This is a genomic window from Pseudomonas sp. Pseusp88 (assembly GCF_047303955.1).
In the GTDB taxonomy this organism is placed as follows: Bacteria; Pseudomonadota; Gammaproteobacteria; order Pseudomonadales; family Pseudomonadaceae; genus Aquipseudomonas.
The window spans coordinates 1-114,073 of the sequence record NZ_JBGLYM010000021.1 but is presented as its reverse complement, the minus strand read 5'-3'; the positions used below and the strand labels follow the sequence as shown (position 1 = coordinate 114,073).

The 114,073-nt window shown below is 60.0% G+C and carries 105 protein-coding genes and 3 pseudogenes (1 of these 108 cut by a window edge); 54 read left to right on the top strand and 54 right to left on the bottom strand.

Features of this window, described 5'->3' with window-relative positions:
- Together ACCD02_RS22795 and rpmE are read right to left on the bottom strand one after the other, a co-directional pair.
- Positions 1-1,074: the 5' portion of a malic enzyme-like NAD(P)-binding protein gene (locus ACCD02_RS22795; protein WP_413306863.1), read on the bottom strand. It extends 195 nt beyond the left edge of the window; the window shows 1,074 of its 1,269 coding nt (coding positions 1-1,074); the start codon lies at positions 1,072-1,074; its stop codon lies beyond the left edge, outside the window.
- A 405-nt stretch (positions 1,075-1,479) separates the two neighbouring features.
- Complete coding sequence (gene rpmE / locus ACCD02_RS22790; RefSeq protein ID WP_259104279.1) at positions 1,480-1,701, bottom strand: 50S ribosomal protein L31; 222 nt, start codon at positions 1,699-1,701, stop codon at positions 1,480-1,482.
- Positions 1,702-1,868: 167 nt separating this feature from the next.
- Here rpmE and ACCD02_RS22785 point away from each other — a divergent pair, with 167 nt between their 5' ends.
- Positions 1,869-4,088 (top strand): primosomal protein N', encoded by a 2,220-nt coding sequence (locus ACCD02_RS22785; RefSeq protein ID WP_413306861.1) that lies wholly within the window; start codon positions 1,869-1,871, stop codon positions 4,086-4,088.
- On the opposite strand, the gene ACCD02_RS22780 is transcribed toward ACCD02_RS22785, so the two are convergent.
- Positions 4,082-4,288: a hypothetical protein gene (locus ACCD02_RS22780; RefSeq protein ID WP_413306858.1), complete on the bottom strand. Its 207-nt coding sequence runs from the start codon at positions 4,286-4,288 to the stop codon at positions 4,082-4,084. The two genes, ACCD02_RS22785 and ACCD02_RS22780, sit on opposite strands and share 7 nt — an antisense overlap.
- Here ACCD02_RS22780 and argS point away from each other — a divergent pair.
- The 9 genes from argS (at position 4,287) to ACCD02_RS22735 (ending at position 14,885) form a co-directional block, all read left to right on the top strand.
- Entirely contained in the window at positions 4,287-6,023 is a 1,737-nt protein-coding gene (argS, locus tag ACCD02_RS22775; protein WP_413306856.1) for an arginine--tRNA ligase, read from the top strand. The two genes, ACCD02_RS22780 and argS, sit on opposite strands and share 2 nt — an antisense overlap.
- Before the next feature lies 1 nt (position 6,024).
- Positions 6,025-6,726 carry an SPOR domain-containing protein gene (locus tag ACCD02_RS22770; protein WP_413306853.1) on the top strand — a complete coding sequence of 234 codons (702 nt, stop codon included), beginning with the start codon at positions 6,025-6,027 and terminating at the stop codon, positions 6,724-6,726.
- 254 nt (positions 6,727-6,980) lie between these two features.
- Positions 6,981-7,511, top strand: coding sequence for an ATP-dependent protease subunit HslV (gene hslV, locus ACCD02_RS22765; protein ID WP_413306850.1), 531 nt, complete (start codon positions 6,981-6,983; stop codon positions 7,509-7,511).
- Positions 7,512-7,579: 68 nt separating this feature from the next.
- Positions 7,580-8,914: an ATP-dependent protease ATPase subunit HslU gene (hslU, locus tag ACCD02_RS22760; protein ID WP_413306846.1), complete on the top strand. Its 1,335-nt coding sequence runs from the start codon at positions 7,580-7,582 to the stop codon at positions 8,912-8,914.
- Between the two features lie 99 nt (positions 8,915-9,013).
- A complete protein-coding gene (locus tag ACCD02_RS22755; protein WP_413306844.1) occupies positions 9,014-9,391 on the top strand; it encodes a gamma-butyrobetaine hydroxylase-like domain-containing protein in 378 nt (125 codons plus the stop codon).
- A gap of 347 nt (positions 9,392-9,738) precedes the next feature.
- Positions 9,739-11,418, top strand: a complete 1,680-nt coding sequence (gene phaC, locus ACCD02_RS22750) for a class II poly(R)-hydroxyalkanoic acid synthase (RefSeq protein ID WP_413306842.1) — start codon at positions 9,739-9,741, stop codon at positions 11,416-11,418.
- A 34-nt stretch (positions 11,419-11,452) separates the two neighbouring features.
- A complete protein-coding gene (gene phaZ / locus ACCD02_RS22745; protein ID WP_413306839.1) occupies positions 11,453-12,307 on the top strand; it encodes a poly(3-hydroxyalkanoate) depolymerase in 855 nt (284 codons plus the stop codon).
- Between the two features lie 147 nt (positions 12,308-12,454).
- On the top strand, positions 12,455-14,137 hold the full coding sequence (phaC, locus tag ACCD02_RS22740) for a class II poly(R)-hydroxyalkanoic acid synthase (RefSeq protein ID WP_413306836.1): 1,683 nt from the start codon (positions 12,455-12,457) through the stop codon (positions 14,135-14,137).
- Positions 14,138-14,270: 133 nt separating this feature from the next.
- The gene (locus ACCD02_RS22735; RefSeq protein ID WP_413306833.1) at positions 14,271-14,885 is read left to right on the top strand and encodes a TetR/AcrR family transcriptional regulator; all 615 of its coding nucleotides are present in this window, start codon (positions 14,271-14,273) and stop codon (positions 14,883-14,885) included.
- 108 nt (positions 14,886-14,993) lie between these two features.
- Here ACCD02_RS22735 and ACCD02_RS22730 read toward each other — a convergent pair whose 3' ends face one another.
- Entirely contained in the window at positions 14,994-15,908 is a 915-nt protein-coding gene (locus ACCD02_RS22730) for a LysR family transcriptional regulator (protein WP_413306830.1), read from the bottom strand.
- 146 nt (positions 15,909-16,054) lie between these two features.
- On the opposite strand from ACCD02_RS22730, the gene ACCD02_RS22725 reads away from it, so the two are divergent.
- Both ACCD02_RS22725 and ACCD02_RS22720 read left to right on the top strand, forming a co-directional pair.
- The gene (locus ACCD02_RS22725; protein ID WP_413306828.1) at positions 16,055-17,551 is read left to right on the top strand and encodes an MFS transporter; all 1,497 of its coding nucleotides are present in this window, start codon (positions 16,055-16,057) and stop codon (positions 17,549-17,551) included.
- Between the two features lie 388 nt (positions 17,552-17,939).
- A complete protein-coding gene (locus ACCD02_RS22720) occupies positions 17,940-18,194 on the top strand; it encodes a hypothetical protein (protein WP_413306826.1) in 255 nt (84 codons plus the stop codon).
- A gap of 27 nt (positions 18,195-18,221) precedes the next feature.
- Here ACCD02_RS22720 and ACCD02_RS22715 read toward each other — a convergent pair whose 3' ends face one another.
- The 7 genes from ACCD02_RS22715 to ACCD02_RS22685 form a co-directional block, all read right to left on the bottom strand.
- On the bottom strand, positions 18,222-18,482 hold the full coding sequence (locus ACCD02_RS22715; RefSeq protein WP_413306824.1) for an acyl carrier protein: 261 nt from the start codon (positions 18,480-18,482) through the stop codon (positions 18,222-18,224).
- Positions 18,463-19,041 (bottom strand): hypothetical protein, encoded by a 579-nt coding sequence (locus ACCD02_RS22710; protein WP_413306822.1) that lies wholly within the window; start codon positions 19,039-19,041, stop codon positions 18,463-18,465. Before ACCD02_RS22710 ends, ACCD02_RS22715 begins: the two co-directional genes overlap by 20 nt.
- Positions 19,042-19,261: 220 nt before the next feature.
- Positions 19,262-20,116 carry a phasin family protein gene (locus tag ACCD02_RS22705; protein WP_413306819.1) on the bottom strand — a complete coding sequence of 285 codons (855 nt, stop codon included), beginning with the start codon at positions 20,114-20,116 and terminating at the stop codon, positions 19,262-19,264.
- A gap of 10 nt (positions 20,117-20,126) precedes the next feature.
- Positions 20,127-20,552, bottom strand: coding sequence for a phasin family protein (locus ACCD02_RS22700; RefSeq protein ID WP_413306817.1), 426 nt, complete (start codon positions 20,550-20,552; stop codon positions 20,127-20,129).
- A gap of 228 nt (positions 20,553-20,780) precedes the next feature.
- Positions 20,781-21,095, bottom strand: a complete 315-nt coding sequence (locus ACCD02_RS22695; RefSeq protein WP_259104249.1) for a helix-turn-helix domain-containing protein — start codon at positions 21,093-21,095, stop codon at positions 20,781-20,783.
- A complete protein-coding gene (locus tag ACCD02_RS22690; protein ID WP_413306814.1) occupies positions 21,092-21,433 on the bottom strand; it encodes a toxin in 342 nt (113 codons plus the stop codon). Before ACCD02_RS22690 ends, ACCD02_RS22695 begins: the two co-directional genes overlap by 4 nt.
- Positions 21,434-21,605: 172 nt before the next feature.
- Positions 21,606-21,881, bottom strand: a complete 276-nt coding sequence (locus tag ACCD02_RS22685; protein WP_259104246.1) for a polyhydroxyalkanoic acid system family protein — start codon at positions 21,879-21,881, stop codon at positions 21,606-21,608.
- A gap of 162 nt (positions 21,882-22,043) precedes the next feature.
- On the opposite strand from ACCD02_RS22685, the gene ubiE reads away from it, so the two are divergent.
- From ubiE to ACCD02_RS22625, 12 genes and pseudogenes are all read left to right on the top strand, one after another.
- Entirely contained in the window at positions 22,044-22,814 is a 771-nt protein-coding gene (gene ubiE, locus ACCD02_RS22680) for a bifunctional demethylmenaquinone methyltransferase/2-methoxy-6-polyprenyl-1,4-benzoquinol methylase UbiE (protein ID WP_259104482.1), read from the top strand.
- Positions 22,814-23,437: an SCP2 domain-containing protein gene (locus ACCD02_RS22675; RefSeq protein WP_413306811.1), complete on the top strand. Its 624-nt coding sequence runs from the start codon at positions 22,814-22,816 to the stop codon at positions 23,435-23,437. The genes ubiE and ACCD02_RS22675 overlap by 1 nt, the downstream gene beginning before the upstream one ends.
- Positions 23,434-25,053 (top strand): ubiquinone biosynthesis regulatory protein kinase UbiB, encoded by a 1,620-nt coding sequence (gene ubiB / locus ACCD02_RS22670; protein ID WP_413306808.1) that lies wholly within the window; start codon positions 23,434-23,436, stop codon positions 25,051-25,053. Before ACCD02_RS22675 ends, ubiB begins: the two co-directional genes overlap by 4 nt.
- Before the next feature lie 69 nt (positions 25,054-25,122).
- Complete coding sequence (gene hisI, locus ACCD02_RS22665; RefSeq protein ID WP_413306805.1) at positions 25,123-25,515, top strand: phosphoribosyl-AMP cyclohydrolase; 393 nt, start codon at positions 25,123-25,125, stop codon at positions 25,513-25,515.
- A 2-nt stretch (positions 25,516-25,517) separates the two neighbouring features.
- Positions 25,518-25,850 (top strand): phosphoribosyl-ATP diphosphatase, encoded by a 333-nt coding sequence (locus tag ACCD02_RS22660; RefSeq protein ID WP_259104241.1) that lies wholly within the window; start codon positions 25,518-25,520, stop codon positions 25,848-25,850.
- Positions 25,851-25,892: 42 nt separating this feature from the next.
- Positions 25,893-26,171, top strand: a complete 279-nt coding sequence (locus ACCD02_RS22655) for a twin-arginine translocase TatA/TatE family subunit (protein ID WP_259104239.1) — start codon at positions 25,893-25,895, stop codon at positions 26,169-26,171.
- Between the two features lie 4 nt (positions 26,172-26,175).
- Positions 26,176-26,655, top strand: a complete 480-nt coding sequence (gene tatB, locus ACCD02_RS22650; protein WP_413306801.1) for a Sec-independent protein translocase protein TatB — start codon at positions 26,176-26,178, stop codon at positions 26,653-26,655.
- Positions 26,652-27,449 (top strand): twin-arginine translocase subunit TatC, encoded by a 798-nt coding sequence (tatC, locus tag ACCD02_RS22645; RefSeq protein WP_413306799.1) that lies wholly within the window; start codon positions 26,652-26,654, stop codon positions 27,447-27,449. Before tatB ends, tatC begins: the two co-directional genes overlap by 4 nt.
- Positions 27,446-28,153: a 16S rRNA (uracil(1498)-N(3))-methyltransferase gene (locus tag ACCD02_RS22640; protein WP_413306796.1), complete on the top strand. Its 708-nt coding sequence runs from the start codon at positions 27,446-27,448 to the stop codon at positions 28,151-28,153. Before tatC ends, ACCD02_RS22640 begins: the two co-directional genes overlap by 4 nt.
- 96 nt (positions 28,154-28,249) lie before the next feature.
- A complete protein-coding gene (locus ACCD02_RS22635) occupies positions 28,250-30,166 on the top strand; it encodes a methyl-accepting chemotaxis protein (RefSeq protein WP_413306793.1) in 1,917 nt (638 codons plus the stop codon).
- Between the two features lie 350 nt (positions 30,167-30,516).
- Positions 30,517-31,638, top strand: a pseudogene (locus ACCD02_RS22630) (methyl-accepting chemotaxis protein); the annotation flags it as partial.
- Positions 31,621-32,496, top strand: a complete 876-nt coding sequence (locus ACCD02_RS22625; RefSeq protein ID WP_413306893.1) for a methyl-accepting chemotaxis protein — start codon at positions 31,621-31,623, stop codon at positions 32,494-32,496. The pseudogene ACCD02_RS22630 and the gene ACCD02_RS22625, both read left to right, overlap by 18 nt.
- A 131-nt stretch (positions 32,497-32,627) precedes the next feature.
- Here ACCD02_RS22625 and mdoH read toward each other — a convergent pair whose 3' ends face one another.
- The 4 genes from mdoH to pip form a co-directional block, all read right to left on the bottom strand.
- Positions 32,628-35,204, bottom strand: coding sequence for a glucans biosynthesis glucosyltransferase MdoH (mdoH, locus tag ACCD02_RS22620; RefSeq protein ID WP_413306790.1), 2,577 nt, complete (start codon positions 35,202-35,204; stop codon positions 32,628-32,630).
- Positions 35,197-37,182 carry a glucan biosynthesis protein G gene (locus tag ACCD02_RS22615; protein WP_413306787.1) on the bottom strand — a complete coding sequence of 662 codons (1,986 nt, stop codon included), beginning with the start codon at positions 37,180-37,182 and terminating at the stop codon, positions 35,197-35,199. Before ACCD02_RS22615 ends, mdoH begins: the two co-directional genes overlap by 8 nt.
- Before the next feature lie 251 nt (positions 37,183-37,433).
- Positions 37,434-37,871 (bottom strand): D-aminoacyl-tRNA deacylase, encoded by a 438-nt coding sequence (gene dtd, locus ACCD02_RS22610; protein ID WP_413306785.1) that lies wholly within the window; start codon positions 37,869-37,871, stop codon positions 37,434-37,436.
- A gap of 156 nt (positions 37,872-38,027) precedes the next feature.
- Positions 38,028-38,999 carry a prolyl aminopeptidase gene (gene pip / locus ACCD02_RS22605; RefSeq protein WP_259104229.1) on the bottom strand — a complete coding sequence of 324 codons (972 nt, stop codon included), beginning with the start codon at positions 38,997-38,999 and terminating at the stop codon, positions 38,028-38,030.
- Between the two features lie 319 nt (positions 39,000-39,318).
- On the opposite strand from pip, the gene ACCD02_RS22600 reads away from it, so the two are divergent.
- The 6 genes from ACCD02_RS22600 to ACCD02_RS22575 all read left to right on the top strand — a co-directional run bounded on the left by ACCD02_RS22600 (position 39,319) and on the right by ACCD02_RS22575 (position 48,706).
- Positions 39,319-41,772 (top strand): glycogen/starch/alpha-glucan phosphorylase, encoded by a 2,454-nt coding sequence (locus ACCD02_RS22600; protein ID WP_413306782.1) that lies wholly within the window; start codon positions 39,319-39,321, stop codon positions 41,770-41,772.
- Positions 41,773-42,135: 363 nt separating this feature from the next.
- Entirely contained in the window at positions 42,136-45,027 is a 2,892-nt protein-coding gene (locus tag ACCD02_RS22595; RefSeq protein WP_413306779.1) for a DUF2339 domain-containing protein, read from the top strand.
- Positions 45,024-46,406, top strand: coding sequence for a DUF3999 domain-containing protein (locus tag ACCD02_RS22590; RefSeq protein WP_413306776.1), 1,383 nt, complete (start codon positions 45,024-45,026; stop codon positions 46,404-46,406). Before ACCD02_RS22595 ends, ACCD02_RS22590 begins: the two co-directional genes overlap by 4 nt.
- Positions 46,407-46,574: 168 nt before the next feature.
- Positions 46,575-47,585 (top strand): class 1 fructose-bisphosphatase, encoded by a 1,011-nt coding sequence (locus ACCD02_RS22585; RefSeq protein WP_413306773.1) that lies wholly within the window; start codon positions 46,575-46,577, stop codon positions 47,583-47,585.
- Between the two features lie 284 nt (positions 47,586-47,869).
- On the top strand, positions 47,870-48,124 hold the full coding sequence (bamE, locus tag ACCD02_RS22580; RefSeq protein ID WP_413306770.1) for an outer membrane protein assembly factor BamE: 255 nt from the start codon (positions 47,870-47,872) through the stop codon (positions 48,122-48,124).
- Between the two features lie 3 nt (positions 48,125-48,127).
- Complete coding sequence (locus ACCD02_RS22575; RefSeq protein WP_413306768.1) at positions 48,128-48,706, top strand: lipocalin family protein; 579 nt, start codon at positions 48,128-48,130, stop codon at positions 48,704-48,706.
- Here the strand turns inward: ACCD02_RS22575 and ACCD02_RS22570 are convergent.
- On the bottom strand, positions 48,695-50,059 hold the full coding sequence (locus tag ACCD02_RS22570) for a formimidoylglutamate deiminase (RefSeq protein WP_413306766.1): 1,365 nt from the start codon (positions 50,057-50,059) through the stop codon (positions 48,695-48,697). The genes ACCD02_RS22575 and ACCD02_RS22570 overlap by 12 nt on opposite strands.
- A gap of 209 nt (positions 50,060-50,268) precedes the next feature.
- Here ACCD02_RS22570 and hutC point away from each other — a divergent pair, with 209 nt between their 5' ends.
- The 9 genes from hutC to hutG all read left to right on the top strand — a co-directional run bounded on the left by hutC (position 50,269) and on the right by hutG (position 60,408).
- Complete coding sequence (gene hutC / locus ACCD02_RS22565; RefSeq protein WP_259104481.1) at positions 50,269-50,979, top strand: histidine utilization repressor; 711 nt, start codon at positions 50,269-50,271, stop codon at positions 50,977-50,979.
- Positions 50,976-51,572 carry a HutD family protein gene (locus ACCD02_RS22560; protein WP_413306763.1) on the top strand — a complete coding sequence of 199 codons (597 nt, stop codon included), beginning with the start codon at positions 50,976-50,978 and terminating at the stop codon, positions 51,570-51,572. Before hutC ends, ACCD02_RS22560 begins: the two co-directional genes overlap by 4 nt.
- Before the next feature lie 397 nt (positions 51,573-51,969).
- Complete coding sequence (hutU, locus tag ACCD02_RS22555) at positions 51,970-53,667, top strand: urocanate hydratase (protein WP_413306761.1); 1,698 nt, start codon at positions 51,970-51,972, stop codon at positions 53,665-53,667.
- Between the two features lie 235 nt (positions 53,668-53,902).
- Positions 53,903-54,868, top strand: coding sequence for an ABC transporter substrate-binding protein (locus ACCD02_RS22550; protein ID WP_413306758.1), 966 nt, complete (start codon positions 53,903-53,905; stop codon positions 54,866-54,868).
- A gap of 96 nt (positions 54,869-54,964) precedes the next feature.
- Entirely contained in the window at positions 54,965-55,816 is an 852-nt protein-coding gene (locus ACCD02_RS22545; RefSeq protein WP_413306755.1) for an ABC transporter permease, read from the top strand.
- Positions 55,813-56,643, top strand: coding sequence for a quaternary amine ABC transporter ATP-binding protein (locus ACCD02_RS22540; RefSeq protein WP_413306753.1), 831 nt, complete (start codon positions 55,813-55,815; stop codon positions 56,641-56,643). The genes ACCD02_RS22545 and ACCD02_RS22540 overlap by 4 nt, the downstream gene beginning before the upstream one ends.
- A 99-nt stretch (positions 56,644-56,742) precedes the next feature.
- Complete coding sequence (hutH, locus tag ACCD02_RS22535; RefSeq protein ID WP_413306750.1) at positions 56,743-58,275, top strand: histidine ammonia-lyase; 1,533 nt, start codon at positions 56,743-56,745, stop codon at positions 58,273-58,275.
- A gap of 113 nt (positions 58,276-58,388) precedes the next feature.
- Positions 58,389-59,594 (top strand): imidazolonepropionase, encoded by a 1,206-nt coding sequence (gene hutI, locus ACCD02_RS22530; protein WP_413306747.1) that lies wholly within the window; start codon positions 58,389-58,391, stop codon positions 59,592-59,594.
- A 10-nt stretch (positions 59,595-59,604) separates the two neighbouring features.
- On the top strand, positions 59,605-60,408 hold the full coding sequence (gene hutG, locus ACCD02_RS22525; protein ID WP_413306744.1) for an N-formylglutamate deformylase: 804 nt from the start codon (positions 59,605-59,607) through the stop codon (positions 60,406-60,408).
- Positions 60,409-60,491: 83 nt separating this feature from the next.
- Here the strand turns inward: hutG and ACCD02_RS22520 are convergent, their stop codons facing one another.
- On the bottom strand, positions 60,492-62,753 hold the full coding sequence (locus ACCD02_RS22520; RefSeq protein ID WP_413306741.1) for a heavy metal translocating P-type ATPase: 2,262 nt from the start codon (positions 62,751-62,753) through the stop codon (positions 60,492-60,494).
- A gap of 83 nt (positions 62,754-62,836) precedes the next feature.
- Between ACCD02_RS22520 and cadR the strand changes: the two genes are divergently transcribed.
- Positions 62,837-63,280: a Cd(II)/Pb(II)-responsive transcriptional regulator gene (cadR, locus tag ACCD02_RS22515; RefSeq protein ID WP_413306739.1), complete on the top strand. Its 444-nt coding sequence runs from the start codon at positions 62,837-62,839 to the stop codon at positions 63,278-63,280.
- Between the two features lie 92 nt (positions 63,281-63,372).
- On the opposite strand, the gene ACCD02_RS22510 is transcribed toward cadR, so the two are convergent.
- Genes ACCD02_RS22510 through ACCD02_RS22500 form a run of 3 tightly spaced genes read right to left on the bottom strand, consistent with a single transcriptional unit; the run spans position 63,373 to position 66,027 of the window.
- Complete coding sequence (locus tag ACCD02_RS22510; protein ID WP_413306737.1) at positions 63,373-64,344, bottom strand: thymidylate synthase; 972 nt, start codon at positions 64,342-64,344, stop codon at positions 63,373-63,375.
- A 52-nt stretch (positions 64,345-64,396) separates the two neighbouring features.
- Positions 64,397-65,212 (bottom strand): prolipoprotein diacylglyceryl transferase, encoded by an 816-nt coding sequence (lgt, locus tag ACCD02_RS22505; protein ID WP_413306735.1) that lies wholly within the window; start codon positions 65,210-65,212, stop codon positions 64,397-64,399.
- A gap of 32 nt (positions 65,213-65,244) precedes the next feature.
- Entirely contained in the window at positions 65,245-66,027 is a 783-nt protein-coding gene (locus ACCD02_RS22500; protein WP_413306733.1) for a sulfite exporter TauE/SafE family protein, read from the bottom strand.
- A 124-nt stretch (positions 66,028-66,151) separates the two neighbouring features.
- Here ACCD02_RS22500 and ACCD02_RS22495 point away from each other — a divergent pair, with 124 nt between their 5' ends.
- Positions 66,152-66,898 carry an NRDE family protein gene (locus tag ACCD02_RS22495; protein ID WP_413306731.1) on the top strand — a complete coding sequence of 249 codons (747 nt, stop codon included), beginning with the start codon at positions 66,152-66,154 and terminating at the stop codon, positions 66,896-66,898.
- A gap of 93 nt (positions 66,899-66,991) precedes the next feature.
- On the opposite strand, the gene ptsP is transcribed toward ACCD02_RS22495, so the two are convergent.
- Positions 66,992-69,271 carry a phosphoenolpyruvate--protein phosphotransferase gene (gene ptsP / locus ACCD02_RS22490; protein WP_413306728.1) on the bottom strand — a complete coding sequence of 760 codons (2,280 nt, stop codon included), beginning with the start codon at positions 69,269-69,271 and terminating at the stop codon, positions 66,992-66,994.
- A gap of 21 nt (positions 69,272-69,292) precedes the next feature.
- Positions 69,293-69,772, bottom strand: coding sequence for an RNA pyrophosphohydrolase (locus ACCD02_RS22485; RefSeq protein WP_259104200.1), 480 nt, complete (start codon positions 69,770-69,772; stop codon positions 69,293-69,295).
- Between the two features lie 143 nt (positions 69,773-69,915).
- Here ACCD02_RS22485 and ACCD02_RS22480 point away from each other — a divergent pair, with 143 nt between their 5' ends.
- Positions 69,916-70,572 (top strand): HAD family hydrolase, encoded by a 657-nt coding sequence (locus tag ACCD02_RS22480; protein ID WP_413306725.1) that lies wholly within the window; start codon positions 69,916-69,918, stop codon positions 70,570-70,572.
- Here ACCD02_RS22480 and ACCD02_RS22475 read toward each other — a convergent pair whose 3' ends face one another.
- The 4 genes from ACCD02_RS22475 to ilvA all read right to left on the bottom strand — a co-directional run bounded on the left by ACCD02_RS22475 (position 70,573) and on the right by ilvA (position 74,474).
- Entirely contained in the window at positions 70,573-71,040 is a 468-nt protein-coding gene (locus ACCD02_RS22475) for a DUF2269 family protein (RefSeq protein ID WP_259104197.1), read from the bottom strand. It lies immediately after the preceding gene.
- The gene (locus ACCD02_RS22470; protein WP_413306722.1) at positions 71,037-72,293 is read right to left on the bottom strand and encodes an SDR family oxidoreductase; all 1,257 of its coding nucleotides are present in this window, start codon (positions 72,291-72,293) and stop codon (positions 71,037-71,039) included. Before ACCD02_RS22470 ends, ACCD02_RS22475 begins: the two co-directional genes overlap by 4 nt.
- A 27-nt stretch (positions 72,294-72,320) precedes the next feature.
- Positions 72,321-72,749 carry a DUF2269 family protein gene (locus ACCD02_RS22465; protein WP_413306719.1) on the bottom strand — a complete coding sequence of 143 codons (429 nt, stop codon included), beginning with the start codon at positions 72,747-72,749 and terminating at the stop codon, positions 72,321-72,323.
- A 210-nt stretch (positions 72,750-72,959) separates the two neighbouring features.
- The gene (gene ilvA / locus ACCD02_RS22460) at positions 72,960-74,474 is read right to left on the bottom strand and encodes a threonine ammonia-lyase, biosynthetic (protein ID WP_413306716.1); all 1,515 of its coding nucleotides are present in this window, start codon (positions 74,472-74,474) and stop codon (positions 72,960-72,962) included.
- Between the two features lie 148 nt (positions 74,475-74,622).
- On the opposite strand from ilvA, the gene rpiA reads away from it, so the two are divergent.
- Entirely contained in the window at positions 74,623-75,294 is a 672-nt protein-coding gene (gene rpiA / locus ACCD02_RS22455) for a ribose-5-phosphate isomerase RpiA (protein WP_413306714.1), read from the top strand.
- 141 nt (positions 75,295-75,435) lie between these two features.
- Here rpiA and ACCD02_RS22450 read toward each other — a convergent pair whose 3' ends face one another.
- Positions 75,436-76,101 carry a fumarylacetoacetate hydrolase family protein gene (locus ACCD02_RS22450; RefSeq protein WP_413306711.1) on the bottom strand — a complete coding sequence of 222 codons (666 nt, stop codon included), beginning with the start codon at positions 76,099-76,101 and terminating at the stop codon, positions 75,436-75,438.
- A 17-nt stretch (positions 76,102-76,118) separates the two neighbouring features.
- Positions 76,119-77,513 carry an FAD-binding oxidoreductase gene (locus ACCD02_RS22445; RefSeq protein WP_413306890.1) on the bottom strand — a complete coding sequence of 465 codons (1,395 nt, stop codon included), beginning with the start codon at positions 77,511-77,513 and terminating at the stop codon, positions 76,119-76,121.
- Positions 77,514-77,669: 156 nt separating this feature from the next.
- Here ACCD02_RS22445 and serA point away from each other — a divergent pair, with 156 nt between their 5' ends.
- Positions 77,670-78,899 carry a phosphoglycerate dehydrogenase gene (serA, locus tag ACCD02_RS22440; RefSeq protein WP_413306709.1) on the top strand — a complete coding sequence of 410 codons (1,230 nt, stop codon included), beginning with the start codon at positions 77,670-77,672 and terminating at the stop codon, positions 78,897-78,899.
- 164 nt (positions 78,900-79,063) lie between these two features.
- On the opposite strand, the gene ACCD02_RS22435 is transcribed toward serA, so the two are convergent.
- The gene (locus ACCD02_RS22435; RefSeq protein ID WP_413306706.1) at positions 79,064-79,501 is read right to left on the bottom strand and encodes a DUF4399 domain-containing protein; all 438 of its coding nucleotides are present in this window, start codon (positions 79,499-79,501) and stop codon (positions 79,064-79,066) included.
- Positions 79,502-79,771: 270 nt separating this feature from the next.
- Positions 79,772-80,404 carry a 2OG-Fe(II) oxygenase gene (locus ACCD02_RS22430; protein WP_413306887.1) on the bottom strand — a complete coding sequence of 211 codons (633 nt, stop codon included), beginning with the start codon at positions 80,402-80,404 and terminating at the stop codon, positions 79,772-79,774.
- Between the two features lie 143 nt (positions 80,405-80,547).
- On the opposite strand from ACCD02_RS22430, the gene ACCD02_RS22425 reads away from it, so the two are divergent.
- Positions 80,548-81,285, top strand: coding sequence for a DUF2059 domain-containing protein (locus ACCD02_RS22425; RefSeq protein WP_413306703.1), 738 nt, complete (start codon positions 80,548-80,550; stop codon positions 81,283-81,285).
- A gap of 122 nt (positions 81,286-81,407) precedes the next feature.
- Here ACCD02_RS22425 and ACCD02_RS22420 read toward each other — a convergent pair whose 3' ends face one another.
- Positions 81,408-82,349, bottom strand: coding sequence for an alpha/beta hydrolase (locus tag ACCD02_RS22420; protein ID WP_413306701.1), 942 nt, complete (start codon positions 82,347-82,349; stop codon positions 81,408-81,410).
- A 91-nt stretch (positions 82,350-82,440) separates the two neighbouring features.
- On the opposite strand from ACCD02_RS22420, the gene ACCD02_RS22415 reads away from it, so the two are divergent.
- The gene (locus tag ACCD02_RS22415) at positions 82,441-83,013 is read left to right on the top strand and encodes a DUF6436 domain-containing protein (RefSeq protein ID WP_413306698.1); all 573 of its coding nucleotides are present in this window, start codon (positions 82,441-82,443) and stop codon (positions 83,011-83,013) included.
- Between the two features lie 110 nt (positions 83,014-83,123).
- Here the strand turns inward: ACCD02_RS22415 and ACCD02_RS22410 are convergent, their stop codons facing one another.
- On the bottom strand, positions 83,124-84,065 hold the full coding sequence (locus ACCD02_RS22410) for a ParB/Srx family N-terminal domain-containing protein (RefSeq protein ID WP_413306695.1): 942 nt from the start codon (positions 84,063-84,065) through the stop codon (positions 83,124-83,126).
- Positions 84,066-84,165: 100 nt separating this feature from the next.
- Between ACCD02_RS22410 and ACCD02_RS22405 the strand changes: the two genes are divergently transcribed.
- A complete protein-coding gene (locus tag ACCD02_RS22405) occupies positions 84,166-86,553 on the top strand; it encodes a penicillin acylase family protein (RefSeq protein ID WP_413306692.1) in 2,388 nt (795 codons plus the stop codon).
- Between the two features lie 130 nt (positions 86,554-86,683).
- Here the strand turns inward: ACCD02_RS22405 and ACCD02_RS22400 are convergent, their stop codons facing one another.
- From ACCD02_RS22400 to ACCD02_RS22365, 8 genes are all read right to left on the bottom strand, one after another.
- Positions 86,684-87,568, bottom strand: a complete 885-nt coding sequence (locus tag ACCD02_RS22400; RefSeq protein ID WP_413306689.1) for an ABC transporter permease subunit — start codon at positions 87,566-87,568, stop codon at positions 86,684-86,686.
- Entirely contained in the window at positions 87,565-88,485 is a 921-nt protein-coding gene (locus ACCD02_RS22395) for an ABC transporter permease subunit (protein WP_413306687.1), read from the bottom strand. The genes ACCD02_RS22400 and ACCD02_RS22395 overlap by 4 nt, the downstream gene beginning before the upstream one ends.
- Positions 88,482-89,624 carry a polyamine ABC transporter ATP-binding protein gene (gene potA / locus ACCD02_RS22390; RefSeq protein ID WP_413306684.1) on the bottom strand — a complete coding sequence of 381 codons (1,143 nt, stop codon included), beginning with the start codon at positions 89,622-89,624 and terminating at the stop codon, positions 88,482-88,484. Before potA ends, ACCD02_RS22395 begins: the two co-directional genes overlap by 4 nt.
- A 57-nt stretch (positions 89,625-89,681) precedes the next feature.
- Positions 89,682-90,782 (bottom strand): polyamine ABC transporter substrate-binding protein, encoded by a 1,101-nt coding sequence (locus ACCD02_RS22385; RefSeq protein WP_413306885.1) that lies wholly within the window; start codon positions 90,780-90,782, stop codon positions 89,682-89,684.
- 267 nt (positions 90,783-91,049) lie between these two features.
- The gene (locus ACCD02_RS22380; RefSeq protein ID WP_413306682.1) at positions 91,050-92,177 is read right to left on the bottom strand and encodes a polyamine ABC transporter substrate-binding protein; all 1,128 of its coding nucleotides are present in this window, start codon (positions 92,175-92,177) and stop codon (positions 91,050-91,052) included.
- Positions 92,178-92,296: 119 nt separating this feature from the next.
- A complete protein-coding gene (locus tag ACCD02_RS22375) occupies positions 92,297-93,661 on the bottom strand; it encodes an aspartate aminotransferase family protein (RefSeq protein WP_413306680.1) in 1,365 nt (454 codons plus the stop codon).
- Positions 93,662-93,717: 56 nt separating this feature from the next.
- On the bottom strand, positions 93,718-95,076 hold the full coding sequence (locus ACCD02_RS22370) for a glutamine synthetase family protein (protein ID WP_413306677.1): 1,359 nt from the start codon (positions 95,074-95,076) through the stop codon (positions 93,718-93,720).
- Positions 95,077-95,110: 34 nt separating this feature from the next.
- On the bottom strand, positions 95,111-95,887 hold the full coding sequence (locus tag ACCD02_RS22365; RefSeq protein ID WP_413306674.1) for a gamma-glutamyl-gamma-aminobutyrate hydrolase family protein: 777 nt from the start codon (positions 95,885-95,887) through the stop codon (positions 95,111-95,113).
- Between the two features lie 279 nt (positions 95,888-96,166).
- Here ACCD02_RS22365 and ACCD02_RS22360 point away from each other — a divergent pair, with 279 nt between their 5' ends.
- Complete coding sequence (locus tag ACCD02_RS22360; protein WP_413306671.1) at positions 96,167-97,543, top strand: glutamine synthetase family protein; 1,377 nt, start codon at positions 96,167-96,169, stop codon at positions 97,541-97,543.
- Positions 97,544-97,754: 211 nt separating this feature from the next.
- On the top strand, positions 97,755-98,417 hold the full coding sequence (locus ACCD02_RS22355; RefSeq protein ID WP_413306668.1) for a TetR/AcrR family transcriptional regulator: 663 nt from the start codon (positions 97,755-97,757) through the stop codon (positions 98,415-98,417).
- Between the two features lie 65 nt (positions 98,418-98,482).
- Here ACCD02_RS22355 and ACCD02_RS22350 read toward each other — a convergent pair whose 3' ends face one another.
- Entirely contained in the window at positions 98,483-99,619 is a 1,137-nt protein-coding gene (locus ACCD02_RS22350; protein WP_413306666.1) for an RHS repeat-associated core domain-containing protein, read from the bottom strand.
- A gap of 143 nt (positions 99,620-99,762) precedes the next feature.
- Positions 99,763-99,876: pseudogene (locus ACCD02_RS22345) on the bottom strand (TOBE domain-containing protein); the annotation flags it as partial.
- Between the two features lie 2 nt (positions 99,877-99,878).
- On the opposite strand from ACCD02_RS22345, the pseudogene ACCD02_RS22340 reads away from it, so the two are divergent.
- A pseudogene (locus ACCD02_RS22340) lies at positions 99,879-100,028 on the top strand (TetR/AcrR family transcriptional regulator); the annotation flags it as partial.
- 99 nt (positions 100,029-100,127) lie between these two features.
- Here ACCD02_RS22340 and ACCD02_RS22335 read toward each other — a convergent pair.
- From ACCD02_RS22335 to ACCD02_RS22305, 7 genes are all read right to left on the bottom strand, one after another.
- Positions 100,128-101,264: an RHS repeat-associated core domain-containing protein gene (locus ACCD02_RS22335; protein ID WP_413306663.1), complete on the bottom strand. Its 1,137-nt coding sequence runs from the start codon at positions 101,262-101,264 to the stop codon at positions 100,128-100,130.
- 143 nt (positions 101,265-101,407) lie between these two features.
- Entirely contained in the window at positions 101,408-101,623 is a 216-nt protein-coding gene (locus ACCD02_RS22330) for a TOBE domain-containing protein (protein ID WP_062379390.1), read from the bottom strand.
- A gap of 27 nt (positions 101,624-101,650) precedes the next feature.
- On the bottom strand, positions 101,651-102,463 hold the full coding sequence (gene ssuB, locus ACCD02_RS22325; protein WP_413306660.1) for an aliphatic sulfonates ABC transporter ATP-binding protein: 813 nt from the start codon (positions 102,461-102,463) through the stop codon (positions 101,651-101,653).
- A complete protein-coding gene (gene ssuC / locus ACCD02_RS22320; RefSeq protein ID WP_259104163.1) occupies positions 102,460-103,245 on the bottom strand; it encodes an aliphatic sulfonate ABC transporter permease SsuC in 786 nt (261 codons plus the stop codon). The genes ssuB and ssuC overlap by 4 nt, the downstream gene beginning before the upstream one ends.
- A 28-nt stretch (positions 103,246-103,273) precedes the next feature.
- On the bottom strand, positions 103,274-104,239 hold the full coding sequence (locus tag ACCD02_RS22315; protein ID WP_413306657.1) for a sulfonate ABC transporter substrate-binding protein: 966 nt from the start codon (positions 104,237-104,239) through the stop codon (positions 103,274-103,276).
- Between the two features lie 357 nt (positions 104,240-104,596).
- Complete coding sequence (locus ACCD02_RS22310) at positions 104,597-105,235, bottom strand: peroxiredoxin (protein WP_413306655.1); 639 nt, start codon at positions 105,233-105,235, stop codon at positions 104,597-104,599.
- Positions 105,236-105,397: 162 nt separating this feature from the next.
- Complete coding sequence (locus ACCD02_RS22305; protein ID WP_413306652.1) at positions 105,398-106,753, bottom strand: OprD family outer membrane porin; 1,356 nt, start codon at positions 106,751-106,753, stop codon at positions 105,398-105,400.
- 637 nt (positions 106,754-107,390) lie between these two features.
- Here ACCD02_RS22305 and tauA point away from each other — a divergent pair.
- Genes tauA through tauC form a run of 3 tightly spaced genes read left to right on the top strand, consistent with a single transcriptional unit; the run spans position 107,391 to position 110,019 of the window.
- Positions 107,391-108,368 carry a taurine ABC transporter substrate-binding protein gene (tauA, locus tag ACCD02_RS22300; protein WP_413306649.1) on the top strand — a complete coding sequence of 326 codons (978 nt, stop codon included), beginning with the start codon at positions 107,391-107,393 and terminating at the stop codon, positions 108,366-108,368.
- Positions 108,369-108,382: 14 nt separating this feature from the next.
- Entirely contained in the window at positions 108,383-109,174 is a 792-nt protein-coding gene (gene tauB / locus ACCD02_RS22295; protein ID WP_413306646.1) for a taurine ABC transporter ATP-binding subunit, read from the top strand.
- A 2-nt stretch (positions 109,175-109,176) separates the two neighbouring features.
- Positions 109,177-110,019: a taurine ABC transporter permease TauC gene (gene tauC, locus ACCD02_RS22290; RefSeq protein WP_413306883.1), complete on the top strand. Its 843-nt coding sequence runs from the start codon at positions 109,177-109,179 to the stop codon at positions 110,017-110,019.
- A 274-nt stretch (positions 110,020-110,293) separates the two neighbouring features.
- Here the strand turns inward: tauC and ACCD02_RS22285 are convergent, their stop codons facing one another.
- Positions 110,294-110,737, bottom strand: a complete 444-nt coding sequence (locus ACCD02_RS22285) for a hypothetical protein (protein ID WP_413306644.1) — start codon at positions 110,735-110,737, stop codon at positions 110,294-110,296.
- Between ACCD02_RS22285 and trmL the strand changes: the two genes are divergently transcribed.
- On the top strand, positions 110,736-111,191 hold the full coding sequence (trmL, locus tag ACCD02_RS22280; protein WP_413306642.1) for a tRNA (uridine(34)/cytosine(34)/5-carboxymethylaminomethyluridine(34)-2'-O)-methyltransferase TrmL: 456 nt from the start codon (positions 110,736-110,738) through the stop codon (positions 111,189-111,191). The genes ACCD02_RS22285 and trmL overlap by 2 nt on opposite strands.
- A gap of 144 nt (positions 111,192-111,335) precedes the next feature.
- Here the strand turns inward: trmL and madM are convergent, their stop codons facing one another.
- The 4 genes from madM to ACCD02_RS22260 form a co-directional block, all read right to left on the bottom strand.
- Complete coding sequence (gene madM, locus ACCD02_RS22275; protein ID WP_413306639.1) at positions 111,336-112,100, bottom strand: malonate transporter subunit MadM; 765 nt, start codon at positions 112,098-112,100, stop codon at positions 111,336-111,338.
- Between the two features lies 1 nt (position 112,101).
- Positions 112,102-112,536 carry a malonate transporter subunit MadL gene (gene madL, locus ACCD02_RS22270; RefSeq protein ID WP_413306637.1) on the bottom strand — a complete coding sequence of 145 codons (435 nt, stop codon included), beginning with the start codon at positions 112,534-112,536 and terminating at the stop codon, positions 112,102-112,104.
- Positions 112,537-112,600: 64 nt separating this feature from the next.
- A complete protein-coding gene (gene mdcH / locus ACCD02_RS22265) occupies positions 112,601-113,533 on the bottom strand; it encodes a malonate decarboxylase subunit epsilon (RefSeq protein WP_413306635.1) in 933 nt (310 codons plus the stop codon).
- Positions 113,530-114,073, bottom strand: a 544-nt coding sequence (locus ACCD02_RS22260; protein WP_413306632.1) for a malonate decarboxylase holo-ACP synthase, incomplete at its 5' end; no start/stop codon positions are given. The genes ACCD02_RS22260 and mdcH, both read right to left, overlap by 4 nt.

Here is a 114,073-nt window from a genome sequence, read left to right as displayed (position 1 = left end):
CTGTGGAACCGGCAGCTTGGCCAGTTCGCGCAGGGCGTTGGCCGCAGCGATTTTCATTTCTTCGTTGATGCGCTTGGCGCGAACGTCCAGGGCACCGCGGAAGATGAACGGGAAGCCCAGTACGTTGTTGACCTGGTTCGGGAAGTCCGAACGACCGGTGGCCATGATCACGTCGTTACGGGTGGCGTGAGCCAGGGCCGGGGCGATTTCCGGATCAGGGTTCGAGCAGGCGAACACGATCGGGTCACGGGCCATCAGCTTGAGGTTTTCCGCGCTCAGCAGGTTCGGGCCAGACAGACCGACAAACACGTCAGCGCCGTCGAGGGCATCGCTCAGGGTGCGTTTTTCAGTCGCGTGGGCGAACACTGCCTTGTACTGGTTCAGGTCGGTACGGCCGGAATGGACCACGCCATTACGGTCGATCATGAAGATGTTTTCGATCTTCGCGCCCATGCTCACCAGCAGCTTCATGCAGGAGATCGCGGCAGCACCAGCACCCAGGCAGACGATTTTCGCCTCTTCCAGGGTTTTGCCGACGATTTCCAGGGCATTGATCATACCGGCGGCAGTAACGATTGCGGTGCCATGTTGGTCATCATGGAAAACCGGAATGTCACACTGCTCGATCAGCGCCTTTTCGATCTCGAAGCACTCAGGTGCCTTGATATCTTCCAGGTTGATACCGCCGAAGGTGATGGAGATACGTTTAACGGTGTCGATGAAAGCCTGAGGGCTTTCGGAGTCCACTTCGATATCGAAAACGTCGATCCCGGCGAAACGCTTGAACAGAACACCCTTGCCTTCCATAACCGGCTTGGACGCCAATGGACCCAGGTTACCCAGGCCAAGAATGGCGGTGCCGTCGGAGATCACTGCAACCAGGTTGCCCTTACCGGTGTAGCGGTAGGCCAGCTCAGGATCACGAGCGATTTCACGTACTGGTTCAGCAACACCCGGGCTGTAGGCCAGCGCCAGATCACGAGCGGTTGCAGTAGGCTTGGTGAGTTCAACGCTCAGTTTTCCTGGTCGGGGATTGGCGTGATACTCGAGAGCGGCAGTTTTCAGATCAGACATGTGTGCATTCCGCTTTTTTATTTCTGTGGGACAGACGGACCGCCGAGGATACGCAAGTAAGAAAGTCCGAACAAGACTGCCCGGTCACTTGTGTCAAGGGGCGCGAGCTACGACTTTACGCTTATACGCGAGCCTCTGTGGCCCCGTCGCAGAGCGTTCAAACCGCAGACAACCGCACCAGCATAGGATGACCGATCAGGTTCAGCCAGCGCGCCCGCCCTTGCCTGACGCCCTCTCGTCGTACGCATTCATCCAGCTGCCTGCGGCGTTGCGCCGCACGCCGTCGACCCGAGGGGAAAACCTGGTAAAGCCGCCCCTGCTTATCGACAACTTGTGTCCAGGCCAAATCCCAGGCACAAAAAAGGCGTCCACAAGGGACGCCTTTGTGCACAGCAAAACCAGGGATTAGTTGGTTTTGGCAGCGCCGAACGCACCGAAACGCGATTTGAAACGGTCAACACGACCGCCCACGTCCAGCGTTTTTTGCTTGCCGGTGTAGAACGGGTGGCATTCGTTGCACACGTCCAGACTCAGAGGCTTGGCGAGGGTGGAACGAGTCTTGATGACATTGCCGCAGCTGCAGGTTGCGTCAATGGCTTCGTAAACTGGATGGATATCAGCTTTCATGGATACTTCCTCGGGCTAGACGTGCCGCCACCCAACACTATTGTTGAATACCGCACGTAATAAGGCTGCGGATACTACCAGACAATTGGAATGACGCAAGTGAACGTCAGCACCGATCGTCTGCTAAGCTCGCCGTCCGCTCACGACCGTAACAGAGAATTTCCCGCGTGCCCGACGCCATCCTGCGCCTCGCTCTGCCCTCACCGCTGCGCCGCCTGTTCGACTACCGCCTGCCCGCTGGCGTTGAGCGCAGCATGCTGCAACCGGGCATGCGCCTGCGGGTGCCATTCGGCTCACGGCAAATGATTGGCGTGCTGATCGAAGTGGTGGATCACAGCGATGTGCCGGCCGACAAACTCAAGCCCGCCCTGGCCCTGCTCGATCAGCAGTCGCCGATGCCGCCGTCGCTGTTCAAGCTGTGCCTGTGGACTTCGCAGTATTACCAGCATGGTCTGGGCGACACCCTGAGCTGGGCGCTGCCGGTTCTACTGCGTCAGGGCGAAGTGGCCGAGTCCCGCCAGGAACGCTTCTGGCAAGTGGCGCCCGGTGCCAGCATTGACGATCCGCGCATCGCCCGTGCGCCCAAGCAGCGCGAAGCCCTGACCACTCTTGCTCAGCACCCCCACGGCGTCGCCCATCAGTTGCTCGATAAACTGGAGCTGAATAAAAGCAGCCTCAATCTGCTGCTGGAGAAGGATCTGGTACAGGTCGAGGTGCGCAGCCATGCTCCTGTCGCCCGTCACGAACGCTGGCTGGCACAGCCGGAACTGCCGCTCAATACCGAGCAACGTGCGGCCTATCAGGCGATTCGTGCCGGTTTCGGCAGTTTTCATGCTTTCCTTCTGGCGGGGGTCACCGGTAGCGGCAAGACCGAGGTCTACCTGCAACTGATCCGCGAAACCCTGGAAGCGGGCAAGCAGGCCCTCGTTCTGATCCCGGAGATCAACCTCGGCCCGCAGACCCTGGCGCGCTTCGAACAACGCTTCAACGCCCGCATCGCTCTGGTGCACTCAGCGGTCAATGATCGAGATCGCCTCGACGCCTGGCTGGCCGCCCGTGACGGCGAGGCCGACATTATTATTGGCACCCGCTCGGCGCTGTTTACGCCCATGAAGCATCCGGGCCTGATCATCGTCGACGAAGAGCACGACGGTTCCTATAAACAGCAGGAAGGCCTGCGCTACCACGCCCGGGACCTGGCCCTGGTCCGCGCACGCCAGGAAAACATACCGATCGTGCTGGGGTCGGCCACCCCGTCCCTGGAAAGCCTGCATAACGCCTATACCGGCCGCTACGGCCTGCTGCGCCTGACCCAACGGGCTGGCGGCGCCCAGCAGCCGCGTTTCCTGCGCCTGGACGTGAAAAGCCGGCCCATGGACAGCGGCATCAGCGGCCCCATGCAGCAAGCCATCGGCCAGACCCTGGCGGCAGGCCAACAGGTGTTGGTGTTTCTCAACCGCCGCGGCTACGCCCCGACCCTGCTCTGTCATGACTGTGGCTGGCTGTCCGGTTGCCCGCGCTGCGATGCACGCATGACCGTGCACCAGCGCTCCGGCGAACTGCGCTGCCATCACTGCGGCCACGTCGAGCGCGTACCTCGACAGTGCCCGTCGTGCAATCAGGTGGATCTGCGCCCGGTCGGCGCGGGCACCGAGCGTGCGGAGGATCGCCTGGCCATTCTGTTCCCCGATTACCCGGTGCTGCGGGTCGACCGCGACAGCACCTCGCGCAAGGATGCGATGAACCAGCTGTTCGCCACGGTCCAGCGCGGCCAGCCGTGCATCCTCGTCGGCACCCAGATGCTCGCCAAGGGACACCACTTTCCGCGAGTTACCCTGGTGTCGATCCTCGACGCCGATGGCGGGCTGTTTTCCGGGGATTTCCGCGCCGCCGAACGCATGGCGCAGTTGATCGTGCAGGTTGCTGGCCGTGCCGGGCGTGCCGAAGAGCCGGGCAAGGTGATTATCCAGACTCACCTTGCCGACCACCCGCTGTTGGTGCAGTTGACCGAACAGGGCTATTTCGCCTTCGCCGAGCAAGCCCTGAGCGAGCGCCGCGCCGCCGGGCTGCCACCGTTTGCCCATCTGGCGCTGCTGCGCGCCGAAGCCCATAAGCCGGGGCAGGCCGAAGGTTTTCTCGATGAAGCCTGCGCCGAAGCCGAACAACTGGTCAGCGAAATGCAGTTGGGCGGCATCGAACTGCTAGGCCCGGTACCGGCGCCCATGGAACGCCGCGCCGGACGCTTCCGCGCGCAGCTGCTGATCCAGGCCTGCGCCCGGGCACCGTTGCACCGCCTGCTCAACAGCTGGATGCTGGCACTGGAGCAAATGCCCAGCGGTCGTCAGGTGCGCTGGTCGCTGGATGTGGATCCGGTGGATCTTTATTGATAGATAAACTCCGTTGGAGCGAGGCTTGCCTGCGAAGTGGCCGGTACATCCGCCACATCTTCACAACATGAAACAACGCTTTCGCGGGCAAGCCTCGCTCCAACGGCGGTTGGCAATGTGGCTCCGTCAACGGATAATGCCCAGTTTTTCCACCCGCGCATCCAGGCGCCGCCGCGCTTGCGGTCGAAAGAGAGCATCATGAAAGACACCATTCGCCAGTTGATCCAACAAGCCCTGACCCGACTCGTCAACGAAGGCGTCTTGCCTGAAGGGCTGACCCCGGCGATTCAGGTGGAAAACGCCCGGGACAAGACCCACGGCGACTTCGCCAGCAATATCGCGATGATGCTGGCCAAGCCGGCGGGCATGAAGCCTCGCGACCTGGCGGAAAAACTCATCGCCGCGCTGCCTGCCGACGAGCAGATCAGCAAGGTGGAGATCGCCGGCCCCGGCTTCCTCAACTTCTTCCAGAACACCCAGGCCCTGGCCTCGCGCCTGGATGCCGCGCTGGCCGATGCCACCCTGTCGGTGCGCAAGAACAGTGCAGCCCAGCGTGTGGTGGTCGACCTGTCAGCGCCGAACCTGGCCAAGGAAATGCACGTCGGCCACCTGCGTTCAACCATCATCGGCGACGGCGTGGCCAGTGTTCTGGAGTTCCTCGGCGACACCGTGATCCGCCAGAACCACGTCGGCGACTGGGGCACCCAGTTCGGTATGCTGCTGGCCTACCTGCAGGAAACCCCGGCCACCAGTGACGAGCTGTCAGACCTGGAAAATTTCTACCGCGCCGCCAAGGGCCGCTTCGACGAGTCCGAAGAGTTCGCCGAGCGCGCCCGTGGCCTGGTGGTCAAGCTGCAGGCCGGTGACGCCGAATGCCTGAGCCTGTGGACCCGTTTCAAGGACATTTCCCTGTCCCACTGCCAGGAAGTCTACGAGCGCCTCAACGTCAAACTGACACCGGCCGATGTCATGGGCGAAAGCGCCTACAACGACGATCTGGCCAATGTCGTCAGCGACCTGAAGAAAGCCGGGCTGCTGGTCGAGAGCAATGGCGCCCAGTGCGTATTCCTCGAAGAATTCAAGACCGCCGAAGGCACGCCGCTGCCAGTGATCGTGCAGAAGGCCGGTGGCGGTTATCTGTACGCCACCACTGACCTGGCCGCCGTGCGCTATCGCAGCAACGTCCTGAAAGCCGATCGCGCCCTGTACTTCGTCGACCAGCGTCAGGCCCTGCACTTCCAGCAGGTGTTCGAAGTGGCCCGCCGCGCCGGATTCGTCACCAACGGCATGCAGATGGAACACATGGGCTTCGGCACCATGAACGGCGCCGATGGCCGTCCGTTCAAGACCCGCGACGGCGGTACGGTAAAACTGGTCGACCTGCTCGACGAAGCCGAGCAGCGCGCCTACACCCTGGTCAAGGACAAGAACCCGGAACTGGCCGAAGACGAACTGCGCCAGATCGCCAAGGCCGTGGGCATCAGCGCGGTGAAATACGCCGACCTGTCCAAGCACCGCGCCAGCGACTACAGCTTCAACTTCGACCAGATGCTCAGCTTCGAAGGCAACACCGCGCCCTACCTGCTGTATGCCTATACCCGCGTGGCCGGGGTTTTCCGCAAGCTGGGCGAACCCTTTGATGCCAGCAAGGGTCAGATCGTCCTGGATGCACCTCAGGAGCAGGAACTGGCCGCACGTCTGGCCCAGTTCGGCGAAATCCTCAACAACGTCGCAGAGAAAGGCACGCCACATGTGTTGTGCGCCTACATCTATGACCTGGCCGGGCTGTTTTCCAGCTTCTACGAAAACTGCCCGATCCTCGGTGCCGAGAATCCGGAACAACAACAAAGCCGTCTGCGCCTTGCCGCATTGACCGGTCGCACTCTCAAGCAAGGCCTGGATCTGTTGGGTCTGGAAACTCTGGAGCGTATGTAATTTGGCCGTTGCGAAAAAGAAGTCTCCACCCCCGAAACGCGGCGCCAGCCGCTATCAGGCACCGGCAAAGAAGCCTATTCCGGGCTGGCTTTGGATGGTCGCCGGGCTCACCGTGGGCGCGTTCATCGTTTTCCTGATGAAGCTCGAGCCCGGTGGCGAGGACGTCAAGCGGGTCAAGGCCGAGGCCAAGGCAGCGAAAATCGTCGAGGCGAACAAGACGCCGCCAAGCCCGACCGCGCCGGTCAAGCCCAAGTACGACTTCTACACGCTGCTGCCGGAATCGGAAGTCATCGTGCCCAAGGAAGCCGTGCCGGAGAAAACCCCGCCGGCAATGGTTGCGCCGCTGCCTGCGGTGACGCCTGAGCAGGCAGCGAAGATCGATACCGTCCGTGCCCAGGCCGCCCTCAGCGGCCTGACTCCGCCGCCAGCGCCACCGGTGGTTAACACCACCAAGCCGGCACCGGTGACCCAGTTCTTCCTGCAGGCCGGTTCGTTCCGCAAACAGGCGGATGCGGACAAGGTGCGTGCGCAGATCATCCTGCTCGGGCAGGCGGTCAACGTGGAGTCCGGGACGGTCAAGGATGAAACCTGGTACCGCGTACTGGTCGGCCCGTTCAGCAACCGTGAACAGCTGACAACGGCGCAGAAGCAACTGGCGGGCAGCGGCTTCAATAACCTCCTGTTACAACAGCGCAGCAAATAGGCCCAACAAGGCTCGCTGAACCGGAACTGTGGGAGCGAATTCATTCGCGAAGAGGCCAGTACGTCCGACGCATAGGCGTTGCCAGACATCCCGCCTTCGCGAATGATTTCGCTCCCACAAGTGCGCTCCCACAATGCAGACCATCAGGATGAGCCATTCATCCCCCGACCATGGTCAAGGTTGAAATACCCACCCCCACCCCCATATGAGTTTTCACCAGGGCATTTTCGCCCCGCTGTGTGGAGACTCTCCCCTTGACCACCATCGTTTCAGTGCGCCGCCACGGCAAAGTCGTCATGGCCGGCGACGGCCAGGTTTCCTTGGGCAATACCGTGATGAAAGGCAACGCGAAAAAAGTGCGCCGCCTTTACCACGGTGAAGTCATTGCCGGTTTTGCCGGGGCCACCGCCGATGCGTTCACTCTTTTCGAACGCTTCGAAGGCCAGCTTGAAAAACATCAGGGCCATCTGGTTCGTGCCGCCGTTGAACTGGCCAAGGAATGGCGCACCGACCGCTCCCTCAGCCGCCTCGAAGCGATGCTCGCCGTGGCCAACAAGGACGCTTCACTGATCATTACCGGCAACGGTGACGTGGTCGAGCCAGAAGACGGCTTGATCGCCATGGGCTCCGGTGGCCCGTATGCCCAGGCCGCCGCTCGCGCCCTGTTGCAGAAGACCGACCTGTCCGCCCGCGAAATCGCCGAGACCGCGTTGAATATCGCTGGCGATATCTGTGTCTTCACTAACCACAACATCACCATTGAGGAGCAGGACCTCGCCGAGTAAGCGCCGCACCGGCCCCGCCCGCCGGCGGCCGTGCAGCCCTTGCCTGCCCCAGAGGACCGTCAACTACCATGTCCATGACTCCCCGTGAAATTGTCCACGAACTGAACCGTCACATCATTGGCCAGGATGACGCCAAGCGCGCCGTCGCCATTGCCCTGCGCAACCGCTGGCGGCGCATGCAGCTGCCTGAAGAGCTGCGCGTCGAAGTGACCCCCAAGAACATCCTGATGATCGGTCCGACCGGTGTCGGCAAGACCGAAATCGCCCGACGTCTGGCCAAGCTGGCCAACGCGCCGTTCATTAAGGTCGAAGCGACCAAGTTCACTGAAGTCGGCTATGTCGGCCGTGATGTCGAGTCGATCATCCGCGATCTGGCTGATGCCGCGATCAAGCTGCTGCGCGAGCAGGAGATGACCAAGGTCCGTCATCGTGCCGAAGACGCCGCCGAAGACCGCATCCTCGACGCTCTGCTGCCGCCTGCCCGCAGCAGCTTCAGCGAAGAACCGCCGACCAGCGATTCCAACACGCGCCAGCTGTTCCGCAAGCGTCTGCGCGAAGGCCAACTGGACGACAAGGAAATCGAGATCGAAGTCAGCGAAGCCGTAGGCGTCGATATTTCCGCGCCGCCGGGCATGGAAGAAATGACCAACCAGCTGCAAAGCCTGTTCGCCAATATGGGCAAGGGCAAGAAAAAGAGCCGTAAGCTCAAGGTCAAGGAAGCACTGAAACTGGTGCGCGACGAAGAAGCCGGGCGCCTGGTCAACGAGGAAGAACTCAAGGCCAAGGCCCTGGAAGCGGTCGAGCAGCACGGCATCGTGTTCATCGACGAAATCGACAAGGTCGCCAAGCGTGGCAACGTCGGCGGCGCCGATGTTTCTCGCGAAGGCGTACAGCGCGACCTGCTGCCGCTGATCGAAGGCTGCACCGTCAACACCAAACTGGGCATGGTCAAGACCGACCATATCCTGTTCATCGCCTCCGGCGCGTTCCACCTGAGCAAGCCGAGCGACCTGGTGCCGGAACTGCAAGGCCGCCTGCCGATCCGCGTCGAACTCAAGGCCCTGAGCCCGGGAGATTTCGAGCGTATTCTCAGCGAGCCGCATGCCTCCCTGACCGAGCAATACTGCGCGCTGCTCAAGACCGAAGGTTTGTCCATCGAGTTCCAGCCCGACGGCATCAAGCGCCTGGCCGAGATCGCCTGGCAGGTCAACGAGAAGACCGAAAACATCGGCGCCCGCCGCCTGCATACGCTGCTCGAGCGCCTGCTTGAAGAAGTGTCGTTCAGTGCCGGTGACCTGGCCGGTGCCCCGGATGCCAGCCCGATCCTGATCGACGCCGACTACGTCAACAGCCACCTGGGCGAATTGGCGCAGAACGAAGATCTGTCGCGGTATATTCTCTAAGGCAGCTACCAGCCGCGAGCTGCAAGCTACAAGCAGAAGCAAATCTGTTTGTGGCTTCTGGCTTGCAGCTTGCCCCTTAAAGCTCGAGGCTGCTCCTATATGACCAAAATGCCCACCGCCATTGAGCTCCACAAAGCCTCGAAAACCCTGACCCTGAAATACGGGCCGGGCGAGGAATATCATCTGCCCGCCGAATTCCTGCGCGTGCATTCGCCGTCCGCCGAGGTACAGGGCCATGGCAAACCGATCCTGCAGTTCGGCAAGCTGGGCGTCGGCCTGAGCAAGGTGGAACCGGCCGGACAATACGCACTGAAATTGACCTTCGATGACGGCCATGACAGTGGATTGTTCACCTGGGAATACCTGCACCAACTGGCGCAACGCCAGGAGTCGCTGTGGAACGATTATCTGGTGGAACTCAAGAACGCCGGAAAATCCCGCGATCCTTCAGAGCAGGTTATCAAACTGATGCTTTAGAGCCTGAGGACCTTTAATCACCTGCAATAAAGGTCCGCAGGCTCTATCCCGCCACTTGCCGGTTTAGGAAGCACTTTCTAATCGGTTTTGTTTCAATGTCCCGCGCAGCGGCCAATGACTGGCCCCGCTTGCGCAAATTTGAAATCTCGCGTAACCAATGACTCTGGCAAGTTCTCTGCATCGATTTGAGACAGAGAAGGACAGAGGGCAAGCGCTCGTGCGGTAGCGCGCCTGTCTGTCGATGCGGTTGTTTACATCATCGGTTACCGAGCAGCAGTACCGGCATTGCCCGTGACGCTGGATCACGGCCAGGCCCGTACTCACCTCAGGACAATGGAGCGTCGTGGATGAGTAACAAAAATAGCGAAGACCTGCAGCAACAGGCCTCTGAACACACCCTGGGGCTCAATCCGGTCGTGGGTCTGAGGCGTAAGGATTTGTTGAATACCGCACGCATGGTTCTGCGCCTGACTGTCAAACAACCGTTCCTGAGCATCAAGCACGTCGCACAATTGGGTGCCGAACTCAAGAACGTGATGTTGGGCAAATCGACCCTGCAACCGGCCGCCGACGACCGTCGCTTCGCCGACCCGGCCTGGAGTCAGAACCCGTTGTACCGTCGCTACCTGCAAACCTACCTGGCCTGGCGCAAGGAACTGCACGACTGGATCGACGACAGCAACCTCAACCCCCAGGATGTCAGCCGCGGCCATTTCGTCATCAACCTGTTGACCGAGGCTATGTCGCCGACCAACAGCGCCGCCAACCCGGCGGCGATCAAGCGCTTCTTCGAAACCGGTGGCAAGAGCATCCTCGACGGCATGTCCCACTTGGCCAAGGATCTGGTGCATAACGGCGGCATGCCAAGCCAGGTCAACATGGACGCCTTTGAAGTCGGCAAGAGCCTGGGCACCAGCGAAGGCTCGGTGGTGTTCCGCAACGATGTGCTTGAGCTGATCCAGTATCGCCCCATCACCGAGCAGAACTTCGAACGCCCGCTGCTGGTGGTGCCGCCGCAGATCAACAAGTTCTATGTCTTCGACCTGAGCCCGGAAAAAAGCCTGGCGCGCTTTTGCCTGCGCAGTAATGTGCAGACCTTCATCATCAGTTGGCGCAACCCGACCAAGGCCCAGCGCGAGTGGGGCCTGTCCACCTATATCGATGCGGTCAAGGAAGCGGTCGATGTGGTCTGCGCCATTACCGGCAGCAAAGACGTGAATATGCTCGGCGCCTGCTCCGGCGGCATTACCTGCACCGCGCTGCTCGGCCATTACGCCGCGCTGGGCGAGCAGAAGGTCAACGCCCTGACGTTGCTGGTCAGCGTGCTCGACACCACTCTGGATACCGACGTGGCACTGTTCGTCGACGAGCAGACCCTGGAATCGGCCAAGCGCCACTCCTATCAGGCCGGGGTACTGGAAGGTCGAGACATGGCCAAGGTGTTCGCCTGGATGCGCCCCAACGACCTGATCTGGAACTACTGGGTCAACAACTACCTGCTGGGCAACGAACCACCCGTATTCGACATCCTGTTCTGGAACAACGACACCACTCGCCTGCCCGCCGCCTTCCACGGCGACCTGATCGAGATGTTCAAGAACAACCCGCTGGTTCGCCCCAACGCGCTGGAAGTCTGCGGCACACCCATCGACCTGCAGAAAGTCACCAGTGACGTGTTCTGCCTGGCCGGGACCAACGACCACATCACCCCATGGATCTCTTGCTACAAATCGGCCCGCCTGTTTGGCGGCAAAACCGAGTTCGTGCTGTCCAGCAGCGGTCATATCCAGAGCATCCTCAATCCGCCGGGTAACCCCAAGGCGCGCTACATGACCAACCCCGAAATGCCGGTTGATCCCAAGGAATGGCAGGAAAACGGTACCAAACACACCGACTCCTGGTGGCTGCACTGGCAGAATTGGCTGGGCGAGCGCTCGGGCAAACTGAAGAAATCGCCGACCAGCCTCGGCAGCAAGGCCTATCCACCGGGCGAAGCGTCGCCGGGCACCTATGTACATGAACGCTAGCGAGAACTCATAAGGCGACCACAGGGCTTTGCGTATGCCTCAACCCTTTGTATTTCGTACCATCGATCTGGATGGCCACAACATCCGTACGGCGGTACGCCCAGGCAAGCCCCATCTCACGCCTCTGCTGATTTTCAACGGCATCGGCGCCAACCTGGAGTTGGTGTTTCCGTTCGTTGATGCGCTGGACCCGGACCTGGAGGTCATCGCCTTCGACGTACCGGGCGTGGGCGGCTCCTCGACACCGCGGCGACCGTACCGCTTCCCCGGCCTGGCCAAACTGGCAGCGCGCATGCTCGACTACCTGAACTACGGTCAGGTCAATGCGATTGGCGTGTCCTGGGGCGGCGCGCTGGCCCAGCAGTTCGCCCACGACTACCCCGAGCGCTGCAAAAAGCTGGTGCTGGCGGCCACGGCGGCCGGTGCCTTCATGGTGCCGGGTAAGCCGCGAGTACTGTGGCTGATGGCCAGTCCACGGCGCTACATTCAGCCGTCCCATGTGATTCGTATCGCACCGGAGATCTATGGCGGCGCCTTTCGCCGCGACCCGCACCTGGCCGCCAATCATGCGGCCAAGGTCCGTTCGTCCGGTAAGTTGGGCTACTACTGGCAGCTGTTTGCCGGCATGGGCTGGACCAGCATCCACTGGCTGCACAAGATCCGCCAGCCGACACTGGTGCTGGCGGGCGACGACGATCCGCTGATTCCGTTGGTCAATATGCGCCTGCTGGCCTGGCGTATACCCAATGCCCAGCTACACATAATCGATGATGGACATTTATTTCTGATTACCCGGGCTGAAGCCGTGGCCCCCATCATCATGAAATTCCTCCAACAGGAACGGCAGCGCGCCGTCATGCATCCCAAACCTGCGCCGATTGTGCGCTGAGTTACGTCCCGGAATAACAAGGAAGCGTTACGTTCCAGCCGTTGCGCCGGACACCGGAGTGTTTTCGCCGCAGCACTACGACCACCTCCCCGTACGGAGGCGTCGTAGGAATATTGATTGATGGCCTGACGAAGGAGTGTTGCCCTCATGCAAGATAAACCTGCAAAGAGCGTTGAACCCAGTACGGAGTCTTACTTCAACGCCCAAAGTGCTATTACCGGTTTGCGCGGTCGCGACCTGCTCTCGACCCTGCGTCGCGTCGCTGCCCAAGGTTTGCGCCACCCACTGCATAACGTGCGACATGCTCTGGCCCTGGGTGGCCAGTTGGGCCGGGTCCTGCTCGGCGATGCCCCGCATACGCCGAACCCGCGCGACAGCCGTTTTGCCGACCCGACCTGGACCCTTAACCCGTTCTACCGACGTGGCTTGCAGGCCTATCTGAGCTGGCAGCACCAGAGCCGCAAATGGATTGATGACAGCGACCTGTCCAAGGACGATCGGGCCAGGGCGCACTTTCTGTTCAACCTGCTCAACGACGCCCTGGCGCCGACCAACACCCTGCTCAACCCGATGGCCGTCAAGGAGCTGTTCAACTCAGGCGGCACCAGCGTGATCAAGGGCCTGAGCCATATGATCGATGATCTGCTGCACAACAATGGCCTGCCCAGCCAGGTGACCAAGGACGCCTTCGAGATCGGGCGTACCGTCGCCACTACCGTCGGCACCGTGGTGTTTCGCAACGAAATGCTAGAACTGATCCAGTACAAGCCGATGAGCGAAAAGCAGTACGCCCGGCCACTGCTGATCGTGCCGCCGCAGATCAACAAGTTCTATATCTTCGACCTGAGCGCGAAGAACAGCTTCGTCCAGTACGCTCTCAAGAACGGCCTGCAGACCTTCGTCATCAGCTGGCGAAACCCCGATGTGCGGCACCGCGAGTGGGGGCTGTCGAGTTACGTCGAAGCCACCGAACAAGCCATGAATATCTGCCGCGCCATTACTGCCAGCCGTGAAGTGAACCTGATGGGCGCCTGCGCCGGAGGCCTGACCATCGCTGCACTGCAGGGCCACTTGCAGACCAAGCGCCAGCTGCGCCGCGTAGCCAGCGCTACTTATCTGGTCAGCCTGCTCGATTGCCAGATCGAAAGTCCCGCCTCGTTATTCATCGATGAGCAAACCCTGGAAGCGGCCAAGCGTCGTTCCTACCAGAACGGCGTGCTGGACGGCCGGGACATGAGCAAGATCTTCGCCTGGATGCGTCCCAACGACCTGATCTGGAGTTATTGGGTCAACAACTACCTGCTGGGCAAGGCGCCGCCGCCGTTCGACGTCCTGTACTGGAACAACGACAGCACCCGTTTACCCGCGGCCTTTCATGGCGATCTGCTCGACTTGTTCAAACACAACCCGCTGACCCACCCCGGTGGACTGGAAGTCTGCGGCACGCCGATAGACCTGGAAAAAGTCACAGTGGACAGCTTCAACGTGGCTGGCATCAACGACCACATCACGCCCTGGGACGCGGTGTATCGCTCGACCCTGCTGCTGGGTGGCGAGCGGCGTTTTCTGCTGTCCAACAGCGGCCACGTGCAAAGCATCCTCAACCCACCGGGCAACCCGAAATCCCACTACATCGAAGCGGCCCGCCTCAGCGGCGACCCACGCGCCTGGTTCTACGATGCCAAGCAGACCGAGGGCAGCTGGTGGCCGACCTGGCTGAACTGGATCCAGGAACGCTCGGGCACCCAGCACGAAACGGTGATGACTCTGGGCAATGCTGCCTATCCTCCCATGGAAGCGGCGCCGGGGACTTATGTGCATGTGCGTTGAATTACCTGGAGCCCCCCAGTAAGAGCTGCCGAAGGCTGCGATTGCGCTCTATCTGATGCACCGCAATCGCAGCCTTCGCCAGCTCCTACAAAAGAATGCCGCCCCCTCGAATCTGTACAAACAAGAAGACCGGATGAAAACCCGCGACCGTATCCTCGAATGCGCCCTTACTCTGTTCAACCAGGAGGGCGAACCCAACGTTTCAACTCTGGAAATCGCCAACGAACTGGGCATCAGCCCCGGCAACCTGTACTACCACTTCCACGGCAAGGAGCCGCTGGTGCTGGGCCTGTTCGAGCGCTTCCAGAGCGAACTCACACCGCTACTCGACCCGCCCGCCGATGCACAGCTGGCGGCTGAAGATTACTGGCTGTTCCTGCACCTGATCGTCGAGCGCCTGGCGCACTACCGCTTCCTGTTTCAGGACCTGTCCAACCTGGCCGGGCGCCTGCCCAAGCTGGCACGGGGCATCCGCAACCTGCTCAACGCGCTGAAACGCACCCTGGCGTCCTTGCTGGCACGACTCAAGGCCGAAGGGCAGGTAGTCAGCGAAACCCAGGCCCTGGGGCAACTGGTGGAGCAGATCACCATGACATTGCTGTTCTCCCTGGACTACCAGCGCATCCTCGGCCGCGAAGGCGAAGTGCGGGTAGTGGTCTACCAGATCATGATGCTGGTCGCTCCGCACCTGACCCCGGGTTCGCGGCATGCGGCGCAGAAGCTGGCGTTGCACTATCTCGAAGATTGACAAGCGAACTCTGTGGGACCGGCTTTAGCCGGGAAGGCATTGGCAAGGTCGATGCGTGACTATTGTCTGCACTACCCTCTTCCCGGCTAAAGCCGGTCCCACGAGGGGTCAGGGACATGGCTCGTGTGCCTGCTGATGGGCAAACAACCGCTCACTGACAAAGTCCACAAACACCCGCACCTTGGGCGACAAGTGTCGACTTGATGGCCAGATCAGGCTCATGGGTGACGGGGCGTTGGTGTGGTCGGCCAGCACCTGGCGCAAGTCGCCGCTGGCCAGTGCTTCACGCACCAGGAAATCCGGCATGCAGGCAATGCCCATATCGCTGAGAGTCATGCCAAGCACGGCCTGCATGTTGTTGCAGGTAAACGCCGTGCGCGTGCTCCACTCCACCTCGCCCGGCTCGCGGGGCAGCGGCCAGTCCTGCAACTTGCCATTACTGTGAAAGCGAAAGCGCACGCCGCAATGCCCGCGCAAATCAGCCGGATGCTGAGGGCAGCCGTGACTGGCCAGGTAGGCGGGCGAGGCACACAGCAGCACCTGCACTTCGGGCAGGGCACGCATATGGAAGCGTGAGTCCGGTACGGCACCACCGCGCAGGGCGACGTCGTAGCCCTCCTCGATCAGGTCGACAAACTGGTCGTTGAAATCCACATCCAGTTCGATCTGCGGATAACGTTTGAGAAACGCCGGCAGGATCGGCAGCAGCAAGTGATAACCCACCGTCATGGTCGTCACCCGCAGCTTGCCACGGGGCGTTTCGGTGCTCTGTGCCACCGCCGCGCGGGCATCGTCCAGTTCGTCGATGATGCGTCGGCAGCGCTCCTGAAACATCCGCCCCTCGTCGGTCAGGCGCAGGCTACGGGTCGAGCGCTGAAACAGGCGCACGCCCAACTGATGCTCAAGCCTGGCCACACCTTTGCCCACCGCCGACGCCGACAATCCCAACACTCGCCCGGCGGCAACGAAGCTGCCCAGTTCGGCGGTGCGCACAAATGCCATCAAGCCACTGAAGCGATCCATCCACTGCCCCCATTCAAGCGTTTCATTCCGCTATACACGGAAATTTTGCCGTTTTTAAGCGGATTACCGCGCTTCTATCATCCTCGCCAACTTGGCTGCATTACGCCAGCTCCCAATGCAGCCCATCGCGGACTTGAGGATGACCCATGAACCGAAACCTGATCTTGCTGGCGGTGTGCATTGCCGCCATCAGCATGCCGCTGAACTTCACCGCTGCCGCCGTTGCCCTGCCCGCCATCGGCCGCGCGTACGGCGGCAGTCCCATCGCCCTGAACTGGGTGACAAACGCCTTCATGCTGACCTTCGGTAGTTGCCTGATGCTGGCAGGAGCCTTGGCCGACAGCTACGGACGCAAGCGAGTGTTCGTCAGCGGTGTCACAGCATTTGCCCTATTCTCCGCCGCCCTGGTCCTGGCCCCGAACCTGCTGTGCTTCGACCTGCTGCGCGCGGCACAAGGCATCGCCGCAGCCGCGGCGTTTTCCGGCGGCATGTCAGCGCTGGCGCAAGAATTCGAAGGCCCTGCAGCAGTGCGGGCCTTCAGTTTTGTCGGCAGCAGCTTCGGTATCGGCCTGGCCTTCGGCCCGATCGCCTCGGGGCTGATGATCCAGACCTTTGGCTGGCACATGATCTTTCTGATGATCACCGTACTCGCGGCATTGGCCTCGGTGCTGGGCCTGCGCTACCTGCATGAAACCCGCAACCCCGACGCCGCCGGTATCGACTGGCCCGGCGCGATCAGCTTTACCTGGGCCCTGGGAATCTTCACCTACGCGGTGCTGATGGCGCCGGAGCGCGGCTGGAACGATCTGTGGGTGATGACCTTGCTGACCGTGTCGCTGCTGTCGTTTATCGCCTTCGTGGCCATCGAACGCCGCGTCGCCCAACCCATGCTCGACCTTACCCTGTTCCGCTACCCGCGCTTCGTCGGCGTGCAGCTGCTCGCGGCCGCACCGGCCTATGCCTACGTGGTGCTGCTGGTACTGCTGCCAATTCGTTTCGTTGGCATTGACGGCATGAGTGAACTGGCTGCTGGCCAACTGATGATCGCCCTGTCTGCGCCACTGCTGGTGCTGCCCATTGCGGCAGGCATGCTGACCCGCTGGCTCAGCCCTTCAACGATTTGCGGAGTCGGCCTGCTGATTTCGGCAGGCGGGCTGTTCTGGCTCAGCCATATTCCCACCGGCAGCTCGCCCACCGACCTGGCGTGGCCAATGTTCGTGATTGGTGCCGGAATCAGCCTGCCCTGGGGCCTGATGGACGGCCTTGCGGTCAGCGTCGTACCCAAGGAACGCGCGGGCATGGCCACCGGCATCTTCAGCACCACGCGGGTCGCAGGTGAAGGCGTGGCAGTAGCCATCGTCACCGCCTTGCTCTCGGCCCTGACCTCTCGACACCTGAACGGAGTGAACGTGACCGAAGCCGCGCAACACCTGGTCACCGGCGACCTGTCCGGCGCCCAGTCCCTGCTGCCCGGCACCGCCCAGGCCTTACTGGTACACGGCTATAGCGATGCCTTCAGCACGCTGCTGCTGATCCTGAGCAGCATCACCGTGGCGACAGCGGCGGTGGTGTTTGTGTTTCTGGATCGGGGCAATGGCGGCAACCGCGAGGCACTGGAGTGCCAGCAGGATCAATTGGCCTGACCCACTATCAGGCGTCATAAAGATCCCGTAGGAGCGAGGCTTGCCCGCGAAGGCCTCAGCGCGGTATGCCTGACATACAGCGTCGTCCGTTTTCGCGGGCAAGCTCGTTCTAACAGGCCTTGATTCAATCTGCCGACGTGCCTATCCTCGCCCCGTCACGGCCCATCCGTGATCAGGTTTGACGGCCTGGCTTCATCACTAGCACCGATGCACGTCCCAATCGTATGCAACGCAACTTTGCGTGCCCGCGTTATGGCGACTGTGCGTGGGGCACTTTCGAGTGCGCCGGGTGCTAGTGTCCGGTCCGTCAACCCGCGCACAGTTGCCACCCTGAATTCGTTTGACGGCGAATGTGGCAGCTCTACCTTACTCACTAGAGATCTGCAGAATGATTCAAAAATACACTCCACACTCCCATCCGTTCGGCAAACTATCGATAGGAGAAAACCTGTTCATGGTCCAGCCAGGCATCTCGCGAGAGGTAGCCCTTCATCAAGCCACGAACATGTTCGACTGCGCCGCCGATTTGATGACTGAAGCGGAGGATGCCGACCTGCAACTGAGCCGCAAACTCACCCGAACCGCGCTGCATTTCATCGACGCAGGCCGAGCGCTAGTCGAGGTAGCAGCAAAAGCGGCATAACCGTCCAATAAAAAGCCCGGCCTGTTCTCACAGGTCGGGCTTCGCAAGAATCAGATCAACTACTTCTTCAATGGTCTCGATCCGCTCCCAATCGCCTGCCTCAGGCTTCAACTGATACTGCCATTTCACCTGCATCATGAAGCAGGTAAGGTCGTCATCGATGATGGCGAAATCGCGGATGAAGTTTGTCTTTAGCGTCACTGCATCACGGGGAATGAATCCGATCGTCGAGACGAAGAGATCGATGATCGCTTTAGTCAGTTGGGTTTTATCCCTTTTGGTTTCCATTCCTTGCCTCATATGCGCAAAGCCCAATGCTGACCAAATCAAACACAGCCAACCCTGCGGCCACAAAGGGAATTCCGCTTCCAATAACACCGAACACCCTGACCGTGCCAAAGGTCGCTTTTGCCATTTTGGCAACTGTCGGCTGCCTTATAAGTGTGCGAGGGAAAAAGCGCATACCGATGAGGCTAGCAATATTGGTGGTCCTGCTTGAACCAACGTGAACCCACGCACCGACTGCTGTTTTGCTGATAGGTATGCCGGCTGCGGCTGTCAACGTGGTCGCCACAGTCAAGCCGTAATACTCCTTGGTGCAGGTCCATAAAGAATCAAAAGTCGTGTCAGGGATTGTTGATTGAGTACGAATACCTTGAATGATTTCATGCCCGATCTCCCCTGTAGCCCACTTTTCAGAAGGTAACAACAGCGTACCAGGACATGAGGTCATCATTGAATTTTGCAGGCTGTACGCTATTCGGCTGTTTGAACCAATATTCACGCCGTAGCGATTAAGCTCTCTATTGACGTCCATAACCTCTGTGGTGAGCTCTTTTTCTTGCATTACAGTCTCCACTCCTTACCAAATCGCAAGGAGCGTAGCTCGGAGCTATGCAGAGGTGATGTAGGACACATCCTGACTCATCGAACGAATTTTCCGCTCCTCTCCCGCCCGGACCTTGCAACTACCCGCCGAGCAAAATAGCAAATTCGTTTCAAAAACAGTCCAATAAAAAGCCCGGCCTGCTCTCACAGGTCGGGCTTTCATGCAGCCATCCGGTGTATCAGGACTGGCTGGTAGGTGTCGCTGGCGCTGCCGGTGCGACGCTTGGCGTTGGCGCTGCCGATGCCGATGCTGCGGTGGTGCTGGCCGGGGCCGGGGTGGCCGGTGCGGCGCTGGCGGCGGGTTTGGCCGCTGCCGGTTTTGCTGCGGCAGGCTTCTTCACCGCTGGCTTTTTCGCTGCTGCAGGCTTCGCCGCAGCTGGCTTGGCGGCTGCCGGTTTGGCCGCAGGTTTGGCTGCTGCGGGTTTAGCCGCAGGTTTCGCCGCAGCCGTTTTCGCTGCGGCAACCGGTTTGGCGGCAGCGCTTTTGACGGCTGTTTTCGCTGCAGCAGCAACCTTGGTAGCTGCCGGTTTGGCAGCGGGCTTCGGTGCAGCCTTAACGAGAGGCTTGGCGGCAGTTTTAGCTGCAGGTTTTGCCGCAGCGGCTTTCGATACTGGCGTGACCGAGGCTCCGGTCAGCTTCTCGATTTGCTTGGTCAGCAGATCGACCTTGTTGTGCAGCGCCTTCACTTCATTGCGGCTCGGCACGCCCAGGCGGGAAATGGCGCTGTTCAGGCGCTTGTCGAACGCGCCTTCCAGTTCACTCCATTTGCCCATCGCCAGGTCTTTAACATCGCCAACCCGGGACTTGGCCTTTTTGGCAGTGTCCTTGGCGGCGTCGACTTGTGCGTCAACTTCAGCCTTGGTCTGCTTCTCGGCTTTCTCGCCGTCCTTGACCAGGGTCTCAAAAAGCTTACTGCCATCATTGCTGATCTTCGAGTAAGCACCCAAACCAGCCAGCCAGATCTGACGCGAGTATTTTTCAACCTCGCCAATCCAGGAGCTGCCTTCTTTTTCGATTTTCTTTTTGCCAGCCATCCCGCTCTCCTTATTGTTTACGCTCGACACGTTCCAGCAATGCTGTCAGCTCATCGAGCTTAGCAGAGAGTGTCTCAACATCATGTTTAGATGGAATGCCGATGCGATTCAAGGCGCTGGCAACACGACGGTCGAAGGCACTTTCGATCTTGTCGAGCTGCACTTCAACGCGGCCTTTGATGCCGGTGACTTCGCCCTTGAGCGAATCGATTTCGCTGTTGGCGGCTTCGAGTTTTTCATTGACGGCGCTCTTGGCTTCTTTCTCAACTTTTTCGCCGGTCTTGATCAGCTCTCTGACGTAAGCGCTGCCTTCATGACCGGCCTTGGAGTAAGCCCCCAGGCCCGCCAGCCAGATCTTGCGGGCATACAGCCGTACTTCGGAGAACGCCTTTGTTTCTTCGGCTTCGATTTTTTTCTTCAAAGTCACTTTGGCCATGTCGCACCTCACGCTCGAAAAATTAGAGGAAGCGCCCCGCGGATTGGGGGCATGAGCACAAAGTACGGAGAAAAATTAGAATGCTCACCCTAGGGTTTAAACAATCAGCCGTTGAATCATGCGGCACGACAGGAGCGAACTTGTTCGCGAAGCGGTGTGACAGGCGACCAGGATATCGGTCGAATATCCCGACGTCTCGCGAACAAATTCGCTCCTACAGAATGCAGCTCACCCCAACGCGGCCAAATGCTCGACGGTCTCGGGGAAACGATCAACCAGCCGAATCAATGTCGTAGCCTGCGCATTAGGCTTGGCACGACCCTGCTCCCAGTTTTCCAGCGTTCGAGTATTGGTGCGCAGATACATGGCAAAAACGGACCTGGAAAGATTGAGTTTATTCCTGATACCTACCAATTCCTGCGCCGAAAGCGGCTGAAGCTTCTCCAGCTCGACCTTGTGCGTACGCAGCGTGAGTTTGCCTTCGCGGTGCTCGGCCAAAGCATCGAAGCCTTCGATGATCTCGGCAAAAATGTCACGCGTCATGATTGTCTCCTTGAGCAAATCTCTGCATCCAGTCGGGCCTTCAACGTTTTGATTTGAGCCGGATTCAGGTCTGGCTGCTCACTTTTGTCGTAAAGGGCAAAAAACCAGAACTGCGAGCCTTCGATCCACCAGTAATAAATCAGCCTCAAGCCACCCCGTTTGCCCTTGTTCCGGCTCTCATCTGAGAAGCGCACCTTGCGCAGGCCTCCGGTTCCTTGAATCACGTCACCCGCTTCCGGGTTCATCAACAGCCAAATCTGTAGCCGTCTAAAGGCTTCATCGTTCAGGTAATCGTGGCGATAGCGCTGAAATGCGGGGCAACTCAATAAAAAGGGCATGCATGATTGTACGCTATCTACGTATAGTTTTATGAGTGACGGGTTGCACGTCAAGACGTGTTATCCGAGGGCGTTCACCATAAAACGAAGGCAGTAACGCAGGCTGTGAGGCATGTCTTAAGTGTCTGTGGGATCACTCGCTACCTGCCAAGGAAGCGAGTATCTAACCAACTCAGACCAACGCTTTATCCAACACCTTTTCAACCTCGGTCTTGATCGCGCCGCTCATGGCCGAGAGGATGAAGTTCAGTTCGATGGTCACGCGGATCAGGGCCGCTTCCACATCAACCCGGCCTTTGGCGCCCTTGCCTTCCAGGGACACGCTGTCGCCTTTCCATTCGTGGGCCAGGCCGTATTTTTCCGAGAGTTTCTGCACCAACTGCTCAGCTTTTTCCCGGGCCGCTTCGTGACCGAGGGTATGGGCGCGTTCAACGGTGATCTTGGACACTGCAAGGCTCCTTGATGAGGTAATTCGTCGGGCAACTATAACAGTGCGACCGGCCGAATAAACGCGCGTTCCCGGTCAGTTCCTGTTCGACGCCTGAGCCTTGTCAAGACAAAGCAGGCCCTGGCGATTAGAATGGCCGCACTTTATTCCGGTGACAGCGATATGAACGATCAGCGCCAAGGCAACGATGCCGAACCCACCACTCACTTCGGTTTCAAAAACGTACCGGAAAGCCAAAAGGCGGAGAAAGTCGCTGAGGTTTTCCATTCCGTAGCAGCCAAGTACGACCTGATGAATGACGTGCTGTCCGGCGGCATGCACCGTCTGTGGAAGCGCTTCGCCATCGAGTTGTCGGGCGTGCGCACGGGCAACCGCGTGCTGGATATCGCCGGCGGCACGGGCGATCTGACCCGCAAGTTTTCCCATCTGGTCGGCCCCACCGGTCAGGTCGTACTGGCCGATATCAACGCCTCGATGCTCAAGGTCGGGCGTGATCGCCTGCTGGACCTGGGGGTGGCTGGCAATGTCGAGTTCGTCCAGGCCGACGCAGAAAAACTGCCGTTCCCGGACAATCACTTCGATTGCGTGACCATCGCCTTCGGCCTGCGCAACGTCACCCACAAGGAAGACGCCCTGCGTTCGATGCTGCGCGTGCTCAAGCCGGGCGGCCGCCTATTGGTTCTGGAGTTCTCCAAGCCGACCAACAAGCTGATGTCCAAGGCCTACGACGCCTATTCGTTCGCGTTCATGCCGCTGATGGGCAAGCTGATCACCAATGACTCGGAAAGCTATCGCTATCTGGCCGAATCGATCCGCATGCACCCGAACCAGGAAACCCTCAAGTCGATGATGGTCGAGGCCGGTTTCGACCGCGTGACCTATCACAACATGACCGCAGGCATCGTCGCCCTGCATCGCGGTATCAAGCCCTGATGCTGCTGCGTGGCTTGCTCGCCGGTGTCGAGCACGGCATCAACCGCGCCTTGCGCATGGACAGCACGGCCCTGCCGCGCCTGGGCCAGTTAAGCGGGCGGGTGATTGCGGTGGATTGTCGCAACCCTTCGCTGCGGCTGTTTATCCTGCCCAGCGATAACGGCCTTTTGCTGGCGGCTAACTGGGAAGCCGAGGCCGACTGCACCCTGCGCGCTCCGGCCGCCAGCCTGCTACGCCTGGCCCTGAGTGCGGACAAGACCGCCGTGCTGCATGGCCCCGAGGTCGATCTGGACGGTGACAGCGGTCTGCTGCTGGAACTGGTCGGCATCCTCCAGGACCTGGAGCTGGACTGGGAATACGAGCTGCAACACTGGCTCGGCCCGGTCGCCAGCCAGGTGCTCGGCGGCCATCTGCGTAGCCGCGCCCGCTGGACCCAGGATGTATTGACCAGCGTCAGTCAGAATCTGGCCGACTACCTGAGCGAAGAATCCCGCACACTGGTCGGACTGCGCGAAGCCGAAGCCAGCTTTGCCGAAATAGACCGGATCAAACTCGATCTGGAACGCCTCGAGGCGCGCTTTGAACGCCTTTCCCTTTCCCTCAATTCCAGCGATAACGCATGAAGCTGCTTGCCGTCCGCCGTCTGTTGCGCATCCAGCGTGTCGTGATCCGCTACCGCCTCGATGACCTGCTGTTCGCCCTGCCACTGCCCTGGTGGCTGCTGGCCGTGCGCTTTGCCCTGCCGTGGCGCTGGTTCCCGCGCAAGGCCTCGGAGCTGAGCCGTGGCGCGCGTTTTCGCCTGGCGTTGCAGGACCTCGGGCCGATTTTCATCAAGTTCGGCCAGTTGCTTTCGACCCGCCGCGATCTGCTGCCCGAAGACATCGCCGACGAGTTGATGTTGTTGCAGGACCGAGTACCGCCGTTCGACCCGCAGAAAGCCATCGAGCTGATCGAGTCGCAACTGGGCAAGAAGATCAGCGAAGTGTTCAGCCGCTTCGATGTTGAACCTCTGGCCTCGGCCTCGGTGGCTCAGGTCCATGCCGCCCGGCTCAAGACCGGCGAAGAAGTGGTGGTCAAGGTGGTACGGCCCGGCCTCAAGCCGATCATTGCCCAGGACCTGGCCTGGCTGTTCATCCTTGCCAGCACCGCCGAGAAGCTGTCCGCCGACGCGCGCCTGCTGCACCCGGTGGACGTGGTCAGCGATTACGAAAAAACCATCTACGACGAGCTGGACCTGTTGCGCGAGGCGGCCAACTCCAGCCAGCTGCGGCGTAACTTCGAAGGCTCGCAGTTGCTGTATGTACCGCAAGTCTATTGGGACTGGTGCCGACCGAAAGTGTTGGTCATGGAGCGTATTTACGGCGTGCAGGTCACCGACCTGGAAACCCTGGCCGACCAGCGTACCGACATGAAAATGCTGGCCGAGCGCGGCGTGGAGATTTTCTTCACCCAGGTGTTCCGCGACAGCTTTTTCCACGCCGACATGCACCCCGGCAACATTTTTGTCAGTACCGTGCAGCCGTGGAGCCCGCAGTACATCGCCATCGACTGCGGCATCGTCGGCAGCCTGACGCCGGAAGATCAGGACTATCTGGCGCGCAATCTGTTTGCCTTCTTCAAGCGCGATTATCGCCGGGTCGCCCAGTTGCACATCGATTCGGGCTGGGTACCGGCCCACACCAAGCTCAATGAGTTCGAGGCAGCGATTCGTACCGTGTGCGAACCGATCTTCGAGAAGCCGCTCAAGGATATTTCCTTCGGCCAGGTGCTCATGCGCCTGTTCCAGACCGCGCGTCGCTTCAATATGGAAGTGCAGCCGCAACTGGTGCTGCTGCAAAAGACCCTGCTCAATATCGAAGGCCTGGGTCGCCAGCTGTATCCCGACCTGGACCTGTGGAGTACCGCCCAGCCATTCCTGGAACGCTGGATGCGCGAACGGGTCAGCCCCAAGACGTTGTTTGGCAATGTGCAATCACAGATCGAACAGATCCCGCATCTCGCTGGCATGACCCGCGATCTGCTGGAGCGCCTGTCCCAGCCCCATGCAGCCGACCCGCAGCCGACCTGGCGCGCGCGCGGCGACAGTTGGGTGCTGCGTCTTTTGGGCGCAGCGCTGCTGGCCGGGGGCGTGGTGATCGCTTCCAGTCTGGCTGGAGCCGGCAGCGAATGGACTGCTCCTGCCACCTGGCCTGCGTGGATCATGTTGACCTCGGGGTTGTATCTAGTCGTTCGCCGATAGCCATCGTCACCATGCGCTGGCACACTGTTCAACCCGCCGAGGCCTGAAGCCCGGCTGCCGGAGTAGATGATGAAAGACTGGCTGGACGAGATTAAATGGGACAGCGATGGCCTGGTGCCCGCCATCGCTCAGGATCACAAAACCGGCCGCATTCTGATGATGGCCTGGATGAACCGTGAAGCCCTTGCCCTGACCGCTGCCGAGCAGCGTGGCATCTATTGGTCGCGTTCCCGTGGCAAACTCTGGCGCAAAGGCGAAGAATCAGGCCACGTGCAAAAGCTGCACGAGCTGCGTCTGGACTGCGACGCCGATGTGATCATTCTGATGGTCGAGCAACTGGGCGGCATCGCCTGCCATACCGGCCGCGAAAGCTGCTTCTATCGTGTCTATGAAGACGGCGACTGGAAGACCGTGGACCCGGTGCTCAAAGACCCGGACGCCATTTATCACGCAGGACACTGAACATGAGCGATACCTTGTCACGCCTGGCTCAGGTGCTTGAAGAGCGCAAAGGCGCCGCTGCCGACAGCTCCTATGTCGCCAGCCTTTATCACAAGGGTCTGAACAAGATTCTGGAAAAGGTCGGCGAAGAGTCGGTCGAAACCATCATCGCCGCCAAGGACGCTGCCGTCAGTGGCGATTGCAGCGATGTCATCTACGAAACCGCTGACCTGTGGTTCCATAGCCTGGTGATGCTTGCCGCGCTGGGTCAGCACCCACAAGCCGTGCTCGATGAGCTGGACCGCCGTTTCGGGCTGTCCGGGCATGCGGAAAAAGCCGCCCGTTCAGCCGACTAACCCACCGCTTTCGAGCTTTGAAATTTCTACGAGGAACGCTTCATGGGCATTTTTGACTGGAAACACTGGGTCATCATTCTGGTTGTCGTGGTACTGGTCTTCGGCACCAAGAAACTCAAGAACCTGGGCACTGACGTCGGTGAGTCGATCAAGGGCTTCCGCAAAGCCATGAACGATGAAGAGAAGAATCCGGAGCAACCGCCTGTGCAGCCAACCCAGACCGCACAGGCCGCGCCACAGGGCTCGCCGCTGAACCAGCCGCACACCATCGACGGCCAGGCGCACAAAGTCGAAGAGCCAATCCGCAAAGACCAGGTCTAGTCCCATGTTCGGTATCAGCTTCTCTGAATTGCTGCTCGTCGGTCTGGTCGCCCTGCTCGTACTCGGCCCGGAGCGTTTACCGGGCGCTGCGCGTACCGCAGGTCTCTGGATCGGCCGTCTGAAGCGCAGCTTCAACGCGATAAAACAGGAAGTTGAACGCGAAATCGGCGCGGATGAGATCCGCCGTCAACTGCACAACGAACATATTCTGTCGTTGGAGCAGGAGGCGCGCAAAATCCTCAATCCGCAACAAGCCGAGCCGGTCCCGCCCAGTGTGGAGCCCGTCAGCCCCACCGTGGCGGCGACGCCGCCAGTCCATGCGCCAGCGCCTGCTACCGGCGAAATCGGCCCGGCTGCGCCTGCTGAACCAGTGCCTGCGCCCGTTGAACCGGTCGCGGTCGAACCTGCGCCGGTCATCCACACCACCCCGACAGCCCACGCGCCTTCCGCCAACGATTCGTCATTGCCCCCGCGAGCCCCATGAGCGCTGAAATCCCCGAAGACGACCAGCAAATGCCGCTGGTCTCACACCTGACCGAACTGCGCACGCGCCTGCTGCGTTGCGTGCTGGCGATCTTTCTGATTTTTGCCGGGTTGTTCTACTTCACCCAGAAGATCTACACCCTGGTCTCGGCGCCGCTGCGGGTCTACCTGCCCGAAGGCGCGACGATGATCGCCACCGACGTCGCCTCGCCGTTCATCACGCCGTTCAAGCTGACCATGATGGTCGCGCTGTTCCTGGCCATGCCGGTGATCCTGCACCAGATCTGGGGCTTCATTGCACCAGGCCTGTACAAGCATGAAAAGCGCATCGCCGTGCCGCTGCTGGTGTCGAGCATCATCCTGTTCTACTCGGGGATGGCCTTCGCCTACTTCCTGGTCTTCCCGCTGATTTTCCATTTCTTCGCCAGCGTGACCCCGGAAGGGGTATCGATGATGACGGACATCGCCAGTTACCTGGACTTCGTCATGACGCTGTTCTTCGCCTTCGGCGTAGCCTTCGAAATCCCGGTAGCCGTGGTGCTGCTGGTATGGATCGGCGTCGTTGACGTGAAGTACCTGAAGAAGATCCGCCCGTACGTGATCATCGGCTGCTTCGTGGTCGGCATGATCCTGACGCCGCCGGACATCTTCTCCCAGACCCTGCTCGCCGTGCCAATGTGGCTTCTGTTCGAAGTGGGCGTACTGGCCAGTTCAATGATTACCAAGCGTGGCGATCACCCCGACGACCAACCTGCCGAAGAACCGCAGGACCAGCCGCCAGCGACCCGGCCGTGAACCTGCTGTTACTCGAAGACGCCGACTTCATTGCGGCCGACCGGGTGGTGCTGCGTGACCGGCGCCTCAAGCACATGCAAGAGGTGCATCGCGTCGAAGTCGGCGACAGCCTGCGGGTCGGCCAGATTGGCGGCCTGCTGGGCAGTGCCGAGCTACTGCGCCTGGAACCGCGGGAAGCCGAGCTGCGCATCAGCCTCGACAGTCCGCCACCGGCCAAGCTGCCCCTGACCCTGGTGCTGGCCCTGCCACGCCCGAAGATGCTGCGTCGTGTGTTCCAGACCGTCGCGACCATGGGCGTGCCCCGGGTTATCCTGGTCAACAGCTACCGAGTGGAAAAAAGCTTCTGGCAGACGCCGTTTCTGCAACCCGAGGCCATTCGCGAGCAACTGATCCTCGGTCTGGAACAGGCCCGTGACAGCGTGCTGCCGGAGATCATCATCGAGAAGCGTTTCAAACCGTTCGTCGAAGACCGCCTGCCGCAACGCGTCGAAGGCACCCTCGGACTCGTCGGTCATCCCGGCGACTTCCCGGCCTGCCCTCGTGCCGTTGAACAGCCGGTAACTCTGGCGATCGGCCCGGAAGGCGGGTGGATTCCCTATGAGATAGACCTGCTTAGGCTGTCGGGGCTGCAACCGGTGCAATTGGGCGAACGCATTTTGCGTGTCGAAACGGCCGTAACAGCCCTGCTCGCCCGTCTTTTCTAAGTATCGTTTTGCCAGCATTATGGCTACAGTTCGCGCACTAAGTTGCCGATAGTCAGTTGCACTTACATAAAAACAATAAGCTTCAGGAGCGACGCCATGTATCGCGGGATAGCCCAAGGCTTGGGAAATATAAGCGTGAGCCGCAAGCTCGCCGTTGGTTTCGGCCTGCTGTTGCTGATGACCCTGATCATTACCAGCACCGGCTGGTTCAGCGTGACGTCCCTGATTGGCCGCAGCGACAAGATCGCCGCCATCAGCCATATCAGCGATGCCACCCTGGAACTGCGCGTCGTACGCCTGCGCTACGAGGCCCAGTACAGCCCTGAAGCCGCCAAGGCCGTGTATGCCGGCCTGGACAAGCTCGATGAAACCATCAATGACGCGCTCAAAATCATTGAAGCGGGCGATGACTTCAAACGCCTGAACGACCAACGGAGCGCCGCCGCCACCTACCGCCGCGCCTTCGACGATATGGTCAAAGCCATCGCCGCCCGGGAAGTCGCCCGAACTAATCTGGGTGTCAGCGCCGATCACGCGGTTGAAGAGGTTAACAAGATCGAAGAGTCACTGCTGCTGGGCGACAGCATTCTGGAGTTCAACAGTTCCGTCAGTGTCAGCAAGCTGATCCAGCAGGCGCGCTTCCAGGTGCGTGGCTATACCTTCAGCGGCAAGGCCGAGTTCGAAAGCGCCGCCACAGCAGCCATCGATGAAGCCGCAGTAGGTATCAATACCCTCGCCGGAGAAATCTCTCCCGAGTTCCTCTCCAAGCTGCAGGCCGCCGCGGCCGCCCTCAAGGGCTATCGCGCGGCAGTGGGCCAGTATCGTGATGCTCAACAAGTGAGCATGCAGGCTCTGGAAAAGATGACCGTCCTCGGCCAGAACCTGCTGGATATCAGCGACGAGCTGATCACTTCGCAGAACGGCAAGCGTGACAGCGACAGCCAGAAAGCCGAGTCGACTCTCGGGCTGGTGACCGTGCTGGCGGTGGTGTTCGGTATCCTGGCCGCCTGGGCCATCACCCGCCAGATCGTCCTGCCGCTGCGTTACACCCTGACCGCAGTCGACCGTGTCGCGTCCGGCGATCTGAGCCACAACCTCACCGTCGAACGCAAGGACGAGCTGGGCCAGTTGCAGGCCAGTATCCAGAAGATGACCGTGGGCCTGCGCACTCTGATCGGTGGCATCAGTGAGGGCGTCACCCAGATTGCCAGCGCCGCCGATCAGCTGTCCGCCGTGACCGAACAGACCAGCGCCGGGGTCAACAGCCAGAAAGTGGAGACCGATCAGGTTGCCACCGCCATGCACCAGATGACCGCGACCGTGCAGGAAGTGGCACGCAACGCCGAAGAGGCCTCGGAAGCGGCCAAGGCGGCCGACCAGCAGGCCCGCGAGGGTGATCGCGTGGTCAACCAGGCCATCGCCCAGATCGAACGCCTGGCCACGGAAGTGAGCAACTCGACCAAGGCCATGGCCGGGCTCAAGACCGAAAGCGACAAGATTGGCAGCGTGCTGGATGTGATCAAGTCCGTCGCCGAACAGACCAACCTGCTGGCCCTCAACGCCGCCATCGAAGCTGCCCGCGCAGGTGAGGCCGGTCGTGGCTTCGCCGTGGTCGCCGACGAAGTGCGCAGCCTGGCCCAGCGCACACAGAAATCCACCGAGGAAATCGCCCAGTTGATCGTCGGCCTGCAAAGTGGCACGCAGCAGGTTGCTGCCGCTCTGGACAGTAGTCGCGATCTGACCGGCAGCAGCGTCGAATTGACTCGCAGCGCGGGTAGCGCATTGGAGAACATTACCCGCACTGTCTCGGCGATTCAGTCCATGAACCAGCAAATCGCCGCCGCTGCCGAAGAACAGAGCGCCACCGCCGAAGAGATCAACCGCAGCGTGCTCAATGTGCGCGACGTATCGGAACAGACCTCGTCGGCCAGTGAGGAGACTGCGGCGTCCAGCGTCGAACTGGCGCGGTTGGGCAATCACCTGCAGACGCTGGTGGGGCGTTTCAAAATCTAGAACGCTATAAGTACTGATGAAAGCGAATTGTGGGAGCGGATTCATCCGCGAAGGGGCCAGTACATCCAACACATTGGCGGCGTCCGGAATAAAGCTTTCGCGAATGAATTCGCTCCCACAGTAGCGCGTGAATATCATCGAATCTGTGGGAGATTCATCCGCGAAGGGGCTGTTCTGGCTTTAAAGCAAACATAGAATCTCCCCACAGGCCAGTTCGTCCGATGCAACCATATCGACCGGAACACCGTCTTCTCGGATGATCCGCTCCCAATTGTGATCGGTTTCAAACTGGGCGATCGCTCAGAAATCTCCTACAACCTCTTCAGGTCGCGCGATCCAACACCCTGCCGATGCGCTGGAAACACGTATCCGCAGGAGGTTTACATATGTTTGGATGGCTCAATCGGGCGCTGGGTAATACCAGCGTCAAACTCAAACTTTCCATGGGCTTCGGCCTGGTCCTCACCCTGACCCTGGCAATCACCCTGACCGGCTGGCATGGCCTGGATACCGTCATTGCCCGGGCCGAATCCATTACCGCCATCGGCCAGCTCAACAGCCTGAATAAAGACCTGCGCAGCGCACGCATTCTGTTTCGCGGCGAAGGTACTCAGGCTAATGCCAGCGCCGTCGAGGACCTGCTCGCCGAACTCGACAAGCAACTGGACCTGCTGCGTGGTGACGTCGATAACAAGGCCAGCCTGGAACTGCTCACCGAGCAGAGCCGGATCGTCAGCTCGATGAAAAAGAGCTTCACCGAACTGAGCGAAGCGCGCAAGGGACGGGAAACGAGGCGCGAACAACTGGAAGAACAGTCCACCAGGGCGGTGAAAGCAGTAGAGGATGTCGAGAGCGAAGTGCTCAAGACCGTCAGCCAGGAGCAGGACAACGGCGAACGCCTGGAAGAATTCACCAATATTTCCCAGCTCAAGCAGCAGATCCAGACCGCCCGCTATCAGGTCCAGGCCTACACCATGAACGGTCAGGAGGTTTACGAGGACGCGGCCACCACCGCTATCGGCGAAGCAATCAAAGAGGTCGAGGAAATCGCTCTCGATCAGGCCGACGACAACCTCAAAGGCCTGAAGCACGCCAGTGAAGCGCTGCAACGCTATCGCGGCCAACTGGCCGAGTTCCAGTCGGCTCAGGTCAAGGTCGATAGCGCCCAGAAGAACCTCGACACGCTAAGCGAACAAATGCTTGTGTCCGTGGCCGGCCTGATCGACAAGCAAACCGCCCAACGCGATCAGGAAGCGGCGCTATCGCGAACCACTTTGACCAGTGTCGCCGCCCTCGCCCTGTTTCTCGGCCTGTTGGCGGCCTGGCTGATTACCCTGCAAATCGTCGTGCCCCTGCGCCAGACCCTTGCTGCTGCCGGGCGTATTGCCAAGGGTGATCTGAGCCGCGACCTGGCAAGCCGTCGCCGGGACGAGATGGGGCAGTTGCAGGGCAGCATGCAGGAGATGACCCTGAGTCTGCGCCAGTTGATCGGCAACATCGGCGATGGCGTCACCCAGATTGCCAGCGCCGCCGAAGAGCTGTCTGCGGTGACCGAGCAGACCAGTGTCGGGGTTAACAGCCAGCGTGACGAAACCGATCAGGTGGCCACGGCCATGACCCAGATGACCAACACCGTGCTCGACGTTGCCCGCAATGCCCAACAGGCCAGCGAAGCGGCGACCCACGCCGATCAGCAGGCTCGGGAAGGCGACAAGGTGGTCAACGATGCCATTGAGCAGATCGAGCAACTGGCGGCCGAAGTGGCCAATTCGACCAAGGCGATGAATCAGCTCAAGCTGGAAAGCGAGAAAATCGGCGGCGTGCTGGACGTGATCAAATCAGTCTCACAGCAGACCAATCTACTGGCGCTGAATGCCGCCATCGAAGCGGCCCGAGCCGGGGAAGCCGGTCGCGGCTTTGCCGTGGTCGCCGATGAAGTCCGTGGCCTGGCTCAACGAACTCAAGAGTCCACCGAGGAAATCGAGGAACTGATCGCTGCGCTGCAGCAGGGCACGCAGCAGGTCGCCACTACGCTGGACAGCAGTCGCAGCCTCACCGACAACAGCGTCAACCTAAGCCGCCGTGCTGGCAGCGCCCTGGAGCAGATTACCCGTACGGTGTCCAATATCCAGGACATGAACCAGCAGATCGCCACCGCCGGCGAACAGCAGAGCGCCGTGGCCGAACAGATCACCCGCAACGTGGTGAACGTGCGTGATATTTCCGACCAGACCGCAGCCGCAAGCGATGAGACCGCCGCTTCAAGTATCGAATTGGCGCGTCTGGGCGTGCATTTGCGTGATCTGGTGGGGAAATTCAAAGTGAACTAGGTAGCTCAGAAACGTCTGTGGGAGCGGATTTATCCGCGAATACGGCAGGTCAGACGATGAAGATCTATCGAATGTACCTGCCTCTTCGCGAATGAATTCGCTCCCACATTAGTTACAGCTCAGCTCAAGCCTCAGGCATGCACCAGGGCATGCGCCGGCTCGACCACCGCCGGTTGCAGCGGCAGCAATGGCGAGTGCGGATCGGCTTCGATGGACGCGCGCCACGCAGCCAGCCATTCAGCGTGACCTTCGCTCCAGACCTGCTCATGCAGACGACCCAATGCCACCGGGTCACTGAGCAGCATCAGGCGCTCCTGGTTGCTGAGCATTGCCGGGCCGACTTTCAACGCATGGCGAACCCGCTCCTGGCGCATCAGCTCGATAGGCTCCGCGAACTTATGGCGCGAGGTGGCCAGGGCGCAGGCCAGGGCGTTCTGCCGCGGATCGACGACGGAGCGGATAAAACCGTCCTTCAATGCGTGCCAACGGTTCTCGTGGGTGTACTGATCGGTTGCCAGCAACTCTTGCGGCGGCGCGTATTCCTCGGGAATGAGGAAGAACTTCTCGTCGCGCGCCTTGAGGCCCAGGCCAGTGCGGCTGGAAATCACCGAAACCGGAATAGACAGCATCAGCGAGCCGACAATCGGCGCCAGCCACCACAGGAAGCTGGGATTCAGCCACGCCACCAGCAGGGCCCAGCAGGCACCCAACAGGGTTTGCGGACCGTGGCGTTTGACCGCCTCAAGCCATGGCGTAGAGTCATCGTCGCGTTGCGGCGAGTTCCAGGTTGCAGCCCAACCAAGAAATGCGGCCAGTACGAAGCGGGTGTGGAACAGCATGCGCACCGGAGCCAGCAGCACCGAGAACAGCATCTCCATCAGCATCGACAGCGTGACCTTGAACTTGCCACCAAAGCCGATAGCGCCCTTGGCCCAGATCAGAATGACACTGAGCAGTTTGGGCAGGAACAACAGGACGATGGTGGTGGAGAACAGGGCGACGGCTTTTTCCGGGTGCCATTGCGGCCAGAGCGGATACAACTGCCGCGGTTCCATGAAGTAGGTCGGCTCCATCAGCGTGTTGACCGCCAGCAGCGCCGTCGACAATACGAGGAAGAAGAACCACAACGGTGCAGACAGATACGACATCACGCCGGTCAGGAACACCGCACGGTGCACCGGGTGCATGCCCTTGACCAGGAACAGGCGGAAGTTCATCAGGTTACCGTGGCACCAACGACGGTCACGCTTGAGTTCGTCCAGCAGGTTCGGTGGCAGTTCTTCGTAACTGCCAGGCAGATCATAGGCAATCCACACGCCCCAGCCAGCACGGCGCATCAGCGCAGCTTCAACGAAGTCGTGGGACAGGATCGCACCGGAGAAGGCACCTTTACCCGGCAACGGCGCCAGGGCGCAGTGCTCGATAAAGGGCTTCATGCGGATGATCGCGTTGTGCCCCCAGTAGTGGGACTCACCCAACTGCCAGAAGTGCAGGCCGGCAGTGAACAGCGGGCCGTAGACGCGGGTCGCGAACTGCTGCATGCGCGCATACAGAGTGTCCATGCCCGACGCCCGTGGCGCGGTCTGGATGATCCCGGCGTCCGGCGTGGCTTCCATCAAGCGCACCAGGCTGGTCAGGCATTCGCCGCTCATCACGCTGTCGGCGTCGAGGACGACCATGTAGCGGTACTCGCCACCCCAGCGACGGCAGAAGTCGTCGAGGTTGCCGCTCTTGCGTTTCACACGACGACGACGGCGACGATAGAAGATCTTGCCGAAGCCCTTGGTCTCGCGGCAGACGTCCAGCCAGGCCTGTTGCTCGGCAACGCAGATATCGGTTTCGTTACTGTCACTGAGTACGAAGAAGTCGAAGCGATCCAGGTCGCCTGTAGCCGCAACCGACTCGAAAGTCGCTCGCAGACCGGCAAACACCCGCGCCACGTCTTCGTTGCAGATCGGCATGACCAGCGCGGTACGCGCGCCGGCTTCGATCGGCTCATTACCGGCGCTGGCACCGGAAATGCGGTATTTATCGCGTCCGGTAAGCAGCTCCAGAAAGCCCATCAGAGCAGTCCAGAAACCGGCCGACACCCAGCAGAACAGAATGCCGAACAGCAACAGAATGCTGCTCTGCAAGGCATAAGGCAGGACCTGCAGGGCCGTCTGCATCAGCGACTGGCGGGAGATTTCGTCAAACGAAACCAACGACCAGCCCTGATACGGCATGATGCCTTTCATGTACCAGCTGGCGACAATGGTCTGACCCAGCATCAGAAGCAGCAGGATATAGCGACGTGTCGAACCCACGGTACGCCAGCGCGCCTTGGGCAGCTCGCGTTTTTCCGGCTCCGGCGCGTTGGTGCGACCGGTCAGGCGCCGCCAGCCACGCACCAGGATATTGGTGCGCCATGGCTCGGGGACGACCTTGGTCCGCTGAATCGGCGGCGTGGCTTTCAGGCAAACGCGACCACTGGCATCGAGGCCGAGCATTTCGGCCTCCTGCAACTCATCAGCGGTGGCCAGGGTCAGGCGACGGCCTACCGAGACCTGGGCAGGTTCGGTAGTGTCGACACCCGGCTGGGCCGAAAGGCGTTGATGCAGCTCACTGAAAGACTGGCAGCTGGCAAGTTCTGCCCGCTGCTCGTCACTCATTGGCAGGTGCGCCAGGTACTCGCTCAGCGAGACTGGCGCTGATATGGAATTACTCATCGGCTGGCAACTGGTAGCTCCAGGTCTCGGTCAAGACTTGCAGGGTCTTGGCTGAGTCTGGAAGGGTGGATGCAGGACCATGGGCAGGCTGCTGAGACTCTTTACCGTCCTTCACGCGGGCGGCATCGGCCAGCGCAGCTTCAGGGCGATCAGCAGCATCAGTCTTGGCGGTTTCAGTGACCGCTTCCGGCTTGGCAGCAGCAGCGTCAGGCTTGATCGCTTCAGCTTTGGCCGCATCGGCCTTGGCTACGTCAGCCTTGGCAGGCTTGCCTGCTTCGGCTTTCTGAGCTTCCGGCTTGGCGGCGTCAGCCTTGGCCACTTCCGGTTTGTCGGCGGCTTTCGGCGCTTCCTTGGCTTCTTTGGCAGCCTTGGCGGCAGCGGCTTTCTGCTCGGCCTTGTCTTTCTCGGTGACCAGCAGTGCAGGCTCCTTGCCAGGCTCGGCAGGCAACTCACGCAGCAGGTACGCGCGCATTTCGATCGGCTTGTTGTTGTCCTTGACCTTAAGACGCAGGGTCAGGCGGTAGCCTTTGGTCACCGGGTTGTAACGCAGGTTGTTTTCGACCAGTTCGGTGTTGTCATCGGTGGTGACCTGACTGCGGATCGTTGGATCTTCAGGCAGGGCGGCCAGTACCGGACCTACGAAATCAACCAGGAACGCCACGGTGCCGTCAGGCTGGCGGATCAGATTGGACTGACGCACGTCACCGATGGAGCGCAGGGTCTGCTTGACCCAGCCCAGATCAGGCGAGTGAATGGCTTTTTCGTCCATGGTCCAGTGCAGGCGATAGTTGAAATCAACAGATTCGCCCGGTGCCGGCTGGGTTTCCGGCTTCCAGAACGCAACGATGTTGTCGTTGGTTTCATCGGCAGTCGGGATCTCGACCAGATCGACGGTGCCCTTGCCCCAATCGCCTTTGGGCTCGATCCAGGCACTTGGACGCTTGTCGTAACGGTCGTCGAGGTCTTCGTAGTGACTGAACTCGCGGCCACGTTGCAGCAGACCAAAGCCACGCGGATTCTCGACCGAGAAGCTGCTGACCGACAGGTGTTTAGGATTGTTCAGCGGACGCCAGATCCACTCGCCATTGGCTGCCTGAATCGACAGACCGCTGGAGTCATGCAGCTCACGGCGATAGTTAGGCACGCGCGAAGGCTGGTTGGCTCCGAACAGGAACATGCTGGTCAGCGGCGCAACGCCCAGCTTGCCGACCTTGTCACGCAGGAACATGCGCGATTTGACGTCGACCACGGTGTTGGTGCCCGGACGCAGGGTCAACTGATAGGCACCGGTGGCGCGCGGCGAATCGAGCAGGGCGAAAATCACCAGATGGTTTTCATCCGTCTGCGGCTTCTCGATCCAGAACTCGGTGAAGCGCGGGAACTCTTCGCCCGACGGCATCGCGGTATCGATGGCCATCCCACGTGCCGACAGACCGTATACCTGGCCTTTGCCGATTACGCGGAAGTAACTGGCGCCGAGCATGGTCATGACTTCGTCGTTCTTGTCATCCTTGTTGATTGGATACAAGACGCGGAAACCGGCATAACCGAGTTTCTCGGTGGCCTTGGGATCGAACTTCACGTCGCCGAAATCGAAACGACCGGCGTCGTACTTGATTTCGTGAACATCGGTCGCGGTGACTTCGTTGATTTTGACCGGCGTGTCGAAGTGCATGCCCTGATGATAGAAGGACAGCTTGAACGGAGTCTTGTCCGTTGCCCACTCGGCCTTTTCCTCGCGGAAACGGATTTTCTGGTAGTCCGCGAACTTCATGTCGCGAAACTCCGCCGGAAGATTGCTCTTCGGCGCTTCAAACTTCTTGGCGGCCAGATCCTTTGCCTTGGCAGCTACATCTTCCAGATCGAAAGCCCAAAGCTGGGAAGCGCTGAACAGGCAGATCAGGGCAGAACTCGCCAATAGCGCGCTGCGCAGCCGCTTGCCAGGTGTTTTAGGTGCATTACAGGGACTAACAATCACGAGCAACCCTCGCCGAAAACAGTGAAAAAACCAACGGCCAGCTATCAGATGCCGGGTTGGCGAGCAATGTTCCGACTCCTAAAAGACTTGGGAATTCCCCAAGAGGTGTCGAAGCACACTCAAACCAAGCTAAATGGACCCACTCACGTGATCCCCGTAGCGCGCGATTATCTAGTAGCGCGCGTGACAACGCATCAGGTGAAACGAAGTATTTATTGCTTTTAAGCCTAATAAATCCGGGCGGACCGGGTTTAGCTCTCCAACAGAAATGTCACAGGGCCATCATTGATCAAATGGACCTGCATGTCTGCACCAAATTGGCCCGCTTGTACCCCCTCGTGCGAGCTTTTCGCCTTGTCGAGCAAGTAGTCGAACAACTCGGCACCCAGGGCGGGAGGTGCGGCCCTGGAAAAACTGGGACGCATGCCACTCTTGGTATCGGCAGCCAGTGTGAATTGTGAAACCAACAATAGCCCGCCGGCGACATTGCGCAATGAAAGATTCATCTTGCCGTCGCCATCACTGAAGACCCGGTAGTTGAGCAACTTGTGCAGCAACTTGTCGGCGCTTGCGGGGGTGTCCTGGGGTTCGACGCCGACCAGTACCAACAGGCCCTGATCAATGGCCCCGACAATATCGCCGTCCACTTCGACGCGCGCGCTGCGCACGCGCTGTAACAGTGCTTTCATTTATCTACGTCTCTGCCAAATGCGATGGGAGGAATCATGTGGGAGCGGATTAATCCGCGAAGAGGCCAGTACATTCAGTGCATCTGGAGCGCCTGAACGACCATCTTCGCGGATGAATCCGCTCCCACAAAAACCTCGACACCCTGCAAATTAATCTCAGGCTTCTTCCGGCGGCAGATCCAGCAGGCGCCGGGCCACTTCGGCGGCCGCCCGCACCAGTGCATCGGTGATCCCCGGCTCGGCAGCGGCGTGGCCCGCGTCGCGGATCACCTGCAGCTCACTGTTGGGCCAGGCCTGATGCAGCTCCCATGCGTTGTCCAGTGGGCAGATAACGTCGTAGCGGCCATGGATGATGATGCCCGGCAAATGGGCGATCTTGGGCATGTCGCGAATCAGCTGGTTGTCCTCGAGGAAGGCCTTGTTGGTGAAGTAGTGGCATTCAATGCGGGCAATGGACAAGGCCCGTTGCGGCTCGGAGAAGCGATCGACCATGGTCGAGTTCGGGCGCAATGTTGCCGTACGGCCTTCCCAGGTGGACCACGCCTTGGCCGCGTGCATCTGGGCGATCTGGTCGTTACCGGTCAGACGCTTGTGGAATGCGGTGAGCAGATCGCCGCGCTCGTCCTGCGGGATCGGCGCCACGTAGTCCTGCCAGTAATCGGGGAACAGGCGGCTGGCACCCGCCTGGTAGAACCAGTCGATTTCCTGCTGGCGCGCCAGGAACACCCCGCGCAGGATCAGCGCATGCACGCGGTCAGGGTGAGTCTGGGCATAGGCCAGGGCCAGGGTCGAGCCCCACGAGCCGCCGAACAACACCCACTTATCTATGCCCAGATGCGTGCGAATGCGTTCCAGGTCTTCGACCAGATGCCAGGTGGTGTTGTTTTCCAGATTGGCGTGGGGCGTCGATCGGCCGCAGCCACGCTGATCGAAAGTCACGATACGGTAGAGGTTCGGATCGAAGTAGCAGCGACTCTGCGCATCACAACCAGCGCCCGGCCCACCATGGATAAAGACCACCGGCAGCCCCTCGGGCGAGCCGCTTTCATCGACATACAGCACATGCGGCTCTTCCACGGCCAGATCGTGCCGGGCGTAAGGTTTGATCTGCGGGTACAAAGTCTGCATAGGTGCTCCATAGGTCCTGTTCAGGGGCTTCTATTATTGTGGCGCAGTGGCTGCGAGCCTCTAAGTCGAACAGCCAGTGCGAGCCATCATAAACCCGAAACAGGGATAGTTCATGCTTCTCGACAATCCTTGGGTTAAGGCTGGAACGATCAATGCAAGCGTTTTGCCAATTGCTTGGCTCGGCGAACGCATATGATCCCGCTGTGTCGAACCCTGGCGCGTGCTCTCAGTTTTTTAGTTTTTTTCAGGCAATAACCGGGGACACGCCCTACAGTCAAAGAACCCCTTCCTTCGTCTGACTAGCTTGAGGTCGTAATTGATGTCTCAGGAACCACCACTCGTTCGTGACGCTGAAGTGGCCGCTTTTCGCGCCGCTGTTCTCGCTAAACTCACCTATGCCGTGGGCAAGGACCCTGACCATGCCTTCGAGCATGACTGGTTTGAAGCCGTTGCCCTCGCGGCGCGCGACCATATGGTCGAGCACTGGATGGATCACACGAGGCAGATCTATCGCACAGTACAGAAGCGGGTTTATTACCTGTCCCTGGAATTCCTTATCGGTCGTTTGTTGTACGACAGCCTGAGCAACCTCGGCCTGCTGGAAATCGCTCGTGAGGCGATGACCGAGCTGGGCGTGGATATCGAGCGCATCCGCCTGCTTGAGCCCGATGCAGCCTTGGGCAACGGTGGCCTCGGTCGCCTGGCAGCGTGCTTCATGGAAAGTATGTCGACCCTGGGCATCGCCGGTCACGGTTATGGCATTCGTTATGAGCATGGGTTGTTCCGTCAGGCCGTGGTCGATGGCTGGCAACAGGAACAAACGGAAAACTGGCTGGATTTCGGTAACCCATGGGAGTTCGAACGTCCGGAAGTGGTGTATTCCATCGGCTTCAGCGGCAGCGTTGAAACCCTGCTCAGCGAGACCGGCGAATCGCATCAAATCTGGAAACCGGCCGAAACCGTCCGTGCCATTGCCTATGACACACCGGTAGTCGGCTGGCGCGGTGCCAGTGTGAACACCTTGCGTCTGTGGCGCGCCCGTGCGGTAGGTGACTTGCACCTTGAGCGTTTCAACGCCGGTGACCACTTCGGTGCCGTGGCCGAAGTGGTGCGGGCTGAGAGTATTTCCCGCGTGCTGTACCCCAACGACGCCACCGAGGCCGGGCAGGAACTGCGCCTGCGCCAGGAGTACTTCTTCGTTTCGGCTTCGCTGCAGGATCTGCTGCGTCGCCATCTGAACATGCACGCCACGTTGATGGACCTGCCGGAACACGCGGCGATCCAGATGAACGACACTCACCCGTCGATTGCCGTGGCCGAACTTATGCGCCTGCTGATTGACACCCATGGCATCGCTTGGGACGCCGCGTGGAAAATCACTGTCGGCACGCTTGCCTACACCAACCACACCCTGTTGCCCGAAGCGCTGGAAACCTGGTCCGTGGGCCTGATGGAACGCATGCTGCCGCGGCACATGCAGATCATCTACCTGATCAACGCCCAGCACATCGACACCCTGCGTGCCAAAGGCATCCATGACTTCGATGTGCTGCGTGCGGTATCGCTGATCGAAGAAGACAACGGCCGTCGCGTGCGCATGGGTAACCTGGCGTTCCTCGGCTCCCACAGCGTCAACGGCGTCTCGGCGCTGCACACGCAACTGATGCGCAAGACGGTGTTCGCCGAACTGCACAAGCTATATCCGGAGCGGATCAACAACAAAACCAACGGCATCACCTTCCGCCGCTGGCTGTTCCAGGCCAACCCGCGCCTGACCGAAATGCTCATCGAAGCCCTCGGCCCGGATATTCAGGACAATATGGAAACCGGCCTGCGTGGCCTGGAACCGTTTGCAGAAAAGAGTTCGTTCCGCAAACAGTTTGCCGATCAACGCCTGCACAGCAAGCGTGCCCTGGCGGCGATCATCCATGAGCGTTTGGGTATTGTGGTCAATCCGGCAGCGATGTTCGACGTGCAGGTCAAGCGAATCCACGAATACAAGCGCCAGTTGCTCAATCTGTTCCACACCGTGGCGCTTTACCAGGCCATTCGCGCCGAACCGGGCACCGACTGGGTCCCCCGGGTGAAGATCTTCGCGGGCAAGGCGGCTGCCAGTTATCACTCGGCCAAGCTGATCATCAAGCTGACCAACGACATCGCCCGTACCGTGAACAACGACCCGACCGTGCGCGGCCTGCTCAAGGTCGTCTTCATGCCCAACTACAACGTCAGCCTGGCCGAAAGCATCATTCCGGCGGCGGATCTGTCGGAGCAGATATCCACAGCCGGGCTCGAGGCATCGGGCACCAGCAACATGAAGTTCGGCCTGAACGGCGCGCTGACCATCGGCACCCTGGACGGCGCCAACGTGGAGATGAGCGAGCAGATCGGCCTCGAGAACATGTTTATCTTCGGCATGACTTCTCGGGAAGTGGAAGCCCGCAAACACACGGGCGACTTCAGTGCCCACGCCGAAGTCGCCGCCTCGGGGCGTCTGAACGATGTACTGCAAGCGATTCGCGGCGGGGTGTTCTCGCCGGATGATCCGAACCGCTATATCGGGCTGATCGACCAGTTGCTGGCCTATGACCGCTTCCTGGTCTGCGCCGATTTCGATTCGTACTGGGCGGCCCAGGCCAAGGTCGAGGAACGCTGGCACGACTCCAAGGCCTGGTGGCGCTCGGCAGTGCTGAACACCGCGCGCATGGGCTGGTTTTCTTCGGACCGGACCATTCGCGAATATGCCGGGGAGATCTGGAAGGCGTTGGATTAAGCAACTACAACCAGTGAGGGCACACTCTGTGGGAGCGAATTGTGGGAGCGAATTCATTCGCGAAGAGGCCGGTACATCCAACGCGTCTTCAGCGACTTGAATACCGCTTTCGCGAATGAATTCGCTCCCACAGTAGCGCGTGCATACCGTCGGATCTGTGGGAGCGGATTCATCCGCGAAGAGGCTGCTCTGGCTTTACAGCAAACATAGAATCTCCCACAGTTCCGCCCATGCGCGCCTACAGGTGTGATGCCCCTCGCAAAATCGCAAAACCGCGCAATTTTTTGTGCTGTGTCCGGTCTGACGCCTGTCTATTACAAAACATGTCGCTCCTTCCAGACAGGCAAGACAAGGACTTAACCCGTGCAATGGATTCTGATGCTGCTTGGCCTGGTCTTTGGCGCCATGGGCAGCGACTACCCACTGGACCCCTTCAGCGGCGCGGCCATCGGCGGCTCGGTCGGCTGGGTGCTGGGCATGAGCATTCATGTGTGGCAACTGCGCCGCAAAAGCGCCCGCCAGGGTGAGCAACTGGAGGTGATGCAGAAAACCGTCGAAGCCCTGCAACAACGGCTGTCGATGCTCGAGCATCCACCCACCTCTTCCTTTAATAAGGCCGCCGCCAGTCAACCGGTTCAAGACAGCACGCCGCTGCCGGACACCATCTGGGTCGCCAGCAAGGACGACGAACCCGAACTGAGCTGGGACTTGCCAGCCGAAATCACCACTGCGGCAACCCCGCAACCCACTGCGGCAGACTGGAACACCGAGCCCGTCAGCCCTCCCCGTCCGCAATCGCCTGCCGCACCCGCTGCGATCAATTGGCTTGATCGTGGTCTGGATGCCGCCAAAGGCTGGCTGCTGGGCGGCAATACCGTGTTGCGGGTCGGCGTAGTCCTGCTGTTCCTCGGCCTGGCCTTCCTGCTGCGCTATGCCACCGAAGGCATGGTGATCCCGGTGGAAGCCAAGTACGCCGCAGTGATCGTCTGTGCCCTGGCACTACTGGGCCTGGGCTGGTGGCTGCGTGGGCGCAATCCGGCGTATGCCTTGACTCTGCAAGGCGCCAGCGTCGGGGTGATCTACCTGACGATTTTTGCCGCGATGAAGCTCAATGCCCTGATCGACCCGGCCATGGGCTTCGCGCTGTTGGTGGCCGTTACTGCGTTCTCGGCCATTCTGGCGGTCAAGCAGGATTCCCTGGCCCTGGCCTGTGCCGGTGCCCTCGGCGGTTTCGCCGCGCCGCTGCTGGCGTCTACAGGTCAGGGCGGCAACCATATCGCCCTGTTCAGTTATTTCACCCTGCTCAACGCCGGGATCTTCGCCATCGCTTGGTTCAAGGCGTGGCGCCCGCTGAACCTGATCGGTTTCTTCGGCACTTTCGGCATCGGCGCCGCCTGGGGCATGAAGGCCTACAACCCGGAACTGCTGTGGAGCACCGAAGGCTTCCTGATTCTGTTCTTCCTGATGTACCTGGCCATCGGCCTGTTGTTCGCCCGGCGCAGGCTGGAAGAACTGGCCAGCGGCCCCGAGGATGACAGCCGTGGCGCCATGCTGCGCTGGTCGGCGCGGCAGAGCAGTTATGTCGACGGCAGCCTGCTGTTCGGCACACCCATTGTCGGTTTCGGCCTGCAATATGCGCTGGTCGGCCATCTGGAGTTCGGCGCGGCGATCAGTGCCCTGGCGCTGGGGCTGATTTATATGGGCATCGCCCGCCTGCTGGCGTCGCGCACGTCCGGGCGCGCCCTGCTGTTGGTCGAGACCTGCCTGGCCCTGGGCGTGGTGTTTGCCACCCTGGCCATCCCCCTGGGCCTGAATTCGCAATGGACGTCGGTGTCCTGGGCCATCGAAGGCGCGGCGGCGTTCTGGCTCGGTCTGCGCCAGAACCGCATGCTGGCCCGGGCTTTCGGCCTGTTGCTGCAAGTCGGCGCCGGCCTTTCATTCATCAACGAACTGAACGCCTGGTACTCGCCACTCTTTGCCCATGGTGATTACTGGACGCCGATGATTCTGTCCCTTGCCGCCCTGATCAGCGCCCTGTGCGTGGAGCGGATCAGGACGGCGAGCCTGTTCAATCGCGAATTGCTGTCGACATTGCTGCTGGTCTGGGGCGGCGCCTGGTGGGGCGTGGGCCTGATCAGCGCGTCCTGGCGCCTGGCACCGCCTGATTTGCGCGTGGTTCTGTTGCTGGCCCTGGCGGCGGTCAGTCTCGCCCTGTGGACCGTGATCAGCGTGCGCCTGCGCTGGCCCGGCCTGGCGATGCTGTGCCTGGCATTGCTGGGGCTGGCGCTGATCCCCGTCAGCGGCGTCCTGCTGGCCTACAAACTCGGCCCGGACTATCACCCGAGCGCCAATTGGGGCTGGCTGGCCTGGCTGGTGCTATTCGCCGTGCACCTGCGTTCCTTGCGCAGTCTGGAGCAGATCCTCCCGGCCAAGGCGGCGAGCATTGCCCATGTACTGGGTTGCTGGCTGATCCTCAGTGTCGTCGCCCTGCAAGTGCGTGACGTAGTGATGGCCTTTTCCGAGCCCTACAACGCCTGGCGCTGGCTCGGTTGGGCGCTGGTGCCAAGCCTGTATCTGCTGGCGATGGCTGCTGCGCGGCAATGGCCGTGGCCGGTGGCTACTCACCCTCGCGAATATCGGGTCTGGGCTGCGGCGCCGGTGGCCGGTCTGATGCTCGCATGGTTCTGGCTGGCCAATACTTTCAGTGATGGCAATGCCGATCCACTGGGCTATGTACCACTGGTCAATCCACTGGAAATCGGCCTGTTGTTCGCCCTGACCGGAGTGTTCCTGTGGATCAGCCGCAACCTCCATCAATTGGGCATCAGCCAGCATCAATGCCAGCGTCTGGCCTGGCTGGTCGCCGGGGCTTCGCTGTTTGCCCTGGTCACGGCCATGGTCATGCGCACCGCCCATCACTGGAGCGCTGTGCCCTGGGCGGCGGACGATCTGCTTGAGTCCATGCGCGTACAGGCCGGGTTGTCGATCGTCTGGACGTTGATGGCCCTGGCCCTGATGATCGGCGGTCACCTGCGCGTACGGCGCGAAATCTGGATTGCCGGTGCGGTGCTGATCGGTGTCGTGGTTGCCAAACTATTCTTTGTCGAACTGAGCAACCGTGGCGGCATGGCGCGGATTGTCTCGTTCATCGGCGTCGGTATCCTGCTGTTGGTCGTGGGCTACTTCGCCCCGCTGCCGCCCAAGCGCGCAGCCCAGGCCGCAGTCGAACCCTCGCCGGAAGCGGATTTGTCATGAGGAAGCCGTACTTGAGTGCCCATGCATTGTTAAAAAGCCTGTTGTGCGGGGCCGTTCTGCTGACGGCCCACCTTGCTCAGGCCCAGGAAGCCGCCGCCGACTTTGCCAGCCAGACACCTCTGACTCTCAGCGGCGAAGGCCCCTGGTATCGCCTCGAACTGCCCCTGGCCGTGCAACTGCAAGCCCGCCAGGCCGACCTCGCTGACGTGCGCATCTTCAACGCCGAAGGCCAGCCCCAGGCCTTTGCGCTGGCGCAAACTCAGGCACAGCGCCCGACCGAGCAGGCGCAAGTCGCGGTAAAAATGTTTCCGCTGTACAACAGCACCGACAAGCGCGACGCCGTGCCAGTGGTAAGGCTGCAGCGCTCGAGCAATGGTACCGTCGTCGAAGTGCTGCCCCAGGACGATATCGAAGCCGGTGACGAAGTGCTGCGCGGCTGGCTGCTGGACACCAGCGCGGTCAAGGTGCCACTGGAGCACCTGACCCTGGACTGGAGCACCGAACACGAAGGCTTCCAGCATTTCACCATTGAGGCCAGCGACGACTTGCAGCACTGGGCGTCGTGGGGCAGCGGCCAGGTCGCCAGACTGTCGTTTTCCGATGAGCTGGTCGAACAGCGTGAAGTCGCCCTGCCAAGCCAGAAGGCCCGTTATCTACGCCTGCTGTGGACAACGCCGAACGTGCCGACCCTGACCTCGGCCATGATTCTCGGTGCCGCCAACGATGCACCGCCAGCGCCCCTGAGCTGGTCGCCGCCCTTGACCGGCAAACTCGACAAGCCCGGCGAATACCTCTGGGAGCTACCCACCAACCTGCCAGTGGAACGCCTGCGCTTTGAGATCGCCCAGGCCAACAGCCTGGCCCCCGGCACCCTTTACGGGCGCCTGGACAGCAAGAAACCATGGCAGGCTATTGGCAGCGGCCTGTTGTACCGCCTGACCCAGAACGGTCAGGACGTGACCCAGAATGAAATCCAGCTGGCGGGCTACCCGGTACGGGAACTGAAACTGGAAGTGGACGAGCGCGGCGGCGGCCTCGGACCCGAGGCGCCGAAACTGCATTTTGCCGTATCGACGACGCAGGTGGTCTTCCTGGCCCGCGGCAATGGCCCCTTTACCCTGGCCATCGGTAATGCGACAGCGCCTGCGGCAAACCTGCCGATCAACACCTTGATTCCCGACTACAACCCGCACAAGCTCGCCAGCCTGAGCAGCGCGGCACCGACCAAAACACCTGTAGTCAGCCTGACACCGCTGGCACCTGCGCCGATGGTGATCGACTGGAAGCGCATCGGTCTGTGGGCCTTGCTGGTTCTGGGGGTAATTTTCCTCGGCTGGATGGCCTTGAGCACCCTGCGCGCCGCGCCGCCAAAATCTTGATCCGCGTCGCCCGTAAGCGGGCGATTTGTGGCTACGCTGTCTATCTGAGCCAAAACAGCAGGCAAAACCTGAACTCAATCCGCTGCAAGCAGGTCTGATGGGCAGTATTACGCTCGCACACGCGGTAAACTGCGCGGGTTTTTCATCCCCATACTTTCGGAGCACTCCATGTCCCGCGTTACCCTAAGTCGCTATCTGATCGAGCAGACCCGCAGCAACAACACCCCTGCCGATCTGCGCTTCCTTATCGAAGTAGTGGCTCGTGCGTGCAAGGAAATCAGCCATGCCGTCTCCAAAGGCGCGCTGGGCGGTGTGCTAGGCAGCATGGGCACCGAGAACGTGCAGGGCGAAGTGCAGAAAAAGCTCGACGTGATCTCCAACGAAATCCTTCTGGAAGCCAACGAGTGGGGCGGTCACCTGGCCGGCATGGCATCCGAAGAGATGGACAACGCCTACCAGATCCCCGGTAAATATCCGAAAGGCGCCTACCTGCTGGTATTCGACCCACTGGACGGCTCGTCGAACATCGATATCAACGCCCCGGTCGGCACCATCTTCTCCGTGCTGCGTTGCCCGAACGAATACCTGAGCCAGAACGAAGCCCTGAACGAAAAGGCCTTCCTGCAGCCTGGCACCGAGCAGGTCGCTGCCGGTTATGCCATCTACGGCCCGCAGACCATGCTGGTGCTCACCCTGGGTGACGGCGTCAAGGGCTTTACCCTGGACCGTGAAATGGGCAGCTTTGCCCTGACCCATGAAGACATCAAAATCCCGGAGACCACTCAGGAATTCGCCATCAACATGTCCAACCAGCGGCACTGGGAAGCACCGGTACAGCGCTACGTCGGCGAGCTGCTGGCCGGTGAAGAAGGCCCGCTGGAGAAGAACTACAACATGCGCTGGGTGGCCGCGATGGTTGCAGACGTGCATCGCATCCTGACCCGTGGCGGTCTGTTCATGTACCCGCGTGACAGCCGCGAGCCGTCCAAGCCGGGCAAACTGCGCCTGATGTACGAAGCCAACCCGATGTCGTTCCTGGTGGAACAGGCCGGCGGCGCATCCACCGACGGCCACCAGCGCATCCTCGACATCAAGCCTGAAGGCCTGCACCAGCGTGTCGCAGTGTTCCTGGGTTCGAAAGAAGAAGTCGAACGCGTGACTTCGTACCATAAGGCCTGATGGCTTGAGCCACCCCGCAATCGGTGATTGCGGGCGTGAAGAGTAGATTCATGGTGGGAGCGAATTCATTCGCGAAGAGGGCAGTACAGTCGACATATTTTTCGTCTGGAAAACCCTATTCGCGAATGAATTCGCTCCCACACTGGTTTCAACCGTATCTAGAGAATTCTCCTGCACCACGGAACCAGATCCCGCTTTTCCCTTCTAAGCTTGCGCTATTGCGCCCGCGCAGCCGTTCCGGCCTGCCCCGCATCAGCATTTTCCCAGGCTCAGGAGCTTCACTCATGACTTTGCGCAACGTCGCCCTACTGTCGTTCTGCGTATTGCTGGCTGCATGCAGCAAGATCAATCAGGAAAACTACTCGAAGCTGGCCGCCGGGATGCCCAAGGCCCAGGTCGAAGCGCTGCTCGGCAGCCCGACTGAATGCTCCGGCGCCATCGGCCTGACCAGTTGCACCTGGGGCGATCAGAAGAGCTTTATCAGCGTGCAGTACGCTGCCGACAAAGTGGTGCTGTTCTCGGGCCAGGGTCTGAAATAAGTCATGATCAAGCTACTGCTACGTTTCAGCATTGCGCTGATGGCCTGCTTCCTGACGATCGGCTTTGCCCATTCGGCGGAGAACCTGGAGCCCAAAACCGTCGGCAGTGTCGACCTCAAGCGCTATCAGGGCACCTGGTATGAGCTGGCCAGGCTGCCGATGTATTTCCAGCGCAATTGCGCCCAGTCCGAAGCCCATTATGGACTCAAGGACGACGGCAATGTCAGCGTGCTCAACCGCTGCCGCGACAAGGATGGGCAGTGGCAGGAAATCAACGGCACCGCATCGCCCCAGGAAGCCGGCAAGACCGACCGCCTGTGGGTGGTATTCGATAACTGGTTCTCGCGCCTGCTGCCGGGCATTACCAAAGGCGCCTACTGGGTGCTCTACATCGACGATGGTTACAAGACTGCGGTGGTCGGCACGCCAGATCGCAAGTACCTGTGGCTGCTGTCGCGCACCGCTCACGTGCCCGAAACCACCCGCCAGGAGCTGCTGAGCAAGGCCCAGCAGCAGGGTTACGACACAACCAAGCTGATTTGGCGCACGGAAGATTCGGCCATAGGCAACTCAGCCAAGTAACTCCCGCAGTACCGCAGCAAACGCACGGCTGCTCTCTGCTTCTGCAGCATGGCGGCCGTCGCGAACCACCCATTGGCCGTTGACCAGCACATCACGAATCTGCCGGTCGCCGCCGGCAAACAGCCAGCGATTGAGAATGCCATCGCCAGTGGCCGTGGCGAGGTACGGATCGTTGCCGTCCAGCACCAGCCAGTCCGCGCGCTGGCCGACGGCCAAAGCACCAATGTTCTGCCCCATGGCCTGGGCGCCGCCGATCAGCGCGGCATCAAACAAAGTACGCCCAACCATCGGCTGATCACTGCGATACAGGCGATTGCGGCGTTGGTCGCGCAAACGCTGGCCGTATTCCAGCCAGCGCAGTTCTTCGACCACGCTCAACGAAACATGGCTATCCGAGCCGATCCCCCAACGCCCGCCCTGAGCGATGTAGTCCACGGCCGGGAAAATCCCGTCCCCCAGATTGGCCTCGGTGGTCAGGCACAGGCCAGCCACAGCAGCACTGCGTGCCATGGCCGAGACTTCAGCGACATCGGCATGGGTCGCATGGACCAGGCACCAGCGCTGATCGACTTCGACGTTTTCATACAACCATTGCAACGGCCGACGCCCGCTCCAGGCCAGGCAGTCGTCGACCTCCTTCTGCTGCTCGGCGATATGGATATGCACCGGGCAAGCCTTGTCGCTGGCGCCCAGCACATCGCTGATCTGCTGCGGTGTTACGGCGCGCAACGAGTGGAAACACAACCCAAGGGCCTGGGCCGGTTGCGCGGCCAGCAGCGGCCTGAGCTGCGCTTGCAAGGCCAGATAACTCTCGGTGCTGTGGATGAAACGCCGCTGGCCTTCATTAGGCGCCTGGCCCCCAAAACCGGAGTGACTGTAGAGCACCGGCAGCAGGGTCAGGCCGATACCCGCGCTGCTCGCCGCCTGACTGATCTGCAGGGCCAGTTCGGCCGGGTTGGCGTAGGGCTGACCGGCGCTGTCCTGGTGCACATAATGGAATTCGGCCACCGAAGTGAAACCGCCCTTGAGCATTTCGATATACAGCTGGCGGGCGATCACGCCGAGCTGCTCCGGGCTGATCTTGCCGACCAGCCGGTACATCAGGTCACGCCAGGTCCAGAAGCTGTCATTGGGGTTGCCCGCCACTTCCGCCAACCCGGCCATGGCGCGCTGAAAGGCGTGGGAATGCAGGTTCGGCATGCCCGGCACCACCGGCCCCTTGAGCACTTCGGCGCCCTGGGCATCGGAGTCGCTGAGAACCTGAGTCAACAAGCCCTCGTCACTGACTTCGAAACGGACATTCCTGGCCCAGCCAGTAGCTAACAAGGCGCGCTCAGCGAAGAAGGCGGACATGCTCTGAACCTCATCGGTGTTAAAGTTGTATGTACATATACAGACGTTTGCTCGCCCGGTAAACTCCGACGAGCTTGCCGCCGCTGCGCTTAATGGATAGCGTGAGCGCACTTTTGTACACTCTGCCATGCTGCCAACGTGCCAGAACCCCATTGAACAAGGATTGCCCCGTGCCGACTCCGCCTGCCGTTTCCCTGCTGGCCTCCCAGATGGGCGAAAGTCCGGCGCCGCTGTACGCCCGCGTCAAGCAAATGATCGCCCTGCAAATCCAGAACGGCACCTGGCCGCCGCACCATCGAGTGCCATCGGAAAGCGAACTGGTGACACAGCTGGGCTTCAGCCGCATGACCATCAACCGCGCCCTGCGCGAGCTGACCGCAGAAGGGTTGCTGGTGCGCATGCAAGGTGTCGGCACTTTCGTGGCAGAACCCAAGACCCAGTCAGCGCTGTTCGAAGTGCACAATATTGCCGATGAAATCGCCTCTCGTGGCCATCGCCACACCTGCAAGGTGATGATCCTCGCCGAAGAGGCCGCAGGCTCAGAACGCGCCCTGGCCCTGGATATGCGCGAAGGTCAGCGGGTGTTTCATTCGCTGATCGTGCATTACGAAAACGATATCCCGGTACAAATCGAAGACCGCTTCGTCAACGCCCTGGTCGCGCCCGACTACCTGCGTCAGGACTTCACGGTGCAGACGCCCTACGCTTATCTGTCCCAGGTCGCGCCGCTGACCGAAGGCGAACATGTGGTCGAAGCGATCCTGGCTGAAGCCGACGAGTGCAAACTGTTGCAGATCGAGCCCGGCGAGCCTTGCCTGCTGATCCGTCGTCGCACCTGGTCAGGCCGCCAGCCAGTAACCGCCGCCCGTCTGATTCACCCCGGTTCCCGCCATCGCCTTGAAGGACGTTTCAGCAAATGACCGCCATTACCGTTCTGCGTGCCGTCGACTATCCCCGCATGCCCTGGAAAAACGGCGGCGGCAGCACTGAGGAAATCACCCGGGACGCAGGTGTTGGTCTGGACGGCTTTGGCTGGCGCCTGTCGATTGCCGATATCGAAGCGTCGGGCGGCTTTTCCGTATTCACCGGCTATCAGCGCATCATCACCGTACTGCAGGGCGCGGGCATGACCCTGGACGTGGATGGCCAGACCTCCCGCGAACTGCTGCCGTCCGACCCGTTCGCCTTCAGCGGCGATAGCGCCGTCAGTTGCACCTTGCTCGACGGCCCGATCCGCGACTTCAACCTGATCTATGCCCCGCAGCGCTACAGTGCCCGCCTGCAATGGCTCGACGTGCGTCTGCCGCAACGCCTGTTCAGCTCGGCCAATACCCTGCTGCTGTTCAGCGTGGCCGAACAAGTGGCAGTGGGTGTCGGTAATCAGCCATGGGAAATGCTTGGCCGGCATGACTGCCTGCAAGTGGATAACAACCAGAGTCTGCTGGAAATTGAGTTACAGGCACCGAGTGCCAGCCGCTGCTGCGTGATTGAGCTGACCGAAATCCGCACCTGAAGAACAAATGGACAATCGGTGGGACCGACGCTTTCCCGGCTAAAGCCGGTCCCACATGAAAGAATACGTGCTACGCCCCATCCTGTTACCGAACGCCTCAAAATGGCGCAAAATCGCCGACCGGTAACATCGACCCATTGTCACGCCCCTCCTCCCTGCACCCTCCCCGCTTCAACCAAAGCCTTTAATAACAAAGCTCTCAGCCGCCTTCACAGCACTCTTATCAGACAAAAACCAAGTTGGTCTTTCAATTGCATATGCTTGTATGTACAAGTAAATATGTGTGCGCATGAGCTACAAAGGAGCACGGTGCGCCACCCAACGGATTCGGACCTGCAGACAGGTCCTCGCCCATCGTCGGGCTGGTTTCTGGATTGATCGCTGAGGAGTTTTTTTCGTGACTGAGAATAATCAAGACTTGAATCAAAAATGGACCCGGCATCGTAACGTCGAAGTCCGCGCCGCCCGTGGCACCACGCTGACCGCCAAAAGCTGGCTGACCGAAGCACCGCTGCGCATGCTGATGAACAACCTTGACCCGGAAGTCGCGGAAAACCCCAATGAGCTGGTGGTCTACGGCGGTATCGGCCGTGCCGCGCGCAACTGGGAATGCTACGACAAGATCGTCGAAAGCCTGACCAACCTCAATGACGACGAAACCCTGCTGGTACAGTCCGGCAAGCCGGTCGGCGTATTCAAGACCCACAGCAACGCACCACGGGTGCTGATCGCCAACTCCAACCTGGTGCCTCACTGGGCCAACTGGGAACACTTCAACGAGCTGGATGCCAAGGGCCTGGCCATGTACGGCCAGATGACCGCCGGCAGCTGGATCTACATCGGCAGCCAGGGCATCGTCCAGGGCACCTACGAAACCTTCGTCGAAGCCGGTCGCCAGCACTACAACGGCAACCTGAAAGGCAAATGGGTATTGACCGCAGGCCTGGGCGGCATGGGTGGCGCGCAGCCACTGGCCGCTGGCATGGCCGGGGCCTGCTCGCTGAACATCGAATGCCAGCAGAGCCGCATCGACTTCCGCCTCAAGACTCGCTATGTCGACGAGCAAGCCACTGATCTGGACGACGCCCTGGCACGTATCGCCAAATACACCGCCGAAGGCAAGGCCATCTCCATCGCCCTGTGCGGCAACGCCGCTGAAATCCTCCCGGAAATGGTCCGCCGTGGTGTGCGCCCGAACATGGTCACCGACCAGACCAGCGCCCACGACCCGCTCAACGGCTACCTGCCAAAAGGCTGGACCTGGGAAGAATACCGCGCCCGCGCCATCAGCGAGCCAGCCAACGTGGTCAAGGCCGCCAAGCAATCCATGGCCGAGCATGTCGAAGCCATGCTGGCCTTCCAGAAAGCCGGGGTTCCGACCTTCGACTACGGTAATAACATCCGTCAGATGGCCAAGGAAGAAGGCGTGGCCAATGCCTTCGACTTCCCGGGCTTCGTTCCCGCTTACATTCGTCCACTGTTCTGCCGTGGCGTAGGGCCTTTCCGTTGGGCCGCGCTGTCGGGCAACCCGGAAGACATCTACAAGACCGACGCCAAGGTCAAGGAACTGATCCCGGACGACGCCCACCTGCACAACTGGCTGGACATGGCCCGCGAGCGCATCAGCTTCCAGGGCCTGCCGGCACGTATTTGCTGGGTCGGCCTGGGCCAACGCGCCAAGCTGGGCCTGGCGTTCAACGAAATGGTTCGCAGCGGCGAACTGTCGGCACCGGTCGTGATCGGCCGTGACCACCTGGACTCTGGCTCGGTATCCAGCCCGAACCGTGAAACCGAATCGATGCGCGACGGCTCTGATGCTGTGTCCGACTGGCCACTGCTCAATGCCCTGCTCAACACCGCCAGCGGCGCGACCTGGGTTTCCCTGCACCACGGCGGCGGCGTCGGCATGGGCTTCTCGCAGCATTCGGGCATGGTCATCGTCTGCGACGGTACTGATGAAGCGGCCGAGCGTATCGCCCGCGTTCTGCACAACGACCCGGCCACCGGTGTCATGCGTCACGCCGATGCCGGTTATCAGATCGCGATCGACTGCGCCAGGGAACAGGGCCTGAATCTGCCGATGATCACTGGCTGATGACTCTGGCGCGGCAAACACGGGATTAATGTGGGACCGGCCTTAGCCGGGAAGGGGCCGGTAAATTCAATACATACCCATGGCCTTGAATAGCGTTTTCCCGGCTAAAGCCAGTCCCACAATTGCGCTGCCAAGACATAAACAACACAGGAAAGGGGTGAGCATAAGCCCCATCCACAGGCTGGATGCCTTTTCGACTGCCGCACTACCCTCAGATGATTAGGAGCGTCAAACAATGAAAACGAAAAAGGCCCTGCTGACGACTTTACTATCGGTCGGTTTGCTCGCCAGTGGCGCAAGCCAGGCCGCTGGTTGGTGCGAATCAGGTAAGGAAGTGAAGTTCGCCGAACTGAACTGGGAAAGCGCCATGCTGCTGACCGACGTGCTTAAAGTCGTGTTGGACAAGGGTTACGGCTGCAAGGTGGACTCTCTGCCCGGCAACTCCATCACCATGGAAAACGCCCTGAGCTCCAATGACATCCAGATCTTTGCCGAAGAATGGGTTGGCCGCAGCGAAGTCTGGAACAAGGCTGCCGCCGCTGGCAAAGTCGTCGGCGTCGGTGCACCGATTGTCGGCGCCATCGAAGGCTGGTACGTCCCGCGTTACGTGATCGAAGGTGATGCCAAGCGCAAATTGGCCGCCAAGGCACCTGATCTCAAGTCCATCGCTGACCTGGCCAAGTACCCGGCCCTGTTCAAGGATGCTGAAGAACCAAGCAAAGGCCGCTTCTACAACTGCCCGGCCGGCTGGACCTGCGAGCTGGAAAACAGCGAAATGCTGAAAAGCTACGGCCTTGAAGACAAGTACACCAACTTCCGCCCTGGCACCGGCCCGGCCCTGGATGCTGCCATCCTGTCGAGCTACAAGCGTGGCGAGCCGATCCTGGCTTACTACTGGTCGCCAACGCCGCTGATGGGGCAAGTCGACATGGTGCGCCTGGAAGAAAAAGCTGGCGTGAACAAGACCATCGATATCAAAGTCGGTCTGTCCAAGGCGTTCCACGAACAGGCTCCGGAGCTGGTCGCGGTGCTGGAAAAGGTCAACCTGCCCATCGATCTGTTGAACCAGAATCTGGCACGCATGACCAAAGACCGTATCGAATCGCCTAAGCTGGCGAAGATTTTCCTGAAAGAGCATCCGGAAGTCTGGCACGCCTGGGTCAGCGCCGAAGCCGCGAAGAAAGTAGACGCTTCGCTGTAAGCAAGCGCATGGTCTGTTCGTCCCGCCAAATAGGGGACGAACAGCCTCTGTGTGCGGAGCTTTTGCTCGCCAAGCCTATTTGACTGAGAACCCTCTATGTTCCCCGAAAGCTTTACCTTCTCAATCGCCAACTGGGTCAATGGCTGGGTCGATTCCCTGGTCACCAATTATGGCGATGTGTTCCGGCACATCTCCGACACCCTGCTATGGGCCATCGTCAACCTGGAAAGCCTGCTGCGCATGGCGCCATGGTGGTTGATGCTGGCGATTGTCGGCGGTATTGCCTGGCACGCCACACGCAAGATCACCAGTACGCTGGCGATCGTCGGCCTGCTGTTCCTGGTCGGCGCGGTCGGCCTGTGGGACAAGCTGATGCAAACCCTGGCCCTGATGATGGTGGCCACAATTATTTCGGTGCTGATCGGCATCCCCCTGGGCATTCTCTCGGCGCGCAGCAACCGCCTGCGTTCAGTGCTGATGCCTTTGCTGGATATCATGCAGACCATGCCCAGCTTCGTTTACCTGATCCCGGTGCTGATGCTGTTCGGCCTGGGCAAGGTTCCGGCGATCTTCGCCACGGTGATCTATGCCGCGCCGCCGCTGATCCGCCTGACCGACCTGGGTATCCGCCAGGTAGACGGTGAAGTCATGGAAGCGATCAACGCCTTCGGTGCCAACCGCTGGCAGCAACTGTTCGGCGTGCAACTGCCCCTGGCCCTGCCGAGCATCATGGCCGGGATCAACCAGACCACCATGATGGCCCTGTCGATGGTGGTGATCGCCTCGATGATCGGTGCCCGCGGTCTGGGCGAAGATGTGCTGATCGGTATCCAGACCCTCAACGTCGGGCGCGGACTCGAAGCCGGCCTGGCCATTGTGATTCTCGCGGTAGTCATTGACCGCATTACCCAGGCCTATGGCAGGCCCCGGCACGAGGCGAGCAAATGAGTGGCGTGCAGATGAACAAGATCGAAGTCCGTAACGTATTCAAGATTTTCGGCAGCCGTGAAAAAGATGCACTGGCGATGATCAAGCAAGGCAAGAGCAAGGATCAGGTCCTGGCCGAAACCGGTTGCGTGGTGGGTGTGAACGATTTGTCGCTGTCCATCGGCAGCGGCGAGATTTTTGTCATCATGGGTCTGTCCGGTTCCGGCAAATCGACCCTGGTGCGTCACTTCAACCGCTTGATCGACCCGACCAGCGGCGAAATTCTGGTCGATGGCGAGGACATCCTGCACTACGACATGGAAGCCCTGCGCCAATTCCGCCGCAAGAAGATCAGCATGGTGTTCCAGAGCTTCGGCCTGTTGCCCCACAAGACTGTACTCGACAACGTCGCCTACGGCCTGAAAGTACGTGGCGAAACCAAGGCGTTCTGCGCCGAGCGCGCGCTGCACTGGATCAGCACCGTGGGCCTGAAGGGCTACGAAAACAAGTATCCACACCAGCTGTCCGGCGGCATGCGCCAACGGGTCGGCCTGGCCCGCGCCCTGGCGGCCGACACTGACGTAATTCTGATGGACGAAGCCTTCAGCGCCCTCGACCCATTGATCCGCGCCGAGATGCAGGACCAGCTGCTGGAGCTACAGAAAACCCTGCAAAAAACCATCGTGTTCATTACCCATGACCTCGATGAGGCCGTGCGTATCGGCAACCGCATCGCGATCCTCAAGGACGGGCGGTTGATCCAGGTCGGCACGCCCAAGGAAATCCTCCACACCCCTGCCGACGAATACGTTGACCGTTTCGTTCAGCGCCGGGTAGCAACGCTGTAAATAGAACATCACAACATGCCGCAGCTCATGCGCCACAAGCGCAGGGCATGCAGGAGTCAGCTCTGAGCCTGCGGCAGCCACTTTTCCAGGAGTATCGACGTGAAGCAACTGAATCTGATCCCGGGCCAACTGACCCTGAGCCAACTGCGGGATATCTACCTCCAGCCCCTGACCCTGAAGCTGGACGGCAGCGCAGACCAGCAGATTGAAAACAGCGTGGCCTGCGTCGAGCAGATCCTGGCCGAAAACCGCACCGCCTACGGCATCAACACCGGCTTCGGCCTGCTGGCATCGACCCGCATCGCCAGTGCCGACCTGGAAAACCTGCAACGTTCCCTGGTGCTTTCCCATGCCGCCGGTGTCGGCCAGCCGATCAGCGATGAACTGGTGCGCCTGATCATGGTGCTCAAGGTCAACAGCCTGAGCCGCGGCTTCTCGGGGATTCGTCGGGTAGTGATAGATGCCCTGATCGCCCTCATCAATGCCGAGGTCTATCCGCATATTCCACTCAAAGGCTCAGTCGGCGCGTCCGGCGACCTCGCACCATTGGCGCACATGTCCCTGGTGTTGCTGGGTGAAGGCAAGGCGCGCCACCAAGGCGAATGGCTGAATGCTGTGGATGCCCTGGCCGTGGCCGGGCTCAAACCCCTGACCCTGGCGGCCAAGGAAGGCCTGGCGCTGCTCAACGGCACTCAGGTCTCCACCGCTTACGCCCTGCGTGGCCTGTTCGAAGGTGAAGACCTGTTCGCCGCTGCGTTGTCCTGCGGCGCACTGACTGTAGAAGCCGTACTCGGCTCGCGCTCGCCGTTCGACGCACGCATCCATGCTGCGCGCGGCCAGCGCGGGCAGATTGATGCCGCCGCCTGCTATCGCGAACTATTGGGCGAGAGCAGCGAAGTCTCCGATTCGCACCGTGACTGCGACAAGGTCCAGGACCCCTACTCCCTGCGCTGCCAGCCGCAAGTCATGGGCGCCTGCCTGACTCAACTGCGCCAGGCTGCCGAAGTACTGGCGGTGGAAGCCAACGCGGTGTCCGATAACCCGTTGGTGTTCGCGGCGGAAAACGAAGTGATCTCCGGCGGCAACTTCCACGCCGAACCGGTGGCCATGGCTGCCGACAACCTTGCCTTGGCCCTGGCTGAAATCGGCTCCCTGAGCGAACGCCGCATCTCACTGATGATGGACAAGCATATGTCGCAACTGCCGCCGTTCCTGGTGGCCAATGGCGGCGTCAACTCCGGGTTCATGATCGCCCAGGTCACCGCTGCGGCCCTGGCCAGTGAAAACAAGGCCCTGTCCCATCCCCACAGCGTCGACAGCCTGCCGACCTCGGCCAACCAGGAAGACCACGTATCCATGGCTCCTGCTGCGGGTAAGCGCCTGTGGGAAATGGCTGAAAACACTCGCGGTATTCTCGCTGTGGAATGGCTCGCCGCCTGCCAGGGCCTGGACCTGCGCAACGGCCTGAAGACCTCGGCCAAACTGGAAAAAGCCCGCAACATCCTGCGCGACAAGGTGGCCCACTATGACAAGGACCGTTTCTTTGCTCCGGATATCGAAGCGGCCAGTGAGTTGCTGTCTTCGGCGTGCCTGAACGGGCTGGTGCCTGCCGGCGTTTTGCCAAGCCTGTAATGACATAGTTGTGGGACCGGCTTTAGCCGGGAAGGCGTGGATATGATCAATAGTGCCTTCCCGGCTAAAGCCGGTCCCACAGTCCTATCCCGCTTGCCTCCTGGAGCCCCCGAATGAAAACCCTCTGGCAACACTGTCACGCCGCAACCATGGCGCAGGGCACTTATTCGATCATCGAGAACGCGGCCATCGTCACCTCGGGCACGCTGATCGAGTGGATCGGCCCCCTGTCGGAGCTAACCGCCAAGGACTTCGATCAGGTCATTGACCTGAGAGGCGCCTGGGTCACGCCGGGGTTGATCGACTGCCACACCCATACGGTATTCGGCGGCAATCGCAGCGGCGAGTTCGAACAGCGCCTGCAAGGCGTGAGTTATGCCGAAATTGCCGCTGCCGGTGGCGGGATCGCCAGTACCGTTCGTGCTACCCGTGCAGCTAGTGAAGATGAATTGTTCGCCAGCGCTGAACGCCGCCTCAAGCAATTGCTCAAGGACGGCGTGACCACGGTGGAAATGAAGTCCGGCTACGGCCTGGACCTGGAAAACGAACGCAAGACCCTGCGCGTTATCCGACGCCTGGGCGCAAGCCTGCCGGTCAGCGTGCGCGCCACCTGCCTGGCGGCCCATGCCCTGCCGCCGGAATACGCCAACCGCGCCGACGACTACATCCAGCATATCTGCGATGAAATGCTCCCGGCTCTGGCGGGCGAAGGGCTGGTCGATGCCGTGGATGCGTTCTGCGAGTACCTGGCGTTTTCTCCGGCCCAGGTCGAAAAGCTGTTTATCCGTGCCCATGAACTGGGGCTGCCGGTGAAGTTGCACGCCGAACAGTTGTCGTACCTGGCCGGGTCAAGCCTGGCAGCGCGCTATCAGGCGCTGTCGGCGGATCATCTGGAATTCATGACCGAAGATGACGCCATCGCCATGGGCGCGGCCGGCACGGTCGCGGTGTTGCTGCCGGGGGCTTTTTACTTCCTGCGCGAGACCCAACTGCCGCCCATGGACGCCCTGCGTAAACATAGCGTGAAAATCGCCATTTCCACCGACCTTAACCCTGGCACGTCGCCCGGGCTGTCGTTGCGTCTGATGCTCAACATGGCCTGCACCCTGTTCCGCATGACGCCCGAAGAAGCCTTGGCCGGGGTTACCCTGCATGCCGCCCAGGCCTTGGGCATGGCGCACACTCATGGCTCACTGGAAGCGGGCAAGGTGGCGGACTTCGTCGCCTGGAATATCGACCGGCCTGCTGATCTGGCCTACTGGCTGGGCGGTGATCTGGAAAAGCGCATCGTCCGCCATGGCGTCGAATCACTGATTTAAGGAGAACCCTGTGGATAACGTTCTGACATTCCAACGCGGCAGCGTGCCGCTGTTGATCAGCATGCCCCACCCCGGACTGCGTCTGACCCCGGCGGTCGAAGCCGGCCTGGTCGATGATGCCCTCGGTCTCTCGGATACCGACTGGCATATCCCGCAGCTCTACGACTTTGCCGCCGAACTGGGCGCCAGCACCCTGGCTGCCGAGTACTCGCGCTTCGTCATCGACCTCAATCGCCCTTCCGACGACAAACCACTGTATGCCGGGGCCACCACCGGGCTGTTCCCGTCGATCCTTTTTGATGGTGTGCCACTGTTCAAGGATGGCCAGGCGCCCACAGCCGAGGAACGCGCCCGCTATCTGGCAGAGATCTGGACGCCGTACCACGACACTCTGCAGCAGGAGCTGACGCGCCTGCGCGATGAATTCGGTTATGCCCTGCTGTTTGATGCTCACTCGATTCGTGGACATATCCCGCATCTGTTCGAAGGTCGTCTGCCCGACTTCAACCTCGGCACCTTCAACGGCGCCAGCTGCGATGCCGAACTGGCCCGCCGCCTGGAAGCTACCTGTGCCGAAGCCAGTGCCTACAGCCATGTGCTGAACGGACGCTTCAAGGGCGGCCATATCACCCGCCACTATGGCGACCCGGCCAACAATATCCACGCCGTGCAGCTGGAACTGGCACAAAGCACCTATATGGAAGAGTTCGCGCCGTTCAATTACCGCCCGGACCTGGCTGCGCCGACCCGGGATGTATTGAAGAAATTGCTGCAGGTGTTTATTGCCTGGGGCAAGGAGAAGTACGGGCGCTAAGCTCTTTGTCATTCTGTGGGACCGGCTTTAGCCGGGAATACGCCTTCCCGGCTAAAGCCGGTCCCACAGGGCTCCACGAGTCTTTACTTCTTGAGCAACCGCAACCCGTTGAACACCACCAGCAGACTCACGCCCATATCGGCAAAAACCGCCATCCACATGGTCGCCGTCCCGGCAAAGGTCATCACCAGAAACACGGCTTTGATCAGCAAGGCCAGGGTAATGTTCTGCATCAATACCGCAGAAGTATCACGGGACAGGCGAATAAAGGCCGGAATCTTGCGCAGATCATCGTCCATCAGGGCGACATCAGCGGTTTCGATGGCGGTATCGGTGCCTGCCGCAGCCATGGCGAAACCAATCTCGGCCCGGGCCAGGGCCGGGGCGTCGTTAATGCCGTCACCGACCATGCCCACCCGATGGCCCTTGGCATACAGCTCTTCAATCGCCTGCAGCTTGTCTACCGGCAGCAAATCGCCCTTGGCCTGATCGATGCCGACCTGAGCGGCAATTGCATTGGCGGTGTGCGGGTTATCCCCGGTCAGCATCAGGGTCTTGATGCCCATGGCGTGCAGTTGCTCGATGGCTTCGCGGCTGCTGTCCTTGACCGTATCGGCCACGGCGAACAGCGCCAGCGGGCCCGACGCATCCAGCAACAGCACCACGGTCTTGCCTTGACGCTCCAGCACGTCCAGACGTGCCTCCAGCTCCAGCGAACACAGCTTGAGCTCCTCCACCAGGCGATGATTGCCCAGGTGATAGGTAACGCCATCTATATCACCGCGCACGCCACGGCCGGTCAGGGCTTCGAAGTTGGTGACCTCATGGGCAATGCCGCCTTCACTGGCCTTGGCAATCGCCAGGGACACCGGGTGATCGGACCGGCCGCCCAGGCTCGCCGCCAAGGCTGCAGCACGTTCGGCAAAGGCCTCGTTGAGCACGACGAAATCGGTCTGAACCGGTTTGCCGTGGGTGATGGTACCGGTCTTGTCCAGGGCCAGATAATCAAGCTTGCGGCCCATCTCCAGATACACGCCGCCCTTGATCAGGATGCCTTTGCGCGCCGCAGCCGCCAGACCACTGACGATACTCACGGGCGTAGAAATCACCAGAGCACATGGGCAAGCCACCACCAACAGCACTAGCGCCCGGTAGATCCAGTCAAACCAGGCGGCACCCATGAACAGCGGCGGAACCACCGCCATAGCCAGGGCAATCAGGAAGACGGCCGGGGTATAGATTTTCGAGAAGCTATCGACAAAGCGCTGGGTCGGTGCCCGCGCGCCCTGGGCAGCTTCCACTGCATGGATGATCCGCGCCAGGGTCGATTGACTGGCCGCCGCCGTCACCTTGTACTCAAGGGACCCGGACTGGTTGATAGTTCCGGCAAAGACCTTGTCGCCCACGCCCTTCTCTACCGGCAGGCTTTCACCGGTAATCGGCGCCTGATCGATAGTAGATTGGCCCGAGACCACCTCGCCATCCAGGCCAACCCGCTCGCCGGGCTTGATTCGCACAATAGCGCCCAGTTCGACGCTTTTCACTTCACGCTCCAGCCAACTTCCGTCGGCTTGACGAACTGTCGCCACTTCCGGCGTCAATTGCATCAGGCCACTGATGGCATTGCGTGCGCGGTCGAGAGACTTGGCCTCGATCAGTTCGGCAACGGTGAACAGGAACATCACCATGGCCGCCTCCGGCCATTGCCCGATCAACACCGCGCCAGTGACGGCGATGCTCATCAGGGCATTGATATTCAGGTTAAAGTTTTTCAGGGCGATCCAGCCCTTCTTATAGGTGCTCAGGCCGCCACTGAGGATGGCCACCAAAGCGACCAGCGCCACCACCCAGTTCGGTGCCAATTGGGCGAAGTGAATCACCTCTGCAGCCACGGCAGCCACACCGGACAGTGCCAATGGCCACCAGTGTTTGGCAACCGGCGCAGGTGCGGCAGCGGTATCCCCGCCCTCTTCAACCAGGTCGGCCTGCATGCCCAGGGTGCCGATGGCATCGCTGATCACTGCTGGCGAAGGTAATTCGTGCCAGACGCCCAACAGGCGATTGATCAGATTGAATTCGAGTTTCTGCACGCCAGGCATCTTGCCAAGCTTGTTCTGGATCAGCGTCTGCTCGGTCGGGCAATCCATTGCTTCGATACGGAAGCGGCTGAACTGCGCGCCAGCCACCGGCTCGCTCAAGGTCACCGTCGCCGGAGCTGCGTCTGAACCGCAGCAAGTGTGCGCGTGGGAACCACACGCTTTTACCGGCGTGAGCTTGCCCGTGTCGTGAGCGTGCGCATGACCGGCGTGGTCATGCCCTGAGTGTGAATGTGCTTTGTGTTCCATGAACGAACCCCTTGACTTGCGTAAGGGCAAGTGAACACCCTGTAGCCACTTCAGGGTCAAGCGTTCAAACGAGATTGATGCTCATGAAAATTGGTGAACTGGCAAAACTGACCGACGCCCAGGTGGAAACCATCCGCTATTACGAACGCGAAGGCCTGCTCCCGGCACCGGCGCGCAGCGATGGCAATTACCGGCTCTACACCCAGGCCCACGTCGAGCGCCTGACCTTTATCCGCAACTGTCGCAGCCTGGACATGACCCTGGATGAGATCCGCAGCCTGCTGAATCTGCGCGACAGCCCGCAGGATCAATGCGAAAGCATCAATGCGCTGATCGACGAGCATATCGAACACGTCAACGCCCGCATCACCAGCCTGCAAGCCTTGCAGCAACAATTGCTCGACCTGCGTGAACGTTGCGGCGACGCGGCGGATCATTGCGGGATTCTGGATCGGCTGGAAGCCAGCGGCGGGGTGAGCGCCCCCGAGGGCGAGCCTTCACATGTGGGGCGCAGTCACGGGCATTGAGGGCCGCCGCGACCAGCAGAGTACACATGTGGGACCGGCTTCAGCCGGGAAGGCGTATTCCCGGCTGAAGCCGGTCCCACAGAGGCAAGTGCTTATACAGCCATCGGCGCCGTCATCGGTGCGTGATGCTCATAACCTTCCAGGCTGAAGTCCGAAGGTTCGATCAATTCCAGCCACTCGGGCTGGTATACGCCGGTCTTGGCAAACTCCGGCACGCGATCGGAAATCACCAGCTTCGGCGACGGGAACGGCTCGCGCTTGAGCTGTTCGTTGAGCATATCCAGATGGTTCTCGTAGATATGCGCATCACCAATGAAGTAGGTGAACCAGCGCGGCGTGTAGCCGGTCAGGCGGCCGATCAGGCTGAGCAGCGCAGCGCCTTCGGTGAGGTTGAACGGAGTGCCCAGGCCCAGGTCGTTGGAGCGGATATACAGCGTCAACGAGATTTCTCTGGTCTGCGGGTTCGGGTGGAACTGGTAGAGCAGATGGCATGGCGGCAGGGCCATTTCATCGAGCTGCGCGCAGTTCCAGCCGTGGAACAGGATCCGGCGGCTGCCCGGGTCCTTGATGATGGTGTCGACACACTGGCGAATCTGGTCGATGGCCTTGTACAACACCACGTAGGCCTGGCCATCTTCCTCGGACTGGGCAATCTGCTGGTAGCCCTGGCTGATGGCCCGTTCAATCGCCGCAGGGTTGTTGGTGTCGATGCGCTTGTAAGCGGGCCACTTGCGCCATTGCACGCCGTAGATCTCTCCCAGGTCGTCCTCGCCCTTGCGGAACGGGTTGTCCAGCCACTGGGCGTTTTCGTTGGCGTTCTGATCCCAGACCTTGCAGCCCAGTGCACGGAAGTCCGCCGCGCTGTTGTTGCCGCGCAGGAAGCCGACCATTTCGCCGATCGCCGACTTGAACGCCAGCTTGCGCGTGGTGATGGCCGGGAAGCCGTCCTGCAAGTCATAGCGCAGCATGGCGCCGGGGAAGCTGATGGTGTTCACCCCGGTGCGGTTGGTCTGCACGGAGCCGTGCTTGATCACATGGGCGACCAGTTCCAGATATTGCTTCATAAATCACCTGCATCGAAGAACGCGCCGGGTAGCCCTACCCGGCGTTTCGCTGTTAGACCGCTGCCTTTTGACCGGCAGCAGGCGCGCGATGATAGGCCAGCCAGATCAGTACCGCACCGCCGATGATCATCGGCAGGCTGAGAATCTGACCCATGGTGACCCAGCCCCAGGCCAGGTAGCCCAGTTGGGCGTCCGGTACGCGGACGAACTCGACGATGAAGCGGAAAATCCCGTAGAACATCGCGAACATGCCGGAAACCGCCATGGTTGGTCGCGGTTTGCGCGAGAACAGCCAGAGAATCACGAACAGCGCCACGCCTTCCAGAGCAAACTGGTAGAGCTGCGACGGATGGCGCGGCAGTTGCGCCGGGTCGCTGAACGGTGGGAACACCATGGCCCATGGCACGTCACTCGGCTTGCCCCACAACTCGGCATTGATGAAGTTGCCGATACGCCCGGCGCCCAGGCCGATAGGCACCATCGGCGCAATAAAGTCCATCAGTTGGAAGAACGACTTGCCATTGCGCTTGCCGAACCACCAGGCCGCCAGCATTACGCCGACAAAACCGCCGTGGAAGGCCATGCCGCCCTTCCAGACCTGGAAGATCAGCGTCGGGTTGGCGATATACACCGGCAGGTCGTAGAACAGTACGTAGCCCAGACGGCCACCGACGATCACGCCCATGGCCAGCCAGAAGATCAGGTCGGAGAGTTTTTCCTTGGTCCAGGTCGGATCGAAGCGGTTGAGCCGCCGCGACGCCAGCAGCCAGGCGCCGCCGATACCGACCAGGTACATCAGGCCATACCAGTGAATTTGCAGCGGGCCAATGGCGACCGCGACGGGATCAATCTGCGGGTAAGGCAGCATTGCGACTCCTCATGTGAAGCGCCCGGGGGCACTTAAAGCAGAAAATTGAGACCCACGCAGAACAACAGCGCGGCGAACAGCCGTTTCAGCATGCGTGGCGACAGCTTGTGGGCCAGGCGAGCACCGAAACGGGCGAAAAACATACTGGTCACGGCAATGCCGAGCAGGGCCGGCAAATAAATAAACCCCAGACTATGCGGTGGCAGCAGCGGATCCTGCCAGCCCAGAATCATGAAACTTAATGTACTTGCCACGGCGATGGGAAAGCCACAGGCCGCCGAAGTTGCTACTGCCTGTTGCATGCTCAGGCTGCGCCAGGTCAGGAATGGTACGGTCAGCGAGCCGCCGCCGATGCCGAAAATCGCCGAGGCCCAGCCGATCACCAACCCCGCAAGAGTCAGACCGGGCTTGCCGGGGATCTCCCGGCGCGCCTTGGGCCTGAGGTCCAGGGCCATCTGCAGGGAAACCACCAGGGCAAACACACCGATGATCTTTTGCAGGTGCGGCCCGGCAATATAGCTGGCCGTCAGGGTGCCCAAGGCGCTGCCCAGCACAATGCCCACCGTCAGCCAGGCAAACACCGCCCAACGCACCGCACCGACACTGTGATGGGCGCGGACCGAGTTGATCGAGGTAAACACGATCGTCGCCAGCGATGTGCCAACGGCCAGGTGGGTCAGGACCTCGGCGTCGAAACCTTGCGCGGTAAAGCTGAACACCAGCACCGGCACAATAATGATCCCGCCGCCCACGCCGAACAGGCCTGCCAGCACGCCAGCAAAACCACCCAGCACCAGATAGAGCAGAAATTCCATGAAGGCCCCCAAAATCAGTCCGGCATGGTACCGGAGCGGCGGCCTCCGCTCTAGCAGCGCGCGATGGATGTCTGTGAACAGGGTGCGTAGAGTGGGGAAAAACTTAGAAAATCGAGGAGCCTGCATGTGCCTTATCGTTTTTGCCTGGCGACCGTCCCATGCCCAACCCCTGATCGTCGCGGCCAACCGTGACGAGTTCTACGCCCGCCCGACCCAACCGTTAGGGCAGTGGATCGACGCCCCGCACGTCTTTGCCGGGCGCGATCTTGAGGCCGGCGGCACCTGGCTGGGCTTGGGCGGTGACGCACGCTTTGCCGCGCTGACCAATATACGCAACCCCGGCCAGGCTCTGGGCCGGCGCTCGCGAGGCGATCTGGTGGCGCAGTTTCTTGTCGGCGGGCAGCCCGTTGCGGAATTTCTACTGGAAGTGGCCGGGCGCGCCAGCGAATACGGCGGCTTCAACCTGTTGGTCGGCACTGCCAAGACCCTGCATTACCTGAATGCCAACGATCCCCAGCCGCGACAGCTCAGTGAAGGCGTATATGGCCTGTCCAATGCCGGCCTCGATACGCCCTGGCCGAAACTGCTTAAAGCCCGCAACGCACTGGCCGCGCAACTGCACGACCCGCAACCCGAGACCCTGCTGGCCATGCTTGGCGACAATGAACAGGCCCCCACCGCCGAACTGCCCGACACCGGCGTCGGCCTGGCCACGGAAACCCTGCTTTCGAGTGTGTTCATCGCCAGCCCGAACTACGGAACGCGAGCCAGCACGGTAGTGATAGTCAATGCCGACGGCAGCCGACGAATCATCGAGCGCAGTTTCGGGCCATATGGCGGGCGATTGGGGGAGGTAGAGCTGAACATCTGAAGGCGTGCAGAGAACAATGTGGGACCGGCTTTAGCCGGGAAGGCGTCTTCCCTGCTAAAGCGGGCCCCACAGAATGTCACCCATCCAGACAGATCAGTGGCCTTTGACCGAGGCCGGATTGATCATCCGCGACAGGCCCAGGTTGCGCAGAGCCAGTTGCAGGGAGCTGCTGATGACCTGCGGGTTATCGTTGGTCATCAATTGGGCCAGCAGTTCCTTGGCTTTGCTCAGATTGATCTGGCGCAGCATCCACTTCACCTTCGGCAGGTTGGTGGCGTTCATCGACAGGCTGTCAAAGCCCATGGCCATCAGCAGCACCGCCGCCGCCGGATCACCGGCCATTTCGCCGCAGATACTCACTGGCTTGCCTTCGGCGTGAGCGTCGCGCACGACGTTCTGCAGGGCTTGCAGCACGGCCGGGTGCAGATAGTCATAAAGGTCGGCGACCCGTGGGTTATTGCGGTCCACGGCCAGTAAATATTGGGTCAGGTCGTTGGATCCGACCGACAGGAAGTCCACCTGACGCGCCAGGTCGCGAGTCTGATAGACCGCTGCTGGCACTTCGATCATCACCCCGACCGGCGGCATCGGCACATCGGTGCCTTCATCGCGCACTTCACCCCAGGCCCGATGGATCAGGTGCAAGGCCTCTTCCACTTCATGGGTGCTGGAGATCATCGGCAGCAGGATGCGCAGGTTGTTCAGGCCTTCGCTGGCCTTGAGCATGGCCCGGGTCTGCACCAGGAAGATTTCCGGGTGATCGAGGGTCACGCGGATACCGCGCCAGCCGAGGAACGGGTTGTCTTCCTTGATCGGGAAGTACGACAGCGCCTTGTCACCGCCGATATCGAGGCTGCGCATGGTCACTGGCAGCGGGTGGAAAGCGGCCAGTTGTTCACGGTAGATCGCCAACTGCTCTTTCTCGCTCGGAAAGCGCTGGTTGATCATGAACGGGACTTCGGTGCGATAGAGGCCGACACCTTCAGCGCCACGCTGTTGCGCGCGGGCGATATCCGCCAGCAGGCCGGTGTTCACCCACAACGGCATGCGGTGGCCGTCGAGGGTCACGCACGGCAGCTCGCGCAGGGCGTCGAGACCCTGGGACAGTTGCCGCTCTTCCTCGACCACATTGGCGAACTGCTTGCGCATGGCGTCGCTGGGGTTGGTGAAGACTTCCCCGTGATAGCCGTCGACGATCATTTCGATGCCGTCGACCTTGGAATACGGCAGGTCCACCGCCCCCATGACCGTTGGAATACCCATGGCCCGGGCCAGAATCGCCACATGGGAGTTGCCGGAGCCGAGTACCGAGACCAGACCGGCCAGCTTGCCTTCTGGCACTTCGCCAAGCATGGCCGGCGACAGTTCCTCACTGACCAGAATGGTGTTATCCGGGTAGACCAGGGTCTGCTGCCGTGCCTCCTGCAGGTATGCCAACAGGCGACGTCCCAGGTCCTTGACGTCGGAAGCCCGCTCGCGCAGGTAGGCATCGTCCATCAGTTCGAAACGGTTGACGTGCTCGGTAACCACCGAGCGCAGTGCGCCCTGGGCCCACTGACCGGTCTTGATGACGTTGGTCACTTCACTGCCGAGGGAGGCATCGTCGAGCATCATCAAGTAAACGTCGAACAACGCGCGCTCTTCAGGACGCAATTGCGTGGCGAGCTTGGCCGACAGGTTGCGCATATCGCTGCGCACCCCTTCCAGGGCGTTCTGGAACAGCGCCAGCTCGGCATCGATATCGGTAACGATCTTGTCCGGGACCACCTCCAGGTCGGCAGGCGGCAGCATGACCAGAGCCACCCCGACAGCAGCGCCGGGCGAACCGGCGACACCCACGAACTTGGCTTCCTGAATGCCCTTGCCCTGGCGCCCCAGGCCGCGAATCGAGCCAGTGGCCTCGGCATGGGCGATAACCCCGGCCAACTGCGCGCTCATGGTCACCAGGAAGGCTTCTTCGCCCTCGTCGAACTGGCGACGCTCTTTCTGCTGGATAACCAGAACCCCCACCACGCGACGGTGGTGGATGATCGGTGCACCGAGGAAGGAGGCGAAACGCTCCTCACCGGTCTCGGCAAAGTAGCGATAACGCGGGTGATCGGCGGCGTTTTCCAGGTTCAGCGGTTCTTCGCGAGTGCCGACCAGACCGACCAGGCCCTCGTTCGGCGCCATGCTGACCTTGCCGATGGAGCGCTTGTTCAGGCCCTCGGTGGCCATCAGCACGAAGCGATTGGATTCGGGATCGAGCAAATAGACCGAGCAGACCTGGCTGCCCATGGCCTCTTTGACGCGTAACACAATAATCCCCAACGCCGCCTTGAGATCCTTGGCGGAGTTAACTTCCTGGACGATCTTGCGCAGCGTATTGAGCATGGCTCGGGGTCGAACTCCGTGTCAGTCGCGCGCTAAAAGGCGCGGGGCAAGCTCTTTGAGTGCGCGTCGATACACCTCGCGCTTGAATGTCACCACCTGGCCCAACGGATACCAATAGCTGACCCAACGCCAGCCATCGAATTCCGGTTTACCGGTCAAATCCATCCGCACCCGCTGCTCGCTGGAGATCAGGCGCAGGAGAAACCATTTTTGCTTCTGGCCGATACACAGCGGTTGGCTGTGGGTCCTGACCAGACGTTGCGGCAGACGATAGCGCAACCAGCCACGGGTGCAGGCAAGAATTTCAACATCTTGCCGTTCAAGTCCGACTTCTTCGTTCAATTCACGGTAAAGCGCGTCTTCCGGCGTCTCCTGTGGGTTGATCCCACCTTGCGGAAACTGCCAGGCGTCTTGGTTGATCCGCCGAGCCCATAAGACCTGCCCGGCATCGTTTGTCAGAATAATCCCGACATTAGGACGGAAACCATCGGGGTCGATCACGGCAACAACCTCGCAAACGCATGTCGCCGCATTGTTCCACAAAGATCGTGACCCCAGCAACGAGCCTTATAGGCCTTATGTGCGTTCTGGCGAAAACCCCGTATTCTTGTGCTCTTTTTTCAGCTATTTCAGTGAGTAACTTCATGCGCCTGGCCTTATTCGACCTTGACAACACCCTTTTGGGCGGCGACAGCGACCACGCTTGGGGCGATTACCTGTGCCAGCGCGGCATCCTTGACGGTGACGCCTACAAAGCCCGCAACGACGCTTTCTATGAAGATTATCTGGCCGGAACCCTGAACCTGACCGATTACCTGAATTTCAGCCTGGAAATCCTCGGCCGCACTGAAATGGCGCAGCTGGACGAATGGCACCGCGATTTCATGCGCGACTGCATCGAACCCTTGATGCTGCCCAAGGCCCTGGCGTTGATCGCCAAACATCGCGAGGCCGGCGACAAACTGGTGGTCATCACCGCCACCAACCGCTTCGTCACTGCACCGATCGTCGAAAAACTCGGCATCGATACCCTGCTGGCCACCGAATGCGAGCTGATCGATGGCCGCTACAGCGGACGTACCACCGATATACCCTGCTTCCGTGAAGGCAAGGTGACGCGGCTCAATCGTTGGCTGGAAGAAAGCGGCTTCACTCTCGACGACAGCTATTTCTACAGCGATTCGATGAACGACCTGCCGCTGCTGGAGCAGGTTGCCAACCCGGTGGCCGTCGATCCGGATCCGAAACTGCGCGCCGAGGCGCAAAAACGCGGCTGGCCGGTGATGTCCCTGCGCGACTGATCAGGTCGGTTTGGCGACCATCAGGTAGAAAATCGCGATAAACGCCAGAAAAGCCGGCCAGCCCAGCGCAAACCACCAGCGCATGTACTGGTCGGCCTTGATCGGCATCGGCGTTCCCGCCGCCAGAGCCTGATCGGCCATGCGGTGCACCTGGATCTGCAACCAGACCACCGGCAGCCAGCACACCCCCGCCAGCACATACAGCCCGACACTCCACATCAGCCAGCTTTGCTGGGGCGGCCAGCCGGCCAGGTAGATCAGACCGATGCCGCTCAATGGCTGGAAGATCGCCGTAGTGGTGGTAAATGCCCAATCGGCGAAGACCAGGTGCTTGAACGTCACCGCAATGACCTCGACCTTGCCGGTACGCCAGGCCCGCAGTGAGTAATAGGCCGAGCCCGCGCCAAGACCGAACAGCACGGTGGACGAAAGGATATGCAGGGTTTTGAGCAGCAGATAAGCACTCATCGACGAGGTTCAGTCCATAAAAGCCAGAGAGTTGCGACCATCAGCACCAGATTCTTGGCGACCGCTGCGTAAGGGTCGAACCAGTAATGGGGCAGCGCCACAGTGATAAACAACGTGTAGCCAGCCATCAGCCCGAGCTGCGCCAGCAGGGCACGACGGCGCCAGCGCCTGAGCAGCAGGCCGAGGCCCAGCACTGCATCGCAGAGCGAGCCGCCGATCACCGCCAGGTCGGCCAGGGAGCCTTTGATTCCGGTTTCCCGCATGATGCGCAGGCCCCAGTCATAGCCGGGCCATAGGCAGACCAACGCCGTCCCCAGCCAGATAAACACCATGACCGCCAGCAATAGCGGGCGTAAAGCCAACTGCACGCTCTGCGCGGCAACAGGCCAGTCGGTCAGGCGATCCTCAATCGGCGCACAGCGAAAACCGCAGACCGAGGCCAGGACCTCGGGGTCAGCCAGATTATCGCGCTGCGCCATCAGCAGACTCTGACGATTCAGGGCGCGCCAGGCAAAGCGCTCACCCAACTGCGCCCCCGCTGCTGCCAGCTTCGCAGGTACTTTCACATAGCGGGCTACCGACCACCCTTGAGAGGCACGCAATTGATCGATCAACTGCGCCAGAGTCATGGGTTGCGAGCCTACCAGCGGCAAGACCATGGATTGCTCCGGCCAATGGCGCAGCAGCGCGAGCACCGCTGCGCTGAGGTCATTGATATGCAGGGGCTGCAGTTGGGCCTTGCGATCCAGCAACGGGATCAGTGGCCAGGGCGACAGACGCGCCAGCCACGCGCTGCTCGCTCCACCCGCCCCCAACAGCAATGACGGACGCAATACGACGGCGGGGATATCCAGTTGCAGCAGATAGGCGTCGGCAACGGCTTTACTGGCGAGAAACGGCACATCCGGCTGTCCGCCCGCCCCCAGGGCCGAAATATGCAGCACCCGTAGACCCTGGGCTGCGGCCAGGTCGAACAGCGCCCGGGTGCCTTGATCCTGGGTCAGTTGCAGCGCCTGTTCATCCACACTCAACAGCCCCGCCGCATTGATCAGCAGGTCGGCATCGACAGGCATGGCGAAGTGATCCGGCACGTTGGCGAGGATATCCAGATCCAGCACCTGCCATTCGACACCGGGCAGCAGGCGCCCCTGGCGGCTGCGACTGGTCGCGATCACCTGATGGCCTGCCGCACTCAGCGCGTCGAGGATATTGCGCCCGACGAATCCCGTAGCGCCGACCAGCACTATTTTCATGGCTTTCCTTGCAAGAATGTCGGGAAATCAGACCGGCTTGGCACCCATCAGACCGGCAATGGCGATAAAACACAGGGCACTGAATATCGCCAGCGCCAAGGTAAAACGGGGGTTACCGACGATGATCGGACGACGCAGGCGGTTGAGCCTGACCACCAGCCAGGTCCAGCTCAGGGCGCCAAAAATGTAGAGCACGCTGGCCGCCAACAGCCAGGTCTGCCCCAGCGGCCAACCGGCGCCATGCACCAGATACCAGCCAGTGACCGGCAGAACCACCAGGCATACCGCCATCAGAATCCAGACGAATAGCCAGGGCCGCTGAACGATGCGATTCTGGATAGTCAGGTCGCCGGCCCGACGGCCCTTGATCAGCCAGCCGGCCAACACCAGCGCGCTCAGCAGCAAAAGCGCGGTCGCTACGACGTGGAGGATTTTCAGCGCAGCGAAGTGTTCCATTGTGAGGTATTCCTTGAAGGGCGCGTTTAAAGCCTAGCAGTCCATTCGGCTAGCTCACTGGGGGAACCGTATGGGAGAGAATTCTGTGGGAGCGAATTCATTCGCGAAAGCGGTATTTCAGACGACGACGGGGCGGTGAATGTTCCGGCCCCTTCGCGAATGAATTCGCTCCCACAGGATTCGCCTCCATAGTCCACCCCTGGCATTTATTTAACCCAGGAAAAGCCGATACGCCGGATTCTCGCTCTCATCCCAGTACGGGTAACCAATCTCCGCCAGTGCCGCCGGGATCAGGTCCCGCTCGTCTTCCGGCACTACCAGCCCCGCTACCACCCGGCCATCCGCCGCACCGTGATTGCGGTAATGGAACATCGAGATGGTCCAACGCCCGCCCAGTTTATTCAGGAAGTTGAACAAGGCGCCCGGCCGCTCGGGGAATTCGAAGCGCAGCACCACTTCATCACTGACCCGCTCGGCATGGCCGCCGACCATATGACGGATATGCAGCTTGGCCAGTTCGTTATCGGTCAGGTCCACTACCGGGAAACCCTGTTCAGTCAGGCTTGCGATCAAGGCGCTGCGCGGATCGGTATCGGGGTGGGTCTGCACACCGACGAAAATGTGCGCCTCGCGGTCGGTGTGGTAACGGTAGTTGAATTCGGTGATCTGGCGTTTGCCAACGGCCTCGCAGAAAGCCTTGAAGCTGCCCGGCTGCTCGGGGATGGTCACGGCGATGATCGCTTCGCGGCCTTCGCCCAGTTCGGCACGTTCGGCGACGTGGCGCAGACGGTCGAAGTTGACGTTGGCGCCGGAGTCGATGGCCACCAGAGTCTGGCCGCTGATGCCGTACTGCTCGGTGTATTTCTTGATCCCGGCCACGCCCAGGGCGCCGGCAGGTTCGGTGATGGAACGGGTATCGTCGTAGATATCCTTGATTGCCGCGCAGATCTCGTCAGTGCTGACGGTGATCACTTCATCGACATAGTGCTGGCAGATATCAAAGGTGTGCTTGCCAATCTGCGCCACGGCCACGCCATCGGCAAAGAGCCCGACCTGCTGCAATACCACGCGCTCGCCGTAGGCCATGGCCTGTTGCAGGCAGTTGGAGTCGTCCGGCTCGACGCCGATCACCTTGATTTCCGGGCGCAGGTATTTCACATAGGCAGCGATACCGGCGATCAGGCCGCCGCCACCGACCGGCACGAAGATCGCGTCCAGAGGCCCCTGATGCTGACGCAGAATCTCCATGGCCACGGTGCCTTGCCCGGCGATGGTGTCGGGGTCGTCGTAAGGGTGGACGTAGACATAGCCCTGTTCCTCGACCAGCTTCAGCGAGTAGGCCAATGCTTCCGGGAACGAATCACCGTGCAACACCACGATGCCACCACGGGAACGCACGCCTTCGACCTTGATCTCGGGCGTGGTCTTGGGCATCACGATGGTGGCTTTCACGCCGAGGGTCTTGGCGGCCAGCGCCAGGCCCTGGGCGTGGTTACCCGCTGATGCCGTGACTACGCCCCGCGCCAGTTCTTCGGGGCTCAGTTGCGCCAGCTTGTTATAAGCGCCGCGAATCTTGAAGGAGAACACCGGTTGCAGGTCTTCGCGCTTGAGCAGCACCTGGTTGCCCAGACGCTCGGATAGCTGACGGGCGCCTTGCAATGGGGTTTCCACGGCGACGTCGTAGACGCGTGAGGTGAGGATTTTCTTGACGTAGTGTTCGAGCATCGGGAAAGCATCACTGGCGAAGAGGGCAAGGCCGCGAGTCTAACCCGCGCTCTGATGGACGACCATACGAATGACAAGGCTTTACCCTCACCATGTCGTTATAATGCGCGCCTTTTCAACAGCCCTACCCGGCACCCGTGGAGCCCCCATGAATCAGGATCAACTCAAACAAGCCGTGGCCCAGGCCGCGGTGGACTTCATTCTGCCGAAACTGGACGACAAGAGCATCGTCGGCGTCGGCACCGGCTCCACCGCCAACTGCTTCATCGACGCTCTGGCCAGGCACAAGGGCGCGTTCGATGGCGCCGTGGCCAGCTCCGAAGCCACCGCTGCACGCCTGAAAGGCCATGGCATCCCGGTTTATGAACTCAATACGGTCAGCGACCTGGAGTTCTACATCGACGGCGCCGATGAAAGCGACGAACACCTGAACCTGATCAAAGGCGGCGGCGCAGCCCTGACCCGGGAGAAGATCGTCGCGGCCGTGGCCAAGACCTTCATCTGCATCGCCGATGGCAGCAAGCTGGTACCCGTCCTGGGCGCATTCCCGCTGCCGGTCGAAGTGATCCCGATGGCCCGCAGCCACGTTGCCCGGCAGCTGGTGAAACTGGGCGGTGACCCGGTCTATCGCGAGGGTGTGATTACCGATAACGGCAATATCATTCTTGATGTGTTCAACCTGAACATCACCAATCCGGTAGAGCTGGAAAGCCAGATCAACGCCATCGTTGGCGTAGTGACCAACGGCCTGTTCGCGGCACGTCCGGCGGATTTGCTGTTGCTGGGTACGGCAGAAGGAGTGAAGACCCTGAAGCGCTAAGCACCTGAAAACACATGTGGGAGCGGATTCATCCGCGAAGAGGCCGGTACATTCGATATACATTCATCGACTGAACCACCGATTTCGCGGATGAATCCGCTCCCACAGTTACACCACAAAAGCCCGAGCCGGTTGGCGGCGTTAGAGAACCCGGCTTTCAAACCGGCTATGCCCTGGCAGTTCCAGCACGATTTCGTCCCCTGCCACAAACGGCCCGACACCCGCTGGTGTGCCGGTCATGATCAGGTCGCCGGCCTGCAGCGAGAAGTTCGCCGCCATATGCTGGATCATCGGCACGATGGGGTTGAGCATGTGGCTGCTGTTGCCGTCCTGGCGCACTTCGCCGTTGATGGTCAGGCGAATATTGATATCGGTCAGGTCCGGGTAGGTATCGGCCGAGATGAACGGGGCGATGACCGCCGCGCCGTCAAAGCACTTGCAGCGTTCCCACGGCAGGCCCTTTTCCTTCAACTTCGACTGCAGGTCACGCAGGGTCAGGTCCAGACCCGGTGCGAAGCCGCTGATCGCATCAAGCACTTCTTCTTCAGACGGGTGCTTGCTCAGGGGCTTGCCGATCAGTACGACGATTTCCGCTTCGTAATGCACCGAGCCACGGTCAGCGGGAATGCTGAAACCGCCTTCCAGTGGCACCACGCAGCTGCCCGGCTTGATGAACAGGATTGGTTCGGTCGGTACCGGGTTATCCAGTTCCTTGGCATGCTCGGCGTAATTGCGGCCAATACACACCACTTTGCCCAACGGGAAATGGATAGTGGTGCCGTCGACGTACTTGTGTTGATAGCTCATGGCGTTGTCCTTGTGGGTCAAACCGCGAAAATTTTGCCGGGGTTCATGATGCCATTTGGATCGAACACTGCCTTGACCGCTTTCATGTATTCGATTTCAACCGGCGAACGGCTGTATTCAAGATAGTTGCGCTTGGTCATACCGACGCCGTGTTCGGCGGAAATCGAGCCGTTGTACTTCTGTACGATCTCGAACACCCACTTGTTGACCGTGGCGCACTTGCCGAAGAACTCATCCTTATCCATGTTTTCCGGCTTGAGGATGTTCAGGTGCAGGTTGCCATCGCCAATGTGGCCGAACCAGACCACTTCGAAGTCCGGATAGTGTCTGCCGACGATGGCGTCCACTTCGGCCAGAAATGCCGGGACTTTCGATACCGTTACCGAGATGTCGTTCTTGTACGGCGTGAAGTGGGAAATGGTTTCCGAGATGAACTCGCGCAGCTTCCACAGGTTGTGCAGCTGCTGCTCGCTCTGGCTCATCACGCCGTCCAGCACCCAGCCCTCCTCCACACAATGCTCGAAGGTCGCCAAGGCTTCATTGGCCACTTCTTCGGTTGTCGCTTCGAATTCCAGCAAGGCATAGAACGGGCAATCGGTGGCGAACGGCGCTGGCACATCACCACGGGCCATGACCTTGGCCAGGCACTTGTCGGAGAAGAACTCGAACGCGGTCAGGTCCAGCTTGCCGTGGAAAGCATGCAGCACCGGCATGATGGAGTTGAAGTCGGCAACGCCCAAGACCATGGCGGTCAGGTTCTTCGGCGCGCGATCAAGGCGCATGGTCGCTTCGACGACGAAACCCAGGGTGCCTTCGGCGCCAATAAACAGCTGACGCATGTCGTAGCCCGTGGCGTTCTTGATCAGGTCTTTGTTCAGCTCGAGGATATCGCCCTTGCCGGTAACCACTTTCAGGCCAGCGACCCAGTTACGGGTCATGCCGTAGCGAATGACCTTGATCCCGCCAGCGTTGGTGCCGATATTGCCGCCAATCTGGCTGGAACCCGACGAAGCGAAGTCCACCGGGTAATACAGCCCGTTTTCTTCGGCCAGGTTCTGCAACTGCTTGGTCACCACGCCCGGCTGGCACACTGCAGTACGGTCGGTGAGGTTGAGATCCAGAATCTGATTCATATAGTCGAACGAAACCACCACCTCACCGTTGGCCGCCACGGCCGCAGCCGAGAGACCAGTACGACCACCGGACGGTACCAGGGCAACGCGATGTTTGTTGGCCCACAGAACGATGGCCTGAACCTGCTCGATGGTTTTCGGGAAGACAATGGCGACAGGTGCCGGAGCGAAATGCTTGGTGTGATCCTTGCCATAAAAGCCTAGGGAGTCGGCATCGGTAAGAACCTTGCCAGGCTCAACCAGGGTCTTCAGCTCATCTAACAGGGCAGGCTGGATCATCGAAGGCGCTCTCGAATAATTCATGGTCGTCCTGAGAACTGCTCACGTTCAGGAATGGGGTTTCGCGGGGGGCTTATGCTAGCATACGCCCCCCGTGAGTCGAGCCAGCGCCACTCCGGACCCCTGCCAATTTTCTTCGGGACACAGGTTACGCAGATGAGCAAGACTTCCCTCGACAAGAGCAAGATCAAGTTCCTTCTTCTCGAAGGCGTCCACCAATCCGCCGTTGACGTCCTCAAGGCCGCCGGTTACACCAGCATCGAGTACCACACCAAGTCTCTGCCGGAAGCCGAGCTGAAGGAAAAGATCGCCGACGCTCACTTCATCGGCATTCGTTCGCGCACCCAATTGACCGAAGAGATGTTCGACGCAGCGAAGAAACTGGTCGCCGTCGGCTGCTTCTGCATCGGTACCAATCAGGTTGACCTGAACGCAGCGCGCGAACGCGGTATCGCCGTATTCAACGCCCCCTACTCCAATACCCGTTCGGTTGCCGAACTGGTTCTGGCCGAGGCGATCCTGCTGCTGCGCGGCATCCCCGAGAAAAATGCCTCCTGCCACCGTGGCGGCTGGATCAAAAGCGCGGCGAACTCCTTCGAGATTCGCGGCAAGAAGCTGGGCATCATCGGCTACGGCTCGATCGGCACCCAACTGTCGGTCCTGGCCGAAAGCCTGGGCATGCAGGTGTTCTTCTTCGACCCGCTGACCAAGCTGCCACTGGGCAACGCGACCCAGGTCACCAGCCTGACCGAGCTGCTGGGCCTGGCCGATATCGTTTCCCTGCATGTGCCTGAGCTGCCGTCCACCCAATGGATGATCGGCGAGAAAGAAATCCGCGCCATGAAAAAGGGTGCGATCCTGATCAACGCTGCTCGCGGTACCGTGGTGGAACTGAACGCCCTGGCTGACGCGATCAAGGACAAGCACCTGATCGGCGCCGCCATCGACGTGTTCCCGGTCGAGCCCCGCTCCAACGACGACATCTTCGAAAGCCCACTGCGCGGCCTGGACAACGTGATCCTGACCCCGCACATCGGTGGTTCCACCGCCGAGGCGCAAGCCAACATCGGTCTGGAAGTCGCCGAGAAGCTGGTCAAGTACAGCGACAACGGTACCTCGGTGTCCTCGGTCAACTTCCCGGAAGTGGCCCTGCCGGCTCACCCGGGCAAGCACCGCCTGCTGCACATCCACGAGAACATCCCGGGCGTGCTGATGGAGATCAACAAGGTCTTCGCCGAAAACGGCATCAACATTTCCGGTCAGTTCCTGCAGACCAACGAGAAAGTCGGCTACGTGGTCATCGACGTCGATGCCGAGTACTCGGACCTCGCCCAGGAAAAACTGCAACAGATCAAAGGCACCATCCGTAGCCGTGTTCTGTTCTAAATTTTCTGGTGTACACAGAAAAGGAGATCTGCGGATCTCCTTTTTTGTGGGTGCTCATCTGGCCTGGAATGGGATCTTGTAGGCGCTGCCGAAGGCTGCGAAACGCTGTAAAACCATTCGCAGCCTTCGGCAGCGCCTACAGATCCATCATTCGGCCCACGCGCTTACTTGACGTTAACCGTGATCTTCTTCGACTCAACGGAAGGGTTGAGCGGGATATGGCTCTTGTCGCCCATGATCAGCTGCAGGGTGTGCTTGCCCGGGCTCAAGGTGACTTCGGTCTCGGTCTGGCCCTTGCCGAAGTGGCGGATGGTGTCGTTGTTGGGCAGAGGCGCATTCAGGTCAGGCTGTTCCTTGAGGTCAACCATCAGGTGGTGGTGGGCGGTGTCCGGCACATCGACACCGGCCGGCGCGACGCCCATGCCCTTGAGGCCGAACTGCACCTTGAACGTACCCGGCACTGTGGCGCCATCTTTCGGGGAAATGATGTAGACCTCGGCCCCGGCTGGCGAAGGCGTGCGCGGGATATCGGCGGCCTGAGCCAGCAAGGACGCGCCCAGCAGCAGACCGGCGATGGTGGTTTTGGCAAATAAGGTCTTCATGGTCTCTCCAGTAATTGTTATGGCATGCACGTCTGACTGCGCACTGGACGCTTGGGTTCAAGGGAGTCCTAAGCGTAGATCAGGCTTATGCAATATCACTTTTTCCGGATGAGAGACGTTTATGTAGAAGATTTCATCTGCGCGATGGCCCCTGACACCACGCGATCTGTAGGAGCTGCCGAAGGCTGCGAAAACGGTGTGAAGCCATTCGCAGCCTTCGGCAGCTCCTACAAAATCTCATTTCAATTCTGTGTGGCGCATGGAAGGAAATCAGAACAACTCACCGCTTCGCCGCCGAAACCACCCGGTCAACGACAAACGCTCGCGAGTCGCAGGCAGCACCTCGTGGGGCATATCCCCCGAGAGAAACACCACCAGGCACCCCCCCGTGGGCTGCACGTCGTAAGTCGTTTCACCCTCGAGATACATACGCAACTGCCCGCCATGTTCGGGCAACCAGGCATCATTGAGATAAAGCACCGCCGATACCGTGCGCGCATCGTCATCGCGAAAGCGGTCCAGGTGCTTGAGATAAAACGCGCCCGGTGGATACAGGGCAAAATGGCTCTCGAACTCTTCCAGCCCCAGAAACAGGCCGCGATTGAGAGCCAGACGCAGACTGTCCATCAGGCTCAGGTAGGCATCGCAGGGTTCTGCCTGGCCCGGCTCAAGCCACTGAATATGGTCGCCACGAATCCCTTCACGCACCTCCTGCCCAGGGCCACGGCCGACTCCGGCAGGGGTAAGTTCGCCTTCGGCCGCACGTTTGCGGCACTCTGCGGCCAGTTCGCGGGTCAGACGCTCGGGCAGGAAAATATTCTGCTGCGACCAGCCGCGTGCGGCTATGTCGTCAACGATTCGTAGCAGCAGCGGATGATCAGGGGAGATTTGCATGTCGCGCATAGTATCCATGTGCCTGGAAATCCGACAGAGCCCTTGTTCGCCCCCGGATGCAAACCTTGAGTTTTCATTGATTCAGGACAGTCATAACTCGACAAGCCCCCGCTACGACCCGGAGAATAGTGGCCTGCCGACAGGAGTCCTTCATGCGCCGTTTGTTTGTTTTGCTGTTGATGTTCTGCACCATGCCCGTATGGGCAGACAGCCACGACCAGTTGTACAAGGCCGCAGGCTGGCCAGAACAGCGCGCACACTTCAGCGATGCGCTCAAAGCGGCCCAGTTGCGCTACCGAAACAGTTTGCCACCCGCGGTATTCGATGCTCTGGTCAATAACAGCAACCAGCGTTTCGCCCCTCAGGCCATGGATCAACGCGCCGAACAGCGCCTGCGTGAAAGCCTGCGCGATCCGAAGCCGGCCCTGCAATTCTTCCAGTCGCCACTGGGGCGCAAGATCGTCAATGCCGAATTGACCGCAACCCGCGCCGATCAGTTGGCCAAGAACGCCCAGGGCCTGCCGCACATCGAAGCCGAATCCACCCGGCAACTGCTGATCGGCCACCTGGCCCAGGCCCTGCCCGCCCGGGAAGCCGGCGCTGAAGTCAGCCTGGCGATTGCCGGCGTCGCTGCCGACAGCCTGAGCCAGATGATCCCCGGCCTGCTGGGTGGCGGCCAGGCCCAGGGCATGCTCGAAGGCCAGCGCGAACGCCTGATGGCGCAGATCGGCGCCGACCTCAACAACACCCTGCTATACGTCTACCGCGACCTGTCCGACCCGGAGCTGGAAGAGTTCTCCAACTTCGCTGAATCAGCTGAAGGCAAGGCTTACTATCAGGCGGCGCTGGCGGCGATTCGGGCGGGGTTGGCGGTTGGGCAGAGTCAGTAGATCAGTTCAGCTCGACTTCAGTGGGACCGGCTTTAGCCGGGAAAGCATGGGCAAGATCGACACATTTCTATCGTCTGATTTGTTGTCTTCCCGGCTAAAGCCGGTCCCACACAGTGCGGTCCTCAACTCATCCTCTGCTGCATAAACTCGAAATACCGTTCACGCAACTCCGGCAGCTCATTGGCCAGGTGGTGCCGTGCGTCATGCAGCATGAGAATCTGCGGCTGGGTGAATTTCTCGTTGAGCACCGCCAGGTTATGACTCCAGTCAACAGTCATGTCCGCTTCACCCTGGATAATCATCGGGCTGCGTGTACTGCGTGGTGCGCTTTCGATGCGGCTGATCCAGTTTGCCAGAGCACCGACCCAGGCCGTGGGCAGGCGTTGCGGTTGCAGCGGGTCGGCGAGCAGGAATGGCAGGAAGGCCGGGGCATTGGAGTTGTCGCTGAAGCGTCGGGCGATGTCCTTGACGAAGGGCCTGAGCAGGTAATAGCTGAGTTTTGACCAACCCCAGGCCCGTGGCCGGACCAGCGGCGCCAACAGGATCGCCTGGCCCTGGGCCGGGCTGTCGCTGCCATGGTTCAGCAGATGGTCGATGACGATGGCGCCGCCCGTGCTTTGCCCGCACAGATGCCAGGGCTTGGGCAGTTGCAGCGCCTCGGCCTCGGCGAATAGACCTTGCAGCACCAACTGGTATTCGGCGAAGTCGTTGATACTGGCGCGGCTGCCACTGGACAGGCCATGCCCCGGCAGATCACAGGAAATCACCGCAAACCCCTGGGTCAAGGCCCATTCGACCACATGCCGATAAAGCCCCATGTGATCGTAGAAACCATGCATCAGGAACATCGTCGCCCTGGGTTGCTCAGGCAACCAGACCTGCCCGACGATGTCATAGCCCGCCGCCTCGAAACGCCCGAGCCAACTGCGACTCAGCAACCCGCTGTTGGCAAAGGACAGGCCATAGAAGCGCTGGTACGACAGCCCCTCGGCAGGTATCAGTTGCCGGGCGGCCAGCGCTTGCAGGCGCGGGCGCAGCGTTTCGGGGGTGAATGTCGTAGGCATGGGATTTCCAGGTTGAGGCGGGCCGTGTTGCGATATTCAGCTGTCTCACCGGGCATGGCAAGCCACGCCCCCTTAATCAGAAGCGTCTGACATGAACATTCCTCGACGAACCATGGCGCTAAGCCTGCTGGCCGTAATCTTTGCGGGCGGTCTATGGCTGGCCTATGACTGGTTCCAGGGCCGATACCTGCGCGTATTCAGCGAGCAGGCGGCGCTGTTTGCCGGTGACAGACTGAGTCTGCCCGCCGCATTGGCCGGGCCAGGGCGAATCCGTCTGGTGCATTTCTGGGACCCGGCCTGCCCGTGCAACGTCGCCAATCAGCAGCATCTCGGTGAGCTGCTCGAGCGCTTTGCCGACGGCGTGGATTTTTACGCGTTGCAGAAGACCGGCAGCCACGGGCAACTGCCTGACAACCTGAAGCGCATGCATATCCTCGACAGCCTGCCCGGCGCTGAACACATCAGCGCCAGCCCCGCCGTGGCAATCTGGGACCGTGACGGCAAGCTCGCCTATTTCGGACCTTACAGCGAAGGGCTGACCTGCAACTCGGGCAACAGCTTTATCGAACCGATCCTGCAGGCGTTGAGCGCGGGTCGGGCGGTGGATGCAACCCACAGCATGGCAGTGGGCTGTTATTGCCACTGGACAGAGGCCGCACAGTAATCACGGTGGGACCGGCTTTAGCCGGGAAGGCGCCCGATATGATCATGCCAATACAGCGGATCCAGCGGCCCTTTCCCGGCTAAAGCCGGTCCCACCCAAATCATTTCAAGTCAGGGGTTAGCTACCGCTTCAGCCCGCAAATGCGCCTTGTACTCCAGCATCACCGGCAGTTTGGTCGCGACGGTTTCGTCGAGCACTTCGGTGTCCAGCAGGCCCTGCCCGCCCAGTTGCAGCACCGTCAGGCCGCTTTTGCCGACCTTGGCGTTGGCACGCAGGCTGGTCATGAGCTTGCCGACTTTGGTCAGCGCGCGATGGTAATCGGTGCGCTTGCCCAAATCATAGCGGGACAGATTGACCTGTGGCCGCAGCCAGTCCCCCCAATAGAACTCAAGAAACTCCGGCGGTGCGCCCTTGGTATTCGGTCGCCCGTAAGCCGCGCCACGGACAAAATAGACCAGGCTTCGGAACGGGTCATTCTGCAGGTTTCTCAGCCCCAGGTGCTCGGGCAGTTCTTCCGGCCTGATGGTCTGGCCATTGCCGTCCTTGAGCCAGACTTTGTGCGCCTTGCGCATGCGCTGCCAGAAGGTCGCCATATCCGGGCTGTCACTGTAGTCAGCGGTGACCCTGACCCACATTTTCAACTGCGCGCCCGCCCCCGGCTGCTCCCAGAATGTAGTGAAGGTGTGATGGCCATCAGTCAGGTACATCTGCCCGCCCGGCCCGATCACTACGGTCTTCATTTCCTTGGGATGGGTACCGACCTTGCTCTCGCACTCGAAACTGGCGGGATGCAGCAGATCGGCGGCCTTGGGCACATGCTCGGCATCACCCTGGCCGTTGCTCTGGCAATACTCGTTGAACAGCTTGCCGCGGTGTTTGGCAAAGCGGCCGAGGTTGTAATAGATCTGGTCGTAACCGACCACGGCTTGAGTGGGATGCAACTGCTCGAGGCTGACCTCGACCACACTGCCCACTTCGGTTTTAGCCAGGGCAAAAGCCTGGGTGGTGGCCAGGCTGAGTAACAACGCCAGCGACCAGGAAGTAATTCGCATCGTGAAAACTCTTGGATTGAAGTGCGTGGAGCTTAATCGAAATGCACACGCGGGTGGTGTAGCCTGCACAGCTTGCTCGAATTACTGACAGAGACGCTGGATGAAACGCAGTCTGCTCACCCTCGCCGCCCTTGTTGTCATCGCGCTCGCCGCTGGCGGCTGGTATGTGCACAGCAAACAGCCGCAACGTGACGGGCAAATGACATTGGCGCACTTGCAGGCGCCGGTCACAGTCCGTTATGACGAGCGCGGCGTGCCGCATATCCGCGCCGAGAATCAGGCCGATCTGTATCGCGCCCTGGGCTATGTCCATGCTCAGGACCGCCTGTTCCAGATGGAAATGCTGCGCCGCCTGGCCCGGGGCGAACTGGCCGAAGTGTTGGGACCCAAGGTAGTGGATACCGACAAGCTGTTCCGCAGCCTGCGCATCCGCGAGCATGCCGACGCCTACGTCGCCCGGCTGGACAAGCAAAGCCCGACCTGGCTGGCGCTGCAAGCCTATCTGGACGGCATCAACCAGTTTCAGGACAGCCACGCCAGGCCCTTGGAATTCGACCTGCTGGGCATCCCCAAGCGGCCTTTCACTGCCGAAGACACCCTGAGTATCGGCGGCTACCTGGCTTACAGTTTCGCGGCGGCATTTCGTACCGAGCCGCTGTTGACTTATATCCGCGACCAGCTCGGCCCCGATTACCTGAAAGCGTTCGACATGCCCTGGCAGCCCCAGGGATCACTGGCGGCAGCCCCTGCCCTGTCAGCAACCGACTGGAAAAGCCTCAACGACCTTGCCCGCCTGAGCAATCAAGCCCTGGAGCAGGCCGGACTGCCGCAGTTCGAGGGCAGTAACGCCTGGGCCATTTCCGGCAGCCGCACCCGCAGTGGCAAACCGGTGCTGGCCGGAGACCCGCACATTCGCTTTTCGACGCCGGCAGTCTGGTACGAAGCGCAATTGTCGGCCCCTGATTTTGAGCTGTACGGGCACTTCCAGGCGCTCAACCCCTTCGCACTGCTCGGCCATAACATGGATTTCGGCTGGAGCCTGACCATGTTCCAGAACGACGATCTGGACCTGATCGCCGAGAAGACCAACCCCGACAATCCCAATCAGGTCTGGTATCACGGCGCCTGGGTAGACATGACCGTCAGCCGGCAGCAGATTGCCGTCAAGGGCGCCGCGCCCGTCACCCTGAACCTGCGCCAGTCACCCCACGGGCCGATCGTCAATGATGTGCTGGGCAACACCGCAGGCGCGGCGCCGATTGCCATGTGGTGGGCATTCCTGGAAACCGATAACCCGATTCTCCAGGGGTTCTACGAGGCCAACCGCGCCGATACCCTGGACAAGATGCGCAAAGCCGCCGAGAAGATCCAGGCGCCGGGCCTGAATATCGTCTGGGCCAATGCCAGGGGCGATATCGGTTGGTGGGCTGCGGCGAAACTGCCAATCCGCCCCGAGGGCGTAGATCCTGCCTATATCCTCGATGGCAGCACGGCCCAGGCCGACAAGAGCGGTTTCTACCCGTTCGGCGACAATCCCCATGAAGAGAACCCGGCACGGGGCTATGTACTGTCGGCCAATACCCAGCCGGTGTCGCCAAGCGGCAGGCCGATTCCCGGTTACTACAACCTGGCAGACCGTGGCCGCCAGTTGAATCATCAGCTCAGTGATGACCGCGTGCGCTGGGACATTCCCGCCAGCCAGCAATTGCAGCTGGGTACGAAAACCGACTATGCAGCCCGCATCCTCAAGCCGCTGATCCCGATCCTGCGCCAGGTTGCCCGGGATGCCGACGAAAAGGCTCTGGCCGAGCAACTGGCGGCCTGGTCGGGGAATTACTCGATCGATTCGGTGGAAGCCACGCTGTTCAATCAGTTTATCTATGAACTGACCGAGAAAATCTTCCATGACGAACTGGGCGATGCCTTCTTCGACACGCTGCTGTCCACTCGCGTTATCGACGACGCACTGCCACAAGTAATCGCCGACGCCGACTCGCCCTGGTGGAACAACCGCCATTCGCCTGCGCCGGAAAGCCGCAGCAATATCGTCAAGATGGCCTGGCACTCCAGCGTCGAGCACTTGCGTTCGCTGTACGGCAACAACCCCGAAGAGTGGCGCTGGGGCAAGGCCCACACCCTGACCCATGCCCATCCGCTGGGCGTGCAAAAGCCCCTGGACAGCCTGTTCAACGTCGGACCATTTGCCGCGCCGGGCACCCATGAGGTGCCGAACAATCAGTCCGCCCGCATTGGCCCTGCGCCCTGGCCGGTGAGCTACGGCCCCTCGACCCGGCGCCTGATCGACTTCGCCGACCCGGCCCATAGCCTGGGCATCAACCCGGTCGGGCAAAGCGGTGTGGTGTTCGACAAACACTACGCGGACCAGGCAGCCACCTATATTCATGGCGGCTATGTCGAACAGCATTTCAGTGAGGGGGATGTTGCGGCGCATACGGAGGGGGTGTTGCGGTTGGTGCCAGAGCCTTAAGACGAACCACCAGTTGAGCTCGGCTTGCGAGGTGCGAACTGTCGGAGCGAGCTGTGGGAGAGAACTCATTCGCGAAGATCTTCGCGAATGAATTCGCTCCCACAAATAACACCTTTACCAACCTGAGGCGTTACAACGGAGCAGGCGCCCGGCGGCTATCCGGCTGTTTCCAGGAATCCGCTGCACTCTCTTCGATAGCCAGTTGAATCGCCTTGCGACGACGCTCTTCGGCGCGGCGGCTGAAGAACCAGACCAGGAAAGTCGCCAATGACACTGCGAGCAGAATCAGGCTGGCCACGGCGTTGATCTCCGGCTTCACGCCCAGGCGTACCGCCGAGAACACTTCCATGGGCAAGGTGGTTGAGCCAGGCCCGGAGACGAAACTGGCCAGGACCAGGTCATCCAGAGACAGCGCGAACGACATCATCGCCCCTGCCGCCAGGGATGGCGCGATCATCGGGATGGTGATCAGGAAAAACACTTTCCACGGCCGCGCGCCCAGGTCCATGGCCGCCTCTTCGATGGACATGTCCAGCTCGCGCAAGCGCGCCGACACCACTACCGCGACATACGCCGAGCAGAAGGTAGTGTGGGCAATCCAGATAGTGACAATGCCACGCTCTTGGGGCCAGCCGATCAACTGCGCCATGGCCACGAACAGCAGCAACAGCGACAGGCCGGTAATCACTTCCGGCATGACCAGTGGCGCGGTGACCAGGCCGCCAAAGAAGGTGCGGCCACTGAAGCGGGTGATCCGTGTCAGCACGAAGGCCGCCATGGTGCCCAGGGCAACCGCCGCTACCGCTGTGTAGCAGGCGATTTCCAGGGAGCGCATCACCGAGCCCATCAACTGGGTGTTATCCAGCAGGCCTACGTACCATTTGATCGACCAGCCACCCCAGACTGTCACCAGTTTCGAGGCGTTGAACGAGTAGATCACCAGGATGACCATGGGCGCGTAGATAAACACCAGGCCCAGCACCAGCATGATATTCGAGAATCGAAAGCGGCTCATGCCTTGCCCTCCAGCTCTTTGGCCTGACTGCGGTTGAACAGGATGATCGGCACGATCAGGATCAGCAGCATCACCACCGCCAGGGCGGATGCCACCGGCCAGTCGCGGTTATTGAAGAACTCTTGCCAGAGCACGCGGCCGATCATCAGGGTTTCCGGGCCGCCGAGCAGTTCAGGGATCACGAACTCGCCCACCACCGGGATAAACACCAGCATGCAGCCGGCAATGATGCCGTTCTTCGACAGCGGCACGGTGATTTTCCAGAAGCTGTTGAAGGTGCTCGAACCCAGGTCCGACGCCGCTTCCAGCAAACTCTGATCATGCTTGGCCAGGTTGGCGAACAGCGGCAGGATCATGAATGGCAGGTACGAATAGACCACGCCGATGTAGACAGCCAGGTTGGTGTTGAGGATCTGCAAGGGCTCATTGATCAGCCCCAGCCACATCAGGAAGCCATTGAGCAGGCCGTTATTACTGAGGATGCCCATCCAGGCATAAACACGGATCAGGATCGCCGTCCAGGTCGGCATCATGATCAGCAGCAACAGCACGGTCTGGGTTTCCTTGCGCGCCATGGAGATGCCATAGGCCATGGGATAACCGATCAACAGGCACAGCAGCGTGCTGAAAAAGGCCATCTTCAACGAGCCGAAATACGCCGAGATATACAGGTCATCACCGGTGAGCAGCGCGTAGTTGGCGAAGTTGAACACCAACTGCAATTTCTGCTCGGCGTAGGTGAAGATCTCCGTATACGGCGGGATCGCCACATCGGCTTCGGCGAAACTGATCTTGATGACGATCAGGAACGGCAAGGCAAAGAACAGGAACAGCCAGAGGAACGGTGCACCGATCACCAGTTGCCGGCCACCGGGCGTTATGCGCTGGAGCGCTCGCTTGAGCTTGCGCACTTTCATGAGCGCAGGACCACGCCGCTGTCGTCTTCCCACCAGACGTAGACTTCGTCGCCCCAGGTCGGCCGCGCGCCCTGGCGCTCGGTGTTGGCGACGAACGACTGCACCAGCTTGCCGCACGGCAACTCGACGTAGAACACCGAGTGGCCGCCCAGATAAGCGATATCGTGGACCTTGCCCCGGGACCAGTTGTGCTCGAAAGTCGGTTGCTCGGTGGTCACCAGCAGTTTTTCCGGACGCAGGGCGTAGGTGATGTGTTTGTCTTCCACCGAAGTAGTAACGCCGTGGCCGACGTAGATATTGCGCTCCAGCTCGGGGCTGCGAATCAGCGCGTGGCCTTCCATGTCCTCGATCACTTCGCCTTCGAACAGATTGACGTTACCGATGAATTCACAGACCAAACGGCTGGTCGGGGTTTCATAGATATCGATCGGGCTGCCGATCTGAGCGATCCAGCCCAGGTGCATGATCGCGATGCGCTCGGCCATGGTCATGGCCTCTTCCTGGTCGTGGGTCACCATCACGCAAGTCACGCCGACGCGCTCGATGATTTCCACCAGCTCCAGCTGCATCTGCGAACGCAGCTTCTTGTCCAGGGCGCCCATGGGTTCGTCGAGCAACAGCAGCTTGGGTTTTTTCGCCAGGGAGCGCGCCAGTGCCACGCGCTGGCGCTGGCCACCGGACAACTGGTGCGGCTTGCGCTTGGCGTACTGGGTCATCTGCACCAGCTTGAGCATTTCCATGACCCGGGCCTCGATCTCGGCCTTGGGCAGCCTGTCCTGCTTGAGACCGAAGGCGATGTTGTCGGCCACGGTCATGTGCGGGAACAGCGCGTAGGACTGGAACATCATGTTGATCGGCCGCTCGTACGGCGGCATATCGGTGATGTCCACGCCATCGAGGAAGATCCGGCCTTCGGTCGGCCGCTCGAACCCGGCGAGCATGCGCAGCAAGGTCGACTTGCCCGAGCCAGAACCGCCGAGCAGGGCAAAAATCTCGCCTTTGTTGATTTGCAGGGACACATCGTCCACGGCAATCGTCTCATCGAACTTCTTCGTGACCCGGTCGATCTTGACCAGCACCTGTTTGGGTTGCTGACCGCCATCGAGGGATTTCTTATAGGCGCCGGAGGCAACTGCCATGGGTGAAACTCCCAACTGGTTTTTGCAGCCCGGCCACAGAAGCCGGGCGCTGGATAATTATTTGCCCGACTTGACCTTGGTCCAGCTGCGGGTCATCAGGCGCTGCACCTTGGGGGGCAACTCGGCATTGACGAACAACTTGTCGAGGACTTCCTGAGGCGGATACACCGCCGGATCCGTACGAATCGCCTGGTCCATATCGTCGCCCGATTTCGGGTTCGGGTTGGCATAGCCGATCTCGTCACTGACCTTGGCGATCACGTCCGGCTTGAGCAGGAAGTTGATGAAGGCGTGAGCTTCCTTGATGTTGGTTGCATCGCTGGGGATGGCCAGCATGTCGAACCACAGGTTGCCGCCTTCCTTGGGAATCACGTAGGCGATATTGACGTCCTTGCCCGCTTCGGACGCGCGTTTCTTGGCCTGGAACACATCCCCGGAGAAACCGGCAGCCACGCAGATATCGCCGTTGGCGAGATCCGTGATGTATTTGGACGAACTGAAGTAAGTCACGTAAGGCCGTACTTTCAACAGTTTCTCTTCAGCCTTCTTGTAGTCGGCCTCATTGGTGCTGTTCGGGCTCAGGCCCATGTAGTTGAGCACCGCCGGGAGCATTTCGTCGGCGGAATCAAGAAAGGCGACACCGCACTTTTGCAGCTTTTTGATGTTTTCCGGCTCGAACAGCACGGCCCAGGAGTCGATCTTGTCGACGCCCAACACTTCCTTGACCTTGTCGACGTTGTAGCCAATGCCATTGGTACCCCACAGGTAAGGCACGGCGTATTGATTACCCGGATCGTTCTTTTCCAGGCGCTTGAGCAGGGCCGGGTCAAGGTTCGAATAGTTGGGCAATTGCGACTTGTCGAGTTTCTGGAAAGCCCCGGCCTTGATCTGCTTGCCGAGGAAATGGTTGGACGGCACGACCACGTCGTAGCCGGTGTGCCCGGCCAGCAACTTACCCTCGAGGGTTTCGTTGGAGTCGAACACGTCATAGACCGGCTTGATTCCGGTGGTGGATTCAAAGTCCGCCAGGGTGGTCAAGCCAATGTAATCGGACCAGTTATAAATATGCACGGTGGGGGCCGCTTGTGCACTGACGGCCAGGGTCAGGCCGAGCCCCGCGAGCAGGGTGTTGCGAAATAAAGGAGGAAGCAAAGAAATAGACACGTGAACAATCCTTTTCAGTTTGGGGTCTGGTGCCCGTGTCGGACCGGCGCGCAACTTACCTTTGATGGCCGCGGATCGCAAAAAAACCTTATGTGACAGTGGGTTGAACCAGCTCTCAGTTCAAGGCACATCTATGCCTTGAAATGAGATCCCGTGGGAGCGTGGCTTGCCCGCGAAGGGCTCGACGCGGTACATCTGATACTCCGCGCCGTCCGATTCGCGGGCGAGCCACGCTCCCACAGAAGCAAATATCAACCCGGTTTATTTACCCGACTTAATGGTTGTCCAGCTGCGCGTCATGATGCGCTGGGTGGCCGCCGGCAAGTCAGCAATGGCATACAACTTGGCCACGACCTCAGCCGGTGGATAGACACCCGGATCATCAGTGATTTCCTTGCTCACCAATGGTGTGGCTTTCTCGTTACCGTTCGGGAAGCCCACAGAGTTGGTGATTTCCGCCATCACTTCAGGCTTGAGGATGTAGTTCAGGAACTTGTAGGCGCCTTCGACGTTTTCCGCGTCTTTCGGGATCGCCAACATGTCGTAGAAGCTGCCTGCACCTTCCTTCGGAATGTTGTAGCTGACTTCAACCTTGCCACCGGCCTCCTTTGCACGGGACTGGGCCTGGTGAATGTCACCCGAATAACCCACGGCTACGCAGATATTGCCGTTGGCCAGGTCGGAGATGTACTTGGACGAGTGGAAGTAAGCGATCGAAGGACGGACTTTCATGAACAGAGCCTGAGCCTTGTCGATGTCTTCCTTCTTCTGCGTATCGGTCGGCAGGCCCAGGTAATGCAGGGCAACCGGCAGCATTTCGGTTGGCGAATCGAGGAAGCTGATACCGCACTTCTTCAACTTGGCTGCGTTCTCAGGCTTGAACAGCAGGTCCCAGGAGTTGGTCGGTGCATCGGCACCCAGCGCTTCCTTGACCTTGGCCGGGTTGAAACCGATGCCGATCGAACCCCACATGTACGGGAAGGCGTGCTTGTTGTCCGGGTCGCTGACGGACACGGCCTTGAGCAGGGTTTTATTCAGGTTGCCGTAGTTCGGCAGCTTGGACTTGTCCAGTTCCTGATACACGCCGGCCTTGATTTGCTTGGCCAGGAAGTTGTTGGAAGGTACGACGACGTCATAGCCGGATTTGCCGGCCAGCATCTTGGCTTCAAGGGTTTCGTTACTGTCGTACACGTCGTAGACGACCTTGATACCCGACTCGCTCTCGAAGTTCTTGATGGTGTCCGGCGCGATGTAGTCGGACCAGTTATAAACGTGAAGTACCTTGTCGTCCGCGTGCGCGGCGGCCACTGCGCCCATCAGGGACAGAGCGAGGAGGGTCTTGCCAAATGTTTTCATGCGTACAGCTCCAGTATTTTTATGACTGACCATTGGGAGTAGCGGCGATTCAAACAACCGTTAGTCTGGCAAGTTCCTGGGCAGGCTTACAAGCGGGCAAACCTGCCGTACTACGCAACCGCCGAAAGTTTCATGTTCCGGCCGTGCTTATATCAGCCTTGTAGAGCCTTCAATGTCAGATCCAGGCATTTACGCGCCTTCTCCACCAGTTCATCGATCTCGGCAAAACTGATCACCAGGGGCGGCGAAATAATCATGGTATCGCCCACGGCGCGCATGATCAGACCGTTGTCGAAACAGAACGTCCGGCAAATCATGCCGGCACCCCGACCGACATAGCGCTCGCGCGTGGCCTTGTCCTTGACCAGCTCGATGGCCCCCAGCAAACCGACACCGCGAACTTCACCCACCAACGGATGATCGCTCAGCTCACGCAAACGCTTTTGCAAGTATGGTGCCGTTTCGTTCTTGACCCGCTCGACGATTTTTTCGTCGCGCAGGATGCGGATATTTTCCAGCGCGACCGCTGCTGCGACCGGGTGCCCGGAATACGTGAAGCCGTGGTTGAAATCGCCGCCTTCGTTGATCACCTTGACGATTTCGTCGCGCACGATCAGGCCGCCCATGGGGATATAACCCGACGTCAGGCCCTTGGCGATGGTCATCATGTCCGGCTTGAGGTCAAAGTAATCGCTGCCGAACCATTCACCGGTACGACCAAAACCGCAGATCACTTCGTCGGCGACGAACAGGATGTCGTAGCGCCCGAGGATTTCCTTGATCTTCGGCCAGTAGCTGGCAGGCGGCACGATCACGCCACCGGCACCCTGGATCGGCTCGGCAATAAAGGCGCCGACGTTCTCCACACCCAGTTCGAGAATCTTTTTCTCCAATTGCTCGGCAGCCCAGGTGCCGAACTCGTCCGGCGTCATGTCGCCGCCTTCGCCGAACCAGTATGGCTGCGCAATGTGCTCGATGCCGGGGATCGGCAGGTCACCCTGCTCATGCATATAAGTCATGCCGCCGAGGCTGGCACCGGCGACAGTCGAACCGTGATAGCCATTGACCCGGCTGATGATGGTCTTCTTGTTCGGCTGGCCCTTGAGCGCCCAGTAATGGCGGACCAGGCGCAGCATGGTGTCATTGCCTTCGGAGCCGGAACCGGTGAAGAACACATGGTTCATGCCCGCAGGCGCGATATCGGAAATGGCCTTGGCCAGCTCCAGCGCCGGCGGGTGGGCGGTCTGGAAGAACAGGTTGTAATAAGGCAGCTCGCGCATCTGTTTGCTGGCGGCGTCGGCCAGCTCTTCGCGACCATAACCGATGGCCACGCACCACAGGCCGGCCATACCGTCGAGAATCTTGTTGCCTTCACTGTCCCAGAGATGCACGCCCTGGGCCTTGGTGATAATGCGCGGGCCTTTCTCTTTCAGCTGTTTGTAGTCGCTGAACGGGGCCAGGTGGTGCTCGGCGCTCAGGGCCTGCCATTCACGGGTTTGCGGATTATTGGAACTCATGCAGCACTCCATATGCTTGGGTTGGGCGCCCGGTAATCAGCCGGGCGCCTGGCGTGTCAGACTGCGAAGAGCAGGAATTCCCGCTCCCATGAGCTGATCACGCGTTTGAAGTTTTCATGCTCGGCGCGCTTGACCGCGACGTAGCCCTTGATGAATTTGTTGCCCAGATACTTCTCGATGGTCTTGCTGTTTTCCATGCGCTCAAGCGCATCTTCGATGGTCAACGGCAGGCGCAGATTGCGGCGCTCATATCCACGACCCACCACGGGAGCGCTGGGGTTGATGCCTTCGGTCATGCCGATGAAGCCGCACAGCAGGCTCGCAGCAATCGCCAGATAGGGGTTCGCGTCGGCACCGGGCAGACGGTTTTCCACACGACGGTTCTGCGGCCCGGCATCCGGCACGCGCAGGCCGACGGTGCGGTTCTCTTCGCCCCACTCGACGTTGACCGGCGCCGAGGTGTCCGGCAGGAAGCGGCGGAACGAGTTGACGTTGGGCGCGAACAGCGGCAACAACTCAGGGATCAGCTTCTGCAGGCCACCGATGTGGTGCAGGAACAGCTGGCTCATGGTGCCGTCAGGGTTGGAGAAGACATTCTTGCCGGTCTGGATGTCGATAATGCTCTGGTGCAAATGCATGGCACTGCCGGGCTCGCCGGTCATGGGCTTGGCCATGAACGTCGCCGCCACGTCATGCTTGAGTGCCGCCTCGCGCATGGTGCGCTTGAACACCAGGATCTGGTCGGCCAGGGACAGGGCATCGCCGTGACGGAAGTTGATTTCCATCTGCGCAGTGCCGTCCTCGTGGATCAATGTGTCGAGGTCCAGATTCTGCAGTTCGCACCAGTCGTAGACGTCTTCGAACAACGGGTCGAATTCGTTGGCGGCTTCGATGGAGAACGATTGGCGACCGGTTTCCGGGCGACCCGAGCGACCGATCGGCGGCTGCAACGGGTAGTCCGGATCGTCACTGCGCTTGGTCAGGTAAAACTCCATTTCCGGCGCCACGATGGGCTGCCAGCCTTTGTCGGCATAGAGTTTCAGGACTTTCTTGAGCACGTTGCGCGGCGACAACTCGATAGGGTTGCCCTGCTTGTCATACGTGTCGTGGATCACCTGAGCGGTCGGCTCGATGGCCCAGGGCACCAGATACACCGCGTTCTGGTCGGGGCGGCAGAACATGTCAATGTCTGCCGGGTCCAGCAGGTCGTAGTAGATATCGTCTTCGACATAATCGCCGGTCACCGTCTGCAACAAGACGCTTTCAGGCAGACGCATGCCCTTTTCAGCGATGAACTTGTTGGTCGGGGAAATCTTGCCGCGGGTGATCCCGGTGAGGTCGCCAATCATGCATTCGACTTCGGTGATCTTGTGTTCTTTCAACCAATCGGTGAGCTGGTCGAGGTTGGTACTCATAAATACCTCAGGGGGTCATTTCCTGATCCGCGGATCAGGCGTTTTTTGACGCATCGGCGTCTCGTTGTCTCGCCCGTTTTCGACAGGCATCGCCAAAGGCCTGGAAAATCGCCAGGTAGTGGGGATTGTGGGTGACTTGCCATTCCGGGTGCCATTGCACCCCCAGGACAAAAGCGGCGCCGTCGATCAAAGAAACCGCCTCAACAAGACCGTCAGGCGCCGTTGCTTCCACGCGCAGGGGCGGCGCCAGGCGCTCGATGCCCTGCCCGTGGATCGAATTGACCGCAATTTCAGCAGGCAGGCCCAGAGACTCAAGCAAGCCGCCGGGCTGAATGTGCATGGGATGACTGGGAGCGTACTGAACTTCGACCGGTTCGTTGTCCGGTTCACGATGATCCATGAAGGTTCCGGTTTCATGAACACGCTGGTGCAGACTGCCGCCCAAGGCGACATTTAACTCCTGAAACCCACGGCAAATGCCCAAAACCGGCACACCCGCCGCCACGGCGTCACGAATTAGCGGTAAGGTGGTGCTGTCGCGTTCGGGATCATGAGCAGTTCCTGGCGCACTGGCCGGGCCACTATAGTGATAGGGTTCGACATTGGAAGGCGAGCCGGTGAACAACAGTCCATCGAGGCTTGCCAGAATTTCGGAGGGATCGAGCAAAGGGCCCAGTGAGGGCAGGATCAGCGGCAGGCCCCCGGCAGCCACGGCTACCGCACGGACATACTTGTCGCCACTGATGTGATAAGCGTGATCACCGATCTGCTTCGTGCATGAGGTGACGCCTATCAATGGCAAGCGAGACATGGAACCCCTCCGGCATTATTGCTGTTTTGGGTCTCAATCGAGCTTAGCCTTGTTCATTTTTTTACACAACACCCCCGTAAAAAATAGAACACAGCCCGCTCAAGCCCGCAGTTTCCAAGCGATAACACAACCAATAGTCGCCCTAAATTGCAGCAAAAACGGCCTTTTGGCGCCCTTTTAGGGCAAAACGAGGCTCTCTTGACTTCATCGGGCCTTTCGGATTGACTGAAACCCGCAAGACTCGATGATTGATATTTTTAACAACAAAGGTGTTGCATCATGTCGGTACCCCCGCGTGCCGTTCAGCTTAACGAAGCGAACGCGTTCCTTAAGGAACATCCTGAGGTTCTGTACGTTGACCTTCTGATTGCGGATATGAATGGTGTGGTGCGCGGCAAGCGCATCGAACGCACCAGCCTCCACAAGGTTTACGAGAAAGGCATCAACCTGCCGGCCTCTTTATTCGCCCTGGATATCAACGGTTCGACGGTGGAAAGCACCGGCCTGGGCCTGGATATCGGTGATGCTGACCGAATCTGTTATCCAATCCCCGACACCCTGTGCAACGAACCCTGGCAGAAACGCCCAACCGCGCAACTGCTGATGACCATGCACGAACTCGAAGGCACGCCCTTCTTCGCCGACCCGCGTGAAGTCCTGCGTCAGGTGGTGAGCAAGTTCGATGACATGGGCCTGACCATCTGCGCCGCCTTCGAGCTGGAGTTCTACCTGATCGACCAGGAGAACGTGAACGGCCGGCCTCAGCCTCCGCGCTCGCCGATTTCCGGCAAACGCCCGCACTCGACACAGGTCTACCTGATCGACGACCTCGACGAATACGTCGACTGCCTCCAGGACATTCTGGAAGGTGCCAAGGAGCAAGGCATTCCCGCCGATGCCATCGTCAAGGAAAGTGCCCCGGCGCAGTTCGAAGTGAACCTGCACCACGTTGCCGACGCGATCAAGGCCTGCGACTACGCGGTACTGCTCAAGCGCCTGATCAAGAACATCGCCTACGACCACGAAATGGACACGACCTTCATGGCCAAGCCCTATCCGGGTCAGGCGGGTAATGGTCTGCATGTGCACATCTCGATCCTCGATCGTGATGGCAAGAACATCTTCACCAGCGAGGATCCCGAGCAGAACGCCGCATTACGTCATGCGATCGGCGGTGTGCTCGAGACCCTACCGGCGCAGATGGCGTTCCTTTGCCCGAACGTCAACTCATATCGCCGGTTCGGTGCTCAGTTCTACGTGCCAAATTCGCCAAGCTGGGGCCTGGATAACCGTACCGTCGCCGTGCGCGTACCGACAGGTTCGGCCGATGCCGTACGCATCGAACACCGGGTTGCCGGTGCCGATGCCAACCCGTATCTGCTGATGGCATCTGTGCTGGCAGGCGTGCATCACGGCCTGACCAACAAGATCGAGCCAGCCGCACCGGTCTCGGGCAACTCCTACGAGCAGAATGAACAAAGCCTGCCGAACAACCTGCGCGATGCCCTACGTGAGCTGGACGACAGTGAAGTCATGGCCAAGTACATCGATCCGAAATACATCGATATCTTCGTCGCCTGTAAGGAAAGTGAGCTGGAAGAGTTCGAACACTCCATCTCCGACCTTGAGTACAACTGGTATCTGCACACTGTTTGATTCTGGGTGCAGGACAAGGACGCCGTAGCCTGTAAGGGTTGCGGCGTTTTTTTTGCCTGATAATACTTTCCAGCACTTGCGTTGAAGCGAGGCTTGCCCGCGAAGCACGATAATCCGGTTTGGCTGAAAGACCATGGCGCACGCTTCGCGGGCAAGCCTCGCTCCAACAATTAGATACAATGGCCGCCAGCCCCGCCCGAGAGATCGCTCAATGCCCCGCCCCGCTACCCCTCGCAAACCCCGTGCACGCAGCCAGGCCAGGATCGATTCGATCCTCGATGCCGCACGCGAGCTGCTTGCCGCCGAGGGCGTGACCAGTCTGTCGATCTACAGCGTGGCCGAGCGGGCGCAGATCCCGCCGTCATCGGTCTATCACTTCTTCGCCAGCGTTCCGGCGATGCTTGAAGCCCTGACCGCCGACGTCCATGCGGCCTTTCGCGCCAGCCTCCAGGCGCCGGTGGATCACGACGCATTGCACAGCTGGCGCGACCTGTCGCGCATCGTCGAGATGCGCATGCTCAAGATCTACAACGACGATGCCGCCGCCCGCCAGTTGATCCTCGCGCAGCACGGCCTGACCGAGGTGAATCAGGCCGACCGCCAGCACGATATCGAACTGGGCCACCTGATGTTCGAAGTCTTCGACCGACACTTCCAGCTACCGCCCCTGCCCAATGACGTCGACGTATTCGCCCTTGCGATGGAACTGGGCGATCGGGTCTATGCCCGCTCGATGCAACTGCACGAGCAGATCACACCGCGCATGGCGGAAGAAGGCATGCGTGTGTTTGATGCTTATGTGGGGTTGTATTTGCCGCCGTTTTTGCTCAAAAGAGGGCTGCCTGAAATCATCCAGGACCGTCCAGACTCATGAGTTTGGAGGGTCTTGAAATTCTGTGACCCTGGATTAAAAAATCTTGTTGAAATACGGCATCCCCCTTATATCCTCCCCGCAAAACGGCTATCACGCTCAGTTTGCTGTGGAAATTTTTGTCGTATATTAGCGGTATATTCCTCAAGATTTTTCTTATAAACAGTTTCGATTCCGCTATATTTCTGATACATACTTTCAAAACTATAATTCACTTGTTGAGCACCCGTATCATGCATACTTTTATAATATTTCGCCAGCGCGGAACTGGCCTTACCAACAGATTCAAAATGATCCCACCGCATGACCGCAAAACCATAAGTGCCAGGCACTTCACTGCTTTTATGAGCTCGCGTTAATGCAACCCCTACACGTGCAATCAGTTTGTGTCTAATTTCAGGATCAGACACCTTATAGCCACTACCTATACTATCTCTGGATGCAGCAGACCGTGCAGCCACAGAGGGGCGAGAGGAGCTGGAAATAGACATAGGGTTATCTGATACAGCCACAGGTAAAGGACTCGATCCTGCCCCGGGCTGCCTATTTATAGTGTTACTAATGGCACTTGACGCCAAGGACTTAGTCACGGTAGAAGAACGGCTCATCGTTACTTGGCGAGGGCGTTGAGCAGGCACATATCTTGGGATGAATGGCGATGTATTCAGCACAGGATTGAGAAACTTAACATGCCCCGTCGGGTCACGAAAATTGACAGGATCCCCCTGACAATACGCATACGCATTCAACCCTCCCTCATCAAACGGGCTCAAACTGTCCGGACTGTTAAAACGCATCAACACCGGATTAAAAGCCCGATACCCATTCCCCAGCAAATAATGCCCGGTGACCCGATCACGTCGCTCACCACTAAACCCCAGCAAGGTACTCAAGCCACTGTCAGCCGGAAGATGGCCGTAGGCGGTATACGTCAGCGACTCGGTTTCGACAACATCAGTGCGCTTCAACACCGAGCGCTGCTGATCGGTCACCAGCAGGCTGGTTTCACTATTCCCCTCCGAGTATTGCTGCTGAGCGAGTAACTGATCGTCATGCTGAAAAACCGTGCGCTGCAACGCCCCCTGAATTTCCGTCGCCAAACGACTTTTCTGATAAAAACGCGCAATCGGCGCCTCGCCCATCGGTGAAGTGCTCGCCAGCCGGTCGAGGGGATCATAGCCATAACGGCATGAGGGCGGCGCCATGGTGCGCTCCTGACAATCAGTACAGGCTTATCATCCCGCTGACTTCAGCAGCTGTATACCTGGCAGAAATGCTAGGTTTTCGCCCATGCCAGGCAAAAACCCCGGAGGGCTTTCACCGTCCGGGGTTGTTGTACTGCCATCGCTTACAACTTGGCGATGGAGACTTCGGTGGATTTTACGAAAGCAATTACTTCACTGCCCACTACCAGTTCCAGCTCTTTGACCGAGCGAGTGGTGATCACGGAAGTGACGATGCCGACTGGGCGACCGGGTCCATGCCCGCTCGATGCAACTGCACGAGCAGATCACACCGCGCATGGCGGAAGAAGGCATGCGTGTGTTTGTTGCTTATGTGGGGTTGTATTTGCCGCCGTTTTTGCCGAAGAGGGTGGTTACTGAAACCATGTGAGGTTTACATGACCGATAACAGCTCGAAGCAACCGGCCATCCCCCAGGCCAAGAAAGACCTTATCGCCCTGATTTAAAGCTCGCAAAACATTGCACTAATCTAACTGCTATATTCCTCTTGGAAGGATTTGCTCCGCTGAGTTTGGGCTGGGAATTTAGCCCTAACATTATTAATATACTCTCTAAAATCCTGACCTGCCTGATTTGCAGATTCTCTCGTAGGATTCAAATAACGCAAGGCATAAGAATCATACACCTTACTTTTAATGATTAATTGATAGTCATCCGCTAACCGGCCGTGCAACTCCTCAATTGACTTGAAGTAAGAAGCTCGTTCTCGCGCTGAATTCCAATCATCAGGAACATTTTTGCTGCTGTAATTTTTTTTCTTGGCTGTCCACAAGCGATTTCTGATCGCCACCTTTTGTTTACGACTCAAAAGCACACTCTTTTCATCTGGCATATTTCCACCCCTGGCAGAGGAAGCGACTACTGATGAACCAGAGGAACCAGGAATAGACACTGCGTTATCCGGCACAGCCGCAAATAAGGGGTTTGCTACTGCAGCAGATTGCCTATTTACAGCGCCATTATTGATACTTGGTGCCAAGGATCGAGCCGCAGAAGGAGAATTATTTATCGATACTGGTCGATGGCGTTGAGCAGGCACATATCTTGGGATGAATGGCGATGTATTCAGCACAGGGTTGAGAAACTTAACATGCCCCGTCGGGTCACGAAAATTGACAGGATCCCCCTGACAATACGCATACGCATTCAACCCTCCCTCATCAAACGGGCTCAAACTGTCCGGACTGTTAAAACGCATCAACACCGGATTAAAAGCCCGATACCCATTCCCAAGCAAATAATGCCCGGTGACCCGATCACGTCGCTCACCACTAAAACCCAGCAAGGTACTCAAGCCACTGCCAGCCGGAAGATGGCCGTAGGCGGTATACGTCAGCGACTCGGTTTCGACAACATCAGTGCGCTTCAACACCGAGCGCTGCTGATCGGTCACCAGCAGGCTGGTTTCACTATTCCCCTCCGAGTATTGCTGCTGAGCGAGTAACTGATCGTCATGCTGAAAAACCGTGCGCTGCAACGCCCCCTGAATTTCCGTCGCCAAACGACTTTTCTGATAAAAACGCGCAATCGGCGCCTCGCCCATCGGCGAAGTGCTCGCCAGCCGGTCGAGGGGATCATAGCCATAACGGCATGAGGGCGGCGCCATGGTGCGCTCCTGACAATCAGTACAGGCTTATCATCCCGCTGACTTCAGCAGCTGTATACCTGGCAGAAATGCTAGGTTTTCGCCCATGCCAGGCAAAAACCCCGGAGGGCTTTCACCGTCCGGGGTTGTTGTACTGCCATCGCTTACAACTTGGCGATGGAGACTTCGGTGGATTTTACGAAAGCAATTACTTCACTGCCCACTACCAGTTCCAGCTCTTTGACCGAGCGAGTGGTGATCACGGAAGTGACGATGCCGGAAGCGGTCTGTACGTCGATTTCGGACAGTACGTCGCCGGTGACGATTTCCTTGATGGTGCCTTTGAACTGGTTACGTACGTTAATGGCTTTGATAGTCATGAGAGTCTTCCTGTTTGCGATAGGGTGTTAATTGGCCCAACGCAGTTGCGTGGGCAGGGGTGAAGTCGGTTCGGGCTCAGGTGGCGCTCCCGGCAATGAGAGCACGCGGTTGAGCACTTCGGTTTCCAGTGCGGCCAGGCGATGTGATCCCCGGGCTCGCGGGCGCGGCAATTCAACGGTCAGGTCCAGGCCGATACGGCCTTCCTCGATCAGGATGACCCGATCGGCAATCGCTACGGCTTCGCTGACATCGTGGGTGACCAGCAGCACAGTGAAGCCGTGCTTGCGCCACAGGCTTTCGATAAGTTGCTGCATCTCGATGCGCGTCAGGGCATCCAGGGCGCCCAGAGGCTCGTCGAGCAGCAGCAGGCGCGGCTTGTGAATCAGGGCGCGGGCCAGGGCCACACGCTGCTTCTGGCCGCCAGACAAGGCTGCCGGCCACTCATTGGCACGCTCGGCCAGACCGACCGCTTCCAAGGCGTCCAGAGCCTGCCCGCGCCAATCGCCGCTCAGACCCAAGCCGACGTTGTCGATAATGCGTTTCCACGGCAGCAGCCGCGCTTCCTGAAACATCAGGCGAGTGTCTTCCCGGGCATCGCTCAGGGGGGCGGAGCCGGCCATCAGCTGGCCCGTCGTGGGCTTGTCGAGCCCCGCCAGCAGGCGCAGCAAGGTACTTTTCCCGCAACCGCTGCGACCGACTACGGCAACGAATTGCCCGGCGGGAATATGCAGGTCGATGTCCTTGAGCACTTCCCGATTGCCGAAGGTTTTCTTCAGGCCGTGCACCGCCAGCGGGATACCGCGCAACAGATGCGGCGGTTGCTGTTTCAGACTGCTCATGCGGCACCGCCTTTGTGAACTTGATAGGCCGGGTGCCAGCGCAGGCAGACACGTTCCAGGCCGCGCGCCGCCAGGTCGGCCAGCTTGCCAAGGATCGCGTAGAGAACAATGGCCAGAACCACCACATCGGTCTGCAGGAATTCACGGGCATTCATGGCCAGATAGCCGATACCGGAGCTGGCGGAAATGGTCTCCGCGACAATCAGCGTCAACCACATGAAGCCCAGGGCAAAGCGCACACCGACCAGAATCGAAGGCAAGGCACCCGGCAGGATCACGTGCCAGAACAGGGCAAACCCGGACAGACCATAACTGCGCGACATCTCCACCAACGCCGGATCGATGTTGCGGATGCCGTGATAGGTATTGAGGTAAATCGGGAACAAAGTGCCCAGGGCAACCAGGAAAATCTTCGCGCTCTCGTCGATGCCGAACCACAGGATCACCAGCGGGATCAGCGCCAGGTGCGGCACGTTGCGAATCATCTGCACCGAGCTGTCCAGCAGGCGCTCACCCCACTTCGACAGGCCGGTGATAAAACCCAGTACCAGACCGATCCCGCCGCCGATGGCGAAGCCGATTGCGGCACGCCAGCTGCTGATCGCCAGATGCGCCCAGATATCACCGCTGACCACCAGTTGCACACCCGCCGCGACCACGGCACTGGGTGCTGGCAGAATGCGCGTGGACAGCCAGCCGGCGCTGACCGACAGCTGCCAGACCAGTAACAGCAGGATTGGCAGAGCCCAGGGCGCCAGCCGGTGAATGATGCGTTGACTCATGGAGTTGTCTCCTTGGTGGTCTGAACGGTTACGGCGCTTTAGCCACGGCAGCCGGTGGGGTCCAGATCACGTCCGCGATGCTCAGCGGCTTGGGGATCAACTTGAGCTGGTAAAAGGCATCGGCGATTTTCTGCTGGGCCGCGACCACCTGCGGCGTAATGAAGTAGGCACCATAACCCTGGCGCTTGACCGAGATTCTGGTGATATCCGCTGGCAGCCCGAGCAGTGGCGCAACCTGTTGGGTGACTTCGTCCGGGTTGGCCTTGGACCATTCTCCCACCGCACGCACTTCGTCGATCAGGGTCTGAATGACTTTCGGATGCTGTTGCGCGTATGGCTTGGTGGCCAGGTAGAACTGGTTGTTATCAACGATACCAGTGCCGTCACGCAGGGTGCGGGCCTGCAATTGTTGCTCGGCGGCGGCCTGGTAAGGGTCCCAGATCACCCAGGCATCAACACTGCCACGCTCGAAAGCGGCACGGGCGTCAGCAGGTGGCAGGAAGACGGTCTGGATGTCGCTGTACTTGAGCCCGGCATCTTCCAGCGCCCGTACCAACAGGTAGTGGACGTTGGAGCCCTTGTTGAGCACGACTTTCTTGCCTTTGAGGTCCTTGACCGAAGTAATAGGCGAATCCTTGGGCACCAGGATCGCTTCACTGGTCGGCGCCGCAGGCTCGGCAGCGACGTAAAGCAGGTCAGCACCGGCAGCCTGGGCGAACACCGGCGGGGTTTCCCCGGTAACGCCGAAATCGATGGCGCCGACGTTCAAGCCTTCCAGCAGCTGCGGGCCGCCGGGAAACTCGGTCCATTGCACCTGCACGCCCTGCTCCGCCAGGCGCTTCTCCAGAGTGCCCTTGGCCTTGAGCAACACCAGGGTGCCGTATTTTTGATAACCGATGCGCAGGGTGTCCGCCTGAGCCTGGGTGACGGTTGCGAAGGAAACTGCCGCGATAACCAGAGCGGCCAGACCTTGACGCAAATTGACAGTGCCCATGGGCGCTCTCCTGATGCTAAGTAGTGTGGACACCTGCAAATCCGTTGGCGGACGAGTAAGGCGGCGGCGATTTCGCCGGATATGCAGTGACCTTAACAGGAGTTTTTTATATCTATAAATCTTATTTTTTCATTTGGTTATTACCTAAATGAATATATGAAATTCATGCAATCGCAGAAACCGCGGGACCGGCTTCAGCCGGGAAAGCGTCGGCACAGTCGCCGCATCTGCTGCGTCAGGGGCGACGCTTTCCCGGCTGAAGCCGGTCCCACAGATGCGCCCTGGCGCGAATGAACCGGATAAAAAAGGGCCGATAAATCGGCCCTGAAACTCTCTGCTTGGTGAGTCTGTTAAGTCTTAACGATTGGGTTGCGGGGTCAGGCGCAGATACGGGGTAACGGCCTTGTAGCCCTTGGGAAAGCGTTGCTTGATCTCTTCTTCGTCCTTGATCGACGGCACGATCACTACGTCGTCGCCATCCACCCAGTTGGCCGGGGTCGCGACTTTGTAGTTGTCGGTCAATTGCAGGGAATCGATCACCCGCAGGATTTCATTGAAGTTGCGCCCGGTGCTGGCCGGATAAGTAATAGTCAGGCGCACCTTTTTGTTCGGGTCGATCACGAACAGCGAGCGCACGGTCAGGGTGTCATTGGCGTTGGGGTGGATCAGGTCGTAGAGATCGGACACCTTGCGATCAGCGTCGGCCAGGATCGGGAAATTGACCAGGGTGTTCTGGGTGCTGTTGATGTCGTCGATCCAGCGGATATGCGAGTCGACCGGGTCCACCGACAGGGCAATGGCCTTGACGCCGCGCTTTTCGAATTCGTCCTTGAGTTTGGCGGTAAAGCCCAATTCAGTCGTGCAAACCGGTGTGAAGTCGGCCGGATGGGAAAACAGTACACCCCAGCTGTCGCCAAGCCATTCATGAAAACGGATACGGCCTTCGCTGGAATCCTGTTCGAAGTCGGGGGCGATATCGCCCAGTCGCAGGCTCATGGTGATGCTCCTTGGTTTGCCAGGTTATGGCAGCCACTGTGCATCGAATCGCTAAAAATTAAAAAGAATAGATAACGATTTAAATAGACGATTAGGAAATAATAAAAAACAGATAAAAAGAACCCCGCCGAAGCGGGGTTCCTTTAACTCAGCTCAACACACTTACTTGAAAGCGTAGGTGTAGTTGAAGATCAGACGAGTCTGATCCTGGTCAGCTGGAGTACCGCTGTCGCCACGGTAGGTACCACGACGCAGGGAAGTACCGAAGCCTTTCAGCACGCCGGACTGAACAACGTAGTCCAGACGAACGTCACGTTCCCACTCAGAGCTGTCGCTCTTGTCAACAGCAGTGTTGGCTGCCTTGATGTCGGTACCGTGCAGGTAAGCGAATGCTGCTTTCAGACCTGGAACGCCCAGACGAGCGAAGTCATACGAGTATTGACCGAAGGTGGTGTTCTCACCGGCACGGGCAAACTGGTTGATCATACTGTCGGTGAACAGGTAGAAGCTGGAACCGCCCTCGCCTTCGATGTGAGTCGAAGTGGTGCCGTTTTTGGTGACGTTACCCTGGTTCAACCAGACCATGCCGCCGTCGTCGTTCACACGCTGATGACCAACCATGAGTGCATGGCCGCCCAGGGTGTAAGTGAACATGGCAGACCAGGTTTTGTTGTCGACTTCGCCAACGTTGCGGGCATAGCCGCCGTTGTTGTTGAAGCGATAGTTAACGTCGCCGTTCTTGCCGTCGGAGCTGCTGTCGAACCAACGCAGGTCAGTCTTGAAGGACTGGTCATCAGCGATCTGGAAGACGTGAGTCAGGCCCAGGAACGTCTGCTTGTAGAAGTCTTCCAGCTGTGCGTGGTAAGCCTGCAGAGTCAGGTCTTTAGTGACTTTCCAGTCAGCACCAGCGAATACGAAGCTGTTGGAGTCCTGGGAAGCACCAGCCACCGACAGACCCGAGTAGTTGCTCGAAGCACGAGCAGCCTGCTGGGTCAGCTTACCGGCGTTGATGGTGACGTTTTCGATTTCTTTCGACTGGATGGTGCCGCCGCCGAAGCTTTGTGGCAGCAAGCGACCGTCGTTGGAAACGAGGATTGGCAGGTTAGGTGCCAGAGCGTTACCGAGTTTCAGTTCAGTCTTGGAGAACTTGGCCTTGACGTTGCCGCCAGTACGGGACCATTGATCAACGGACGAACCATCGGTATCGGTTGGGAAGAAGGTGTTGGCAGTAGTGGTGGTGTGGTGATCGATACCACCGCCGAGGTGAATACCCCACATGCTCTGCACGTCCAGACCGAAGCCCACGACGCCTTGGGTGTAGCCGGAGTTGAAGTTGAACAGCAGACCTTCTGCTGTCTCACGTTGGTCCGATGCACGACGGCCTTCACGGATATCGTTTTCGAAGTACATGGTACGAGAACTGATGGTTGCCTTGCTGTCTTCCAGGAAACCAGCTGCACCAGCCTGCTGAGCCAGGGCACTTACCGCTACGGCCAGGGCCAGGGTGGACTTCTTCATTGTTTCGCTCCTCTTGAATCTAATTTTTGTATCCACGGTGCCGAGCTAATGCCCTGACCCGCGGTTGCGCGATTAGCGCCAGACCCGACCCGGAGAGTCAATGGTGCTGGACACCTCTAAGACTAAAGTACTAGACCGCGTGTGCCGGTAGCCTTCCACGGTATGCAAAAACCTTTAAACCTAAAAAGACTTATTGGTCCGCTTTTCAGGCAAAACGGTTATATGTGTCAAACCATGTCAACCATGCCGTTGTGGAGTGTATCGGCCTATTCGGCTAATTCCCAAAAAATATTTGCGCGCCGTTCATCAGATCGATTCGCTTGGCCGTACCACACGACCGGATGCTGACCGTCCGGTCACTCTCCTTGAGTAGCTTACGAGCCCTATTCATTGGCACAACAGCCCAGACACAGGACTGTAATAATACTCTCACACGAATTGTTACAGTTGTAATCATGCCGACACAGAAGCTGAACTTTTTCTGAAAAATCTGTCAAAGCCGACCGCGATACAGAAATCCTCCCCCACACCCCTCGCTTCCCCTCATAAGCTCATGCCAAAAGGTTATTTATTTCGGCATTCTTAGATCATTTAGTCTCATCACATTCCCCGACCTGCCCTGCTTCGGAGCTTTGCGATGAAACTGCATTTTTCTTTACGTCTACTGGCGGCGCTTTCGCTGACCGGCGCTTCGTTCCTGGCTCAGGCCGCTGACTTCACGGTGGCTTACCAGACCACCGTCGATCCCGCCAAAGTGGCGCAAACCGACAACGCCTATGAAAAGGCCACCGACTCGAAAATCTCCTGGCGCAAGTTCGATAATGGCGCCGATGTCATTACAGCTATAGCTTCGGGTGACGTACAGATCGGCTATCTGGGCAGCAGCCCGCTGACCGCCGCCGCAACCCGCAAGCTGCCGGTCGAGACCTTCCTGATCGCCACCCAGATCGGTGCCGCCGAGGCCCTGGTGGCGCGCAACGGCTCGGGCATCGACAAGCCCGAGGATCTGATTGGCAAGAAAGTCGCCGTACCCTTCGTTTCCACCGGCCACTACAGCCTGCTGGCGGCGTTGAAGTACTGGAAGATCGATCCGGCCAAGGTGACCATCGTCAACCTCGCGCCACCGGCTATTGCCGCCGCCTGGAAGCGCGGCGACATCGACGCCACCTATGTATGGGACCCGGCTCTGGGCGTGGCCAAGGAAACCGGCAAGGTACTGATCACTTCCGGCGAACTGGCCAAGGTCGGCGCACCGACATTCGATGCCTGGATCGTGCGCAAGGACTTTGCCGATAAACATCCAGAAATCGTCAAAGCCTTTGCCAAAGTCACCCTCGATGCCTACGCCCAGTACCGCAAGGACCCGGCAGCCTGGATCGCCAATACCGCCAACGTCGACAAGCTGGTGCAACTGTCCGGCGCCAAGGCCGCCGACGTTCCCGGCCTGTTGCAGGGCAACGTCTACCCACTGGCCGCTGACCAGCAGGCCCTGTTGGGCGCGCCAACCATCGAAGCCGTGACCAAGACTGCCGCTTTCCTTAAAGAGCAGGGCAAGGTCGACGCCGTACTGGCTGACTACTCGCCTTACGTCAGCGCCAGGTTCATCACTCAATAAGGGAGGGCCGGGTCATGGCGGTATTACAGCTGGAGCGCGTCTGCGCACAGTATCCCGGTGCGGCCGAGCCGGTACTGTCGGATATTTCCCTGACTCTCGGCCCGAACCAATTGCTCGTGGCCCTCGGGGCATCGGGCAGCGGCAAGACGTCGCTGCTGAACCTGATTGCCGGTTTCGTCGCCCCCAGCGCCGGGCGCATTACCCTGGATGGGGTTGCGGTCAATGGGCCAAGTGCCGAACGCGGTGTGGTGTTTCAGGACGATGCTTTGCTGCCATGGCAGAACGTGCTGGCCAATGTTGCCTTTGGCCTGGAGCTGGCGGGCCTGCCCCGTGAGCAGCGCGAAGCCAAAGCGCGGGAGATGCTGGCCCTGGTGGATCTGGCCGGTTTCGACAACCGCCGTATCTGGCAACTGTCCGGCGGTCAGCGTCAGCGCGTCGGCCTGGCCCGGGCATTGGCCGCGGACCCTCGTGTACTGCTGATGGACGAGCCCTTTGGCGCCCTCGATGCCTTTACCCGCGAGCAGGTGCAGGAACTGCTTCTGCAAGTCTGGCAGCGCACCGCCAAGCCGGTATTCCTGATCACCCACGACATCGAAGAAGCGGTGTTCCTGGCTACCGACCTGATGCTGCTGGCACCCAACCCGGGACGCGTCGTCGAGCATCTGCAGCTGGACTTCGGTCGCCGCTACGCTGCAGGTGAGTCTGCCCGGGCGATCAAATCCGACCCACGCTTTATCGAGACCCGCGAACACGTGCTGTCCAGTGTGTTCTCGCAACGCGGAATCACTCGGGAGCAACGCGCATGACTATTAATAGCTATGAATGGCCGGAGACGACCGATGCCCCCGGCAAGACCCCAACGATCGCACCACGCGTCCGCGGCTATATAAGCACCCGTACCATCAGTCTGTTGACCCTGGCGACGCTGCTCGGCGCCTGGTGGCTGGTGACCGCTGCGCAATGGATCGATCCGCTATTCCTGCCACCACCGTCAGCCGTTCTGGAGAAAGGCTGGCTGCTGATGACCAAGGGCTACATGGACTCGACCCTCTGGCAACATCTGGGAGCGAGCCTGCAACGCATCGGCCTGGCCCTGGTTGCAGCGATCCTTAGCGCCGTACCGATTGGTATCGCCATCGGCCATAACCGCATCGCCCGAGGCATCTTTGACCCACTGATCGAGTTCTACCGCCCCGTTCCACCCTTGGCCTATCTGCCGTTGATCGTGATCTGGTGCGGCATCGGCGAATTTTCCAAGGTACTGCTGATCTATCTGGCGATCTTCGCCCCGATCGCCATCGCCACAGCCACTGGCGTGCGCACGGTCGACCCCACCCGACTGCGGGCTGCGCAGTCCCTGGGAGCCACGCGCTGGCAGTTGATTCGTCACGTCATCCTACCCAGCGCCCTGCCGGACATTCTGACCGGTATCCGTATCGGCCTCGGCGTCGGTTGGTCGACGTTGGTGGCGGCTGAACTGATCGCGGCCACCAGCGGCCTGGGTTTCATGGTCCAGTCGGCGGCGCAGTTCCTGGTCACGGACGTGGTCGTGCTGGGCATTCTGGTCATTGCCATTATCGCCTTCGCCATGGAAATGGGTCTGCGCGCCCTGCAACGCAAATTGGTGCCCTGGCATGGCCAGACCCATTAATCAGTATTCGTGCATCACTTTGGGAATCTCCCTACGGGAAATGCGCGAATAGCGTGCAAAACCACTTCGAAAATTTTCATTTACCCGCCGACCGTTCACTCCCGAACCGGCCGAAAAACTCAAAAGCCCCGCCAGACAAGCGTTCTGGTGGGGCTTTTGGCTTTTCTCTCATATTTTTTACACAGTTGCGGGAAAACTGGCACGGCCTCTGCAATAGGTATTACATCACCAGTTTTGGGGACCTTGGTACAGGCAGGCCGGGGATTCCCCTCTTTTATTCCTCCCGGAGACTGACCTCCAGTCTCCAGCGCCCGTCCACCTTTACTGAGCGCCAGTCGCCATGTATCGGACGGGCCGCGAGAAGACTCAACACCCACTCCCCCTTGCTATCGCGCTGCAACTTCCAGTTGACGATCTTGCCGTCCATTTTCAGCTGACCGTTCCATGGCTGACCAAACGCCTTGAAGTGCAGTACCACCGTGCCGTCGACCCGCTCGCCACGTATCTCAGGATCTTCGTTGAACCACAGGGCCAGGCCCGCAGGCAGCACTTCGATCTGTTGCAGTTCCAATGGCTCGGGCTGGGTCAGGCGGCCGATCATCAGGCCCACCATCATGCCGAAAATGGCCATCGCCCCCAAAACCCGCGGCCATGCCTTCAGTCGCGGGTCCTCTTCGGGGGTAGAATGCATGCCGTCCTTCAGTTCGGAGCCGTGCATGTTTCACGTCATCCTCTTTCAACCAGAAATTCCGCCGAATACCGGCAATGTCATCAGGCTGTGCGCCAATACCGGCAGCACCCTGCATTTGATCGAGCCACTGGGCTTCGAACTGGACGACAAGCGTCTGCGTCGGGCCGGGCTGGATTATCACGAATACGCCACGCTCAAGACCCATGCGGACCTGGCCAGCTGCCTGGCAAGCCTGGGCCAGCCACGGCTGTTTGCTTTTACCACAAAAGGCTCAAAACCCTTTCATGACGTCAGCTATCAGGAAGGCGATGCGTTCATTTTCGGGCCTGAGAGCCGCGGCCTGCCAGCGGAGATTCTCGATGCGCTGCCCGGCGAGCAACGCCTGCGCCTGCCTATGCGCGAGGGCTGCCGCAGTCTGAACCTGTCCAATACTGTGGCAGTGGCGGTGTATGAGGCGTGGCGGCAGCAGGGGTTCAGATAAGGCGGAAACAGGTGGGTATATGTGGGAGCGAGTTCATTCGCGAAGAGGCCGGTACAGCCACGGCTTCGTCATCGCCTTAAAGACCGTCTTCGCGAATGAATTCGCTCCCACAATGCAAACAGCAGCATTCGCTCAATGGCTTTCTCAGCCCATGATCCCACGCACGATAAAGAACAGTATCGACGGCCCCAACAGGCAGCCCAGGCCAGTATGGAAAGTCGCGGTCAGGGCGCCGTAAGGCACCAGGCGACGATCCGTAGCGGCAAGCCCGGCTGTTACGCCGCTGACCGTACCGGCCAGGCCACCGAAAACCATGGCCGAGCGTGGGTTGTCGAGGCCCATCCAGCGCGCCGCCATGGGCGTGCAGACCATCACGATAATCGCCTTGATCAGGCCGGTGGCAATGGACAGCGCCATGACATCAGAGCTGGCACCAATCGCCGCGCCGGTCACCGGCCCGACGATGTAGGTCACCGCACCGGCACCGATGGTGGTCATGCTCACGGCATCGCGATAGCCGAAGGCATAGGCCATGCAGCAACCGACGATAAACGGCAGCACAGTCCCCAGCAGCAGCGACAGCGCGCCGATCAGCCCCGCCTTGCGCGCCTCGGTGGCCTGAACCTCGAAAGCCGTGGCGACAATGGCGAAGTCACGCAACATCGCCCCGCCCATCAGGCCGATACCGGAGAACAGCGACAGGTCGGCCAGGCCCTTCTGCCCGCCAGTCATGGTGCCGCCAACCCAGGCCAGAATCAGGCCGATGACAATGGCAATCGCCGAACCGTGCACCCGTCCGAACGTCAGGTACTTGGACAGCAGCACGGAGATCCACATGACGATGCCAACCACGGCAAATGCCGTCACCAGGCCCTGGCTGACCAGATCTTTCAGAATGAGATCCCACATATCAGCGCGCTCCGGTGGTAGTGGCAGGGGTGGTAGGCACCCCCGAAATGATCAGCGGCTCGTCTACCGCAGGCAGCGGCTCGCCCTTGTTGGTACGACTGATCACAGCAATGGTGCAACCGCAGATCAGCACCGAGCCGATCGCCGCCAAAATTGCCACCGGACCGCCCTTGAGCGCGGTCACCACATTCTGTTGCGCTGCCATGGCCACGACCACGGGGATATACATCGCGCCCCAGAAGCCGACGCCCAGCTCGCAGCCTTCGCTCATGCCGCCACGCTTTTGCATGTAAAGGCGAGCACAGATCAGCAGGATCATGGCGATGCCGACCCCGCCCACGTTGGACTTCACGCCCAGTAGAACACCCAGCAGGTCGCCCAGAATCACCCCCGCGAGGGTGCAAATAGCCAGTAATGCCACACCGTAGATAATCATTGTTGTTATGCCTCAGATGTCGTTGTCGAAGTTGTTGTTTTTGTCCTTCGAAGCGGTACCCGGTCTATGGAGTGCGCAGGCCCTCCTCACGCGATAACGCGACCAGACTGTCCAGACGGGCGCCCTGAAAGGCGACGGCCGTACCTTGTTCGAACACTTTGCGCGCCAGCCCGGTGAGCACGGCGCCGGGCGGCCATTCGATCTGCAGGCGTGCGCCGCGCTCGTAGGCGGTCTGCACGGTGCTGCGCCAGTCGATGATCCGGCTCATGTTGAAGGCCAGGTCTTCGCGGAGTTTGTCGGCATTGACGATCGGCCGGGCGCTGCTGCCGCTCAGGTAGCGCACACGGGGTGCCTGCATTGGCACCCCGGCGAAAGCTTCGGCCAAGCGGCGTGCCGGTTCATCGAGCAAGGCGCAATGCGACGGCACGCTGACCGCCAGACGCCGGGCCTGGGCACCATCGTTACCTGCCAGAGCGGCAACCGCAGCCATGGCCTCACTGCTGCCGGCAATCACGAACTGATTGTCGGCATTGATATTGGCCAGGAACACCGGCGACTGAGGGCTGTGGACCTGAGCAAGCAGATACTCTACCTGGCCTTGGTCGAGGCCGATCAGGGCGGTCATGCCATGGCCCTGCGGATAAGCCTGCTGCATCAGCTCGCCGCGCAAGGCCACCAGACGTACCGCATCGTCGAAGCTGAGCGCCCCGGCAATCACCGCCGCCGGATAGGCACCAATCGACAACCCGGCGACCATATCCGGCACCTGCCCCTGCTCCAGCAGCAGGCGGGCGCAGGCGACTCCGGCGATCAGCAGACAGAGCTGCACGGCCCGGGTCGATTGCAGCGCCTGGACAGAATCGAGCAAGCGCACGTCTTCACCCAGCGCCATGCATGCCTCATCGACACACGCCCTTACCGGCGCGGCATCGGGCAATTGATGCAGCATCTGCGGTTGTTGCGCGCCCTGACCGGGAAACACCCAGAAGCTGCTCATGCCGATAACTCCGCGAGCTGCCAGGGATTAGCTACCAGGCAGGCGCCGCTGGCGCTCTTGAGCAGTACCTGACGCGCCGAACCTGCCCATTCGCGCAGCATCAGCGCCCCGCCGGGAGTTTGCAGTTGCACGTCGATACGGCACGGCGCCGATTCCAGACGCTCGACCAGTTGCGCCGCCCAGTCCCGTCCGATGGCGACGGGCGTGCGCAGGATCAGGTCCAGGTCGCTGCCTTCATGCAATGCGGGAATACCGCTGGCCAGTTCAAAACCAGCGCTGCCGGTGACACCCCACGGCAAGCCGAGGGACATCATTAGCGGACGGATTTGTTGCAGCGCGCGCAATGCAGGCCAGGCCCTGCTCCGTTGGAGCGAAGCTTGCTCGCGAACCCGATGCTTCAATCGTAAAAAATACGTCGCGTGTGCCGCCCTTTTCGCGGGCAAGCCTCGCTCCAACGTCAGCTGCTCCGGGCGCACGATGCGGGTGATATCGGATACCGACATGACAGTCGCAAAACGCTGCTCCCGCCCTACCCCACGC

What these genes read in the sequence shown, in the direction of transcription:
- ACCD02_RS22755 (WP_413306844.1), top strand. Translation starts at nt 9,014, where the DNA reads ATGACCAAAATGCCCACCGCCATTGAGCTCCACAAAGCCTCGAAAACC.
- tatC (WP_413306799.1), top strand. Translation starts at nt 26,652, where the DNA reads ATGAGCGCTGAAATCCCCGAAGACGACCAGCAAATGCCGCTGGTCTCA.
- ACCD02_RS22655 (WP_259104239.1), top strand. Translation starts at nt 25,893, where the DNA reads ATGGGCATTTTTGACTGGAAACACTGGGTCATCATTCTGGTTGTCGTG.
- ACCD02_RS22330 (WP_062379390.1), bottom strand. Translation starts at nt 101,623, where the DNA reads ATGACTATCAAAGCCATTAACGTACGTAACCAGTTCAAAGGCACCATC.
- trmL (WP_413306642.1), top strand. Translation starts at nt 110,736, where the DNA reads ATGTTTCACGTCATCCTCTTTCAACCAGAAATTCCGCCGAATACCGGC.
- ACCD02_RS22465 (WP_413306719.1), bottom strand. Translation starts at nt 72,749, where the DNA reads ATGGAACACTTCGCTGCGCTGAAAATCCTCCACGTCGTAGCGACCGCG.
- ACCD02_RS22575 (WP_413306768.1), top strand. Translation starts at nt 48,128, where the DNA reads ATGATCAAGCTACTGCTACGTTTCAGCATTGCGCTGATGGCCTGCTTC.
- ACCD02_RS22410 (WP_413306695.1), bottom strand. Translation starts at nt 84,065, where the DNA reads ATGCGAATTACTTCCTGGTCGCTGGCGTTGTTACTCAGCCTGGCCACC.
- phaC (WP_413306836.1), top strand. Translation starts at nt 12,455, where the DNA reads ATGCAAGATAAACCTGCAAAGAGCGTTGAACCCAGTACGGAGTCTTAC.
- ACCD02_RS22715 (WP_413306824.1), bottom strand. Translation starts at nt 18,482, where the DNA reads ATGGAAACCAAAAGGGATAAAACCCAACTGACTAAAGCGATCATCGAT.
- ACCD02_RS22305 (WP_413306652.1), bottom strand. Translation starts at nt 106,753, where the DNA reads ATGAAGAAGTCCACCCTGGCCCTGGCCGTAGCGGTAAGTGCCCTGGCT.
- ACCD02_RS22415 (WP_413306698.1), top strand. Translation starts at nt 82,441, where the DNA reads ATGAACATTCCTCGACGAACCATGGCGCTAAGCCTGCTGGCCGTAATC.
- ACCD02_RS22405 (WP_413306692.1), top strand. Translation starts at nt 84,166, where the DNA reads ATGAAACGCAGTCTGCTCACCCTCGCCGCCCTTGTTGTCATCGCGCTC.
- ACCD02_RS22360 (WP_413306671.1), top strand. Translation starts at nt 96,167, where the DNA reads ATGTCGGTACCCCCGCGTGCCGTTCAGCTTAACGAAGCGAACGCGTTC.
- ACCD02_RS22625 (WP_413306893.1), top strand. Translation starts at nt 31,621, where the DNA reads ATGCAGGAGATGACCCTGAGTCTGCGCCAGTTGATCGGCAACATCGGC.
- ACCD02_RS22285 (WP_413306644.1), bottom strand. Translation starts at nt 110,737, where the DNA reads ATGCACGGCTCCGAACTGAAGGACGGCATGCATTCTACCCCCGAAGAG.
- ACCD02_RS22445 (WP_413306890.1), bottom strand. Translation starts at nt 77,513, where the DNA reads ATGATCCAGCCTGCCCTGTTAGATGAGCTGAAGACCCTGGTTGAGCCT.
- lgt (WP_413306735.1), bottom strand. Translation starts at nt 65,212, where the DNA reads ATGCTGCCTTACCCGCAGATTGATCCCGTCGCGGTCGCCATTGGCCCG.
- ACCD02_RS22420 (WP_413306701.1), bottom strand. Translation starts at nt 82,349, where the DNA reads ATGCCTACGACATTCACCCCCGAAACGCTGCGCCCGCGCCTGCAAGCG.
- hutC (WP_259104481.1), top strand. Translation starts at nt 50,269, where the DNA reads ATGGGCGAAAGTCCGGCGCCGCTGTACGCCCGCGTCAAGCAAATGATC.
- ACCD02_RS22710 (WP_413306822.1), bottom strand. Translation starts at nt 19,041, where the DNA reads ATGCAAGAAAAAGAGCTCACCACAGAGGTTATGGACGTCAATAGAGAG.
- ACCD02_RS22660 (WP_259104241.1), top strand. Translation starts at nt 25,518, where the DNA reads ATGAGCGATACCTTGTCACGCCTGGCTCAGGTGCTTGAAGAGCGCAAA.
- ACCD02_RS22705 (WP_413306819.1), bottom strand. Translation starts at nt 20,116, where the DNA reads ATGGCTGGCAAAAAGAAAATCGAAAAAGAAGGCAGCTCCTGGATTGGC.
- bamE (WP_413306770.1), top strand. Translation starts at nt 47,870, where the DNA reads ATGACTTTGCGCAACGTCGCCCTACTGTCGTTCTGCGTATTGCTGGCT.
- ACCD02_RS22310 (WP_413306655.1), bottom strand. Translation starts at nt 105,235, where the DNA reads ATGAGCCTGCGACTGGGCGATATCGCCCCCGACTTCGAACAGGATTCC.
- ACCD02_RS22375 (WP_413306680.1), bottom strand. Translation starts at nt 93,661, where the DNA reads ATGAGTTCCAATAATCCGCAAACCCGTGAATGGCAGGCCCTGAGCGCC.
- tauA (WP_413306649.1), top strand. Translation starts at nt 107,391, where the DNA reads ATGAAACTGCATTTTTCTTTACGTCTACTGGCGGCGCTTTCGCTGACC.
- ACCD02_RS22395 (WP_413306687.1), bottom strand. Translation starts at nt 88,485, where the DNA reads ATGAAAGTGCGCAAGCTCAAGCGAGCGCTCCAGCGCATAACGCCCGGT.
- ptsP (WP_413306728.1), bottom strand. Translation starts at nt 69,271, where the DNA reads ATGCTCAATACGCTGCGCAAGATCGTCCAGGAAGTTAACTCCGCCAAG.
- ACCD02_RS22730 (WP_413306830.1), bottom strand. Translation starts at nt 15,908, where the DNA reads ATGGATCGCTTCAGTGGCTTGATGGCATTTGTGCGCACCGCCGAACTG.
- hutI (WP_413306747.1), top strand. Translation starts at nt 58,389, where the DNA reads ATGAAAACCCTCTGGCAACACTGTCACGCCGCAACCATGGCGCAGGGC.
- ACCD02_RS22495 (WP_413306731.1), top strand. Translation starts at nt 66,152, where the DNA reads ATGTGCCTTATCGTTTTTGCCTGGCGACCGTCCCATGCCCAACCCCTG.
- ubiB (WP_413306808.1), top strand. Translation starts at nt 23,434, where the DNA reads ATGAAGCTGCTTGCCGTCCGCCGTCTGTTGCGCATCCAGCGTGTCGTG.
- ACCD02_RS22570 (WP_413306766.1), bottom strand. Translation starts at nt 50,059, where the DNA reads ATGTCCGCCTTCTTCGCTGAGCGCGCCTTGTTAGCTACTGGCTGGGCC.
- hslU (WP_413306846.1), top strand. Translation starts at nt 7,580, where the DNA reads ATGTCCATGACTCCCCGTGAAATTGTCCACGAACTGAACCGTCACATC.
- ACCD02_RS22510 (WP_413306737.1), bottom strand. Translation starts at nt 64,344, where the DNA reads ATGAAGCAATATCTGGAACTGGTCGCCCATGTGATCAAGCACGGCTCC.
- ACCD02_RS22435 (WP_413306706.1), bottom strand. Translation starts at nt 79,501, where the DNA reads ATGAAGACCTTATTTGCCAAAACCACCATCGCCGGTCTGCTGCTGGGC.
- ilvA (WP_413306716.1), bottom strand. Translation starts at nt 74,474, where the DNA reads ATGCTCGAACACTACGTCAAGAAAATCCTCACCTCACGCGTCTACGAC.
- ACCD02_RS22480 (WP_413306725.1), top strand. Translation starts at nt 69,916, where the DNA reads ATGCGCCTGGCCTTATTCGACCTTGACAACACCCTTTTGGGCGGCGAC.
- ACCD02_RS22365 (WP_413306674.1), bottom strand. Translation starts at nt 95,887, where the DNA reads ATGTCTCGCTTGCCATTGATAGGCGTCACCTCATGCACGAAGCAGATC.
- argS (WP_413306856.1), top strand. Translation starts at nt 4,287, where the DNA reads ATGAAAGACACCATTCGCCAGTTGATCCAACAAGCCCTGACCCGACTC.
- rpmE (WP_259104279.1), bottom strand. Translation starts at nt 1,701, where the DNA reads ATGAAAGCTGATATCCATCCAGTTTACGAAGCCATTGACGCAACCTGC.
- ssuB (WP_413306660.1), bottom strand. Translation starts at nt 102,463, where the DNA reads ATGAGCAGTCTGAAACAGCAACCGCCGCATCTGTTGCGCGGTATCCCG.
- ACCD02_RS22335 (WP_413306663.1), bottom strand. Translation starts at nt 101,264, where the DNA reads ATGGCGCCGCCCTCATGCCGTTATGGCTATGATCCCCTCGACCGGCTG.
- ACCD02_RS22400 (WP_413306689.1), bottom strand. Translation starts at nt 87,568, where the DNA reads ATGAGCCGCTTTCGATTCTCGAATATCATGCTGGTGCTGGGCCTGGTG.
- ACCD02_RS22600 (WP_413306782.1), top strand. Translation starts at nt 39,319, where the DNA reads ATGTCTCAGGAACCACCACTCGTTCGTGACGCTGAAGTGGCCGCTTTT.
- tatB (WP_413306801.1), top strand. Translation starts at nt 26,176, where the DNA reads ATGTTCGGTATCAGCTTCTCTGAATTGCTGCTCGTCGGTCTGGTCGCC.
- ACCD02_RS22500 (WP_413306733.1), bottom strand. Translation starts at nt 66,027, where the DNA reads ATGGAATTTCTGCTCTATCTGGTGCTGGGTGGTTTTGCTGGCGTGCTG.
- ACCD02_RS22675 (WP_413306811.1), top strand. Translation starts at nt 22,814, where the DNA reads ATGCTGCTGCGTGGCTTGCTCGCCGGTGTCGAGCACGGCATCAACCGC.
- mdcH (WP_413306635.1), bottom strand. Translation starts at nt 113,533, where the DNA reads ATGAGCAGCTTCTGGGTGTTTCCCGGTCAGGGCGCGCAACAACCGCAG.
- phaC (WP_413306842.1), top strand. Translation starts at nt 9,739, where the DNA reads ATGAGTAACAAAAATAGCGAAGACCTGCAGCAACAGGCCTCTGAACAC.
- ACCD02_RS22425 (WP_413306703.1), top strand. Translation starts at nt 80,548, where the DNA reads ATGCGCCGTTTGTTTGTTTTGCTGTTGATGTTCTGCACCATGCCCGTA.
- ACCD02_RS22475 (WP_259104197.1), bottom strand. Translation starts at nt 71,040, where the DNA reads ATGAGTGCTTATCTGCTGCTCAAAACCCTGCATATCCTTTCGTCCACC.
- ACCD02_RS22585 (WP_413306773.1), top strand. Translation starts at nt 46,575, where the DNA reads ATGTCCCGCGTTACCCTAAGTCGCTATCTGATCGAGCAGACCCGCAGC.
- ACCD02_RS22430 (WP_413306887.1), bottom strand. Translation starts at nt 80,404, where the DNA reads ATGCGCGACATGCAAATCTCCCCTGATCATCCGCTGCTGCTACGAATC.
- ubiE (WP_259104482.1), top strand. Translation starts at nt 22,044, where the DNA reads ATGAACGATCAGCGCCAAGGCAACGATGCCGAACCCACCACTCACTTC.
- ACCD02_RS22520 (WP_413306741.1), bottom strand. Translation starts at nt 62,753, where the DNA reads ATGGAACACAAAGCACATTCACACTCAGGGCATGACCACGCCGGTCAT.
- pip (WP_259104229.1), bottom strand. Translation starts at nt 38,999, where the DNA reads ATGCAGACTTTGTACCCGCAGATCAAACCTTACGCCCGGCACGATCTG.
- mdoH (WP_413306790.1), bottom strand. Translation starts at nt 35,204, where the DNA reads ATGAGTAATTCCATATCAGCGCCAGTCTCGCTGAGCGAGTACCTGGCG.
- ACCD02_RS22695 (WP_259104249.1), bottom strand. Translation starts at nt 21,095, where the DNA reads ATGACGCGTGACATTTTTGCCGAGATCATCGAAGGCTTCGATGCTTTG.
- ACCD02_RS22780 (WP_413306858.1), bottom strand. Translation starts at nt 4,288, where the DNA reads ATGATGCTCTCTTTCGACCGCAAGCGCGGCGGCGCCTGGATGCGCGGG.
- madL (WP_413306637.1), bottom strand. Translation starts at nt 112,536, where the DNA reads ATGATTATCTACGGTGTGGCATTACTGGCTATTTGCACCCTCGCGGGG.
- ACCD02_RS22590 (WP_413306776.1), top strand. Translation starts at nt 45,024, where the DNA reads ATGAGGAAGCCGTACTTGAGTGCCCATGCATTGTTAAAAAGCCTGTTG.
- serA (WP_413306709.1), top strand. Translation starts at nt 77,670, where the DNA reads ATGAGCAAGACTTCCCTCGACAAGAGCAAGATCAAGTTCCTTCTTCTC.
- ACCD02_RS22700 (WP_413306817.1), bottom strand. Translation starts at nt 20,552, where the DNA reads ATGGCCAAAGTGACTTTGAAGAAAAAAATCGAAGCCGAAGAAACAAAG.
- ACCD02_RS22545 (WP_413306755.1), top strand. Translation starts at nt 54,965, where the DNA reads ATGTTCCCCGAAAGCTTTACCTTCTCAATCGCCAACTGGGTCAATGGC.
- ACCD02_RS22550 (WP_413306758.1), top strand. Translation starts at nt 53,903, where the DNA reads ATGAAAACGAAAAAGGCCCTGCTGACGACTTTACTATCGGTCGGTTTG.
- ACCD02_RS22725 (WP_413306828.1), top strand. Translation starts at nt 16,055, where the DNA reads ATGAACCGAAACCTGATCTTGCTGGCGGTGTGCATTGCCGCCATCAGC.
- madM (WP_413306639.1), bottom strand. Translation starts at nt 112,100, where the DNA reads ATGTGGGATCTCATTCTGAAAGATCTGGTCAGCCAGGGCCTGGTGACG.
- ACCD02_RS22690 (WP_413306814.1), bottom strand. Translation starts at nt 21,433, where the DNA reads ATGCCCTTTTTATTGAGTTGCCCCGCATTTCAGCGCTATCGCCACGAT.
- ACCD02_RS22355 (WP_413306668.1), top strand. Translation starts at nt 97,755, where the DNA reads ATGCCCCGCCCCGCTACCCCTCGCAAACCCCGTGCACGCAGCCAGGCC.
- ACCD02_RS22635 (WP_413306793.1), top strand. Translation starts at nt 28,250, where the DNA reads ATGTATCGCGGGATAGCCCAAGGCTTGGGAAATATAAGCGTGAGCCGC.
- ACCD02_RS22470 (WP_413306722.1), bottom strand. Translation starts at nt 72,293, where the DNA reads ATGAAAATAGTGCTGGTCGGCGCTACGGGATTCGTCGGGCGCAATATC.
- hisI (WP_413306805.1), top strand. Translation starts at nt 25,123, where the DNA reads ATGAAAGACTGGCTGGACGAGATTAAATGGGACAGCGATGGCCTGGTG.
- dtd (WP_413306785.1), bottom strand. Translation starts at nt 37,871, where the DNA reads ATGAAAGCACTGTTACAGCGCGTGCGCAGCGCGCGCGTCGAAGTGGAC.
- ACCD02_RS22735 (WP_413306833.1), top strand. Translation starts at nt 14,271, where the DNA reads ATGAAAACCCGCGACCGTATCCTCGAATGCGCCCTTACTCTGTTCAAC.
- ACCD02_RS22450 (WP_413306711.1), bottom strand. Translation starts at nt 76,101, where the DNA reads ATGAGCTATCAACACAAGTACGTCGACGGCACCACTATCCATTTCCCG.
- cadR (WP_413306739.1), top strand. Translation starts at nt 62,837, where the DNA reads ATGAAAATTGGTGAACTGGCAAAACTGACCGACGCCCAGGTGGAAACC.
- ACCD02_RS22315 (WP_413306657.1), bottom strand. Translation starts at nt 104,239, where the DNA reads ATGGGCACTGTCAATTTGCGTCAAGGTCTGGCCGCTCTGGTTATCGCG.
- ssuC (WP_259104163.1), bottom strand. Translation starts at nt 103,245, where the DNA reads ATGAGTCAACGCATCATTCACCGGCTGGCGCCCTGGGCTCTGCCAATC.
- potA (WP_413306684.1), bottom strand. Translation starts at nt 89,624, where the DNA reads ATGGCAGTTGCCTCCGGCGCCTATAAGAAATCCCTCGATGGCGGTCAG.
- ACCD02_RS22370 (WP_413306677.1), bottom strand. Translation starts at nt 95,076, where the DNA reads ATGAGTACCAACCTCGACCAGCTCACCGATTGGTTGAAAGAACACAAG.
- phaZ (WP_413306839.1), top strand. Translation starts at nt 11,453, where the DNA reads ATGCCTCAACCCTTTGTATTTCGTACCATCGATCTGGATGGCCACAAC.
- ACCD02_RS22720 (WP_413306826.1), top strand. Translation starts at nt 17,940, where the DNA reads ATGATTCAAAAATACACTCCACACTCCCATCCGTTCGGCAAACTATCG.
- ACCD02_RS22560 (WP_413306763.1), top strand. Translation starts at nt 50,976, where the DNA reads ATGACCGCCATTACCGTTCTGCGTGCCGTCGACTATCCCCGCATGCCC.
- ACCD02_RS22350 (WP_413306666.1), bottom strand. Translation starts at nt 99,619, where the DNA reads ATGGCGCCGCCCTCATGCCGTTATGGCTATGATCCCCTCGACCGGCTG.
- tauB (WP_413306646.1), top strand. Translation starts at nt 108,383, where the DNA reads ATGGCGGTATTACAGCTGGAGCGCGTCTGCGCACAGTATCCCGGTGCG.
- ACCD02_RS22380 (WP_413306682.1), bottom strand. Translation starts at nt 92,177, where the DNA reads ATGGTCAGTCATAAAAATACTGGAGCTGTACGCATGAAAACATTTGGC.
- ACCD02_RS22540 (WP_413306753.1), top strand. Translation starts at nt 55,813, where the DNA reads ATGAGTGGCGTGCAGATGAACAAGATCGAAGTCCGTAACGTATTCAAG.
- rpiA (WP_413306714.1), top strand. Translation starts at nt 74,623, where the DNA reads ATGAATCAGGATCAACTCAAACAAGCCGTGGCCCAGGCCGCGGTGGAC.